The sequence below is a fragment of the Nonomuraea sp. NPDC054003 genome (genome assembly GCF_055585125.1).
Genome location: NZ_JBVJKR010000014.1, coordinates 1 through 111,028, shown reverse-complemented (window position 1 = coordinate 111,028; position 111,028 = coordinate 1). Strand labels below are relative to the sequence as shown.

Here is a 111,028-nt window from a genome sequence, read left to right as displayed (position 1 = left end):
CCGCACCCGGGCCGGCATCTTCCGTGCCCTGCTCGACGAGGAGGAGCGCCGCTTCCAGGAGCGGGTGCTGTCGGGCCCACCCCCGCTGGGCCCGGGCGCCGACCCCGCGCAGCGCCTGATCGCCTACGGCCGCGCCCGCATCGCCTTCCTCCTGGAACACCATGCCATCGCCCGGGCCGCCCTGGACCGCGCCCAGCCGATCCCCGTGGGCGAGGTCGCCATGACCCGGCCCCACATCCGCATGCTCCTCGGTCTGTCAGGCTCGCGCCTGCCCCACCCGGACACCCTCGCCGTCCAGCTCACCGCCGCACTGGAAGGCCCGCTGCTGCTCTATCTGTCCATGGACGAGGACGCCGCGCCACCGGCCATGGAAGCGGCCCACCCCCTGGCCGAAAGCTGGCAGACCCTCATCGAACGCGTCCTCCAGGCCGACCTTCCCCCGGAGGACGCGTGAGACGACCGCCCGTCCCCAGCGCCTCCAGCGCCTTGGCGAGCCTGGCCTGCCGGATCTCCGGGGTGGAAGCCTGGAGCAGCGGCAGGATCACGAGGTAGCGGCCCGTCTTGTCGAGCGCCTCGAACGCCTGCCGGGCAGCCGGGTCGGCGTCCAGCAGGGCGGCGAGGTCGGGCGGCACCGTCGCGTTCTTCTGCGACTCGTACGCGCGATCCCACCGCCCGTCCTCCTGGGCGCGACGCACCTCGGCCAGCCCCGGCTCGCGCATCCGCCCCGCGGCCGTCAGCTCGGCGACCTTGTCGACGTTGACCCGCGACCACAGGCTCCTGGGGCGGCGCGGGACGTACTTCTGCAGGTAGTGGAGGTCGTCCAGGCCGCGTCGCTGCCCCGAGATCCAGCCCCAGCAGAGCCCGACGTCGACCAGTTCGTCCTCGGTGACGGACGGGATGCCGGACTTCTTCTTGGCCACCTTGACCCAGACGCCTTCCGCCCGCGTGTGGTGCTCGGCCAGCCAGTTCTCGAAGGCCTCCGCGTCGGGGAAGGCGATGATCTCCACACCGTCGTCCATACGGATCAGGCTAACGGGACGATCCCGCGGCGCCTACTCAGGCCGCGGCGTGACGGATTCGCGGCTGCGGACGTGCATCGGAACCCGGTGCACGTCGCCCACCCGGCCGGTGTCCGAGCGGTCGCGGTCGATCTCGGTGAACAGCACGTCGACGGCCTTGCGGCCCAGTTCGTAGTGGGGCAGCGCCACGGTGGTCAGCTTGGGCCGCATCCACGAGGCGATGGGGTGGTCGTCGAAGGAGACGACGGAGACGTCCGCGGGGACCTTGAGCCCGAAGTCGTCGAGTGCCTGGTAGGCCCCCATGGCGATCCGGTCGTTGAAGCAGATCAGCGCACGCGGCCGTACGGTACCCAGAAGGTCGCGCGTGGCGGCGAGGCCGTATTCCGGCTGCCAGTCGGGGCACCTGCGAGCGCCCGCCACCTCGACTCCCGCCTCGCTGAGGGTCTCGCGGATGCCGATGAGCCGTTCCACCGCCGCGACGCTGTCCGAGGGCACGTCGCGCAGGCCCGGCCCGGCACCGATCAGGTGGATCCCGTCGCGGTGGCCGGCGTCGAGCAGGACGCGGGCGGCCAGGCGGCCGGCCTCGACCTCGTCGGGAAGGACGGCGGGCAAGGGCGTGGGCTCCTGGGGAAGCGCGTTGAGCAGCACGGCGGGTGAGGCCGTCATGCTCTTGGGGACCTTGATGGTCCTGGTGAACATCGAGGCCAGGATGAGCCCCTCGACCTGGCGGTCCTGCATGGTCTGCAGCAGGAGGCGTTCGAGTTCGGGGTCGCCTTCCGTCTCACCGATGAACAGCATGAAGCCCCGGTCCCGGGCGGCCTCCAGCGCTCCCTTGATCATGTCGCCGGCCAGGCGCGAGGTGGCGACGGTGTCGGAGATGAAGCCGATCGTCTGGGAGGTGCCCTTGCGCAGGCCCACGGAGACGATGTTGGGCCGATACTGCAACTCGTCGGCCGCTCTGAGCACTCGCTCCTCGACGTCCTGGGAGATGCGCAGTTCGCGGCCGCGGCCGGACAGCACCAGCGAAGCGGTCGGGCGGGAGACACCTGCGGCCTTGGCCACATCGGCCAGCGTGACCCGTCGTGGACTCACCCAGAACCTCCGGTCGTCAAGAGTGTGTTACAGGGGGTTGACATCCTGCGACGCGCAGGATGCGACTATCGGCGCTAACCCGATTTAGCAACGGAGGCGGACGCCGCCCGGCGCCGATCGTCCCAAGCAGCAGAGGAGACGCACATGGCTCGTCGAGGTCGCCGCGGCAGGTCCGGGGCCGCGCTGGTGATCGCCATGGGGACGCTGGCCGCCGCCTGCGCGGCGCCCGGCAGCGACAACCCGCAGCCTCAGGCCACCGCCTCGTCGCCGGTGTCCTCCGCACCCACGTGCGGCACGGAGCCGATCACCATGAGCGGCTACTTCGAGACCGGCTTCCCGCTGCCCAAGGCGCTGACCACCGAGTTCACCAAGCAGCACCCGAACGTCACGTGGAACCTCCGCGAGGACCAGTTCGCGGTGATCACCCAGAACGCGCCGCGCGTGCTGGCGGACAACCCGCCCGACCTGATGCGCCTGCCCCAGGTCTCCGAGCTGGTCAAGGACAACCTGCTGAAGAACCTGGACGGCTACGCGACGGCGTTCGGCTGGGACGAGTGGCCGGCCTCCCAGCTTGAGCAGCTGCGCCTGGGCCAGGGCGGGCGGCCGCGCGGCGAGGGCTCGCTGTACGCCCTGGGGCTCAACTCCAGCATGACCGGCGTCTTCTACAACAAGGAGCTCGCCACCAAGATCGGGATGTCCGCCCCGCCCACCACGCTGGCGGAGTTCGACGAGGTGCTGGAGAAGGCCAAGAAGGCGGATATCACGCCCATCGTCCAGTTCAACGGCGGCGCCACCGGCGGCCTGGCGTTCCCGCTGCAAAACCTCATGGCCTCCTACGGCCCGGCCGGGCCCATCAACGACTGGATCTTCCAGAAGCCCGGCGCCAGCATCGACACCCCGTCGAACCTCCAGGCCGTCCAGCACCTGGAGCGATGGATCAAGGCAGGATACTTCCAGAAGGACGTCAACGCGGTCGACTACGCGACCATGATGAGCCGCTTCATCGACGGTCAGGGCCTGTTCATGTTCAACGGCGACTGGGAGTCGGGCAACCTCGACAAGCAGATGCCGGGCAACGTCGGCTTCTCCCTGATGCCGCCGGCCCAGCAGGGCGGCAAACTGGCCGCGATGTCGGCCCCCCTCACCTTCGGCATCGCCGCGAACGCCAAGAACGCCGACTGCGCCGCCTTCTTCCTCGACTGGGTGGCCACCGACAAGCAGGCACGCACGATCGGCGTCGAGGTCGGCGGATCGCGTCCGATGGGACCGGCCGACGCTTACATGCCGGACGTCGCCTCGGACCAGGTCACCGCGAGCACTCTGGCGGCCGGGGCGGACATCGCCGAGGACAACGGCGCGATGGACTTCATCGCCAACGCCACAGGCGCCATCTACGCCAAGAGCTGGACGCCGCAACTGCAGAAGCTGGTGGGCGGAGAGCAGACGCCGCAGGAACTGCTGAAGACGGTCCAGGCGGACTACGCCGCCCAGGTCGAAGGGAACTGAGACCGGTGATGAGCAGCCGTGCCGGCGCCCGAGCCGCGCGCCGGCGGCCGGTCGTGACCATGCTGGGCGGCACGCGCGGCCTGGTCGGCTGGCTGTTCGTCGCCCCGGCGCTCGCCTTCTACGCGGTGTTCGTGCTGCGCCCGATCACCCTGACGTTCCAGTACTCGCTGTACGACTGGAACGGCATCGGCGCCTCCACCTGGGTGGGGCTGGCCAACTACGGCAAGGTCTTCACCGATCCCGACCTGTTCGACTCGCTCGTCAACGCCTTTCAGCTGATCGTGTTCTTCAGCGCGATCCCCGTCGTGCTGGGCCTGGCGATCGCCGCGACGATCAGGCGCATCGCCCAGAGCAGGCTTGCCGTCGTGGCCCGGACCGTGCTCTTCCTGCCGCAGGTCATCCCGCTGGTGGCCGCCGGCATCGCGTGGAGCTGGCTGCTGGCCTCCACCGGAGTGATCAACCAGTTGCTCTCGCTCATCGGCCTCGGCGGGGTGACGCGGGCCTGGCTGGGTGACTTCGCCACCGCCCTGCCCGCGGTCGGCATGATCGGCGCGTGGGTCCTGCTGGGCCTGTGCACGCTGCTGCTCCTGGCCGGCATGAGCAAGATCGATCCCGCGTTGTACGAGGCGGCCCGGCTCGACGGCGCCGGGCCGTGGCGGGAGTTCGTCTCCATCACGGTCCCGAGCCTGCGCCAGGAGATCGCGGTCTGCGTCACCGTGACCGTGATCGCGGCGCTGGCCAGCTTCGACATCATCTACATCTCCACCCAGGGCGGGCCCGGCAACACGACCATGGTGCCCGGCCTGCAGATCTTCTACCTCGCCTTCTCCGAACGCGAGGTTGGCATGGCCTCGGCCCTGGCCGTGGTGCTCATGGTCCTCGTGATCGCCTGCGCCCTTCCGATCCAGTGGTTCGCGAAGGACGGCGACCGATGAGCATCGCGTGGCGGGAGGCGTGGACCGGCAGGTTCCTGCTCATCCTCATGATGGCGGTCACGCTTCTGCCGTTCCTCAGCCTGTTCGTCACCGCCCTGCACCCCTCGCGCACCTACCCGGCCGGACTGGCCTGGCCGGACGACCCGCAGTGGGGCAACTTCGTGCGGGCCTTCGAGGCGGCCAACATGGGCGAACTGCTGAAGTCGAGCGGGCTCATCGTGCTGGGTGTGGTCCCGATCTCGATCCTGCTGGGCACGATGGCCGGCTTCGCCATCGGCCACCTGCGCGTGATCGGCGGACGAGTGATCTTCCTGCTGTTCGTGCTCGGTCTGACCCTCCCGTTCGAGGGCATCATCACGCCGTTGTACTACCAGATCCGCGACATGGGACTCCTCAACACGCGGTGGGCCATCATCCTGCCGCTCATCGGCCTGTTCATGCCGTTCAGCGTCTTCTGGATGCGCGCCCACTTCGTCAACATGCCCGGGGAGCTGTCCGAGAGCGCCCGGATGGACGGCGCCACTACCTGGCAGCTGTTCCGCCGCATTCACGTCCCCCTGGCCATGCCGGCGATCTCGTCCCTGGGCATCCTGCTGTTCCTGTGGACCTGGAACCAGTTCCTGCTGGCCATCGTCCTGGTCGACGACCCTGCCAAACGGACGATGTCCGGCGCGCTGGGCGCTTTCCAGGGCCAGTGGGGCACCGACATCCCGCTGCTCTGCGCCGGATCACTGCTGATCCTGACCCCCACGCTGGTGATCTTCCTCATCTTCCAGCGTCACTTCGTCAAGGCCCTGCTGCAGGGCTCACTGAAAGGATGACGGCGATGAGCGCGCCGCCGCTCTACGGCGGGATCGAGGCGGGCGGGACGAAGTGGGTGTGCGCGATCGCCGACGCCGACGGGAAGGTGCTCGCGACCCGCGTGATACCGACGACCACACCGGAGACGACCATCACCGCGGCCGTGCGGTTCTTCCGGGACCACCGGACGCTCGCCGCGGTCGGCGTGGGCAGCTTCGGCCCTGTCGATCTGCGGACGGGCTCACCGACGTACGGCCACATCACCGCCACGCCCAAGCCCGGGTGGTCCGGCACCGACGTCGTCTCCCCGCTGCGCGCCGCGCTGCGCGTTCCCGTCGGCCTCGACACCGACGTGAACGCCGCCGCGCTGGGCGAGTGGCGGCGCGGAGCGGGACGAGGGCTGGGCACGGTCGCCTACATGACCGTGGGCACCGGCATCGGCGTGGGAGCGGTGGTGAACGGCCGGCCGCTGCACGGTCTGCTGCATCCGGAGTTCGGCCACGTCCGCATCCCGCACGATCGGACCAGGGACCCGTTCGCGGGCAGTTGCCCCTTTCACGGGGACTGCCTGGAAGGCCTCGCCTCCGGCGAGGCGATGCGCCGGCGGTGGGGACAGCGCGCCGAGGACCTGGACGACCCGGCGGCGTGGGAGCTCGAGGCCGAATACGTGGCCCACGCCGTCATGAACCTGACCTACGCGCTGTCACCCGAGCGGATCATCGTCGGGGGTGGCGTCACCAGGCGCGCCGGGCTGATGGGACGAACGAGGGCACGCGCGTTCGACCTCGCCGCCGGCTACCCCGCGATCTCGGCGCTGACCGATCGGGCCGCCATGGACGAGTACGTGGTCAGCCCTTCGCTCGGCGACCACGCGGGAATCACGGGCGCCGTCGAACTCGCCATGCGCTGCTTCGCGTGACCGGCAGAGCACATCCGACCAGTGAAAGAAGAGATCATCCATGCACTCCCGAGGACGGTCAGGCGCCCCATGGACCCGCCGGCACCTCGATCAGCTCACCGAGACCGGCACGGCCACGGCTCCCGTCATCGATCCCCCGGCCCTGCCGAGGATCCTGCCGGACCTCGATCTGTGGGACCTGTGGCCGATTCAGGAGGAGGACGGCTCACCGAGCGTGATCGGCGGCCGGGAACTGTGGATGGCCCTGTCGGCTCCCGCCCTCGGTCATCCCGAAGAGCGCCATGACCAGGCCCGGATCCGCCTGCTCGGCAAGAGCGGCGACGCGTGGGAGGACCTGGGGAACGCCTTCGCTGACGGCGCCTCGCCCGGCAGCCGTGAATGGTCGGGGTCAGCGGTCCGCCGGCCCGACGGCACCGTGTCCGTGTTCTACACGGCCGCCGGACGGCGGGGCGAAGCACGCCCGACCTACCGGCAGAGCGTCATCGAGACCCGCCCCGCCCTGGTCGCGGACCGCGGCGGGGTCCTGCTGGGACGAGACGCCGAGCACCGCGAGGTCCTGCGCTCCGACGGCCTGACGTATCTGCCGGCCGACGAGTCCGACGGGGCGCCGGGCCGCATCAGAGCCTTCCGCGATCCCGGCTGGTTCCGCGACCCGGCCGACGGGCGCGACTACCTGCTCGTCGCCGCGTCCACCGCCTGGGAGGACGGCTTCACCGGTGCGATCGCCCTGGCCGAGTCACGGGACGGCGCCTGGTCCCTGCTTCCGCCCCTGCTCGTCGCCGAAGGCGTCAACCACGAGCTGGAGCGACCGCACGTCATCGTGCACGACTCCTGGTACTACCTCTTCTTCTCCACCCACCGCCATTCGTTCCACCCGGCCGACTGTGCGCCCACGGGGCTGTACGGCTTCGCCGCGCCCAGCCTGACCGGCCCGTACGAACCGCTGAACGGCTCCGGACTCGTGATCCAGAACCCCTCCGTCGCACCCGACCAGGCCTACGCCTGGCTGGTGCTGCCGGATCTCCGCGTGGTCAGCTTCGCCAACTACCGCTCCCACCAGGGCATGGACCCCCGATCCGCGGGAGCGGCGCAGGCGCGGGCCGGTTTCGGCGGCACCGTCGCCCCCATGCTCAGGCTCGTACTCAACGGCATGACCACCTCTGTCAGCCCGGTCACATGGTCACCGTCCTGAAGGAGGTCGGTGTTCCGACGGACCGGCGCCGGGGCCGCGAGAACCCCGGCGTCCGCCCGTTCACTCCGGCCGCTTCGCCCTGGAACCCGCCAGCCAGAGGCCGACGCCCACCAGCGCGAGCGCCGCGGCGGCCACCCAGATCCAGCCGGGGATCCCGTCGCCCGCCTCGGCCGCGGCGACGGCGGAACTCTCCGGCGCCGCGGGCGCGGTGGTCTCGGCGGGGACGCTCGGCGGCGTGCTCCGCTCGGCGGCCGGGGTCGGCGTGGACGGCTCCGGTGAGGGCTCGCCCTCGGCCGTGAAGGGGATCTCGCCCTCGATCGGGTGGCCGTCGGACGACACCACCCGCCAGGCGATGACGTACTTCCCGGCCGGCAGCGGCTCGGGCACCCCGGTCCGGACGAACTTCCCCTCGACCTGCGGCTCGCCGAGGTCCACCTGCCGGTCCCCGGCGTCGCGCAGGGCCACGAAGGGCATGCGGACGCGGGAGGTGAACTCCAGCTCGATCTCGTCGAGCGAGGTGACGGTGGCGTCCTTGGCCGGTGAGCTCGCCTTCAACGAGTCGTGAGCCAGTGCGGCGGGAGAACAGAACACCACAAGCAGGCCGCATATCAGCGCGGCCAGGATGGAACGCGGCGCGATCGCCATCGTGCAACTCCGTAGGTACAGGCCCGGCCCTCAGCCGGGTATGCCGAGCGGGCGCGCGGCTGTGACGACGCGCGCACCTGATGACCACGGGGCGCCGGGGGACGCGTACGTCAGCCGGCGCGGGCGAGCGCGGGCGGGCCGCGCCGGTGCACCGCCGCCGTGAACTCCAGGGAGCGCCGGGGACCGCTCCGGCCGGCGGACCGAACCGGCCGCACGCACCGGGGAGCCCGTACGGGCGAGGCGAGCACCAGGAGCAGCAGCCGCAGCGGCGCGACCCCCCACAGCCGCAGCATCGTCCACACGACGCTCTCGCCCTGGTGCAGCCACCAGCCGCTGAGCAGCGCGAGGGTCAGGTGGACCAGCGCCATGCCGGCGTTCGTGTGGCCGTGGTCCGTGGAGGTGACGCCGCCGGGCGCGACCTGCGCGAACGTCTGGTGCAGGACGAGCTGGGCGAGCACGGTCGCGGTGAGCACGGCTTCCCGCGTACGCTCGCGCCTGTTGCAGGCGAGGGCGAGGGCGAAGGACGCGATCAGGCTGATCACCAGCGCGGACCCCGATATCGCGCCGCCGCCGGCGAACAGGTGGCCGCAGGCCGAGACCACGACGCAGACCGCCGCGAAGGCGGCCGCGCGGATCAGACGGAGGACCGGGGCCATGTGCCCATCCTCTCAGCCGGGTGTCGCGGTCCTGGTCAGTGGTGCTGCGTCGACTCGATGGCGCCGCCGAGCTTCGCGCGCAGGCCTTCCAGCACCGCCGGGTCGGAGACGACCACCCAGCGCTCGCCCACCAGGTAGGTGCCGCCGTACGGCTGGGCGGCGTCCAGCCAGTCGCGCTGGCCCTTGCCCGTGGTGAAGGTGACCAGGACGGAGTGGGCCGCGGACGTCCGGCAGACGGCCTGCCGTAGCTCGTCGGCGTCGATCTGCACGTCGGGGCTGGGGCAGCCGAGCGCGGCGCCGATCTGGTCGATGCTCGCCGCGGTCGCCGGCTTGGCGGCGGCGGCCGGTGGAGCCGCGTGGGCGTGATGCGCCGCCGCGGGTTCCCCCGCGGCCGGCGCCGAGCACGCGGTGAGGAGCGTGCCGAGAACCACGGCGCACGCGGCGCCGAGCGGCTTGCCGACGAAAGTCTTCATGGTGCGGTCCCCGGGGGTGTAGGCAGAGCTCTTCCATACCGAGATACGCACCCCGGGCGAAGAAGTTCGATCGGCGCCGCGTCCGCCCCCGGGCTCGGGTCACCAGCCGAGTTCGTCGCAGCCGCTGTGGTCGGCGGGCTCGACCTGCAAGGTGGCGTGCGCCACGCCGTGCCGCTGGAGCAGCAGGTCGCGCGCCTGGTCCAGCACCGCGTGGTTGTCGCTCTGGTCGGCGGTGACCAGGTGGGCGGTGGCGACGTTCATGCCGGACGTCAGCGTCCACAGGTGCAGGTCGTGCACGTCGCGGACGCCGTCGATGGCGGACAGGTCCTGGGCCACGGCGCCGGCGTCGATGCCTTCGGGGACGTGCTGGCCCAGCACGGCGAAGACCTGGCGGCCGAGCGAGATCGCCCGGGCGGCGACGAAGACGCCGATGGCCAGGGCGATGACGGTGTCCCAGATGGGCCGGCCGGTGGTCGCGACCAGCCAGCCGGCGACGATGACGCCGACGGAGCCGGCGGTGTCGGCCACGACCTCCAGGTAGGCGCCCTTGACGTTCAGGCTCTCGGCGGCGCCGGAACGCAGCAGCATCAGGGCGACCAGGTTGACGGCCAGGCCGAGCGCGCCGACGACCAGCATCGGGCCGGAGGAGACCGCCACGTGGTGGCCGATGCGGCCGATCGCCTCGGCCACCACGTAGACCGAGACGACGATCATCAGCACCACGGCCAGCAGCGAGGCGAACACCTCGGCGCGGTAGGAGCCGTAGCTGCGCCGGCCGGTGGTGTCGGGCCGGGTGGCGATCCGCGTGGCGATCAGCGCCGCGCCGAGGGTGACCACGTCGGCGGCCATGTGGCCGGCGTCCGACAGCAGCGCCAGCGAGCCGGAGAGGAGACCGTAGACGAGCTCCACCACGAAGAACGCGCCGATCAGGGCGAAGGAGACCGCCAGCCGCCAGCGGTGCCGGCCGGCCGCGTGGCCGTGCCCGTGCCCGGTGCCCATCAGTGGTCCCCGCCGCGCTCTGGGTGGATCGCCTCGGTGTGTCCGGTGTGCTCCAGCGCCAGGTCCAGCAGCATCCGCACGTGCGGGTCCTCAAGCCGGTAGTACGCCATCCGGCCGGACCGCCGGGCGGCCACGATGCGGTGCGCGCGCAGCAGTCGCAGGGCGTGGGAGACGGCCGACTCGCTCTGCCCGGTCACCGCCGCGAGGTCGCACACGCACAGCTCTCCGTCCAGCAACGCGACCAGCAGCCGCAGCCGGTTGGGGTCCGACAGCAGGCCGAAGACGTCGGCGGTGTCGACCACGTCCTCGGGGGCGGGCATCCGCTCGCGCACGGCGGCCACCCGGTCACCGTCGACCACCTTGACGCTGCACCCGTCGATGGTCAACACACTGTCACTTGAAGAGCTGTTCATATATGAGAGAGTAGCCGGTGCTCTGGATCAGCTGTCAAGCCGTCAGAGGAGGGCTACTCGGCGTCCGCGGTGTCCGCCTCGCGCGGCGCAAGCGCGTACGCGAGGGCGACCCCCAAGCAGAGGGACAGCGAGATCCCCAGAAGGAGGTCGTGCAGGGTGACGCCGAGGCCCATGCCGATGGCCAGCCCGCAGGCCATGCCGAGCGTCCAGTCGGGGGAGGTCTTCTTGTCGTTCGTCATGGTCAGATCTTCGCCGGACGGGGCGGTGGCGAGGTAGAGACCGCGGTCATCGAAGGGCCGTGACAGGTGTCATCCCGGACGCGGGACCGCGGTCACTTGAGGGGGTCGTGGCCCCAGTTCATCAGCGAGTAACGCCATCTGGTCTCCCGGACGTCGCCGGACGGCCGCTGCGCCAGGTGGCGGTGCACGTAGCCGATCACCTTGCGCATGTGCGCGTAGTCCTGCTCGGTGAGAGCCGACTCCTTCTTGTGGAGCAGTTCGACGATCCTGCGGCCGGACTCGTGGCCGGTGGACTCGCCGCCGCCGTCCTTCTGCCCGACCGCCTTGGACTCGTCCGTGTCGAGCCAGCGCTTCAACTCTCCGGCGGTCATGTTCACCGCCTTGCCGAACTCGGCCGCGATCGCCCGCTCCTCCTCCCCGGTCATCAGGAGCCCTTGTCCTTGCGCAGGGCCGACGGCTTGTGCACGGCCTTCTTGCCGCTCTTCTCGCTGCGCACCACGTACTGGGGCTCGTCGGGCGAGGCGGCCACGGTACGGCCGGCCTCCTTCTCCCGTTTGGTGATCTTCTTCTCGACCTTGCCGTGGGCGGTGGAACCGTGGCTGCGCCAGGTGACCTCGTCGCCCACCGACGGGTCCTTCTTCCGTTTATCGGCCATGACCTGCGCATACCCGGGCCCGCGCACGTCACACGACATGGTTGCGCAGGCCCAGCTCGTCCGGATACGGGAGGAAGTATGTCTGGTTCTGGACGTAGGTGGCGGCTTCGCCGCGGGCGTGGTGGCGCAGCAGGGCGAGCGGCACGCTGAGCGCCACCCGGCGCTCCTGGTAGGAGGCGATGACCTCGGCCAGGTCGGCCCGGCGGACCGGGTCGAGCTCGTCACCGAGCATGCCGAGGCAGTGCTGCAGGACGTTGACGTTGCGCCCGACCGACGCCTTGACCGCCATCGCGGTGCGGAACGCGGTGCCGTACGTGCCGGCGAGCTCCTCGCGCGGGCGCGTGCCCGCCTCCGCGACCAGGCGGCCGGTCTCGCGGTAGCCCTCGGTGGAGTGCGCGAGCAGCTGCATCTTGTGCCGGGACTGGAAGGCCACCAGGTCGCGCGGCCGCCAGTCGCTCCGCAGCAGCTCGCGCAGGCGCGCGTGGGCGAAGATCCGCTCGGTGAACGCCTCCCGCAGGACGGCGTCGCGGAGCCGGCCCTCGTCCTCCACGGGCAGCAGGGGATGGCTCTCGATCACCGCGTCGGCGAACAGGCCCCGGTTCTGCCGGGTCACCATCGTCTCCCCGTCGTAGAGCGGGATGCCGTGGATGCCGCAGCTCGGGCTCTTCGCCTTGAACACGTACCCGTCGACGTCCAGCCCGGCGGACCGCTCGGCGGCCAGCCCGGTCATGGCGGGCGTGAGGTCACAGCCGGTGTTCCTGGTCATGAGCCGGGGGCCGCTGGGGGAGCGTTCGAGCCGCAGCGACTCGCGGGGGGTGCCGAGGCCGATCTCCATCTCCGGGCAGATCGGCACCCAGTCCACGAACGGCGCCAGCTCGTCGGTGAGGTAGCGGGCACGGCTGTGGTTGCCGTTGTGCCGTACGCGCGCGCCGAGCAGGCAGCTCGACACCGCCACCCGCGGCCTGCCCAGGCACTGGTCCTCAACCATGCCCCACAGCTGCCCACAACGGGTCGCCGCACGCCACCCGCAGGCCGGCGTCGGACCTGGTCACAGCGGCGCGGGGAAATCTTGTCCCGATGCTCGGACCGCCATGGCGCTCGTTTGGGACGCCATCGGGCACGTGCATCCGTGATCGCGACGGCTTCGAAAGACAGTGTGTGGAACAGACGAGAAGCGAACAGGCGGGGCGCGTGGCCCTCGGGCCGGCCCGCGCCCTGGGAGTCCTGTCCCTGCTGGCCATGGTCGGCCTCCAGGTGGCGTCCGGGCTGGCCGCGCGGCCGGAACGGTTCACCGGGCTGATCGTGGCGCTGCTCGCCGCGTCCGCCGTCGCCTTCGCCGCCGGCGCGTGGGGGACGCGCCGGGCGCTGGCCGCGTTCGGGGCGGCCGTGCTGACCGGGTACGCGGCCGAGGTGGTCGGGGTGCTGACCGGGTTCCCGTTCGGCGAGTACGCCTACAGCGACGTGCTGTGGCCCCAGGTGGGCGGCGTGCCCGTCGTGGTGGCGGTGGCGTGGGGCGGCATGGGGCTCGCCGCGTACGCGGTCGCCGCCACCCTCTTCGGCGGCTGGGCGCGCGTCTGCGCGGGCGCGGCCGCGCTGACGGCGTGGGACCTGTTCCTCGACCCGCAGATGGTCCGACTCGGCCTGTGGACGTGGGCGGCGGACGACGGCTTCTACCGGGGCATCCCGTTGAGCAACTTCGCCGGCTGGCTGCTGGTGTCGGCCCTGGTCATGCTGGTCGTCGGGCGCGTCGCCGGCGACGCCGCGCCGGGGCGGGGGCTGCTCGCGGTCTACACGGTCATGGCGGTCATGGAGACGATCGCCTTCGCCGCGGTGTTCGACCCGACCGACCCGCTGGTGGCGGCGGCCGGCGGGATCACGATGGGCGCGTTCGCCGCGCCGGCCTGGAGGCGGTCATGGCAGAGGTGACGGTGGTCGGCGGCGGCGTGGGCGGCATGGCGTGCGCGCTGCTGCTGGCCCGGCGGGGGCACGAGGTCCGGCTGTACGAGCAGCTGCCCCGGCTGGGCGGCAAGCTGGCCGAGTATCGCCGTGACGGGTTCGCCTTCTCCCTGGGGCCGTCGCTGCTGACCATGCCCGGCCTCTTCCGCGAGCTGGGCCTGGACCGCGAGCTGATCGAACCTGACCCGCTGTGCCGGTACCGGTTCGCCGACGGCACGGTGCTGGACGCCCGGCGCGACCCCGAACGCATGGCCGCGGAGGTGGAGCGGCTGGCCCCCGGCGAAGGGCGGGCCTGGCGGGCCTTCCACGGCTGGGCCAGGGGTGCCCTGGAGGCGGCGGACCGGACCGTGTTCGCCGGGCCGCTGATCCGGCGCCCCGGTGAGGCCCGGCTGTCCGACCTGCTGGCCGTGGCGCCCGCGCGCACCCTCGACGGGCTGGCCCGCCGCTACTTCCGTGACGCCAGGCTGCGGCAGTACGTCGGCCGCTACGCCACCTACGCCGGGTCCAGCCCGTACCGCGCGCCCGCCGCGCTGGGGTGCGTCCCCGCGCTGGAGCACGGGCAGGGCGTCTGGTACGCGCCGGGCGGCCTGGCCCGGCTGGCCGACGACCTGGGTCTGCTGCTGAAGGCGGCGGGGGTGCAGGTGTTCCTGTCCGAGCCGGTCGCGGCGGTCGAGGCCGGTGGCTCCGCCGTCACGGGGGTCCGGCTGGCGAGCGGGGAGAGGGTCCGGTCGGACGTCGTGGTGGCCAACACCGACGCCGCCGCGCTGTACGGCCGCCTGCTGCCCGACCGTGGGCGGCTGCGCAGGATCGCCCGGCTGGGGCGCTCGTCGTCGGCGCTGCTGGTGCTGGCCGGCGTGGAGGGGCGCACGCCCGGCCTGCCGCACCATGCGGTGCTGTTCTCGGCCGACTACGAACGGGAGTTCGCCGACGTCTTCGACCGGGGGAGCCCGCCGCTCGACCCGACGATCTACGTCGGCTGCTCGGCCGTGGACGACCCCTCGCAGGCCCCGGCGGACGCGGAGAACTGGACGATGCTGGTCAACGTGCCCGCCCGCGATCCCGGCCGGTGGCCGATCAGCGTGGCGGCGTACCGGGATCTGGTGCTGGAGCGGCTGGCCGAGCGCGGCCACGACCTGGCGGGCCGGTTGCGCTTCGCCGACGTCTTCACCCCGGCGGACCTGCGCGACCGCTACGGGGCTTGGGGCGGCGCCATCTACGGCAGCGCCTACCGGGGCAGGCTGTCGGCCTTCCTGCGCCCCGGCAACCGCGGCCCCCGGCGCGGCCTGTACCTGGTCGGCGGCTCCGCGCACCCGGGCGGCGGGCTGCCCATGGTGACACTGGGCGCCCGCATCGTGGCCGACCTGGTGGCCCAGGACTTCCGGGACGCGCCGCCCACGACCGCAGGCGGTCCCCGATGAGGCCGCTCACCGTCGTGCAGGCGGTCGCCGCCGGGGTGGCGCTCGCCAGGCTCGCGCGGGGGCGGCGGCGGCTTCCGCCGCTCCGGCCGCGCCGGGACGCGGGCGTGACGATCTCCGTGGTGATCCCGGCGCGCGACGAGGAAGCCAGGATCGGGCCGTGCCTGCGGGCCGCGCTCTCCGACCCCGCCGTCACCGAGGTGATCGTGGTCGACGACGGCTCCCGCGACGGTACGGCCGAGGTGGCGGCAGCGGCCGGGGCCAAGGTCGTCACCGGCGAGCCGCTGCCCGGCGGGTGGGTGGGCAAGCAGTGGGCGCTGCGCCAGGGGGTGGCGGCGGCCGGCGGCGAGGTCGTGGTCACCCTGGACGCCGACGCCCGGCCGGGGCCCGGCCTGTTCGGCGCGCTGGCGGCCACGCTGGAGCGGTACGACCTGGTGAGCGCCGGCCCCCGGTTCGTCTGCGACGGCGTGCTCGAACAGGCCCTGCACGCCTCCATGCTGGCGACGCTGGTCTACCGGTTCGGGCCCGTCGGCCCGGCGAGCCCGCCGCCGCCGCACCGCGCCGTCGCCAACGGCCAGTGCATGGCCTTCCGGCGCGCCCGGATGGCAGAAGCGGACGGGTTCGCGCTGGTACGCGACCGGATGACCGACGACGTGGCGCTGGCCAGGCGCCTGGCGGGGCAGGGCTGGACGGTCGGCTTCCTGGACGCGGGCGGCCTGCTGGAGGTCGACATGCACGACTCGGTGGGTGAGCTGTGGCGGGAGTGGGGCCGCTCGCTCCCGCTGCGCGACGTCACGGGCCCCGGCTGGCAGGCGGCGGATCTGGCCGTCATCTGGCTGACCGGGGCGCTGCCGGTGCTCCGACTGGCGGCCGGCCGCCCCACCCGTCTGGACACGGCGCTGCTGGCGGCGCGGCTGCTGCTCACAGGCGCGCTGCGCGGCAGCTACCGCGCCCCCGGCCTGGGCCTGCTGCTGTCGCCGCTGCTCGACCCCGCCGCCGCGTTCCGGCTCACCCAGGCGACGCTGCGTCCCGTACGGACCTGGCGCGGTCGTACGTACCCGGAGGTCAGCGGCGGCGCTCGGCGAGCGCGGCCTGGCCGAAGCGCAGCCCGATGAGGCACATCAGCCCCCCGGTGGCCGCCACCAGCTCCACGGGCGCGAACAGCAGTTGCAGCACCGGCACGCCGAACACCGCCAGGCGCGCCCCCACCGCGAACGAGCGCAGCGCCACGGCGGTGACCACCAGCGCCGTCACCGCCAGCACGAACGCCGGAGGACAGATGACCGCGACGCCCCCCGCGAAGGTCAGGATCGAACGGCCGCCGCGGAAGCCGGCGAAGATCGGCCAAGCGTGCCCCGCCATGGCCGCCGCCACCGCCAGGTACACCGGCAGCGCGCTCGCCCCGGTGACGACGCCGAGCGCGGTGGTGTGGACGCCGCTGACCAGGAGCGCCACGAGGGCGGCCAGCGCGCCCTTGAGCGTGTCACCGGCGAACACCGGCACGGCGGCCCGCAGGCCGAGCTGCTCCTTGACGTTCCAGTACCCGGGGTTGCGGTCGCCGACGTCGCGCGGGTCCACGCCGTGCGCCCGCGCCACCAGGACCGCCACCGGCACCGAGCCGAGCAGGTAGCCGGCCATGACCGACACCACCACCTCAACCATCGCGTCGTTCCACCTCATCCGGTACGACAGCGCCCGCGCGATGCGGCACATGGCCTTCGACCGGCCGTTGTTGCGGCGCACCGGCGGGCTGCTGTTCTGGCGGCTGCTCGGCACCGGCCGCGGCCGGGCCATGTCCCTCGGCGCCGACCTGCGCCGGTGGGCGCTGTTCGCGGTCTGGCGCGGCGAGGACGATCTGGACGAGTTCCTGCGCGCCTCGCCGATCGCGGCCCGCTGGCGGGCTGAGGCGTCCGAATACTGGCAGGCGCGGCTGTCCCCGATGGCCTCGCGCGGCGCCTGGTCGGGCCGCGACCCCTTCGCCTCCAAGACCAGCCGAACCTCCAGGGGCGAACGGGTCTCGGGTGCGGGCGGGGCTTCCGGGGTATCTGGCGAGCTTTCCCACAACCCGGGGGCCGAGAGGTCTTCCGAGTCTTCGGAGGGCTTCGGGGCGGGCGCGGCGTGCCGGGGTGGCGGGCCGGTGGCGGTGCTCACGAGGGCGTCGATCCGGTCTCGCCGCCTGGTCGCGTTCTACCGGTCGGTGCCGCCGGTCGACGAGTTGCTGCGGCGGCAGGACGGCTGCCTGGCCTCGATCGGCATCGGCGAGTGGCCGCTGGCCCGGCAGGCGACCTTCTCGCTCTGGCGCGACCGCGAGGCGGTGCGCGCCTTCGCCTACCGGGGCGAGGCGCACCGGCGGGTCATCGAGCGCGTGCGGGCCGACGACTGGTACGCGGAGGAGCTGTTCGCCCGTTTCACCCCGTACGCCAGTGAGGGCACCTGGGACGGAGCCGATCCGCTGCGCTGAGGACGTCATGACGATGTCTCCACCGTTACGGCTTGGACGCCGACGGTGGTCATGGCGCCGTCTCCACCGCCACGGCATCGATGCCGGCCGCCGGGTTCTGCGATGACAGCGCGTGCGCCACCACGCAGGCGCGGGCGATCGTGGCCGCCGGAGAGGAGCCGTGGGCGACGACGACCGTGCCGCGCAGACCCAGGAGGGCGGCGCCGCCGTGGGTCTCCGGGTCGTAGCGGCGGGCTACCTCGGCGAGCCGTTCCGGGGAGGCGATGCCGGCCTGGGCGACCATGGCCAGCGCCGTGCGGACGCACCCCTCGACGTTCTTCAGCACGATGTTGCCGGTGAAGCCGTCGGTGACGATCACGTCGACGGTGCCCGCCAGCACGTCGTGGCCCTCCACGTTGCCGTGGAAACGCAGCGGCAGGGCGGCGAGCAGGTCCCCGGCCCGGCGCGTCAGCCGGTTGCCCTTGCCCGGCTCGGACCCGATCGACAGCAGCCCCACCACCGGGTCGGCACGGCCCAGCACGGCCCGCGCGTAGGCCGCCCCCAGCTGGGCGAACTGGGCGATCATGGCCGGGCTGGGGTCGGCGGTCGCACCCGCGTCCACCAGCACGCTGGCTCCACCCGTCAGCGAGGGCAGGGCCACGGCCAGGGCCGGCCGCAGCACCCCGCCGGCCCGGCCGATGCCGCGCACCGCGCACGAGACCACCGCGCCGGTCGACCCGGCGGACACGAACGCACCGCCCTCGCCCCGGCTGATCAGCTCGCAGCCCACGGCCAGGCTCGACGTCGTCAGCGTCGCCGCGGCGGCGCCGCGCTCGGCCATCGGCACGGTGTCCTCGGCGTGCACCACCGCGATCTCCCCGGCGGCGCCGTGCCCGCGCAGCTCACGCTCCACCCGGTCCCGCGCGCCGACCAGGACGACGGGCACCCCGTGCCGCCGCCACGCTGCCACGGCCCCGGCGACCGTCGCCACCGGCCCGTGGTCCCCACCCATCGCGTCCAGGACAACAGGCGGAGCCATGGAAAGGCCGGCGGTCATGGGAGTTCCACGCTGACGCGGCGCTCGGCCCTGCTCGCCTCGGCGGAGGCCAGCAGGTGGCGGGCGAACACGGCCGCCTTGCGCCGGCGCGGCACCCGTACCCGGCCCGCCAGGACCTCGAAGCCCCGGCGCTCGATCTCGTCGAGGATGCCGCCGTACAGGGCGTAGGCGGCGCGGACGCACGGCCGGGAGGAGGCGGCGAGCAGGCCGATCCCCCCGGCGGCGGCGCGGTAGTGGTCGCGGGCGCGCCCCGCCTCGAAGGCGAGCAGGTCCCGCAGGGCGGGCCCCGTACGGCGGGCGCCCAGCTCGTCCGGGTCCACCCCGAACTTGTCCAGATCCTCCATCGGCAGGTAGACGCGGCCCCTGGCGTAGTCCTCGCGCACGTCGCGCAGGAAGTTGGTGAGCTGGAACGCCAGGCCGAGCTGGCGGGCGGGCTCGCGGGCCGCCTCCTCGCGGCCGGGCGTCGCCTCCAGCACCGGCAGCATCATGGTGCCGATGGCGGCGGCCGATCCGGCCATGTAGCCGAGCAGGTCGTCGTAGGTCGCGTACCGGGTCACCGACAGGTCCGCGCGCATGGACGCGAGGAAGACCGCGATGTCGTCGTGGCCGATGCCGAAGGAGTGGACGGTGTGCAGGAACGCGGGCAGCACCGGATCGTCCTGCTTCGCCCCGGCGAGCCCGGCCTCGACCTTGACGGTCAGGGCGTCCAGCGCGCGGGCCCGGTCGGCGGTCATCGTGAACGAGTCGACGATCTCGTCGGCGTACCGGGCGAAGCCGTACAGCGCGTGCACGTGCCTCCGCTTCCATCGCGGCAGCAGCCGGGTGGCCAGGTAGTAGGAGCGGCCGTAGCGGGCGTGGAGCCGCCGGCAGCGTTCGTAGCTGGCGGTGAGCGTCAACGGGTCTCCTTGAGGATGCGTTCGGCGGCGAGCCGGCCGGAGATCAGCACGGGCGGCACCCCGACTCCGGGCGCGGTGTACATGCCGGCGAAGTGCAGCCCCGGCACCCGCCGGGCCACGGCGGAGGGGCGCAGCCACGCCGTCTGGGTGAAGCGGTGGTCCAGCGCGAACGGGGTGCCCGCGGTGTGGCCGCGCGCCGCCCAGGCGGGCGGGTCCAGCACCAGCCGGGGCACGCCCGACAGGTCGCCGTAGCCGAGTCGCGCCATGCGGTCGAGCAGCCGGGACTCCAGCCGGGGGCGCAGCCGGTCCCAGTCGGTGTGCCGCAGGTTGGGCGCGGGTTCCAGGACGCTGAGGGTGGCGTGCCCGTCCGGCGCGGCCTCGCCGTCCGGCGCCGGGCAGGTGACCAGCAGGCTCGGGTCGGGCTGCGGCCGGCCCGCCTCCAGAGCGGTGAACGTCTCGTTCCAGTCCCGGCCGAAGTGCAGCGTGTGGTGCGCCTGGCCGGTCGGCGGGCGGTCCAGGCCGACGTGCATCACCAGGCACGACGGGGAGTGGCGCGGACGGCGCAGCCGCCAGTCGCCCGCGCGGGAGGGCAGCAGCCGCCGGGCCGCCAGCCGGTCGCAGGCGACGACCACGTGCCGGGCCGCCAGCCGCTCGCCGTCCCGCAGCAGCACGCCGGTGACACCGTCGCCGTCCGTCTCGACCCGGTCGGCGGGCGCGCCGTAGCGGAGGTCCGCGCCCAGCTTCTCCAGCAACGCCGCCATGGCCGCCGGGATGGCGTGCATGCCGCCGTGCCGAGGGAAGTACACGCCGCCGACCGTGTCCATGTGCGCGATGACGGCGTAGATGCCCAGCGCGCGCTGCGGCGACAGCCCCACGTACAGGGACTGGAACGTGTGCGCCTTGATCAGCCGAGGGTCCGTCAGGTGGCGGGCCGCCAGGCGGTCCAGCCGGCGGAACCCGCCCAGCCGGGCCAGCCGCAGCAGCGCGGCCGGCCGGGCCAGGGCGCGCAGCCGGGTCATGTCCGCGTCGATGAACGCGGGCCACTCGACGCGGAACAACTCGTCGAGCAGGCTCCGGTAGCGCTCGTAGCGGGCCGCCTCCGCCGGCCCGCACACCGCGCGGACCTGCTCCGCCATCGCCTCCCGCTCCGCCCGCACGTCCAGCCGCGACCCGTCGTCGAAGACCATCCGGTACGAGGGATCCAGCCGGCGCAGCGGCAGCCAGTGCCGCAGCTCCTGCCCGGCCGCCCCGAAGACCTCCGCGAGCACGCCCGGCATGGTGAGCACGGACGGACCGGTGTCGAAGCGGTACGCCCCGAGGCGGGCCGTTCCGCAGCAGCCGCCGGGCTCGCCGAGGGCCTCGACCACGGTGACCTCGCGACCGGCCGCGGCCAGGTGGATGGCGGCCGACAGCCCGCCCAGGCCCGCGCCGACGACGACCACGGGGCTCATCAGAAGGTCCTTTCCGTGCACTGGGCGGCCAGGTCCACCAGCGCCCTCCTGGCTTCGTGCGGGATGCCGGGCGGCCGGTCCAGCGCCGTGACCGCCTCGTCGACCAGCGCGGCGATGCGCCGCTCCGCCGCGTCCAGCGCCCCGCACTCCACGATCAGCTCGCGCGCCGCCGCCACCCCCCGCTGGTCAGTGATGTCGTCCAGGAGCGCGCTGCCCGTCTCGCGCCGGGCGTAGGCGAGCAGGTAGGTCGCCTTGCCCTGGAGCAGGTCCGCTCCCGAGGGCTTGCCGGTGCGCGCCGGGTCGGCGAACACGCCGTTGACGTCGTCCCTGAGCTGGAACGCCTCGCCCAGGGGGAGGGCGTACGCGCTCAGCGTGCGGCGCGTCTCGGGACAGCCGTCCGCGACGGCGTGACCGAGGTGCAGGGGCCGCTCGACGGTGTACTTGCCCGACTTGTAGAGCGAGATCACCCGCGACGGCTCGTCACCCGTCCGGGCCCCGGCCGTACAGGCCAGGTCGAGATACTGGCCGCCGATCGCCTCCACCCGCAGCCGGGTGAGGACGTCGAGCGAGGGCCCCAGGTGCGGCTCCGTATCCAGCAGCGCGGCGTCGGCCCAGCTCAGCGCGAGCAGCGCGAGCAGGGTCGCCGCCGACTCGCCGAACCGGTCGGCGTCGCCCCGCCAGCCGGACCGCCGGTGCAGCTCGGCCAGCGCGACGTGCGCCGCCGGCCGGCCACGCCGCGAGCCGGCCTCGTCCATCACGTCGTCCAGCAGCAGCGCCGCCGCGTGCACCAGCTCCACGGCGCAGGCCGCGGGCAGCACCGACTCCAGCCGCTCGCCGCCGGCCGCCCGGTAGCCCCAGTAGACGAACGCGGGCCGCAGCCTCTTCCCGCCGCCGAGGACGAACGCCGTCAGGTACTCGCGCACCAGACCGACCTCCGCCGGGGCGAGGAAGCCGAGCCGGCGGACCTGGTGGTCCAGCAGCCGCGCCAGCCGCCGGTCGACCTGCTCGCGCACGTGGGTGGTTCGCGCGATCACCGTGTCCATGTACGCAGCCCCTTCTGTCGCTATGGGAAGTCTTCGCAGGAGGGGCCGACCCGGTTGCACGCGCGCTCGAATCGCACTATCACGGTAACCAGCGCGTACCGGGTTTCCGCGGGGGACACGCCTGGTCATGCGTCCGAGCGGCTCCGGAACCGCGAAAAGATGGTCGGACACGTCGAACGTCAGCGGGAAGACCATGGTCGAGGAGACACCGGACAACGTGGAGGACGCGGGCTACGGCATCGGAGCCGCCTCCCGGCGGCTGGGCGTGCCCGCCCCCACACTGCGCACCTGGAACCTCCGCTACGGCCTGGGGCCCAGCCGCCGCACCCCCGGCGGCCACCGCCGGTACGACGCCGCCGACCTGCGGCGGCTGACCGAGATGAAGCGTTTGATCGCCACCGGCCTGGCGCCGGCGGAGGCCGCGAGGCTCGCCCTGGCGCTGCCGCCCCCGCCTCCCGCCGCGACGCCGGAGCCCACGGAGGAGACCCCCGCCGACGCCCCGGAAACCGGCGCACCCCCGACCGGCACCCCCCCGACCGGCACCCCCGCGACCGGCACCCCCGCGACCGGCACCCCCGCGACCGGCACCCCCCCGACCGGCGTTTCTGAGGCCGGTCCGCGGCGGCCGCCCACGGCCGCGCTGGCCCGGGCCGCGCTCGTGCTCGACAGCCACCAGGTCTCCGGCCTGGTCGAGGAGACGCTGGCCCGGCACGGCGTGGTGTGGACGTGGGAGCGGCTCCTGCTCCCCGTCTTCGACGCCATCTGCCGCCGCCAGGACGACACCGGCGCCGGCATCGACGTCGAGCACCTGCTGTCCGACCGGGTCCAGGCGGCGCTGCAGCGCCGTGCCCGCGACGTCCCGCCGCACGAGGGCCGTCCGGTGCTGCTGGCCTGCGCCGAGGACGAGCAGCACAGCCTGCCGGTGCACGCTCTGGCCGCCGCGCTCGGCGAGGTGGGCGTGCAGACCCGCGTCCTCGGCGCGCGCACCCCCTACGCGGCGCTGGCCCACGCGATGCGGAGGCTCGGCCCGGTGGTCGTGTTCGTCTGGTCGCAGCAGGCGATCACCGGTGACACCGCCCCGCTCGCGGCCCTGCCGAGGCTCCGTCCGGCGTGCCGGATCGTCATCGGCGGGCTCGGCTGGCAGGGCGAGCCGCCCCCGGGCGTCGTCCGGGTGTCGACGCTGCCCGAGGCCGTCGCGCGCATCACGGCCACGCTCGCCTGAGCAGCCCTTTCACCGGAGGACCTTGTGGCATCCCCCTATGCCCAGCTATGAATAAGTTTTGAATAGATTTTTGGGGTGAGGGGCAGGGACATGCGGATCAGTGACGAGGAATCGCTCAGCGGGTGTTACCGCGCGCACGGCCCCGCCGTGCGCTCCTACCTGCGCCGGTACGTGCCCGCCCAGGACGTGGAGGACCTGGTGCAGGTCGTCTTCGCCGACGTCTGGCGCTCGCGCGAGCGGTACGACCCGTCCAGGAGCCTGGCGGCCTGGATCTTCGCCATCGCCCACCGCCGCGCCGTCGACCACCTGCGCGGCCGCGGGCCCGTCACGGTGCCGCTGGAGGAGGCCGGCGACCCGCCAGGACGAGGACGCTCCGAGGTCGACGACCTCGCGGACCGCGACCGGCTCAGCAGGGCGCTGGCCGAGCTGTCGCACGCCCAGCGGCAGGCGATCGAGCTGGCCTACTTCGGCGACCTGAGCCAGCGCGAGATCGCCGAACGGCTGCGGGTGCCGCTCGGCACCGTGAAGGCCCGCACCTCCCGCGGCCTGCGCAGACTGTCGGCCCTGCTGGTCGCCCCGTGAACCCCGGGCCCCGGGTCAGACAGCCGGCACCGGAGCGAGCGTGGTGATGGTCGACCGGACGTGATGGTCCTCGTCGTCCGGCCGGCGGGGGACGGTGTGGCCGGGCTCGCGGAAGAGCATCGGCCTGGACGTCGGAAGTCTTCGCAGGGGAGCTGACCCGGTCGCACGCGTGATCTCGAAACGCACCATTACGGTAACCACCGGTCACCGGTTTCCGAACGGGACACGCCTAGCGGCCACCGATGGGTGAGCCGCCGGCTGGATCAGGGCCGGTTGTCCTTTCCGTCCAGCCACAGGGTGTCGGACTCGTCCCGGTGAGTTCCGGTGCTGCCGACATGCTTGGCGTCGATCGCCGGGCCCTTCTTGATCACGTGTACCAGCGCCATCGCGTGCCCGCGGCCCAGCCCGTGGTCCTGCTTGAGCCACTCGACGATCGTGCCCGCCTTCACGGACGGGTCGTCGAACCCGCGCTCCTTCGCGAGCTCGATGAACTCGCGGGGCGTCAGCCCGGTCTTGGTCTCGATGTTGTCCAGATAAGCCTGGAAAGACATATGACTCTCCCTCTCGTATGACGACTTGTCAGGCCCGTACGGCCTTCTCCAGTGTGGACATGGTCACCGCGATCCAGGACCACGCGGCGACGACGCCGGCGAACATGGCGAGCGGCCCGCCCGGCGCGCCGCTCATCCCCCAGCACAGGCCGACCGCGAGCAGCACGCCGCCGGCGCGGCCCGCCACGGCCCAGGACGTGCCGCCGAACCGCCGGCTCAGCACGAAACAGCACGTGATCATCGCGAGGAACGAGACGCAGGCCCCCGCCAGATGCACGGCTCCGACCGAGCTCATCGTCCCCGGCACGTCGGGCGTACCAGGAGGAAACGCGAAGCCCGGATCGGCCGGGAAGACGCCCGCCACGATCAGGCCGAGCCCTTGCAGGCCGAGCAGGCGAGGCCCCCACACGCCGTCCAGGCCGGCGCGGCGCATCCCCGCCGCACCGCACAGGGTCAACACACCGGTCACCAGGAAGCTGGAGACCTGGATCCAGCCGAGGTCGCCCAGCGAGAGCATGCTGATCGGGTGCCGGGTCAGGTCGAAGCCCGTTCGGGTGGCCGCCTGGGCCGCGGCGAGCAGGATCCAGATCGGCGCCGCGAGCATCCCGGCGGTGAGCAGCGGCGGGCGTCTCCGCGTCATTGCCTCAATGATTGTCATGTCGACCATGTTGATCAGGGGGTCGCCGAGGCACCAGGGCAAACTGAGTTCCCGGGACGCCGTTACCGGCGATACCGTTACCGGCAACGCCATTTCCTGCTTGACGCGGCAAGGGGGGAGCGCTTGCACGAGAGCCGCGAGCTCCTCGGCCAGTTCCTGCGCGAGCGCCGCGCCAGGATCACCCTGAGCCAGGTGGGCCTTCCTCCGCGACGTTCCCGCCGCCGTGACTCCCTCACCCAGGAGGACCTGGCCTACCTCACGGGATACTCCATCCGCACCATCAGCGCGCTGGAGCAGGGCGCCGAACACCGCCCCACCTCCGAGCTGCTCGAAGCCATCGCGTCGGCGCTCCAGCTCGGTCAGGACGAGCGCAGCATCCTGTGGTACCTCGCGGACGGCACCCCTCCTCCCGAGCCTGACGGCGCCGTCGAGCCCGACCCGGCCCTGCACCGCCTGGTGAGCGCTCTCGAACCGCACCCCGCGTACGTGACCGACGGGTTGTGGAACGTCCAGAGCCAGAACTCCGCGTTCGCCCGGTGGATCTGCGACTTCACCGCCATGCCCGAAGGCGAGCGGACGATCCTCCACTGGTTCTTCCTGCACGAGCACTCCAAGCACGTCATGGTCGAGTGGGAGCGCGAGGCGACGGCGCTGATGTCGCTGGTCCGCGGCCGGGCGATGCGGTCACGGCGCGGCCACGAGCTCATGGCCGTGGTGGACGACCTCCGCGAGCGGAGCCCCGACGCCGAACGCCTCTGGGCCGGGGGCACCGAGCTGCTCGTGCAGGGCCCGTCCAGGCCGATGCTCTTCCGCGAGCCGGGTCACACGGGCGCCGACGACCGTCACGTCCAGCTGACCATCACCACGCTCGCTCCGGTACGCGCCGGGGAAGGCCATCGCATCCTGGCCTTCCTCCTGCCCGAGGGTTACTCCGCGCCGCCCGCGAGCGGAGGTTGCCCCGCCTGCCGGGCTGATGCTGACGCGGGGCCGGTTCTGTCGTAGGGCCGGGGCATGATGCCGGCATGCTGCTCCGTATCGAGGCGTCCGATCTGCCAGGGCTCGAATGCGGGCTTCCCGGGGTGCGCGACATCCACGTCGGCGTGCAACGGCGGGCGCGTCCCGGCGAGCTGACGGGCACGTTCCCCGCGGACGCCCCTTCAGCCGTCTGGGAGCTGGAAGTGACCGCGACCCGCGGGGAGTCCGGCTGGGATCTCCGGGGCCCGTTCGTCCAGGGCGGGCCGGGCGGCCGGTTCGTCTACCTGTCCTGGATGTCGGCCGACGACGCCGGGGGGTTCTCGATGTTCCGGCGGGCGAAGCTGCTGTTCGACGGCGTCCCCCCTGACGTGCTGGACGCCGCGGCGGGTCACGGGCTGCTGGTGGCGCGGCTGGGGCTGACCGATGCCCGGGGTCACCCGTTGTGCGCCGCGGTCCGCCCGCCGCTGGTCGAGTGGTCCGCCCCGGCTCCCCGGTAACCGGTGCCGCCGTCCACGGCCTGACGTCTCCGGCCCGGGTGACAAGAGCGGGAGAGGGGGTAAGTCGCAGGTCGGGCCGCATGGCGCTGATCGGGGGGATCATGCTGGGGATGCCTGACGGGGTGCGCGGGTGCCTGTTCGACATGGACGGCGTGCTCACCCGCACCGCCACCGTGCACGCCGCCGCGTGGAAGTCGATGTTCGACGACTTCCTGCGTGACCGGGCAGAGCGCACCGGCACCCCTTTCGTGCCGTTCGACGCGGTGGCCGACTATGACCGCTACGTCGACGGCAAGAAACGGCTCGACGGGACCCGGAGCTTCCTGGAGGCGCGCGGGATCAGCCTCCCGGAGGGGAAGCCCGACGACCCACAGGACGCGCAGACCCTGTACGGGTTGAGCAACCGGAAGAACGCCCTGGTGCAGGCCATACTCGACAGGGACGGCGTGCAGGTGTTCCCCGGCTCCGTCCGATACGTGCGGGCCGCCGAGGAGGCAGGGCTGCGCAGGGCGGTGGTGTCGTCGAGCGCCAACGCCGCCCACATCCTGGCCGCCGCCGGGATCGCCGGCCACTTCGAGGCGCGGATCGACGGGGTGGTCGCCCGCGAGCGGCACCTGGCGGGCAAGCCCGCCCCGGACATGTACGTGGCGGGCGCCGAGGCGCTGGGGCTGAAGCCGTCGCAGGCGGCGGTGTTCGAGGACGCGCTGGCCGGAGTGGCGGCCGGCCGGGCCGGAGGTTTCGGCTTCGTCGTCGGCGTCGACCGGAAGGGGCAGGCGGACGCGCTGCGCGAGCACGGCGCCGACGTCGTCGTCGGCGACCTGGCCGACCTGCTGAAGTCGGAGGGCCGGCGATGATCCGGCATCCCGCGTTCGCCATCGAGCCGTGGTCGGTGCGGGAGCGCCGGCTGGACCTGGACGTGCTGGCGCAGAGCGAGTCGGTGTTCGCGCTGTCGAACGGGCACATCGGCCTGCGCGGCAACCTGGACGAGGGCGAGCCGCACGGGGAGCCAGGCACCTACCTCAACGGGCTGTACGAGCTGAGGCCGCTGCCGTACGCGGAGGCGGGCTACGGCTACCCCGAGTCCGGGCAGACGGTGGTGAACGTGACCAACGGCAAGGTGATCCGGCTGCTGGTCAACGACGAGCCCTTCGACGTGCGCTACGGGACGGTGCACGAGCACGAACGGGTCCTCGACCTGCGCGCCGGCACCCTGACGCGGACCGTCCTGTGGAGCTCGCCGACCGGCACGCGGGTGCGGGTCGCCTCCACCCGGCTGGTGTCCTTCACCCACCGCGCCGTCGCCGCGATCCGGTACGAGGTCGAGGCGGTCGACGAGCCGTTGCGCGTCGTCGTGCAGTCGGAGCTGGTGGCCAACGAGACCCAGGAGACCACGGACGACGACCCGCGGGCGGCCGCGCCGCTGCGGTCGCCGCTGGTGCTGGAGGAGAACGTCCCGAACAAGAACGGCCCGGCGATCATGGTGCACCGCACCCGGGGCAGCGGGATACGGGTGGCCGCCGGCATGAGCCACGAGATCGACGGGCCGGACGGCACCCTGGTCGACGCCGACGGCAGCGGCGATGTCAGCCGGCTCACCGTCGCCACGAACCTCGCCCCCGGACGGCCGCTGAGACTGGTCAAGTACTTCTCCTACGGGTGGTCGGTGCGGCGTTCGCGGGCCGCCACGCACGATCAGGTCGTCGCGGCGCTCGCCGCCGCCCGGCTGGCCGGGTGGGACGGTCTGTGCGCCGACCAGCGGCGCTTCCTCGACGACTTCTGGAACGGCGCGGACGTCGAGGTGGAGGGCGACCCCGAGGTGCAGCAGGCCGTCCGTTTCGGGCTGTTCCACCTGCTGCAGTCGGCCGCGCGCCTGGAGGAGCGCCCCATACCCGCCAAGGGGCTGACCGGCTCGGGCTACGACGGGCACGCGTTCTGGGACACCGAGATCTTCGTCCTGCCGGTGCTCACCTACACCTATCCGCGAGCCGTCGCCGACGCGCTGTCGTGGCGCCGGTCCATCGTCCCGCTGGCGCGGGCCCGCGCCACCCAGCTGGGGCTGCACGGCACCGCCTTCCCGTGGCGGACCATCCACGGGGAGGAGTGTTCGGGCTACTGGCCGGCCGGCACCGCGGCCTTCCACGTCAACGCCGACATCGCGCACGCGGTCACCCAGTACGTCGACGCCACCGATGACACGTCGTTCGAGCGGGAGACCGGCCTGCCGCTGCTGGTCGGCACGGCCCGGCTGTGGTGCGCCCTCGGCCATCACGACCCGGCCGGACGGTATCGGATCGACGGGGTCACCGGGCCCGACGAATACAGCGCCGTCGTCGACAACAACGTCTACACCAACCTGATGGCCCAGCAGAACCTGCGCGTGGCGGCCGAGACCGCGGCCCGCCATCCCGACGAGGCCGAGCGGCTCGGCGTCACCGCCGAGGAGACCACCGCCTGGCGCGACGCCGCCGCCGCGATGTCCGTCCCCTACGACGAGGATCTGGGCGTGCATCCGCAGCACGAGGCGTTCACCCAGCACGCGCCCTGGGACTTCGCCGCCACCAAGCCCGACCAGTATCCGCTGCTCCTGCACTTCCCCTACTTCGACCTCTACCGCAAGCAGGTGGTCAAACAGGCCGACCTGGTCCTCGCCATGCACCTGCGCGGCGACGCCTTCACCGCCGACCACAAGGCGCGGAACTTCGCCTACTACGAGGCCCTGACGGTCCGCGACTCGTCCCTGTCCGCCTGTACCCAGGCGGTGATCGCCGCCGAGGTGGGGCACCTCGACCTGGCCTACCGCTATCTGGGCGAGGCGGCCCTGATGGATTTGGAGGACCTGGAGAAGAACACCGTCGACGGTGTCCACATGGCTTCGCTGGCCGGGGCGTGGATCGTCCTCGTGACGGGGTTCGGCGGGATGCGCGCCGGCCAGGGGCGGCTGGGGTTCGCCCCGAAGCTGCCGCCGGAGATCACCCGGCTCGCCTTCCGCCTGCGCTACCGCGGCAGCCTGGTGAGCGTCGCCGCCACGGAAGAGACGACCACCTACGAGCTCCTGGAGGGCCCGCCGATCACCCTGACCCACCACGGCGACCAGATCCGCCTCGACCGGGAATCGGTCGCCCGCCCCAACCCACCGCACCCGCCGTCGAACGGACAGCCCCGCCAGCCCCCCGGCCGCGAGCCCGCCGCCCGACACACCAAATCCAAGGGGCACAGACGCCGGTAAGAGACGGTCCCCCGCCGGGCGACCACGACGCGACTCGCCGCGTACGGCTCACCGCCGGGCGTACAGGTGACTTCGCGTACGGCTCACCGCCGGATGTACACGGTGACTCGCCGTGTACAGCTCACTTACGGGCGAGTGCGGTCCGGTAGACCGCGATCGTCTCCTCCGCGGCCCCGGCCCAGCTCAGCCGGTCCCTGACGAACCGTTCCCCGCTGTCCGCGAGAGCGCGGCGGGCCACCGGATCCGCCATGAGGTCGATCACGGCGTCGGCGATGGAGCCGGGGTCGGCGCTTCGCGCGTACCGCACGGCGGGATCGGCGGGGTCGCCGAGGAAGATCCGGGAGAACCCGTCGCCGAGGATCGTCGGCCTGGCCAGAGCCATGGCCTCGGTCGCCACCAGGCCGAACGGCTCGAAGAGCGAGGGGAAGACGCAGAGGTCGGCCAGCTCGTAGTACTCCAGCAGCGCCGCGACGTCGACGAACCCGCCCGAGGTGAGGACGCGCCCCTCCAGCCCGGCGTCCGCGACGATCCGCGCGACCCCGGCCTCGTCCCCCTCCCCGACGATCACCAGCCGGAGCCGGGGGAGCGCGACAGCGATCTTCTCCATCGCCTCCAGCAGCTGGTAGATCCCCTTCTGCCGTTCGATGCGGCCGACGAAGAGCAGGACAGGGTCGCCGTCCGCGATGCCGAGACGGGCGCGCAGCGCGGCGGCGCCGGAGCGGAGCGCGGCCCTGTCGACACCGGCGAGCCGCCGTTCGAACGTGCCGCCCAGACAGACCACGTCGATCGTGTCCCGGTTCCACCCGGCGGCGGCGAGCTGCTCGCGCACCTCCGGGGTGGCGACCACGACCCGGCGGGCGATCCGTCCCAGCCACCGCTCCAGGGCGGCGAACACGCCGACCGGGTCGGTGATGCTGCGCTGCGGCGCGACGCCGTACTCGGTGGTGTGCACGTGGAAGACGACCGGCAGCCGCAGCACGTAGTGGCACAGCAGGGCGGCCAGGAAGTTCGTCGAGTCGTGCACGGCGACCAGGTCGGGCCGCTCACCAGGTGCCAGCCGGCGCAGCCGCAGGAAGTACCGCCAGTTGCTCACCACGACGTTCACCGCGAGCAGCACGAACTCGGTCCGGCGCGTCCGGTTGAGCCTGCGGCGGCGGCTGATCGCGCCGAGCAGGCGGCCGAGCGGCCGGTAGACGGTGACGCCGTCGCGCCGCTCGTGCACCGGCAGGCGCCCGTCGTTCAGCGTGAACACGGCCATCTCCAGATCGCGCGCCAGGTGCGGCGTGATCTCCTCGACGTAGCGGCCGAGCCCCGCGGTGATGTTGGGCGGGAACTGGTTGATGACGTGGACGACCCTCATCGTTCGACCTCCGGAGGACGGGCCCGGTACACCCGGGCCGCGGCGACGGCCACGACGGTTACCAGGACGAGATTGGTCAGTGCGAACCCCACCAGGCCCCCGGTCAGGCCCTGCCAGGAGATGAACACCGCCTGGCAGGCGAGCGCGAGGGGCGACCCGACGGCGAGGCAGGCGATGAGCACCTTGGCGCCCCGCACCCCGTCCATCGACAGGGCGAAGAGGTAGAGGTTGAACACCGTGTGGACGCCGATCCCCACCGCGGACAACGCCATCAGTCCGGGCGAGTACGGATACTCCGCCCGCAGCACCAGGAAGAACAGCGCGCTCGCGGCGAAGGAGAAGACGGCGGTGGCCACCGCGATCGCCGGCGCGAGGCGGCCGATCCGCCGCAGCGCCGCGACCTTGTCGGCCGTCGCCAGCACCGGCAGCAGCACGAGCCCGATCCCCTCGGTGAACACCACGCCGAGCAGCCTCTTCGGGAAGCCGTTGTAGATCGAGTAGACGCCGACGTCGCTCCCGGAGGCCCAGTGGTTGAGGAAGATCACGTCCACCCCGAACAGCACGGCGGTGAAGGCGGCGATGACGCTCATGTAGGCGCCGTGCCGGAGCAGCGAGCGCGCCAGGGACGCGGACCAGGAGCGCGGGACGATATCGAAGCCGATCACGGCCACGAGGGCGAAGACGACGTTCGTGACGATCAGCGCGACCAGGTAGACCTCGGCGTCCCTGATGCCCGCGACCAGCAGGCAGTAGGCGGCCATGGCCAGGTAGACGGCGGCGACGGCGAGCTTGAGCCCCGCCACGAACGCGAACTTCTTCAGCCCGCGCAGGAAGCTCTCGGTCAGCTGGTTCACCGTCATCGACAGGGCCAGCGCCAGCGCGAAGCAGAGCGTACGGACGTCGACGCCGAGCAGGTGGGTCAGCGCCGGGGCGGCCAGCAGCCCGGCGGCGACCAGTCCGCCGCCCAGCGCCAGCGTGGTGAACAGCGCCGTCGTCACCAGGGCCGGCCGGTCCTGCGGCTCGGCTCTCGGCAGCTCCTGGAACATGACGTAGTTCAGGTTGAGCAGCATGCCGACGGTGACGATCAACGCGATCGTCAGCACCAGGGTGAACCGGCCGAACGCCGCCGCGCCGATCCCCCAGGCGATGACGAGCGTCGTCGCCGCCGCCGTCCCGCTGGCGGCGATCCCCACCAGCGTCGGCCACACGGCCCACCCCCGCCCCCCGACCAACCTGGCCACGTGCTCGTGGACGGCCCAGCCCCGTCCACCGGCGAGCCTGGTCGCGTGGTCGCGTCCGGCTCTGTTCCGGCCGCCGAGCAGGCGTGCCATCCGGTCGCGGACCGGGCCGGACGTCACGGGGTCACCTCCGCGTACGCCGCCAGCGTGGTTTCGGCGGTGCGCGTCCAGGAGTATCGCGCGCGGACGTGCTCGGCGCCGCGCCGGGCGAGCCCGGCAGCGTGCTCCGGGTCGTCCAGGCAGCGCGACAGGGCCGCGGCCAGCTCTTCCGGCTCTCCGGTACGGCAGCGGACCGCCCCGTCGCCGACCACCTCCGGCGAGTAGCCCGGCCCGACCACGACCGGCCGTCCCAGCGCCATCGCCTCCACGGCGACCAGCCCGAACGGCTCGTACGACGAGGGGAAGGCGCACACGTCGGCGGCCAGGAAGTGCGCGAACACCTCGGGCGGGTCCAGGAACCGGTAGCCGGCGACCACGCGCCCGCCGACGCCCTCCCGCTCGATCAGCCGGGCCACCTCCGCGTCGTCGCCGCTGCCGATGAGCACCACCCGCAGGTCGCCGCGATCGCGGAGCAAGGGCACCGCTTCGATCAGCGTGCGCACGCCCTTGTGCGGCGACAGGCGACCGGCGAAGACGACCAGCCTTCCGGCGCCGCCGGGCAGGTAGCGGGCCCTGACCTCCGCGCGGAGCCGGTCGCGCTCGGCGGGGGAGAGCCCGGCCAGCCGCACCAGCTCGGGATCCTCGAACCCGTGCGGCACGACCCGCAGCCGCCCCGGCGGCCAGCCGCGCGCCACCAGTTCGTCCCGCATGCCCGCGCTCGGCACCACGATCAGGTTCGCCAGCCGGGCCTGCGCGTTCTCCAGCGCGGTGATGCCGGTGACCACGGCGGTGCGGCGCGCCCCCGGTGCGGTGTTGTGCTCACAGGTGTGCACGTGGAACACCACCGGCATCCGCCCGACCACCCGGCACAGGATCCCGGCGATGCACCCCATCCAGTCGTGCACCGCCACCACCGCCCCGGACCGCCGCCCACCACCCCGCAGGATCCGCGCCGCGACCCGCACGTTGAAAACGACCAACCCGGCAACCCTGACCAGCGACCGGACACCCCCACGCGAACGGGCGTCCGCACGCGGCTGGGCGTACTCGGGCGGGCGGGCGTTCTTGCGCGGTTCGGCACCCCCACGCGGTTCGGCACCCCCACGCGGTTCGGCACCCCCACGCGGTTCGGCACCCCCACGCGGTTCGGCACCCCCACGGGGGCCGGCACCCCCACGGGGGCCGGCACCCCCACGCGGGCCGGCACCCCCACGGGGGCCAGCGTTCTCGCGCACTTGGGCGTCCCCAGGCAGGCGGGCGTCCGCACGCGGCTGGGCGTCCCCCGACGGGCGGGCGTTCTCGTGCGGGTCGGTGGGTTTGGGTGGGTGTGGGTGGGCGGGCTGGCCGGCGGTGGGCAGGCGGTGCAGGGTGACGTCGCCGGTCTGTTCGGTCCCAGCCCGCACGTGGCGGCCTACCGCGCCGTACACCTCGATGGGGACGCCGGCGGCGCGCAGGGCGGGGAGCATCCGCTCGGCGTACCGTCCCAGACCGCCGACGACGTTCGGCGGGACCTCGGTGCAGACGACGTGGCAGCGGCGCGGCCGGGTCAGTCCGGGCACCGCTGGAACGCCTGGCGGGCGAAGTCGAGGTCGTCCGGGGTGTTGACGCCGCGGGCCTCGGAGGGGTCGGTGACCGGCACCACCGTCACCGGCCTGCCGCGGACCTGCGACAGGTACGGCAGGAACGGCAGGAAGTTGACCTCACCGGTGGCCGCACCGGGGGCCGCGTCGAGCAGGTAACCCGCCCACGCCTCCGCCAGCCCGTCCGTGCCGAGGCAGAAGACGCCGACGTCGCTGAGCCCGCTGGGCCGGCAGTCGTCCCCCTCGCGGGACATCCGCACCCTGACCAGGGCCGGCCCGTCCAGCTCGTACTCGACGTACGGCGCGGGCATCGGCACCAGCGGGAGGGTGAGGCCGTCATGGCAAGCCCGCACCACCTGCCGCACGGTCGCCGGGGACAGGTTCACCTGGTCACCCCAGACCACCAGGATCCGGTCGTACCCCTCCCAGTGCGCGACGGCTCCGAAGATCGCGTCACCCATGCCCGTCGGCCGCGCCTGGACGCTCACCGAGACGGCGCCGCGCTCGATCTCCTCAGCGGCCAGGCGGCGGAACGGGATCTCGCCGGCCGGGGAGACCACCACGTGGACGTGCTCCGCCCAGGGGCTCAGCCGCCGGTGCAGCAGGTGCCACACGGTGACGCCGTCCGCGATCTCCAGCATGATCTTCGGGATGCCGAGGCCGAGCCTGGTCCCGCTCCCGGCCGCCGGGATCACCGCGCAGACGCGCTGGTCACTCACTGCCATTCACTCCCCTGCCGAGGAAGTCCACGATCTCGTCCAGATCCCGCACCTGGGTCGCCCCCGCTGCCGGTTCCGCCGCGTTGACCTGCAACGTCACCAGTCCGGCGCCGACGGCGGAGGCGACGCCGTGCTCGGAGTCCTCCAGGGCCACGGCGTCGTCCGGGTCGACGGACCAGCGCTCGCAGGCGTGCCGGTAGAACGCCGGGTCCGGCTTGCCTGACGGGGCGTCGTCGCCGGTGAGCACGCCGCTGAAGTAGCCGCCCAGCGAGCAGGCCGCCAGGACCCGTTCGACCGAGCCCCTGCTGCCGCTGGTGACCAGGTAGGCGGTGCGGCCGCCGCTGGTCAGGCGGTCGAGCAGCCGCCCGGCGCCGGGGAACGACGCCACCCTGCCCGCCTCCACGTACTCCCGGTAGAGCCGCTGCTTGCGCCGGACCAGCCGTTCGGCCACGTCACCGCCGACGCCCAGCCCGGCCACCACCTCGCGCGTGGTCGCCCCCGCGTGCGCGTCGTACCGGAAGGAACCGAGCGCGGACGGCGCGAGCTCCCCGATCGCGGCGCGGAACGCCGCCGCGTGCACGGGCGCGGAGTCGACGAGCGTGCCATCCAGATCACAGAGCCAGACCCGCCGCCCGGCGACCATCGCCGCCAGACCCTCGTGGCCCAGCCGGCCGTCTGCCGCCGGGTTCATGGGGTCCTCGTCAGGGCGGCCTCGTCGGCGATCTCCATGAGGGCGCGTACGGTGCGGGGGCCGCAGTGGACGCCGGGGCGGTCGGCGTCGGCCAGGTCGGCGGTGACCCATCGGGCGCCCGCCCAGACGCCGTCGGCGACGACGTCGGACGGGACGCCCGGCGCGTCCGGGGCGCGGTGGCTGAGGACGTGCGTGACGGTGCCGCGCTCGTTGCCCGGGTCGCCGAGGTAGGACAGGGTACGGCCGACCAGCTCGGGTGCGCTCAGCCCTTGGACGTCGTGGTCGTCGCGGGTGTTGACGACGAACACCTTGGCCGCGGCCCGGCTCTCCGCGATCGCGTCCGCGACCCCCGGCGTCAGGTAGCTGGGCAGCAGGGACGAGTGCGGGGTGCCGGGTCCGTACAGGAGAAGGTCGGCGTTCCTGATCGCGTCCCCGGCCTCCGGGTTGAGCGAGACCGTGGCGCGCAGGTCCGCCAGGATCCGCCGCACCTCCTGGACGGGTCTGGCCGCCAGTTCGGCCCGGCGCTCGAAGGTCAGCGGCTCGCGGAGCAGGAACAGGTCGGTGATCGCGGCGGCGTCCTGCGGCGCGACGATGTCCGCCTCGTCGGCCAGGAGCCGGCCGTCCTGCTTGAGCGCGACCAGGAAAGCGTTCTCGCCGCCGGTCACGTTCACCAGGCCGAGCGGTGACTCGAACGTCCGGGCGCACGCGCGTACTGCGGCGTTGAAGTCCTCGCCCAGCCGCAGGTACGCACCGGCGAACATGAGGTTGCCGAGCGCGCACTCGGTCAGATCGAGCCCGTCTGGATGGCTGTCGACCCAGCGCAGAAACGCGGCCAGGTCCCGCCCGATCGCGGCACGCGCCTGCGGCGAGAGAGCCGCTGGGTCCAGCGCGCTCGCGGTACGCGCCGACGGCGGCAAGGCGGCTGGGTCCGGCGCGTTCGTGGTACGCGTCGAGGGCGAGGCCGGACCGCCTATCGCGTCGGCGAGCTCCTCCTTGCCGGCGGTGAGCCGGTGCTCCAGCACCGAGCGGAGGGCGACTGGGTCGGGCGCGTCCGCGGTGCGTGCAGGGGATGACGGGCTGCTTATCGCGTGGGCCAGGGCGGTGAGTTCCTCCGCGCCGGCGGTGAGCCGGTGTTCCAGGACTGAGCGGAGGGCGGCCTGACGGGGGTCGCGGTCGTCGAGGTGGACCAGGAGGTTCTTGCGGAAGTCGGAGGGGCCGAGCATGCCGGGGAGGTAGCGCCGGAGGGCGCCGGTGGACCGCCCGTTGTCGTAGCCGTTGATCACCAGTGTGAGGTCCACCCCGGGCGTGCGTAAGAGGCCGCGCGCGATGCCGGCCCCGCCGCGCCCGCCGCTGAAGAGGGTGACGGCGGTGCGGCCGCTCATCGGGCCCGCTCCGTCATCCCGCGCGCCGGTTCCGACGCCTCCGGGAGGCGGAGCACGCCCCGGCGTAACAGCCACCGGCGATAGCCGAGATAGCCCACGAACAATGCACGGTCCCGCGCGCCGCGCCAGAACCGCCACCCCCGGGCGCCGCCGCCGCGCTCCCGGTGCTCGATCGGGATCTCCACCCAGGTGTGGCCGAGCTCCGCGACCCTGGCGGTGATCTCGGTCGAGCAGTTCATCCCGCTCGACTCCAGGTGCAGGGCGCGCAGCAGCGGGCCGCGTACCACCTTGAAGATCGAGTTGTAGTCGCGGTACCGGGTGCCGTGCGTGAGGTTGCTGACCGCGCCGCTGGCCGCCGAGCCCCACCGGTACGCGACACCGTCGGCCTTCCTGATCCGGGCGCCGGAGAAGGCGTCCGCCTCGCCCGCCCGTACCCGGTCCAGGAAGGCGTCCAGGGCGGAGATCGGGAACTGCCCGTCCGAGTCGAGCAGCACCACCCAGTCCATCCGGGTGTGCGCGATGGCGGCGGCGATGGCCGCGCCGGCGCCCCGGTTCCGGGCGAAGGTGATGACGACCAGCTCGGGGCAGTGCTCCCGCAGGTCCGCGAGGATCTCACCGGTGGCGTCGGTGCTGCCGTCGTCGCAGACGACGATCTCCCAGGCGCCGATCGCCGGGTGCCCGGCCAGGTAGTCGCGCCATTCGGTCACCGCCGCCGCGATGTTCGCCGCCTCGTTGTAGGCGGGCGCCGCCACCGAGATGCCGACGGTCGGTGGTACGTCGTGGGTGTCCAGCTTCGCCTCCTCAGTGACGGCCTGGCGTGCTTCCCAGCAGGCGGGAGATCCAGCGGTCCAGCGGGAGCAGGTTGATCCCGACGACGATCGGCACGTGCGCCAGCGTGAACAGCACCGCCCCGGCGAAGGAGATCGGCCCGCCGGTGATCACGTTGATGTGCGGCGCGTCGATGACCTCGGGGATGTCGACCGGGTTCACGACCTGCCACATGACGTCGAGGAGCCCGGAGAACACGATGACGATGCCGCTGATCGCGATCTTCAGGCAGCGCCCGGGGCTGCCGCCGCCGATGCGGTAGGCGGCGGCGACGGTGAGCACGAGCCCGGGATAGAGCAGCAGGTAAAGATGGGTGTAGAAGCTGTCGCCCTCGACGCGCCCGACGTCCCCGTAATAGAAGTAACTGACGCGCGGGATCACGTACGCGGTGAAGAACACGAACGGGACGCACAGCAGCCAGTGCAGGCGTTCCGACACCCACGGGAAGAACGCGATCGCGCAGCACAGAAAGGCGAAGGCGAGCAGTTTGACGCCGAGCTCCCAGGCGGCGCCGATCTCCCGGCCGTGCGGGGTGGCCAGCCAGGCGAACGCGAAGCCGAGCGTCCCCGCGAGGAGGGCCATCCACCACAGGTGCGGGGCCCATCGGGAGGGGGCGGGGTGCTCCGCGTCCGCGAGGGGTAACGGAGACTGCGGTGTGTCGCCACGGGCCGTCATGAAGCTCCGCATCTCCCATCCCACGTCGCCACGCGAAAAGCTGGTGACCTGGAGAAACGCGCCGGACCCTGATTTACGCCGAAATAACCGACGTTACGGCGTCCGTAATTCCACACATTCCCCCGTCGCCATCCCGAAAAGGGACCCTATACGTTCCTCTGCATAGATGGGGAGATTTTTCGTGGATCCGGCGGGATGGGCTCAGAGGAGCGCCCCCGCGCGCCGCAGCCGTCGTTCACGGAGCGCGAGCAGCGGGGGCAGACCGAGCCGCAGCCCCACGTACGCGGTCACGACGAGGGCCTCCCAGAAGCCGGCCGAGCCGACCTGTCCCTCGGCGAACTGAGCCACGCCCCACTGGGCCAGCGAGACCATCAGCGGCAGCATGACGGTGAGGAACACCCAGGCCATGACGGCGATGCCCGCGACGTAGAGGAGCGCGAACCAGCGGGCCATCGCGCGGTCCCGCGCGCCCGCCCCGGCCAGTTCGGCCGTCTCCGGCCCGGTGAGTCGGAAGATCCGGTTCTTCACCGTCAGCCAGGTGACCCGGTAGAGGTTGTGGCAGCGCAGGGCGTTGGCGAGCAGGGCGTACGAGTCGCTGCGCAGCGGCAGGGCGGCCCACTGCCACACGATGGCGACGATCCTGAACAGGACCACGGCGGCGAGCAGGTCGTCCAGGGCGCCGGGCGGGACGAGCATCCGCAGGCCCAGCGCGGCCGCCACGACCACGGTCTCGACGGCCATCCCGGCCAGGTACACCCCGTGACGCCGGTCGCGCGGCACCGCGACGATCTGGGTCAGGTCGGTCTCGTAGACGATGTACATGCCCCGGTAGCTCACCCGGAAGGTCGCGGGGACGCCGATCGCCCGTCCGGCGAGCCAGTGCCAGGCCTCGTGCAGCGCGCCGAACGCGATGCCCAGCACCAGCCATCCGAACACGGACAGCCCGGGACTGGGCAGGAACCACGCGTCCTGCCAGGAAGGGCGCAGATCGGGCCGCGTCACGAGGACGGCGAGCGCGAACAGGAGCGCCACTGTGTAGAACGACCAGCCGCTACGCCCGAACAGGCGGGCCGCCGCCCGGGGGCTGATCCCCTCGATCCACTTGACCCGCCGGCCGGCGGGCGCGACGGTGTCGTCCGGCGCCGCGGCCGGGTCGAGCAGGCCCGCGGCCGTGAGGCCGTCGATGAAGTCGCCTCCGTCGACCGGTTCGCCGGCCGCCTCGCTCGCCCGGGCCGTCGCCTCGTCCGCCGAGCCCGTCTCCTGCAAGGTGGTGACGAACACCGCGCCCGGCTCCGGCACCGCGACGAAGACGCCCAGGTCCGGCCGACCCAGGACCCAGGCCGAGCCGTCGAAGGCGACCGTCAGCCGTGCGGCCCGTTCGCGCAGGTCAGCGTCCAAGGACGCGGTCATTCTTCTCCGCCTTCACATCTGAGGGGGGCCGCGCTCCCCGGAGTGGAGCGCGGCCCCGGATCATCAGGAGTCCGACCCCGGGTCCGCGTCCACGGTCAGGCGGGTGTTCTCGATCCGCACGATCTCGATCTTCATCAGGTCACCTCCCTCCGCACACGTCACAGTCGGGATTGCGGGGCCACTCGGTACGACTCGTGGCGCAACCGCCCGCGAAGTCGACGATGAGCGGCCGACCGGCGTACGCCGGTGGCTCGAATCCGGTCAGGTAGCGCAGGACCTCGAACGCGCCGTACGCGCCCAGGAGGCCGGCGACCGGGCCGATGCCGCGGTTCGGCCGGGCCCCGTCGCGGTAGAGGCGGATCGCGGCCAGGTCCGGCGCGTCGGGATCGGCGGTCGGCGGCACGCAGGCGCGGCAGGCGCTGACCCCCGGCGCGACCGACCAGACCGTGCCCGAGGTGACCCACATGCCGCCCCTGACGAACGGCACCCCGTGCCGCACGCAGGCCGCGTTGACCCAGAGGTCGATCTCGTTCGGCCGGTCGATGCCGGAGGCCACGACGTCGGGCCGGGTACGCCCGACGAGCTCGTCCAGCTGCTCCGGGCTCTCGACGCCCAGGTCGATCGCCTCGACCTCGATGGACGGGTCGAAGGCGCGGACCCAGTCCGCGGCGCGCGCCACCTTGCGGGAGCCGACGTCGTCCCAGCGGTAGAGGTACTGCCGCGCGAAGTTGCGCGGGTCCACGGTGTCCCGGTCGAGGAGCGTCATCCTGCCGACGCCCAGCCCGGCGAGGTGGGGGATCGTGTTGGAGTTCAGCCCGCCGGTGCCGAGCACCAGCACGTGCGACTCGCGGAGCCGCCCCAGCAGGTCCTCGCGGCTGCTGCCGAGGGTGCCGAACGACTCGAGGAAGGCCAGGTTGCTGAAGTGGCGTTCGGCGTCGCCCGGTCCGATCCGGCCCAGGCGGTCGCCGTCCTCCAGCAGCCGCTCGGCGTCCAGCGCGGCCACGGCGGCCGAGACGTCGGCGACCGGCAGCGACAGCTCGCCGGCGAGCTCCGCGACGGTCCGGCCGCCCTCCCGCAGCAGGTGGAGGAGCTTCTCCACCGTGCCGTCGGGGTCGGGGAGCACCAGCCGGTCGCGGGGGTCGTACACGAGCCGCAGCTCGTCTCCGGCCCGCTCCCACGCCAGGGTCTTCAGTCGCGGCCTCATCCGTTCGTCAGCGCCAATCTTCGCGGGGAACTCTGGACAGACGATGACACCCGCCCGCATGGCCGGCGCATGGATCCCGCACGGATCGGCCACAGGCGAGATTGCTCTCGCGTGGGCGCTGCACTAGCGTCTGCCGGTGTGCGTCGGAAGGGTGCCCGCGTCCTCCTCCTCGGTCCCCTGGAGGTCGTCGTGGACGGCCGGGCGGTGCGCCTGACCGGCAGACAGCGCGCGCTGCTGGCGGGCCTCCTGCTCGACGCCGGTCGCGTGGTGTCGGTGGAGCGGCTGGCCGGACGCCTCTGGGGCGAGGATCTGCCGCCGTCGGCGGCGGCCCGGGTACGCGCCCTGATCGCGGAGCTGCGCCGGGCGCTCGGGGCGGCCGAGGTCATCGTGACCAGGAGCCCCGGCTATCTGGTCCCCGCCGGGGCCGTCGACGTGGACGCCGACGAGTTCGCCGCCCTGGTCGCGACGGCGCGCCGGGAGGCGGGCGACGGCCTGCACGCCGAGGCGATCACCACGTACGACCGGGCCCTCGAACTGTGGCGCGGCGACCCGTACCCCGATCTGGGCGGACCCGTCGCCGAGGCGGAGCGGCACCGGCTCGACGAGCTGAGGACCGAGGCGATCGAGGGCCGGGCGGACGCCCAGCTGGCGGTGGGGCGGCATCAGGCGGTCATCGCCGGGCTGACGAGGGTCGTGGCCGAGCAGCCGCTGCGGGAGCGCCCGCACGGCCTGCTCATGCTGGCGCTGCACCGGGGCGGACGCCTTCCCGAGGCGCTGCGGGTCTACCGGGAGTTCCGGGACCGGCTCGTACGCGAACTCGGCGTCGAACCGGGCCGCGACCTGCAGTCGCTGCACCAGAGCATCCTCGAAGAGGACCCCGCCGCGCGGCCGGCGCCGGTTCCCCGGCAGCTGCCTCCCGACACCGGCCGTTTCGTCGGCCGCGAGGCGGAGCTGCCGCGGATGGACGCGGGCCGGGTGACGCTCCTGGTCGGCCCCGCCGGCGTCGGGAAGACCGCGCTGGCGCTCCACTGGGCGCACCGGCGGGCCGGGCTCTTCCCGGACGGGCAGCTCTTCCTCGACCTGCGGGGCTTCGACCGGCGCGCGCCGATGCCGCCGTCGGAGGCGCTGCCGCTGCTGCTGCAGGGGCTCGGCCAGGCGGCGAAGGACATCCCGGTCGAACTGGACGCGCAGATCGCGCTGTACCGCTCGCTGCTCGCGGGCCGGCGCGTGCTGCTGGTCCTGGACGACGTCGCCGAGCCGGACCAGATCCGCCCGCTGCTGCCGGGCGACCCCGGATGCCGGGTCGTCATCACCAGCCGCCACCGCCTGGGCGGCCTGGTGGCCCTGGACGGCGTCGAACGGCTCACGCTCGGCGTGCTGGAGCCCGGAGAGGCGCTGCGGCTGATCTCCGCGGGCGTCGGCGAGGAGCGGCTGCGCCGGGAGCCGGAGGCCGCGCGGGAGCTCGTGGCGCTCTGCGACCACTCCCCGCTGGCGCTCTCCATCGCCGTGTCCTGGATCGGCGACCACGAACACCGGAGGATCGCCGACTACGTGCGCGAGCTCGCGGAGCGCGGGCGGCTGGTGCGCCTGCGGGTGGACGGCGACGAGAGCGTGGCCGTGCGCGCCGCGCTCGACCTGTCGTACAGGGCGCTGCCCGCGCCGGCGCAGCGCGTGTTCCGCCTGCTCGGCCTGGCGCGCGGCGCCGGCATCTCGGCCGCGGCCGTCGCCGCCCTGGCGGGCACGGACCGCGAGCGGGCGGAGGTCCTGCTCGGCACGGCGGCGCGGATCCACCTGATCGAGGAGATCGGCCCGCGCCGCTTCGCCGCGCACGATCTGGTGGGGGAGTACGCGGCCCAGCGCGCTCTCGCGGAGGACTCCGAGGCCGAACGGGAGGCCGCCGTCCGGCGGCTGTTCGACCACTACCTGTCCACCACCGTCGACGCTCTGGCGGTGGCCGGCTTCGAGGTCCCGGAGACGCCCGGCCAGGACGCGACGGCCTTCGCCACCGCCGCGCAGGCGCTCGGCTGGCTGGACACCGAGTGGGACAACCTCACGGGGGTGATCGCGTCCGGGGCGCGGCCGTACGCCTGGCTGCTGGCCGAGGCCATGACCGACGTCCTGCAGCACCGCCGGACCCGGGCGGAGTGGCTGCGCCTGGCGGAGACCGCGCTGGCCGCCGCCGAGCGCGACGGCGACCCCAGAGGGCAGGCCGCGATGTGCTACTCCATCGGCCGGGCCCGCCTGCTCACCGCCGACCTCAAGGGCGCGATGGGCTTCCTCGAACGGGCACAGGAGCTGTGCCGGCTGGCCGGCTGGTCCCAGGGCGAGGCCTCGGTGCTGCAGAGCCGCGGCGTGGTGCTCAAACAGCTCGGGGAGCCGCGCCGGGCCATCCCTCTCTACCAGCGGGCCGTGGAGATCCATCGCGAGCTCGGGTCCGTCCGCGGCGAGGCGCGCGGGCTCAACAACCTGGCCTCGGCCAACCTCATGCTGGCCCGGCTGGACCGCGCCGAGGAGTGCCTGCTCGCCTGCCTCGCCCTGACCGAGCGGTCCGGCGACACGCATCTGCGGACGCTGACACTGGTCAACCTCGCCCTGGTCCGCCAGAAGCAGGCCCGGCTCGCCGACGCGCTCGCGTACCTCGAAGAGGCGCTGGCCCTGGCCCAGGCCGCGGGCCTGCGGTACGCCGAGGCGGTGACGTACGAGACCTTCGGCTGGGTCCACCGCGACGCCGGCCGCCACGAGCGGGCGATCGACGCCTTCACCCGGGCGCTGGGCATCGCCGAGGAGGTCGAGAACAGGCGGTGCCAGATCGCCTCGCTCACCGGCACGGCCGCCGTGGAGACGGAGCTGGGCCGGACGGACGACGCGCTCGCGCACCTCGACGCCGCCGCGCGGCTCGCCGAGCGCACCGGCACCGACCTGGACGAGGTGCTGCTGGAGCGCGCCGGCGCCCACTTCCGTCAGGGCCGGTACGAGGACGCGCGGAAGGAGGCCGGCCAGGCGCTCGAACGCGCGCTCACCGCCAACCCGCTCAACCTGCCCCGCGCGCACGTCCTGCTCGCCGCCGTCCACCTGGCGGCGGGCGACGGCGAGGAGTGTGTACGGGCGTGCGAGCGGGCCATCGGCCTGGCCCGGCGCTCGGGGCAACGCCTGCAGTACGCCCGCGCCCTGACGATCCTCGGCCACGCCCGCAGCCGGGAAGGCGACGAGGGGCAGGCCGCGCGTCTCTGGACCCGGGCGCACGCGCTGTTCACGGCCATCGGCGCGCCCGACCGGAGCGAGACGGCGGCCCTCCTGGGGTCGCGGGCGTAGCCCTTCGCGTCAGCGGCGGACGACGGCGCAGGCGTCCCTGTTGAGCGAGAACCGGGTCGGCAGGGACGCGTCGCCCGTGTGGCTCGCCAGGTAGCCCATGGTGACGCTCTGGCCGGGGGCGATGGAGCCGTTGTGCCCGGCGTTGACCGCGGTCACGAAGTCGCCGCCCTGCGTGAGGTCGGTGTTCCAGTCGGAGATGACGGACTGGCCCCGGGCCATGGAGAACCGCAGCGTCCAGCCGTTGATCGGGGTGCTGCCGGTGTTGGTGATCGTGAGGTCGACCGTCATGCCGCCGCCCCAGACCTGGGTGGTGTACCCGATCCGGCAGGTCGGCTCAGCGCGCTCGAACGAGACGCGGTGCAGGCCGCCGGGCAGGTCGTTGACGACGTACAGCTCGCCCTCCGTGGTGGCCCCGAACGCCGTGACCTGCGTGGGCATCTGGCCGATCTCCGCCACGGAGTAGCCGCCCGCGCCGTCCTCGCGCACCGCCCACACGATGGAGGAGCAGTAGTCGGTGGCGATGTAGGTGCCGCCGACCAGATCGGCGAACTCCTCGCCGTGGTACACCTGCCCGCCGATGACCGCGCAACTGCCGGTGTACGGGGAGTAGGTGAAGACCGGCTTGGTGTAGGCGGCGCCGGAGCGGCACTGGTCCGCGTCGAACACCTCCAGTCCTTCGTAGCAGGACCAGCCGAGGTTCGCGCCGGCCTGCCGTCCGGGCTTGACGTGGTTGATCTCCTCCCACCTGCCCTGGCCGACGTCGGCGATCCACATCGAGCCGTCCGCGGGGTCGACGGAGAAGCGCCAGGGGTTGCGCCCGCCGTACATCCAGATCTCCTCGCGGGCGCCCGCCACGCCGGCGAACGGGTTGTCCTCGGGGACGCAGTACGCCAGGTCGCCGCAGCTCCGGCTGACGTCGACGCGGAGGATCTTGCCCAGCAGGGTGTCGACGCGCTGCCCGGAGTCGAACGGGTCGCCGGAACCGCCGCCGTCGCCGATGCTCATGTACAGGTTGCCGTCGGTGCCGAAGGTGATCTGGCCGCCGTTGTGGTTGCTGTGCTCGGCGTGCTCCTGGGACAGCAGCGGTTCGAGTTCCGCCTCGTCCAGGTTGTATCGGCCCAGGGTCACGGCGCCGTCGGGCAGCGCGGTGTAGGCCAGGTAGAGGTCCTGGCTCTCGGCGAAGTCGGGCGGCAGGGCGATGCCGAGCAGCCCCCGCTCGTTGCCGGACTCGTCCACGGACGCCGTGATGTCGATGATCGGGGTCTGCTCAAGACCGGTGTCCGGGTGGTAGACGCGTACGGTGCCGCGCTTCTCGGTGATGAGCAGCCGGTCCGTCCCGTCGTCGGGCGTGGCGATGGCGGTGGGGCGCCGCAGTCCGAAGGCGACCTGGGTCGTGGTCGTGTTGATCGATTCGAGCGGCACGCCGCCGTCCGTGACGGACGACGGCGTCGCGGCCGTGGCCGGTGGGGCGATCGCGGTCAGGGGGGCGAGGAGTAGCAGGGACAAGGCGAGCGACGCGGGGGCTGCCCGGCGCTTTGCTGGCATGTCGGCTCCAGTGACGGGGCTTCGTCGGAGCGCGTCCGGGATCGCGACACCCGCGTCCCGCGGTGCCGTGCCTGGACGCGCCCGACCGGACGGTATCCGCCCGCCGCCGTCGCGGCCAGGTCTCTGCCTTCCCGCAGGCGTCGTCAGATCCCTCGCGCCCCCCTTGCTCGCCGCTGATCAGGGACGACGCGAGAGCACTCCGGTGAGGACCGGTGAAACGTACATCGGGTCAGCGATAGTCGTTCTCCTTCAGTTCGATGACCCAGGCCCGACGCTCGGCGATCTTGCCGTCGCGCAAGACGAACACCTCCGCCATGGACATGCGCAGCTCACCGCCCTCGGCCCGCTGGACCGTCCCCGTGAGCTCCGCCATCACGACGTCGCCCTGCTCGACCATGCGCACCACCTCCAGGTGGGGAGGGTCGATGAGCCCGGGCGGGCCGTCGATGGCCTGGTCGTAGGCGTCCTTGCCGGTCAGGTGGAAGGCGCCGAAGACGGTCCACTCGATGTCGTCGGTCAGGCAGGACAGGATCTGTTCGTGATCGTTCTTACGGAAACCGTCCAGATAGGTGGTGACGGTCTCGATGTTCCGTGACATGTCCGCTCCTTGGAACCATTGATCTGTTCGCGGGTAGGTCGGAGCGGCCGGAGCGTCCTCGACATCGACTACGTCCGAGGGCCGTAGGTCAGGCGGCGCAGGACGAACTCGGCGGGGCCCGGCCGTCCGCGCTCGTCGAGAAGGCGGGCGAGCAGCACGGTCGCGAGCCAGACGGCCACCGCGATGACCAGACCGGTCACCGTGGGACTGCCGAGACGGTCGCCGAGGTCGAGCGTGAAGGGCGCCAGGAGGACGAGCCAGGCCACCGACTGGAGCAGGTATCCCGACAGGGAGCGCCGGCCCAGGGCCGAGAGGGCGCCGACGACGGGGCCTGGCCGGGTGACCCGCATGGCGATCAGGCCGAAGACCGCCACGTAACCGGGACCGGCGAACATGCCACTGGCGCCGTGGAGCGTCAGTGCCAGAGCGGCGGCCGGCTCGTCGACGTGCAGCCATCCGGCGCTGACCAGGGCGGCCGGGAGACCTCCGGCGACGGCGAGGCCGAGCCCGAGGACGGCGGTCCACGTGAGCAGGGTCCGGTGGCGGGCCGGCTCTTCGAGGACGCGGCGGCGGGCGGCCCACATGCCCAGCCAGGCGATGAGGATGAAGGGCAGGACGGTCAGCGTGTGCGACGGCCATTCGCCGAGGCGAGCCGACATGGACTCCAGATAGCCAGGAGCGGTGAGGGAGCCGATCGGGATCGCCGGCAGCGGGGCCGCCCCGCCCGGACCCCCGACGATGCCGCTCACCACGGTGGCGCCCATGACCAGGACCTGGACCGCCGCGACCGCCCAGATCACCAGCACGATCCGGTGGAACCCGTCGCCCCGGCGCAGCAGCACCAGGGTCATCACGATCCCGACGACCCCGTACGCGCCGAGGAAGTCGCCGTAGTAGAGCAGCGCGGCGTGCGCGAACCCGAAGACGACGAGCCAGAGGTTGCGGCGCACCAGCACGGATCGGACCCGCCGCGGGGTGGCGCCGGAGGCGTCCTGGCGGCGGGCGAGCTGGACGACTCCGTAGCCGAACATCACCGCGAAGACCGGATACCCACGGGCGTGGACGAGCTCGAAGAGCAGGAAGGTGAGCCCGGCCTCGGCGCCTTCCGGGTCGAGGTCGAGGCCGGGCTGCCGGGCGAAGACGACTCCGGCGACGTTGGCCAGCGCGATGATCAGCAGCATCGCGCCCCTGGCCAGGTCCGGTGCGAGGGCGCGTTCGGCGCGCCGGACCGGCCCTCTCGATGTCCGCGACGCGGCGTCGACGCTCATGTACGTCCCTCTCCCCGAGATTTAGTTTCAGCGAGAAAGTATCACAGATATACTAAAGAAGGTTCTGGCATGATGGGGCCTGACTCTCCGGGGGTGAACAAGGGAGCCATGACCAGCGAGGACTACATACCGGCGGCGCTGCGCAGGCTGTGGCGGATGCCGGAGTCCTCGCGTCTCGGGCGGCCCGCGGCCCTCGACGTCGACCTGATCGTCGCCGCGGCCGTGGAGATCGCCGACCGTGACGGGCTCGGCGGCGTGACGATTCCCAAGGTCGCCAAGAGCCTCGGCTTCACGGGGATGTCGCTCTACCGCCACGTCGGGTCCAAGGACGAGCTGCTCACGCTCATGGCCGACGCCGCCTCGGGCACGCCTCCGGACCTCGACACCGACGACTGGCGCGGAGGGCTGCGCGACTGGGCCTTCGCGCTGCGCGCGGTGTCCTGGCGGCGGCCGTGGCTGACGCGCGTGCCCGCCTCCGGGCCGCCCTCCGGCCCCAACCAGATCGCCTGGATGGAGGCCGGGCTCGCCATCCTGTCGCGCACCCGCCTCGACTGGGCGCACAAGGTCGGCATCCTGACGCTGATCAACGGCTACGTGGTCCAGTGGGTGCGGCAATACAGCGAGCTCGCCGAGGGCAGGGCCGCCGAGGGCCGGGGGCAGGCCGACGCCGAGCGCGACTACGGCCGCGCGCTGGTCCGGCTCGTCGACCCCGGACGCTTCCCCGAGACGGCCCGGCTGTTCGCCTCGGCGCTGTTCGAGACGCTGCCGTCCGACACCCCCGACGCGACCATCGCCGACGCGGACTTCTCGCTCGGGCTGGAGCTGATCCTCGACGGAGTCGCCGTCCGCGTCGAGCGCTCCTGACGTCAGCGCCGGTGCGTCGTGAGGGCGGCCATGGCCTTGGCGTGCCAGGCGGGGGCGTTGGCCGCGGCGAAGATTTCGGCCGCCGTCTCCAGATGCTCTATGTGCCGGCCGTCGACGATGTGGCCGAGGGCCAGGTGCACCCGCCCCTCGAAGTTCTTCCCGTTGAGCTGGCGGCCCTGCTCCAGAGCCAGGGTGAGGGTGGCCCTGCCCTGGGCGGGACGACCGGCCGCCACCTCGGTCTCGCCCAGGACGAGCAGCGCTTCGGCTTCCTGGAAGAGGTCGCGCCGCGCGCGGGCGCTCGCCAGGACGTCGGTCAGGATGTCATGGGCCTCCTCGACCCGGCCCCGGCGCAGGTAGGAATCACCGAGCGTGCGGCGCAGGTGGAGTTCGAGCTCGGGAATCCCCGGGGGCAACAGGGCGAGCCCGCGTTCGGCCGCGGCCTGCGCCTCGCCGAAGTGATCGCGTCGTAGGTGCAGGGCCCCCAGATGGAACAGCACGTACGCGGCTGACGCCAGGTCTCCGAGGTCCTCGAAGATCTCGAAGGCCCGCTCGAACGCCGCCAGAGCCGGTTCCCAGTCGGCGAGCACGCGGTGGGCGACGCCGGAGTCGGCCAGGGCCAGCGCGTGCCCGCGCTTGTCGCCGAGGCGCTCGTACAGGTCGACGGCCTCGCTCGCGCACGCGGCCGCGAGCGACAGGTTGCCCATCTGGTGGTGGAGGCCGCCGTGGCTCAGGAGGAGGGCGGCCGTGCCGCGGAGATTCCCCTCCCGGCGGCACAGTTCCAGGGCCAGCTCGTAGTCGGCGAGCTGGTCGTCCTGGTAGCCGCGCCGTTGCCGCAGCATCGAGCCGGTGGCGGTCAGCTCCCAGCACGGCTCGGACCAGCCCGCGCGGGCGGCCTGCCGGACCATGGCGGACAGGTTGAGGCGTTCGGCGTCGAGCCAGAGCATCGGCTCGGGGACGAGCGACGCGTGGTCGTCGGGCAACCAGCGTGCGCAGGTGCCCTGGACCTCGTCGATGTCCTCGCCGCGGAAGGCTCTGTCGGCGTGGGCGGTGAGCGCCAGCATGGCTCCGAAGGCGCGGAGGGTGGCCGCGTGCCGCTCCTCTTCCGGCTCGTCCGCCTCGGCGCGCTCGGCGGCGTAGAGCCGTACGAGATCGTGGAAGCGGAAGCGCCGCTGCCCCACGCAGTCCACGCCCAGGGGCTGCAGCAGTTGCGCGTCGACCAGCTCGTCCAGCAGGGCGTCCGCTTCGGACAGGTCCGGCTGGTCCAGCAGCGCCGCGAGATGCCAGGCCGCCAGCCCGCCGGGTGCGTCGAGCAGGCTCAGCAGCCGGAAGGCCCGCGTCACCGGTGCGGGAAGGTCGCGGCAGGACAGCTCGAAGCCGCTGCGGACCTGCAGCTCCTCCCCGCTCAGGAGGTCGAGCCGGCGTTGCCGGTCAGCCAGCTGCGCGACCAGCTCCGCGAGCGTGCCGGTCCTGCTGCTGGTCAGCCGGGCGGCCGTCAGCCGCAGAGCCAGGGGGAGGCCGTCGCACAGCCGGGCGAGCCGCTCGGCGTCCTTACGTTCCCGTTCGACCCATGGGGTGCCGAGCACGCCGGCGAGCAGGTCCACGGCTTCCCGGTCGTCCAGGGGCGAGAGGGGGACGGCCGCCGCGCCGTACTCGATGAGGAGGTCTTCCAACCGAGGCCTGGCCGTGACCACCACGCGGCAACCGCGCGCGCCCGGCAACAGCGGCCGGACCTGGGCCGCCGAAGCCGCGTTGTCCAGCAGGATCAGCACCCGCAGCGGGTGCAGGACGCTGCGGTAGAGCGCCGCGCGCTCGTCGGGGTCGGCGGGGATCTGCTCGCTGTTGACGCCCAGCGCGCGCAGGAACCGCCCCAGCAGGTCGTGCGGGGCGACCGGTCCGGCCAGGCGGTCGTAGCCGCGCAGGTCGGCGAAGAGCTGGCCGTCGGGGAAACGTGACACGTTCCGGTGGGCCCAGTCGAGGGCCAGCGCGGTCTTGCCGACTCCGGCGATGCCGCTGACGATCGCCACCGGCGCCGGGCTCCCGGGAGCGACCAGTCCGTCCAGCGCGCGGGCCGCCTGCGCGCGTCCGGTGAAGGCGGAGTTCGGCGGGGCCAGCTGCGCCGGTATCACGGCCGGGGCCGATCCGCGGGGCCGCGCCGGGTACGTCTCCTGACGGAGGATCCGCTGCTGGAGGTCGCGGAGCTCGGGTCCTGGATCGAGGCCGAGCTCACGTGCCAGGAACTCGGCGGCGTCGCGGTAGGCGGCCAGCGCCTCGGCCTGCCGGCCGTCACCCCACAGGGCGGTCATCAGCTGGGCGCGCAGCTTCTCGCGCAGCGGGTGGGCGAGCGCCACCGGCTTCAGCTCGGCGACGATCTCGCCGTGGCGGCCCAGGGTGAGTTCGGCGTCGAAGCGCTCCTCGGTCACGGTGAGCCGCAGCTCGTCCAGGCGGGTCGCCTCCTCCCGCACCACGGCCAGCGTCTGCAGCTCGGCGAAGGCCGGGCCACGCCACATCCGCAGGCCGCGGCCGAGCGTGGCCGCCCCGGTGGTCAGGTCGCCGCGGTCGATCAGCTCCCTGCCGTGCCGTACGGTCCGCTCGAACTCCAGGGAGTCCAGCTCGTCGTCGCCGACGGTGAGCAGGTAGCCGGAGGCCGCGGTGGTCACCCGTGAGGCGCCGAGCGCCTGGTTGAGCCGGTGGACGTAGATGCGCAGGCTCTCGCGGGCGGAGGCCGGCGGAGCCGACTCCCACACGGCCTCGATCAGGTCCGTCGCCCCGACCACGGTGTTCGGCCGCGACAGCACCGCGGCCAGAAGACGCCGCACCTTCGGTGGCATCGGCACGACGTCTTCCCGGCATCGCGCCTCCACCGCCCCCAGCACTCTGAACCTCAGCACCGCCACCGCCTTCCCGGCCCGACTCACGGATCTCTCACGGCATCCTCACGACTACGCGGTCACGATGGGGCCGGTTCGCAGAGATCGGTTTCGAACCTCCACATCTCCGGACGGATCGAGCGTCGCCCAGGCCAGGGCGCGCGCCGGCCGCCCTCACCTTCAGCGAACGGAGCCCGATGGACCCGACTCGTGTCCGCCTCCAGACGTACGCCCGGTGGTAGCGGTGCGTACTCCGCTCTTGCTCACCGCGCTCGCGGGCGCCGTGCTGGCCTCGGTGCTGACCGTGCCGGCCGCACCCCTCACGGCGCCGGCCTCGGCCGCCGTCGGGAAGCCGCTCGGGTCCGTCCCCCCTGACCGGCGGGACGAGCTGCTCGGCTCGGGCTGGTCCGGCTCCGACGACCTGGCCTGGACCGCCACGGGCGACTCCACCGGCTTCCACCTCCTGGTCGCCAGAGCCTCCGAGGGCTACCGGTGGCGGACCGCGGCGACGCTGTCCGAGGGCGGCTTCGACACGGACAGGTGGATCGGCAACGTCTGCCTCACCGGCTCGGCCAAGCGGGCGGTGGTGGCCTACGGGCCACGTCAGTTCACCAACTCCGAGGCGCTCTTCCAGCGTGGCGCGTTCACCGCGCTGGTGGACCTGGAGTCCGGACGGATCACCAAACTGGGACTGCACGCGAGCCTCGCGTACCACAGCCCGGGATGCGGCGCCGGCGAGAGCGCCGTGTTCGCCCAGGCAGGCGGGAAGGAGAGCACCGCCACCCGGCTGCACCTGGTGGACGCGGCGACCGGCAAGACCGCCGCCCCGGTCGAGGTGCCCGGCCAGGCCACCTCGGCGGTCCCGATGGGGGACGCGATCGTGGCGGTGGCGGGCGACGGCCTGGTCGAGGTCTCCGGTTCGGGGAAGGTACGCCCGTACGCCCGTCTGGAGGGCACGCCGAGCCACCTGCGTCCGCACCGTGACGGCAGCCTGACCTTCCTCGCCGCCCACGGCGACGACCTGGCGACCGTCGAGCACCTGCCCGCGGGCGGGGAGCGGCCGAAGCAACTGGCCAAGGGCCCGCTCACCCGGCTGGGCCTGGCAGCAGGGGCCGACGGCAGGGCCTACCTGACCGGCCGTCCCACCGAGGTCGGCGAGTTGCCCGGCCAGGTCGTGCAGGTCGCGGCGGGCGCGCACGACGAGGTCTCAACCGGCGGCGCGCTGTTCCTCTCCCAGACCGGCACCCGCCTGGGAACGCCGGGTTCCCCCTCACGGGTGACGCTCAAGGCGCGCGTGGCCCGGACCGGAGCCGGCCTCGACTTCGCGCTCGTCCCCGGGGGCCCGCGGACCGGGACCGGCGCGCGAGCGGCAGAGGGGCCCGCTCTCCAGACCGACGACCCCGTCGAGCCCTGTGCGATCCCGCGCAACGACGCCCGCCGGCAAGCGCTGCAACCGCACTGGAAGCAGGTCGAATGGGCGGTCAACCTCGCCGTGCAGGGCGCGCTCACGACGCCGCGGCCCTCCAACTGGAACCAGTCGGGGCTGCCGTCCTGGTCACCACAGGGCCTGCTCCCGCCCCTTCAGCTCAAGGGCGGCGGCCGGGTGCCCGCGCAGATCATGCTCGGCATCCTGGCCCAGGAGTCCAACCTGTGGCAGGCGTCCTGGCACGCTCTGGAAGGAGTCACCGGCAACCCGCTGATCGGCGACTACTACGGCAGGCGCGCCTCCGACGACGGCTGGAGCATCCGCTGGCGGGAGGCCGACTGCGGGTACGGCGTCGCGCAGGTCACCACCGGCATGCGCAAGGGCGACCAGGCCGAGACCACCCAGCGGGCCATCGCCCTCGACTACGCCACGAACATCGCCGCGGGGCTGCGCATCCTCCAGGACAAGTGGAACCAGGTCTACGACCACATCAAGATCAACAATGCTGACCCGGCGAAGCTGGAGAACTGGTTCGCCGCCGTGTGGGTCTACAACAGCGGCTTCCAGCCCGACGCGCGCTTCGGCAACGAGACCGGCTGCCGGCCCAGCCCGACCTGCACCGACCAGTACGGGAACTGGGGCCTCGGCTGGTCCAACAACCCGATGAACGCCGACTACCCGCCCAACCGCGAGCCGTTCCTGGAGAAGAGTCAGTCCGACGCCGCCAACCCGCAGCGATGGCCGTACCCGGAGAAGGTCATGGGCTGGGCCGCCCACCCCATCGTCAAGTACGACTTCCGCGATGACTCGACGCACTCGGGATACAACCAGGCGTGGTGGGTCACCCAGCCCGTGCGCGAGCGCGTGAAACCGCCTCGGACCCTGTTCTGCGACAGCAGCAACTCCTGCGCCCCCGCCGCCCAGCCCTGCCTGAGGACGGACTTCCGCTGCTGGTGGCACAAGCCGGCCACCTGGAAGGAGCACTGCGACGTCGAGTGCGGCAACGAGAACATGCGCTTCCCGACCGACTATCCCGAACCGGTGTTCGCCCTCCATCCAGGCGAGGTCGAGCAGAAGAAGATGCCGGTGGAGCACTTCCGGCCCAACTGCGACCCCTTCACCACCGGCTTCAACGGGAGCAACGCCGTCCCGGCCAATTCGCTGATCATCGACGACGTGCCCGACACGGTCGCCTCGGTGCGGCCCGGCTGCGGCCGCCGCTTCACCAACGCGGGCTCGTTCGCGCTGAACTTCGCCGAGGACGGCGAAGGGCAGGAGCGCTCGAAGATCGACTTCCATCAGGCCGGAGGCGGGCTCGGCGGCCACTTCTGGTTCGCCAACACCCGCCCGCCCGCCGAAGGCTCCTACCGCGTCACCGGCACCTGGACCCTCGGCCGCACACTCCGCCAGTGGGCGCGGGTGATGGTGCACATCCCCGACCACAACGCCGCCACCCAGCAGGCCGTCTACACGGTCGACACCGGGGACGGCCGGCGGGAACGCGCGGTCCTGCAACGCGTCCGGCAGCACCGCTGGGTCTCCCTCGGCGTCTTCGACTTCGGCGGCGTGCCCTCCGTCTCCCTGTCCAACCTCACCGATGACGGCGACGGCGAACAGCGGATCGCCTGGGACGCCATCGCCTTCCAGCCCCTGAGCTCCAAGCCCAGGCACCAGATCGTCTCGCTGGGCGACTCCTACGCCTCCGGCGAAGGAGCCTCGACGGCGGCGCAGCACGACTACTACACCGAGACCGACAGCGACGGCGGCGGCGTCGAGGGCGTCTACAAGGACCCCGACTACCTCTGGAAGTACGGCAACGCCTGCCACCGCTCCAAGTACGCCTGGTCGCGAGCGGGCAGTCTCACCGACCGTCCGGCCCTGAGCATCGGCGAGCGGCACGACACCTGGGACCCGAGCCTGGAGCACCAGTTCCACGCCTGCTCAGGCGCGGTCACCGGTAACCTGACCGACGAGGGGCAGTTCCGCGAGCCGGCCCAGCTCGACAAGGGCTATCTGGACGAGAACACCACGCTCGTCACCCTGTCCGTCGGCGGCAACGACGCCCGCTTCAGCGCGATCCTCACCCACTGCATCTCCCGGCTCAGTCTGGATCCCTGTAAGGAGACCGCCCTGGAGGAGGACGGCGGCGTCCCGCTCGGCGAATCCGTTCCCCGGCAGATCAACGACGTCGTCGGCCCCGCCGTCCGCGACACCCTGCTGGCGATCCACCGTAAGGCCCCGAACGCGGCCATCGTCCTGATGGGCTACCCGCGGCTCTTCGACGGCGACTGCTTCCCCCGCATCGGCCTGCCCACCGCCCTCTGGTTCGGCGAGATGGCCGGCGTCCTGAACGACACCCTGCGCGGGGCCGCGGCCGCCGCCTCCGCCAGTACCGGCGCGGTCGTGTCCTTCGCCGACCCCCGTGAGGAGTTCGCGGGCCGCGGGGTGTGCGGGGAGCCGGAGGCCATCCACCGCGTGATCGCGGACCGTACGCAGGGCGAGAGCCCGGACGAGTTCGTGATCTCCCAGCAGTCCTTCCACCCCACGAAGGAAGGCAGTTCGGTCCTGTACCGCAACGTGTTCGACCAGGCCCTGCGCGACATCAACCGCTGACAATAAGGAGACACCATGCCCACCGGCACCACGATCGCACGCACGCTCGCCGCGATGGCGTTGGCGTGCGCGACCCTCGCCGTCACCGGCGGACCATCGGGCGCCACCACGGCGCTGTCCTGCAAGGGAGCCACCTGCGTCGGCAAGAACCCGGCCACCTACGGCTGCGACGACGACGCCGAGCGCATGGCCATCGCCTCGACCGGCGACTGGAGCAAGAGCGTCCGCCTGATGAGGTCCGCCAAGTGCTCCGCCTACTGGGCCGTCGGGGTCGACGAGAGCTCGTGCTGCGGCTCCTCGGTGGTGAAGGCCGTCCGGCAGATCAAGACCACGTACGGGTGGTACAACCAGCGGGTCCAGACCGTCAGCCACAGCAACGGCGCCGGCACGAAGTGGACCCCGATGAACCAGAACACCAGTGGCGACCGCCACCAGGCCTGCTACTACGTCTGCACCTCTTGGAAGTCATGATGAAGCTGCTCACACTCGGCCGCGCCGCACTCGCGACGGCCCTCGCCGTCACCGCGCTCGGCGGCGTCGCCGCCACCTCCGCCCAGGCCGCCGCAGGCTGTTCCGGGGCGTCCTGCGTGGGCAAGAACCCCTCCACGATGGGCTGCACCGCGGACCAGACCATCCTGGAACGCGTACGGATCGACTCCTATCTGGAGTTCCAGCTCGTCCACTCGGCGGCGTGCGCGGCCCGATGGGGAGCCTTCAAGGTCAGCACCACCGGCTCCGCGGGCAAGGTGACGTTGACCGAGACGAGGCAGGTGAAGACGCCGTACGGCTGGTACAAGAACGGCGAGGAATGGGTCGTGGCGGACCTGTCCAAGAAGGGCACCACCCGCACCGAGATGAACCGCAACACCGGCGACGACCGGCACCGAGTCTGCGCGAGCGGGTTCGGCTGCACCAGTTGGAGATCGTGAAGCCGGCCATGAGTAACTGATCGGAAGCGGGCCGCCCCCGGGCCGGGGGCGGCCCGCCGCCGGTCCCGTGGCCAGGATCGGCCGAGGGCGTCGCCGAGCCGGATTCGGGGGAAGGCGAGCGGACATGACCGGATCGTGGGGCTGGGACCTGCTGATCGGGATCGTGGCCGCGCTCCTGGTCGCCTGGCTGGCGCTGATCGCCACACTGGCGATCGTCGTCGTCACCATGGTGCTGCGCTCGGTGGTCCGCCGCGCCGGCCTGGAGGCGGTCCGCCGGCACTGGCCGGGCACCGACGACGGCCTCGCGACCCTGACCCGCTTGACCGGCCTGGACAAGCCACGCGCCTAGCGCGCCACGCGGGGTCGCTCATCGCGGGATCGGTTCGGAGGGGGTGCCGAGGCCGCGGGTGATGAAGGCGTACATCTCCGCGAAGACGTCCTCCGGGACCCGCTTGGGCTCCGGGCCGTCCCACAGGATCCAGCGCATGCCGATCAGCTCGCCCACGCCCATCAGCGCCCAGGCCAGGACCTCGGGATCGGCGCGGACGACCTCGCCGGTGTCCATCGCGTGACGGAGCCCCTCCATGTAGCCTTCGGCGATCTTCGCGTAGTGCTGGTGCATCGCGTCGGGGGAGACGAACTCGGCCTGCCGGATGATCCGGTAGAGGGCGGGGTGCTCGGCGGTGAACCGGAAGTATCCGCCGAAGCCCAGCCGCTCACGCTCGGCACGGCTGTGGCCCTGCGCGGCCGCTTCGGACATCGCGTGCCTGACCCGGCGGTTGAGATCGGCGACCAGCTCGTCGAAGATCTGCTGCTTGCCCTCGAAGTAGATGTAGAAGGTGCCCTGTGACACCCCGGCCGCCTCGGTGATCTTCACGATGGAGGCGTCGTAGTAGCCGAGCGCGGCGAAGACCTGCTCCGCCGCGTCGAGCAGCTTTCTGCGTGTGCGCTCCCCGCGCTTGGACAGTGGCGTGCCACGCGCGCTCGTGAGGATCTCGGGGGAAGCGGTCACGTCGGTCTCGGTGTCCGTCATGGTCTCAACATATTAGCTGAATCATCTCTCATGTAGCTATTGACCCGTACGGGGGACAACCCTAGCTTGTACGTGAATCACGTCTCATGTTGAGAGGGCCGGAGGTTCTCTCCGCGAGCTGAGCGATGCGATTCACGAGGGAGCGGATGTGAAAGTGCCCGATGTGCTCGGCGCCCGCGCCGAGCTGAGCCCCGGCGCGACCGCGCTGGTCGACACGCTCAGCGGGCGTGAGTTCGGCTACGCCACGGCCTCCGACCGCGCCGGCCGCGCGGCTCGGCACCTGCGTGACGGGCTCGGCGTGCGGCCCGGCGACCGGGTGGCCGTGCTGAGCGGCAACCGGGTCGAGGTGATCGAGCTGCTGATCGCCTGCGGGCGGATCGGCGCGCTGCTGGTCCCGCTGAACTGGCGGCTGTCGGTGCCCGAGCTGGCCGGCATCCTGGACGACTGCGGTGCCGCCGTGGTGCTCTGCGACGACGCCCGTGCGGAGGCAGCCGAGCGGCTCGACGCCAAGGCCGTACGGCTCGGCGCCTCGTACGAGCGGGCCCTCGCCGACGTGGAGCCGCTGTCCGGGCGGTCCTGGAACGACGAGCACGATCCGTGGTACCTGCTCTACACCTCCGGCACCACCGGCCGTCCCAAGGGCGTCATCCAGACCTTCGGCATGGCCGTGGCCAACCATCTCAACATCGGCACCGCCATCGGCCTGACCTCGGCCGACACCACGCTGAACGTGCTGCCGACCTTCCACACCGGCGGCATCAACCTCTACACGCTGCCCACGCTGCTGGCCGGCGGCGCCGCGATCGTGCAGCACGAGTTCGACCCGGCGCTCGCGCTGCGGCTGCTGGCCGAGCGCGGCACCGCCTTCTTCGGCGTGCCCACCATGTACCAGCTCCTGCGCGACCACCCGGACTTCTCCGCCACCGACCTGTCCGGCGTGCGGTCCTGGGCCTGCGGGGGCGCGGCCCTGCCGGTGCCGCTGCTGCGCGAGCTCGCCGGCCTGGGCATCGTGGTACGGCAGGGCATGGGCATGACCGAGACCGGCCCCACCCTGTTCCTCATCGACGAGGCCCACGCCTTGTCAAAGGCGGGCTCGGTGGGCAAACCGCAGCTGTTCGCCGAGGTGAAGCTGATCGACCAGGACGGCCACGCCGCGGACGAGGGCGAGCTGCTGATCCGCGGCCCGGGCATCACCCCCGGCTACTGGAACCAGCCCGAGGTCACCGCCGCCGCCTTCACCGAGGACGGCTGGCTGCGCTCGGGCGATGTCGCCCGGCGGGACGCGGACGGTTATTACACGATCGTCGACCGGGTCAAGGACATGTACATCTCGGGCGGCGAGAACGTCTACCCGGCCGAGGTCGAGCGCGTCCTGTTCGACCATCCCGCGGTGGCGGAGGCCGCCGTGGTGGGCGTGCCGGACGCGCGCTGGGGCGAGACCGGCAAGGCCCACCTCGTCCTCAGGCAGGGAGCGGAGATCGAGCCCGACGAGGTGCGCGCGTTCTGCCGCGAACGGCTGGCCGGCTACAAGGTGCCCGCGTACGTCGAGGTGGTCGAGGCCCTGCCGCGCAACGCCGCCGGCAAGATACTCAAGGACCGGCTGCGGGTCGTCACCTGGAGCGAGACGTTCACCGTCGGCCAGCGGGACTTCGACCGGTTCGCCGCGCTGACCGGGGACGACAACCCCCTCCACGTGGACCCCGGCTACGCCGCGACGACCCGGTTCGGCGGCACCGTCGCCCACGGCATGCTCCTGTTCGCCCTGATCCGCACCGCCGTGCGCCGCCACCATCCCGGGGCCGAACTGCTCACGCAGCGCCTGACGTTCCCCGCGCCGACGCGGGCCGGGGAACGGGTCACGGTCACCGCGCGCGCGTCGGCCGACGAGCTGGACCTCACCGTGACCCGGGCCGACGGCACGACCGTGTGCGAGGCCGTCACGACCATCGGGAAGCGGTCTTCCGCGCCGGAGGTCCCGCCCTCGCCGGCGGGAACGGTCCGGAACTCGGGCAGCTGGTGGGACCAGGCGGTCGGGCGCCGCGCCCACCTGGAGCGGACCTTCACCGAGGAGGATCTCGCCGGATACCGGAGTCTGACCGGGGACACCACCGAGGACACCGTGCCCGAGCCGTTGGTCGCGGGGCTGTTCTCCGCGCTGCTCGGCACCGACCTGCCGGGCAACGGAACCATGTATCTCAAGCAGGAGCTGCGCTTCGACGGCCATGCCAGGCCGGGCGACGCCCTGCGAGCCGAAGTGACCATCAGCGCCGTCCGTCCGGAGAAGGCGCTGGTCGATCTGCGCACCGTCGCGACGATCGGAACGCGCGTGGTGTGCCAGGGCGAGGCGCTCGTCATGGCCCGCCAGTTCGCCCTCTAACCCCCCTTGAAGAGGAGATCTCCATGAAGCGATCCGGCATCGCGGTAGCCGCGTTACTCGTCCTCGGCCTCACGGCCTGCGGAGGCGCCACCTCGGGCGCCGGCCCGGCGGAAGGGGCGGTGAAGGTCGGGCTCGTGACCTCCACCAGCGGGCTGGTCGCCGGCTACGGCCAGCAGTTCACCGAGGGGTTCAAGGCCGGGTTGGACTATGCCACCAAGGGCACCGGCAAGGTCGGTGACACGGCCGTCGAGGTGACCTACCACGACGACGCCAGCGATCCGGCCAAGGCCACCGCCGTCGCCACCGACCTGATCGGCAAGGGCTACAAGATCCTCGCGGGTACGGTCTCCTCCGGCGTGGCCATGCAGCTCGCCCCGCTGGCCGCGCAGAACAAGGTCCTCTACATCAGCGGCGCGGCCGCCGCCGACACCGTCACCGGCATCAACGCCTACACCTTCCGCTCCGGCCGCCAGACCTGGCAGGACGTGCGGGTGGCCGAGGCGGTGGTGGACGGCGTGCAGGGCAAGAAGGTCGTCGTCTTCGCCCAGGACTACGCCTTCGGCCAGGCCAACGTGGCCGCCGTTCAGGCCGTGCTCGGCGAGGCGGGCGGCGCGACCGTCACCCCGGTGCTGGTGCCGCTGAAGACCGCCGACTTCACCCCGTTCGCCCGGCAGATCGTGGACGCCGAGCCCGACCTGCTCTTCGTCGCCTGGGCCGGTGACACCGCGGCGAACATGTGGCAGACCCTCGCCCAGCAGGACGTCTTCCAGCACACCAAGGTGGTGACGGGCCTGGCGGACCGTGCCACGTTCAGCTCCTTCGGCCCCGCCGGAGACAAGATCAATTTCTTGGCCCACTACTTCGCCGAGGCCACCGACAACGAGCCCGCCAAGGCCATGGCGACCACGCTCGGCAAGAAGCCGGACATCTTCCACACCGACGGGTTCACCGCCGCCCAGATGCTGGTACGCGCCATCGAGCAGGGTGACGACGTCGACAAGATGATCAGCGGTCTCGAAGGCTGGACGTTCCTCGGGCCCAAGGGTGAGATGACCGTCCGCGCCGAGGACCACGCGCTGCTCCAGCCGATGTTCCAGGCCACCCTGTCCGGAGACGTGCCGCAGCTCACCGGAACGCTCCAGCCGGACCAGGCGGCCCCGCCCACCACCCCGATCAAGCGCTAGCCCGGTGACCACAGATGAGGCGAGGGGAGCGCGGCCCGGGACCGCGCTCCCCGACGGGCAGCCCATTCTCGAGACCCGGGAGCTCGGCGTCGCGATCGGCGGGGTCCAGATCCTCAGCGACGTCTCCCTGTCGGTGCGGCGCGGCGAGATCATGGCCGTGCTGGGGCCGAACGGCGCCGGCAAGACGACCCTCTTCAACATGCTCACCGGCCTGCGCCGGCCGACCAGCGGGCGCATCCACCTGCAGGGCCGGGACATCACGGACGAACCCGTCTTCCGCCGGGCGCGGCTCGGCCTGGCCAGAAGCTTCCAGATCACCAGCCTGTTCCCGTCGCTGACCGTACTGGAGAACGTACGGCTGGCCGCGCAGGCACACCTCGGCGGGAGCCTCGCCCTGTGGCGGCGCGTCCGCCGGACCGACCCCGCCCTCGACCAGGCCCGCGCGGCTCTGCGGACGGTCGGCATCGCCGATCACGCCGACGACCCGGCCGCGGCCCTGTCCCACGGCGGCAAACGCAAGCTGGAGGTGGCCCTCGCCATCGTCGGCAATCCCGCCGTACTGATCCTCGACGAGCCCACGGCCGGCATGAGCGCCGAGGACGTGCCGGAACTGACCGAGGTGATCAGGCAGGTGCGTGACACCCACGGCACCACCATCGTGCTCGTCGAGCACCGGATGGACGTCGCGATCGCCCTGGCGGACCGGATGGCCGTGATGCACCACGGCACCCTGCTCGCCTGTGACACGCCCGGCAACGTGATGGCCGACCAGGTCGTGCAGTCGGCCTATCTCGGGGAGGCGCTTTGAGCACGCCGGACACGATCCTCTCCGTCTCCGGCCTCGACGTCCATCTCGGCGAGTCGCACGTGCTCCAGGGCGTGTCGTTCGAGGTCCGCTCGGGTGGCGTCACGGCGTTGCTCGGCCGCAACGGCGTCGGCAAGCCTGCTAACGGTCTAGGGCGCTTACGGTTCAATAACGATGCGTGGGGGCCATACCGTGCTGTGATCTGGGATTTTAGCGGGCTGGCGGATGGGCGTAAGGGGGTGGACGAATCGTTGCGGTGGTGCTGGCTTCATGGGGCAAGATCTCAAAAGGGGGCATTACACTGGCTCGCTAATCCGGGGAGGGGCAGCGCCCCTGCCCCCATACTTCCCTCCCCGCCCCCTTTTGCGATCTTGGAGGGGTCCCCATGAAGTTGGCTCCGAAACGATTCGGTAGCCCCCGCCGTAGCGAGCGGTGATCGGCCCGACGACCATCTACGGCGAGTGCAGCAGGCCGAAGGCTTGCTAACGGTGGCCAACCCGAGGGGGTTCCCAAAAGATTGTTAGTCCTGGCAGTTGTCCATCAAACGCGGACGGCTCGGAGGGCTCTAGAGGCTGACACCAACACGGCGAGCAAGGGGCCGCAAACCGGAAAGCTTGCTATGGCGGTCACGGTGTAGCAATTCCGCGATGACTCGTCGCGTACCGGTGCGGTGTACCTCTGAAGGCGCAATCTTCTCCGCGAGTAAGAGTGCTCGCACTGCACGATCCGTTTTGCCCCAGAGCGTGTATGCCTCTGCGATGCCCGTGTAGTAACTGGCGCGACGTTCGAGCGTGGGGATCTGGTTTGGCAAGACCCCTTTGGCGTGCTCAATGGCTGTCCCTGCATCGCCAAGGATGATCGATACGCCCATTTTGTAGATCGGTACGTGGCCATATCCAAGAGATATGTTAGGAGCATATCCGACCGCCCGATCCGCCTCGCTAAGCATCTCAAGCGCTGAGTGTCTGTCGTCCATGCGTGCAGCGGCGATAGCTCCCGTGGACATCAGGGAACCGTACGCACTCCAGGCGCGAGGGGCAGCGCTGGTGAGATGCGGGCGGATAGATTCAGCGGCGGCAGTGGCTACGTCGCGGGCTTTGCGGTACTCCATCGCTCGGTGAAAGAGACTCACCAGATCACGACGAGACTCGCCGATAGCTTGTGGATCGGAACTGGCCTGTGCAATATCAACGCCCCTGTTAGCGGAGACCCAAGCGTAGGAAGATGCACCGAGCTTGATCAACGTGCGGGTCGCCAAGTGGTACACGTGCGCGGCGGTAACCATGGCGGCTGGGTCGGATGCTGCGGAGGCAACGGGGATGAGAGTCGATAGCTGCTCCGTCAAGGAGAGATAACGGGCCGCTGCGAAGTCGCGCTGTGCGCGAGTGAGAGCGCGCCCCATGGAAGCCGGGGGCGGCTCAACCTGCGGCAACAGGTTCGTGGGGATGAGGGTATCCCTCAGTCGCGCGACAGCAGCCGTCGTAGGATCGGGTTCCCCAACAAGGTCATCGAACCCGATCCCAGCAGCAAGCGCTGTACTGGTGATGAACGTGCGACGTTTCGTTGCCTCACCTCCTGAGGAAGCCAGGATAGGCCGCCCAGTGGCGTACTCGCTATCCCACGCTTGGGTGAGGCGTCCATTGGCTCCCAGCGCCTCGTCAGCAAGCTCTGCGAGAACTCGCTCAGGATTACGTTCCCCGCGCTCAACACGGCTCAGGTAGCCCTTGGAAAAGAACGTGGCGTCGTGGAGAGCGCTAAGTGAAAGCCCCTGGCGTAGGCGGTACTGGCGAAGTCGTTCTCCGAATCGCACGGTTGCCTCTCTGCGTTGCCTGGTTGCCTGGCGCGGGCAACCCCTCGGTGTTGAGACATGTATCTCACATCCTTGACCGCAACGGGCAACCGGAGAGCAGAAAGGTCCATGTAACTAGCGGGAGCCGCAGGCGGTTACGCGCCGTACGGCTCCCTTGATCAGGAATAGAGGTCCTGACCTATGGCACAGGATAGAGCCAACCCCGCACCGGCGACACAGCCTGAGGTGGACGCGGATCTTCTGGGGAATCGTCGGCCGGTGGGCGCGAGGGGTTATGAGTCGGGGCCGATGCCGCTCGCGCCGACGGACTGGGTGCGGCCGAATGTGGCGCGGATGTACGACTTCTTCCTCGGCGGTAAGGACTACGGCGAGGCGGATCGGGTGGCGGCGGCCAAGGCGCTGGAGCTGAACCCGGACGTGCGGCTGATCGCGCGGGCGAACCGTGCGTTCCTCGGGCGGGCGGTGCGGTATCTGGCTGAGCGGGGGGTGCGGCAGTTCCTCGACATCGGCACGGGGCTGCCGTCGATGGGCAACGTTCATGAGGTGGCGCAGTCGGTGCATGCGGATGCGCGGACGGTGTATGTGGACAACGATCGGGTGGTCTTGTCGCATGGGCGGGCTTTGCTGGCCACCGATGATCAGACGGTGATGCTGGATGCGGATCTGCGTGACCCGGGCTGGATCTTGGGCAGGGCGTCTGACCTGCTGGATTTCGATCGGCCGGTGGCGGTGCTGCTGGTGGCGATCCTGCATTTCGTGCCGGATGAGGACGGGCCGGGTGAGATCGTCGGGGACCTGATGCGGTTCCTGGTGCCGGGCAGTCATCTGGTGATCTCGCATGTGCTGGAGACAGAGCGGACTGTCGCGGCGACTGCGGCCTATCAGCGGGCGTCTGCCCGGGTGGTGTTGCGCGGTGAGGAGCGGATCGGGGCGTGGTTCACCGATGCGGGTACCGAACTGGTCGCGCCGGGCCTGGTGCGGGTGCCGTTGTGGCGTCCGGAGATGGATGACGGCCTGGCGCGCGATGACGCCTCCCGGGTCGATGTGGCAGGCGGGGTCGGAAGGAAGGAGCGGTGAACGCGGCGGGGGCGAGTCCGGCGGGGCGGCTGGCGCGGGAGCTGGCTGATCATCTGGCCCGGCGTGGGCTGGAGTCGCGGGTGTCGGAATGCGACGGGATCGCGCTGGTCGGCCTCGCGCTGGTGGGCCTGAACGTGTGGTGTGAGTGGAGCGGGCAGGAGTGGCGGTTCCGGTGGTCGCTGGACGCTCCCACGGAGCCGGGGAAGTGGCGCTACACGTGCTGCCCTGCCTCGTGTATGGAGACGGCGGCGCGGCGGATCGCGGGGCTGTTCCAGGAGCGGCGCGAAGCGATGTCCGGGCCGGTCACCGCGCGGGCTGGGAGGGCTGGGCGGTGAGGGACGCCGGAGGCGACAGGAGGAACGACGCGGGGAACACGGCGGCGTCGGGGGCCGGTGTCAGCTCGGAGGAGCAGCGGCAGACGCAGGAGCTTGAGACACAGTTCGGCGGGCGATGGCGAGTGTTCCGGGGCGTGTGCGAGTGGTATGTGGTTCGCCGGTGCAATCCGTGCCTGCGGCCTGAGGTGCACGGCTCGCGGCATATCGGGCGGGCGGCGACGTTGGAGAAGCTCGCGGTGTTGCTCGCGGAGCTGGACAGGGTAGATCAGGCGCAGGGGTCCGGCCAGGTGCGCTGAAGCAAAAGCTCGGTACGGCGGTGATGGTCATCTGAGCCGGGGTCTGGAGCACGCTCCGGTGAGGGTGTCGGAAGGGTTGCCGCCGTGCCGTTATGCGGGTCGCGTGGGTGACCCGTGTCCCGTTCCCCGGTGGTCGCCGAGCGGCCCGTGGGCGGTAGTCGGGAGCGGCCGGGTCTGGTCCTGGGTCGCTCTGGGCTGTCATGGCTGACCCCCTTTGCTCGTGGGCCGGTGGTTGCCTGCTGGAGGTTGGCCGCCGGGGAACGGGAGTCCCCGCCTGGGAAGGGCGGGGCAGGTCTGTAGGCCGTGGGGATGGGGAAGGAGGTGCCGGGCTTGAGCGGCGGTGAGGACAAGAGCAGGCGCGAGGAGATCTTGGAGTGTCTGACGGAGTTCCCGGACGGGGCGACGGTGGATGAGGTGAGCACGTTCTTCGATCACGCTCGTACGCTGGATTACTTTCGGTACCGGTTGAACAGGCTGGCCAAAGAGGGCGTCGTGGTGAAGATCGCGCCGACGCAGCGCAAGGCGTTCCAAGGTGACTATGAGCGTGGGCTGGTACGGCGGGTCAAATATAGGCTGGCCGCTGCGGCGTCCGGCGCGCCAGACGGAGCCTGCGACGTTGCGCGCTGATCGGTAGCGTTGAAGAGACTTTGCGGCTGGCCGCTGTTGCCCCTGGGCGGCTGGTCCTTCCCCCCTCTGGCGTGGCTCGTTGCGGGAAACGGGCGGTTCGGTACGCCGGAGAAGGTGGCCCCTCGCGAGACCGCGCATCCGGGCAGACGGTCTTGCGGGGGGCCACGTCGCGTTGAGACGGGAGCATGCGGCGCAATCGGTAGGGCGGTCGGGGCGTCGGCGGGTTCCGGGCTGGTTCGGCGGTTCCGGCTAGGGGCGGGCCTGCCGGGCGGCGAGGGCGAGCACGGCGCCCTTGGGCGCCGCGCGCAGTCCCGATGACGATCCGGCCGGCGCGTCCCGTTGCCGGGGCCGCCTGGGACCGGTACCGGCTGCGGGGTGTCCGTGTCGTACACACCGCAATCAAGATCGTGTCCGCGGGGGGTTCCCGTCCGGCTTGCCGGGCGGGCTTGATCTATGTAGGGAAACTCATCACACAGCGCGTCCATGCTGCCGGGTCAAGCTGTCGCGGGGGATCAAGGGCGGAGGGGGCGCGGGCTGTGTGGGCGGTGGCGGGTGGCGAGCTGTAACGGGTGGGCGCGTAGCGTGGGAGGCAAGAGCATGGACCGTCTATCCGTCTGGTGATGATCATGTCTCTCTCCGTCAAGGTTACTCGGGATCGGCAACGCGTCGTCGTGGCTCTGAGGGGTGAGCTGGACGTGGCCACGGCACCTGAGCTGCTCCGGGTCGTTGATGCCGCGCTCACGGAGAAGTCGCTTCACGTGCTCCTGGACGTGGCCGGGCTGAGGTTCTGTGACTCGCATGGGCTAGAGGCGCTGCTGACGTTGCAGGGCAAGGTCACCAGGGCGGGCGGCGGCATGGAGCTGGCTCATGCGAATGCCAGGGTCCGTCATGTGCTGGTCATCACGGGGCTGGACCGCGCCTTCGTTCTCACGTAGCCGCACCTGCGCTGGCTCGCGTGCCTGCTGTGCGCTGTCTGGCCCCTGCGGGCGGAGCCAGACAGCGCGTGCGGGGTAGGCCCCCTCCGGTCCTGTCCCACCCTCTCGTCATATCAGTGACAGAGTGAACACACAACGTGAACGGCCGATGTGGTCGGGATTGACAGGCCCATGGGTGCTGCCTGACCCCGTGAGCGAAGCGCGGGCCAGACAGCACCGGCGCGGGAATAGCGTTCCCCTGGCCGCTCCCGCCTCTCCGTCCTATCAGTGACGGCTCGGCTACGTAGATGATCAGCGGGCTTGGGCGATTCCGGGCATACGGGCGGGTCCGCCGTTTGGGAGGTGCTGCCCGGCTCGCCGCACCGGGGATAGAGCCGGACAACACCGGCACGGGAAGGGCACCACAGCCTCCACCGCCCGAACATCACACTACATGACCGTCATGCTGCCGAATGCAACCGGGTGGCCAATAGCGGACACAGCGATGCCGCTCCCGCATGCGCGACCATGCGACGTGACCGGACTCGGCCCGCGAACAAGCCCCTAACACGCGAGGCGCGAAAGCGCACGCCTGCATGCCGGACGGGCATCACGTTGAACGATTCGAACATATGTTCGAGTACTGCTTGCCAGTGTGGGTGTGTCAGCGGGACACACCCCTGAAGGGAGGCAGACGGATGCGCTTTCCGATCGACACAGGGCGGTTGGCCTTCACGGTAACCGCGCCACCGAATGCGGCCAAGGACTTCACGACCAAGAAAGCGAAGGTCACCGACGACGGTCAGCCGATCATGGTCGTGACGCTGCTGGCCATGGACGGGGCCGACTCGGCAAAGATCAAGTTTAATCTGCCGGGCGAGCAGAGTCACCTGGTGCCGGGCCTGCCGGTGCGGGTGGAGGGGCTGTGCTTCAACACGGCCAAAGAGGGCGAGGTCCGATGGTGGAGCGCTGCCGCCGTGACCGGCGTGCACGCCTCGGCCGCCGCGAACGCGGCTCACTCGGTGCCGCCCTCGGTGCCCGCGTCGATGCCGGGTGAGGGTGCGGCCGGTGTCACGCGGGGACGGAGCCCGCACGCCTCGGCCTCGTCCGCTTCGGCACGGCACGGCGGTAGCCCGATGGCCACCGGTGGCGAGAGCACGTCATGAGCGGGATCGGGGGTCCGCAGGTTCCGGGTCGGCCGTCCGGGCTGCCGCCGATGGTGGAGATGCCCGCCGCGCCAATCCGGGCGCAAAGCACTGCGGCGTCGCGGCTGACCATGTACGTGCTGCGGCCGATGTGGCTCCTCCGGCGGGAGCTGGGCCTGATCACGGCCACGGGGCTACTGCTGGGCGGCGGCTGGTCGCTGGGCGGCTGGCCGGTGCTGGCGGGCCTGGCGGTCTGGCTGGTCGCGATGTTCGGCGGGGTCCCGGCGGTGCGCGGCTGGCTGCTGCACATGCTGTGGCACTCGCGGGTGATCCGCCGCTGGGACCGGGCGGCCCGCTTCGCCGGGCTGGCCACCTACAACGACCGCATCCCCCGCGTGATGCGGGCAGAGCGGACGGCGGCCGGGGAACGGCTGCGGGTACGCCTGCCCAAGGGCAGCGCGGCGTGTGAGGTGGACGATCGCGCGCCGTGGCTGGCCTCGTCGCTGGCCGCCTCCGGCGTGGTGGTGACGGCCGATGAGGTCAACGCCCGGTACGCGCTGGTGGAGGTGATCCGGCGTGACCCGTTCGCCGCACTGGGGGCGCTGGCCTGGCCCTGGGCCGGTGCGCCGGACGCGGGCTGGATGTCCTGCGCCTGGGAGCCCATCCCGGTCGGCGTGGCCGAGAACGGGGAACTGGTCACGGTCGCTCTGCTGAGCGGCTCGGGTGACGGGCCGCCCGAACTGGACAAGCCGGACGGGCTGGAGGAGCTGGACGGGGGGCGGCGGCGATGAGCGTGCATCTGCTGATCGGCGGCGCTCCGGAAGCGGGCAAGTCGGTGGCGCTGCACAGCGTCCTGGCCGGGCTGCTGCTCGACCCGGGCACGGACGCGGTGATGATCGACGGCAAGGCGGGCGTGGAACTGGCCGTCTGGGAGAAGGTCGCGCACGGCGGCATCCGGTGCGAGATCGACAGCGCCACGGCGGGCCTGGAATGGGCGTGCAAGCGGATGGATGAGCGGTACGCGCTGCTGTCGGCGTCCGGGCTGCGGAAGATCACGCCGGGTATGAGGCATGGTCCGCTGCTGGTCGTGGTCGATGAGCTGGCCGCGTTCACGCTGCACCCGGACAAGAAGAAGCGGGCCGCGTTCCTGGAAGGGCTGCACGATCTCGGCGCGCGGGGGCGCGCGGCGGCGGTGCGGCTGATCGCCGCCACGCAGAAGCCGGGCAGTGACGTCATCCCGACCTACATCCGGGATCTGTTCGATACCCGGTGGGCGCTGCGCTGCTCGACGCGGGACGCCTCGGACACGGTGCTGGGCGCGGGCTGGGCGGCGCGGGGCGTGGACGCCTCCACGATCGGCCTGGGCGCGGCGGGGGTCGGCTACCTGCTGGCCGGGCCTGCCGGCCCGACCAAGATCAAGGGGTTTTACCTGAGTGACGCGGACCTGGCGCGGCTGGCGGCGTATGCGGCTGAGCTGCGGCGTCCGGGCTACTAGGGGGAACGCGGCAGGTCCGGGGATCGCATGCGATCACGCGCGACCTGTGCACGACAGCGGGCATCCGGCCCGCTGATCGGCGGGGGCCGACCGGCACCCCGTCACCACCTACTCCACAGGGAGAAGATCATGTCGAAGTTCAAGCCGTCCACCCTGTTCGCCTCCGCGATCATCGCCGCTGGGCTGGCTGTCAGCGCGGTCGCGCTGCCCGCCACCGCGCACACCGGTACGCAGACCAGCGCGGCCAGCGCGGCGAGCACGGCCAGCACGGCCAGCACGGCGCGGAAGGCGGCTTGCCGGAAGATCGTCATCACCGGGGTTCGCGTCGGCGTGCGGGAGTTCGCTTTCACGAACGCGGATGTGCTGCGGGTGAGGGACACCGGTAGGACCCTGACGTCGTGCGGGGTGCTGCGGGGCAACGGCTCGAACGGCTACGCCGACAAGTGCGGTCGCAGCGGCCGTAACTGGTACCTGGTCAAGATCCCCGCGACGCGTAATTGGCTCGGGCAGAGCCTCACGCAGGGGTACGTACCCGCCACATGCGCGCGGGTCGCGGGCTGATCGTCCGGTCGCGGTGACAGGCGGCTGATCGGGGGCTGGGAGCCGTCGCGGGGGTCCGAGAGCCGTCCGGGATCGTCACATCCGTCCCGGGCGGCTTTCCGGAAAGCGAGATTATCGCCTACGGATTGTCACCTAAGCCTTGAACCAAGCGATTGCTTGGTTGATAAAGGTGGGTATCTGACAGTCTCAACCGGCACAACACGCACAACGGGGGTGCCGCCTCACCCTTGGGAACGTCGCGGGCGCATCGGGCGCTGTGCGGCACACGCGAACAACGAGAAGGAGGACGAGCGCGTGAAGATGTGGGTGGCAGACGAAGAGTTCCAGCCGAGAGAGATCGGGGACGAGCACGCGGCGGAACGGTTCATCCGGTGGCTGAGCAAGTGCGGCCAGCAACGACTGGAAGAGGATCTTCGGGCGTTCGTGCACGCACCGTGGCAGTGCGGCGGGCTCGGGGCGGCGCTGCTGGACGCGCCGGAGGACCTGGAGGCGCTGCGGCGCGCGGTCCTGGAGCACTGGGAGCCGGTGAGGGCGGGCCGCTGATCGCCCGCGCCTAGAACCGCTCGGGAAGTCTGCGCACCGGGGGCGCGTCGCGGGGAACCGCTCCCGGCTGTGGACGGGTCCGGCAAGAGTCCGGAAGGGGATGTCAGATGATGAGAAGCACGTCCGTGTTGGGACAGATGATCGCCCGGGTGGCCGATGATGACGACTACCGGCGCTGGGCGGGGCAAGTGGAGCGCGCGGGGTTCTGCGTGCGGCCGGTCCGGCTGTCCGGCTCGGCGACGATGGTCGATCAGGGGACCGGTGAGATCGGAGCGCGTTATGACAGCTCCGGTGAGCCGGGCGGGGTGCTGCTGGTGGCGTGCAAGGACCGCCGCGAAAGCGTGTGCCCCCCGTGCGCGGCCCGCTACCGCGCCGATGCCTGGCACGTGTTCGCCGCTGGGGTGACGGCTGGCCGGGGCGGGACTGCTGACGAGAGCGCTGACGGGCTGGATGACGGGGATGAGCCGGGGGGCACCCCGATCGTGCTGGCCACCTTCACCGCGCCCAGCTTCGGCAAGGTGCACGCGGCACGTGACGGCGGGATCTGCCGTGCCGTGCGGGGCGGACAGAGCGGCAAGCGCGGTAAGGGCATGTGCGAGCATGGCAGGCCGTTAGGGTGCCCTGCGCGCCACGATTTCGCTGACGCTGTGGTGGGGGCTCCGCTGTGCGTGGACTGTGCGGACCTGGCCGGGCAAGTGCTGTGGAACGCGCACGTGGGTGAGCTGTGGCGGCGCACGGTGATCTATGTGTATCGGGCGCTGGCCGCGCTGGCTCCAGCCCTGGGCGGGCGGCCGGTCGGGGTGCGCCAGATCCGGGAGCTGCTGCGGGTGTCGTATGTGAAGGTCGCCGAGTTCCAGCGTCGGGGCGTGGTGCACCTGCACGTGCTGGCGCGGCTGGACGGGGTGGACCCGGCTGATCCGGATGCGGTGCTGCCCGCTCCGGCGTGGGCGGGAGTGGAGTTGCTGACGGCGGCGCTGCGGCAGGCTGCCGGACGGGTGAGCGTGGCCCTGCCGGTGGTGGACGCTCACACGGCGGCGGTGGCGTGCTGGGGCAGGCAACTGGATGTGCGGCCGGTGGCGGCCAGAGACGTGGACGCGGCTCGGGTGGCGGGCTATCTGGCCAAGTACGCGACCAAGACCTTGTCCGACAGTGTGAGCGGGCTGCCCGCCTCCCGGCCTGCTGCGGGTGAAGAGGATACGGGCGGCAGGCTGGCGGGGCATGTGGCGGCGCTGACGGCGACGGTGCGCAAGCTGGCACGCCTGGCCACCTGCCGGACGCTTCGGCTGGCGCGGCACGTGCACACGCTGGGGTTCCGGGGGCATGTCACGTCCAAGAGCCGCCGCTACTCCACCACCTTCACCGCGTTACGTGAGCGGCGGCGGGCCTGGCGGCGGGCACAGGCCGGTCGGGAGCACGACCCGTGGGCGCACGACAGCGGCGGGGCGGTGGTCGTGGTCGGTGAATGGCGGATCGCCGGTATCGGGTACCACACGTTCGGGGATCGGGTGCTGGCCGATGTGCTGGGGCGTGAGCATCGCCAAGCGCGTCAAGCGCGGCGTCTGGGCCTGACCGAATAGCCAGCGCATACGGCGTGCCGGCGACTGCGGCCAGGGTGCGCACCTGGGAAAACGTGCCGTAGGCACCACTTCGGAAGTTCTTCGCTGTTCGGGGTTGGCCCTTCTTCCCCGGCGTCTCACCTGCGCCTGATCGACGGCGCGTAACCACTCTGCTGTGGGTGGGTGGGTGGGCTGCCCGGCCGCTGTCCGACAGCGCTCATCAAACGATCATGGGGCGGCCTGCCCTGATTCCGGCCTGCGCTGATCATGGGCGCGGGGCCGGTGCGGGGCCTGGTCTGCCGGTCGAGACAGGCGGCAAGGGGATGGACGGGCGAGACAGGACGGAAGATCAGCGGTTACCCGGACAGGAGCACGCGGCGGACGTGCCGACGGGGCCGACAGACAGCGACGATGACAAGATCACGGCCATGGTGCGGGGCTGGCCTCCGCTGACGGAAGGCCAGCGTGAACGGCTCGCGCTGCTGCTGCGCTAGCTGCCCTGAGATCAGGGCATGCCCCCGCCGGGTGCGATCGTCGGCGGGGGCACCGGCGCGTTACGCGGCAAGCGGCATGCCGGGCTGGGGCGGGGTCGGCGTGTTCGGATCGATGATCACACAGTCCTCCACGGGGACGTTGCGGCGGCGGCCGATCGGCAGGACCTTGACCGTGACCAACAGTTTCAGGATCTCCCGCTTGCGGCCTAGTGACAGGCCGTCCCATGTGAGCTGCGCGTCGTCGGATGCGGCGAACTCGGCCAACGGGCTGTCCGATGTCGCCTGCTTCAAGATCCCCCGGATCTCCTCGATCCGGGCCATCGCGGTAGCGATCGCCTCGTCGGCGGTCTCCTCGTCCCACTTGCCCAGCGTGACCTTACGGGCGGCGTTCTTCTTGGCCTGGTTCAACGTCACGATCTCCTCGCGCAACGCGGCGGCGTCCACGTCCACATGCGCCGGGAGGAGATCGTGAACATCCTCGCGCGACAGGCGCTTGATCAGTACCCGCTCCAGGTAGGCGTCCAGCGCTTCGGCCCTGGGCAGGCAATGCCCCTTGCTGCGGCACCGGTAGACGGGCTCGCCCCGGCTGTTCCTGCGGACGGTCGCGGTCGTGCCGTCGTCGCACCGGCCACACAGCACGATCAGCGAACCCAGCCACTTCGGCGTGTTGCCGGGGCTCATCTGGCGGGACGGGTCGGCGAACATCGTGATCAACGCCTGGCGCGTGTCCTCCGGAATGATCGGCTCGTACACGTCCCGGCGGATGATCTTCCCGTCATAGACGGAGTGGCCAGAGGTACGCGGGTGCGTCAAGATCTGCTTGACCGTGCGGGCGGTCCACCGCTGCGTCTGCATGACCTTGCCCTTGCGCTTGATGGTCCGGCCGTCGGCCTGGCTGGCGGTCTTGACGCCCCGCTTGGCCATGTCGCGGATGACCTGTTCCATCGGCACGCCTGCAAGGAGCTCTTTGGCCCATCGCCGGATCTCTGCGGCTTCCGCCTCGTTGTGCCGCGTCTTGTCCATGACGGGCCGGTCCTCATAGACGCGTTCCATCGTCGGGGCCGTGGGGTTCACGCACACCGACCGAACCCGGCCGGTGTCCACCCCCCAACCGTAAGGACGGACGCCACCGCCATAGTCACCGTTGCGGGCCTGACGCTTGCGGGCCAGCGCGACCCGTTCGCCCCGCTCGCCGGACTCGTACTCGCCTTCATTGGTGTCGTTGATGAGATCCCTGCGCCCCTGGGGCTTGTTCAGGTTGTACTCGCCCCCGCGCGCCACGCTGAACAACCGGACCTTGTGCGCGCGGGCAATCTTGATGAACTGGGTCACCTCCTCGACCTTGCGGTGCAGCCGCTTGGCGTGCCAGATGATGATGATGGCGATCTTGCCCGCCAGCATGTCCGCCAGCATGCGCAGATACTCCGGACGCTCGATGTCCTGATAGGCCGAGACGTCGTTGTCGCTGTAGGTGAACCGGATCTCGCCCAACTCGAACTCGTCGGCAAGATCCTGATTCTCTTCGTGCTGGCTGCTGACTCCGGCACCGGTCTTGGCCTTGTCCAAGCTCTTGCGTGTGTAGTCCACGACCCAACGGGGCTGCTCGGGGCCGTGCTGCCCACTGGTGGTTCGCTCGGCTGCGGTCTGGAGCTTGCCCATGGTTCCCGTCCCTTCGCTGTGCCCGTTTCCGGTGGTTCTACCTCGATTATGTGCCTCAAATCCGTAGTCGGGAAGACGACCACCCTGCGCGGTCTGCTCGGGCTGGTCCAGCGCCGGGGCGAGATCCTGCTGGAAGGCAGGGACATCTCCCGCCTGCACACCCACGAGGTGGTCCGGCTGGGAGTCGGCTACGTGCCGGAGAACCGGGACGTCTTCGCCGGCCTCACCGTGCAGGAGAACCTGCGCCTGGCCGAGCGTCCCGGCGGCCCGCACCACTACGACCTGGTCTACGAGCTCTTCCCGCGGCTGCGTGAACGGCTGCGCCAGCGGGCCGGGACGATGTCCGGCGGCGAGCAGCAGATGCTGGCCCTGGCCCGCGCCCTGCTCAACGACAACCGCCTCCTGCTGATCGACGAACCCAGCCAGGGCCTGGCCCCGCACCTGGTGACCCACCTGGCCGACGCCCTCACGCGCGTCGCCACCCTGGTCACCGTCGTGCTGGTCGAGCAGAACCTGAACCTGGTCCGCCGCCTGGCCAGGGACGCGGTGATCCTCGACCAGGGTCGCGTCGTCTGGACCGGCGACGTGGGCCGGCTGCTCAACGACGACGAACGAACACGCGACTACCTCGGAGTGGGGGTGGCACGATGACCGGCCGCCGGGCCGCCTGCCGTACCGGAGCGCGGGCATGAGCACCTTCATCCTCTTGACGATCACCGGGCTCGGCCTGGCGGCGCTCTACTTCCTCGTCGCGTCCGGGCTGTCGCTGATCTACGGGCTCATGGACGTGCTGAACTTCGCGCACGGCGCGTTCCTCACCATGGGCGGCTACGCCGCGTGGCTCGTCGTGGACGCCACCGGAAGCTTCACCCTCGGCGTGCTGGCCGCGATCGTGGTCTGCACCGCGCTGGCGGCGCTGATGGAGACGACGCTGCTGCGCCGGCTGTACGGATCGCACGTGCCGCAGGTGCTGCTGACCGTCGGACTGCTGCTGGCGATCACCGCGCTGATCCGGTCGGTCTTCGGATCCGACGCCCACCCGATCGCGACCCCGGCCTGGATGAACGAGGTGACCGAGGTCTTCGGCGCCCCGATCCCCAACAACCGGTTCCTGCTGATCCTCGTGGCCGTGGCCGTGTACCTGGCGATGTCGGCCTTCCTGGCCAGGACCCGGTACGGGCTGATCATCCGGGCCGGGGTGGAGAACCGGGCCATGGTGACCGCGCTCGGCATCGACGTACGCCGGGCGTTCACCCTGGTCTTCGCCATCGGCGGAGCGCTCGCCGCCCTGGCCGGCGCGCTCACCGGGGCCATCAACAACGCGGTCTCGCCGGAGCAGGGCATCAGCCTGCTGATCTACGCGTTCATCGTGGTGATCATCGGGGGTCTGGGCTCGTTCCGCGGCTCCGCCCTGGCCGCCGTCCTGGTCGGCCTGCTCCAGCAGTACGCCAACTTCTACGGCCTGGTCGGCGCCGGTGACCTGATCGTCGTCCTCATGCTCGCCGCCATCCTCCTCATCCGCCCCCAGGGCCTGCTCGGAAGGGTCGCCACATGACCGACCAGATGACCCGCCCCGGGGCGGTGGCCACGGCGCGCATCCTGGGTGGCCCGCGCCCGTGGGTCAGACCGGTCTCGCTGGCACTGCTCCTGCTGATGGCCGCGCTGCCCGCCCTCGACGTCCAGATCCCCCTGCTCTTCGACGGGACGCTCGCCAGCCCCGGCGTGCTGCACCTGCTGTCCCTGATGTGCGTGATGGCCGCCATCGCGATCACCTACGACCTGCTGTTCGGCTTCACCGGCCTGCTCTCCTTCGGCCACGGGCTGTACGTCGCGATCGGCATGTACACCACCGCGGTGGTGCTGACCAACACCGGCCTCGGCCTCGGCGGCGCCCTCGGCTACGTGGTGGTGCTCGGCGTGGCCGTGCCGCTGGTGCTCGGCGCCGTCGTCCTGCGGGTCGGCGGCATCGCCTTCACCATGGCGACCCTGGCCTTCGCCCAGGCCGGAGCCATCTTCGTGGTGCGGGACCCGTTCCGGGTGACGGGCGGCGAACTCGGCCTCGCGCTCCCGTACGAGCAACTGCCCGACGTGCTGGTCGGCGTGGTCAACGCCAAGTACCGCTACTGGCTGGCGCTGGCGCTGCTGGTGCTGACCGTCGTGGTGGTGCGCTGGGCGCTGGCCTCGCGGCCGGGCCGGGTGTGGCGGGCGATCCGCGACAACGAGACCCGCGTCACCGTGCTGGGCCTGCGCTCCTACGCGTTCAAGCTGATGGCCTTCACCCTGTCGTCGTTCCTGGCGACCCTGGGCGGCATGGTCTACGCGCTGATCGTCGGCGGCGCCCACGCGGAGGTGACCGACTCCACCTTCACGCTCGGGTTGCTGGTCATGGTCGTGCTCGGCGGATCCGGCCGGCTGTCCGGCGCGCTCATCGGCGGCCTCGTCTACACCTACCTGAGCCACCGGCTGGGAGATCTGTCGACCACGGTCAGCGGGCCGCTCAGCGAGCCGATGTTCGTCCTCGGCGTGCTCTTCGTCGCTCTGATCATGTTCCTGCCCGGAGGCATCGTCTCCCTGGTCCGCCGTACCGAGTCCCGAGGAGAAGCGTGAGCGTGCGCATCGCCGGAACCGCGAGTTACCTGCCACGCCACCGGATGACCGCGACCGAGATCTCGGCCCTGAGCGGGATCCCGGAAGATGTGATCGTCGAGCGGTTCGGGCTGAGCGGCAAGCACATCGCGCCACCCGGCGAACACGTCACCGACATGGCGGCGAAGGCGGGCGCCCAGGTGCTGGCCGAGACCGGGACCGACCCCGCCGACGTGGACGCGGTCGTCTACTTCGGCTCGACCTGGAAGGACCACGCCGTCTGGCAGGCCGCGCCGCGGATCGCCCACCTGCTCGGCACGCACCGCGCCTTCGCCCTCGAGCTCGACTACGTCTCCTGCGGCACCCCGGTGGCCTTCCGGGTCTGCCGGGACCTGATGGTCGCCGAGCCGCACCTCAGGCGGGTGCTCGCGGTCGCGGCCAGCCGGGAGTCGTACCTGCTCGACTACACCAACAACCGCTCCCGCTTCGCCTTCAACTTCGGGGACGGCGCCGCCGCGGCGCTGCTCACCCGTGACGGCGGTGTCGCCGAACTGCTCGAAAGCGAGATGATCACCGACGGTTCCTTCTCCCACCAGGTACGGGTCCCCGCCGGGGGCAGCGTCGAGCCCGCCAGCGAGCACACGGTCAGGAACGGCCGGCACCTGATCGACGTGTCCGACCCGGCCTCGATGAAGGAGGGCCTGGACCGGGTCTCGCTGCCCAACTTCGTGCGGGTGGCCGAAGGGGCGCTCAAACGATCCGGCCTCGGGCTGCACGACGTCGCCCAGCTGTGCGTCCTGCACATGAAACGCTCGATGCACGACGGCCTGCTCGCCGCCCTGGGACTGCCCGCCGACCGCGCCCTCTATCTGGACGACACCGGACACATGAGCGGCGTGGACCCGCTCCTCGCCCTGGACCGCGCGGCACGCACGGGCAGGCTCAACCCGGACGACATCGTGCTGCTGCTGGCCGCCGGCACCGGCTACACCTGGGCCGCCACCGCGCTGCGCTGGAACCGTCGGGGGCCCGTCGGCGTCAACCGGTGAAGCGGATCGTCGCCCCTCGGTCGGTGACCGACAGCACGCGGAACGAAAGGCCGCCGACGGATCCCCGGCCGCCTTCCCCGAGGTTGACGCCGCCGCCGGTCGTCAACACCCGGCCGTTGACCCGGCGTACGGAGGTCGTCCGCACGGCCACCGTTTCGGCGTCCACCTTGGAGACGCGGATCTTGCGGGAGCCGTACGTGGCGGAGACCCGGAAGCTCACCGGCTTGGTGAAGGTGAACTTACACTTCCCGTCGTAGCAGCTCCGCAGGTCCGGCTTGGCCGCGGCGTCGGCCGGCTGCGCGGCGAGGGCCGGCGCCACGGCGAGTGCGCACGCGAGGGCGATGGCGGTGATGGAGAACCGTTTCATGGTCTGTTCCTACAGGCCGCCGTCCGGGAGGGGTCCCGGGCTTCACGGGATGGGATCGACCGTGCCGGGAGGCGGGCCGGCCGGTTCGTCGAGGAGCCGGAGGTCGGAGGGGCCGATCGTGGCGGAGACCAGCAGCGCCATGATCAGGTTGTGGTTGAGCGTGTTGCCCAGCGGCGGCGGGATCTCCTCCTCCAGCAGCCCGGGCACCTTGGCGCTGAGCCGCTTACGCGTCTGGGTGACGATGTGGGCGGCCCGCTTCGCGGTCCACTTGTCCGCGGGGCGGAGGCGGCCGAGCTCGTCGGCGACCTGGGCCCAGGTCAACGGCTGGGGCCAGGGCTCGGGCCGGAGATATCGCTGGCCCAGGCAGACCAGGACCAGGCGCTCGACGGTGCTGAGTGGCCATCCGTTCGGGTCGCGGGTGTCGGCCTCCTGGGGGACCCGCGTCGCCGGGTGCGATGTCATGACGATCCGTGTTTCGAACAGGTGCTCCTGCCGGGGGGCGACGATGAACAGCGGTGTGTGGGCCACCGGCAGCGGCGCGCGGTGTCCGGTGAGCACCAGCCGCCCGCCCGGAAGGCGGATGGGCAGGTTGCCGAGGTTGCACAGGACCCATCGCGCGTTCTCGTAGGTGATGAATCCGTGCTGTCGGCTGACGTACGGGTCGTCCAGGCCGACACAGACGTGGACATCCGGCTCGCAGCGCCCGAACACCACGTCGAACCCGGCGTCCGGCGCGACGCGGATCCCGCCGTTGGTCCCCCGGACGTACAGGCTGCCCGGCACGTCCGCCGGAAGTCCGCCGGAGACGGACTCCTTCGGCAAGAGGTCCACCTTGCTGCGGGGGCCGTGTTTCGCCGATGCCATGCCGCTAACCTTTCACGAGCCCGGCAGGCCTGACAGAGGGAAGTTCGGGTACGTTCGCCGCTCGGTAAGGCTATGGTAGATCCACTCCGAAGGATCACAATTACCACATGGTTGATTACATGCCGCTGACTTCCGGCGACCCCGAGGAGTTAGGCGGTCTCAGACTCCTCGGCAGGCTGGGCCAAGGCGGGCAGGGTGTCGTCTACCTCGCCATGACTCCGATGAACGCGCGCGTGGCCGTCAAATGGCTGCACCCGTCCGACGAGGAGAGCATGGCGCGCTTCATGCAGGAGGCGACGCTCTCCCGGCGGGTGGCGACGTTCTGCACCGCGGCTGTGCTCAGCACGGGTGTCGAGCAGGGCCGGCCGTACATCGTCAGCGAGTACGTCGAGGGCCGCTCGCTGGAGCGGATCGTCAGGGAGGACGGCCCGCTCTCCGGCGGTGACCTGGAGCGGCTGGCCATCGGCACCGCCACCGCGCTCGCCGCGATCCACGATGCCGGCGTGGTGCACCGGGATTTCAAACCCGGCAACGTCATCATGGGCGCCGACGGCCCGCGCGTGATCGACTTCGGCATCGCGCGCACGCTCGGCCCGGCCACCATGACGAGCAGCACGCAGATCGGGACCCCCGCGTACATGGCTCCCGAGCAGATCAGAGGGCTCGGGCTCGGATCGGCGGCCGACCTGTTCTCCTGGGCCGGCACGATCGTCTTCGCGTCCTGCGGGCGGGCGCCGTTCGGCAACGACGGGACGCACGCCGTGATGAACCGCGTGCTCACGGGGGAGCCCGATCTGGGCGCGCTCGACGAACGGCTGGGCGAGCTGGTGCGGCAGTGCCTGGCCAAGGAGCCGGAGCGCCGCCCGACGGCCATGGACGTGATCACGCGCCTGCTGCGCAATCCGGAGCTCGGCGCCGACCCGCTCGTGGAGGGAACCAGGCAGGCCGCTCCGGACGGCGCTCCGCCCACTGACGGTGGCAGGACGTCGCGCAGGCCGTTCGTCGTCGCCGCCGCGGCCCTGGTCGTCGCGGCCGCCGTGGTGGCCGCGACAGTGCTGGTCGGCTCGCTGCGGACGGGCACGCCCACACCCCCACCGACCGCGAGGGAGTCCACGGCTGCGCCGTCGCCGACCACGCTGCCGGGCGGGCCGATCACGCTCAACGAGAGCCCGTCCGACCCGATCACGCTGACGTCGTACGAGGCCTACGACAAGAAACTCGACGACGACGTCAACTATGCCAGGCAGTCGCTGCGAGGGAAGTTCGACAAGTATCCGGGCAACCTGGAGTCGCGAGTGTCCCCCGACGGCCGCTATCTCGTGGGAAGGCCGGACGACTACACCTCGGACGGGTACGACTCGATCCTCATCACCGATCGGCAGGCGGGCTCCAGTTTCCGGGTCAAAACCGTACGGAAACCATTGGACACCAGCATCCGAGCCTGGTCGAAGGACAGTTCCAAGGTCCTCCTGAACCTCAACAGAAAGCTGGAGAACAAGCAGGGCAAGGACGTCTGGACCACCCTGGGCTTCGCCATCGTCGACGTGGCCGGCAACGACGTGGCCCAGAGCAAGGTCCGGGTGGTCGACGTGGCCGACGACTCGATCCGTGACAGCGACTTCGGCTGGGACGGCGCCGATCAGGGCGTCGTCATCGTCTACGGCGAGGACGAGGGGTTGCGCTTCTTCGACGCCGCCGGCAGACGCACGCGCGACCTGCCGGGCGTGGGGCCGCTGGCCTCCGGCACCGTCGACCTCTTCTCGCCCTCGGGCAGGGTGTTCGTGACCGACTGCCCGGGTGACGACGAAAGCGACCACTGCCTCTGGGACGCCGCCACCGGCAAGCAGGTGCACAGGTTCTCCTCTGACTGCGACAAGGTGCTCGGCTGGTACGACGAGTCGCATCTCTACTGCTGGGAGAACGACAACGGCGCCCATGACGAGGTGCGCGTGGTGGCTTTCGACGGCAAACTGCTGCGAAGGCTGCTGGAGTCCCCGGACGAGGCCGAACTCGCCCCGTTCTTCACGATCAACCCCACCGGCTCGTGAAACACACGCCGGGACCCCTCCCGAAGGAGGCGCCGTTCTCGACATGTCCACGAGCGAACAGGCCCTCATGATGCTGGAACAAGTCCGGGCCCGGCGGTAATCGAGCGGCGGCCGGCGGGACTACTGGGTGTGGACGATCCCGAAGAACGATTCACCCTGCTGTACGACCGGTACTACCGGAACGTGCTGGGCTATGTGCTGCTCCGCGTCGAACAGGGCGTGGCCGAGGACGTGTGCAGCGAGACGTTCCTCGTGGCCTGGCGGCGGCTCGACGAGTTGCCCGAGCAGGTGCTGCCGTGGCTGCTCGGCGTCGCCCGCAACAAGCTCGCCAAGCAGCGTGACGTGCGGTACCGGCGCGAGGACCTGGTCGAGCGGATCGCCAAGCTGACCAGTGAGCAGGAGCACGTCGCCTGGGACGTCGCCGAGCACGTGGTGGACCGGGAGCAGGCCATCTCCGCCTTGCGCGCCCTTCCCGAGAAGGACGTGGAGGCGATGATCCTGGCCACCTGGTACGGCCTGACGCCCGACCAGGCCGCGACGGTCATGGGCTGCTCGGCGCGAGCGTTCAACGTCCGGCTGCACCGGGCGCGCAAGCGGCTCGACAGCAGGCTGCGCCAGGAAATGGGAGCCGCGCGACGGCCGATGCGACAGACGCGCGGCCACTTCGCCGAGGAGAGCTGACACCCGTGGGGGAAGACATGACCGACCGTATGTTCGCCCGGCTCAGGCCCGATGAGCTGGACGAACTCGCCGAGGCGAGTTACCGGCGGCGCCGCCGCGAGGACCTCGCCCGAACGTTCAGCAGCACCCGGAACCCGGCACCCGCGCCGAGACGTCCTCTGTTTCTCCTGGCCACCGGCGCGGTCGCCGCGGTCGCCGCCGGAGCGGTCGTCGTCTCCACCGGCGTGCTGTCCGGCACGCCCGCCGGCGACACCCCGCCGGTCGCGGCTTCGAGCACCCCCGGGAGCACGACCGGCGGCACGGGGGCGTCGCCGGCCACCCGGATCGACGCCCGATCCTTCCTGCTCGCCGCCGCGGCCACCGCACTGCGCGAGCCCGCCGCGACCGGCGACTACTGGTACGTGCGACAGCGTACGACCCATCCCACCGCCCACCTGCCGGAGGAGTTCTGGACCGAGGCGCGGAAGCTCCAGCTCCAGGAACAGGCGGAGGTCGACAGGACCGGCGCCGAGGACGACGAGCTGGTGGCGATCAACGAGAAGTACAACAAGAAGCTGGAGAACCTGCGCAAGAGCATCCAGCCCGACGGGCCCCCGTACCGGGCGTACATCGTCGAGTCCGAGGAACGGTGGCGGCCGAAGCGGCTCGGCGGCACCCACCGCGTGAAGAGCAGCGATCGCGAGGTCGTCTTCCCCTCACCGCAGGACGAGGCCAAGTGGAAGGAGGAGGGCTCGCCGAAACTGGCGGAGGACAAGCCCAAGAGCGTCGACGACAACCTTCCGCGGCCCCTGTCGATCCCCAACATGGACATCACCATGCAGAACGTCGGCGACCTGCCCACGTCGAAGAAGGTGCTGGCCGGCCGCCTGCGCGCCCAGTTCGCGAAACTGCCGGACCCCCACAAGGAGTTCGACCTCTACCTGTGGCAGACCACCGTCGACCTGATGACCGCCCCGACCACTCCCGGCACCCGGGCGGCCATCTTCCGTATCCTCGCCGACCAGCCCGGCATCACCTCCCACGGCGAGGTCGAGGACGCCACCGGGCGCGCGGGGGTCGGCCTGGCGGTCGAGAGCGACGACGGGTACGAGTTCCAGCTCGTCGTCGACGAGGACACGGCGGAACTGCTGGAGTACTCGGTGGCCGAGAAGGACGAGGACACGGTCCGTGTCACCTTCGAGGAGTTCGGCTGGACCGACAAGCCGGGCCGGCGCCCGCAACGCTAGCCGGCCATGTGGCGCTGCCCGACTGCGGCAACAGGGGGCAGCGCGCCCGGCACCGGTATTGGCACACTCGTCCCATGCACAACGGACGGCTCTTCACCCTCGTCGGCGGAATCTTCGGCCTGGTCGGTCTGGTCCTGCTCTGCGTCACCATCGCGCTGGCCGCCTCCACGGCGAGTTTCCTTGCCTCGGCCCAGCGGACAGACGGGACCGTGGTGGAGCTGACCGCACGGACCAGCACGACCCGGAATTCCGACGGCTACATCCGCCGCAGCACCACGTGGTTTCCGACCGTGGAGTTCACGGTCGACGGCAGGCAGTACTCGTTCCAGAGCTCCACGGGCAGCAACCCACCGGCCTACGCGGAGGGCGAGAGCGTGCCCGTCGCCTACGACCCGGACGACCCGTCCGACGCGCGGATCTCCTCGTTCTGGTCGGCGTTCCTGGCCCCGCTGATCACCGGCGCACTGGGCCTGGTGTTCACCCCGGTCGGCACGCTCTTGTTCCTCAAGGGCCGCCGTCTCACCCGGCGACGCCCCTGACCGTGGAACCAGGCCTGGCGATCAAGGGCCGAGACCGCGGCTGGCTCAGATGGGAAGATCCCAGTTCTTGATGAGCCCGGCCAGGTCTGCTCCGTGACGTTCGTGAGTGCCTCGGCCTTGGTCAACACCAGAGTGGAGTCGAACCGCGAACGACCGACAGGGCCGACGTCCCTGGCCTTCACATGTGCAGAACGTTTGCATCCGAAGGGCGAGCGCCACCGGCCGTACATGGCCCACCGATGTCCCCGGCTCCGTACGACGCATTCGCGTGTTCCTGGCGTTTCGACCTTTGTGTCCACGTTGAGTGAACGACCGGACGTTCACATATTCTACGAATCGTAGTGGAGCCGTGTGCTGTCTGGGGCTGCAGAGCGTCACCGTTTCCGGGCCGCCCACTAGAGATGGAGCACAGGTTTATCGCGATTACCGGCTTTCCGTGACGTGTGAGGGTCGTACCCTGTCAGGAGATTCTGTGTTCTGGGGAGTGTTGGTATCCCCGCTGAGCCGAGGCTGATAGCGGAACATAGAGAGGTGTGCCATATGTCCTTCGCCGAGCACATTATGCCGATCTTCCGCGCTACTCTGGAGGTGCTACGTGGGGCCGAGGGCCCAATGTCACCCGACGCTGTACGCGAGGAGGTTTCCAGGCGCATTGACATACCTCGTGACCTGCGGGGTTCTGATGCACACGGCGAGATTCGCTGGTGGACCCAGGTGAGTTTCCGCACAGGTGAGGCGGCGTCCCTGGGATGGATGACCAAGAGGAACGGCTGGTCGATCACCAGCGTTGGAGCCGAGGCACTGGATTACTTCCCGGGAGTTGCCATCTATCGGGAGTTGCAACGCCAGTACCGTGACCGTCGGCTCTTCAGAGCGGGCGATTTCCCAGGTGCGTTCGAGCAGTATCAACGCAACCTCGGTTATGCCCGGCAACTCGTGCACGGCGGTCGCAATCTGGAAAGATTGGGCGTCGGAGCCTTCGACGTCACGGACCTCTACCGGGCGGCATGGACTCAGGCGGTCGCGGCCCTCGACCATTGGGTTACTCAAGAGATCATCGATCGGGCAGTGGCTCTGGCGCAGCGGCCGGGAGCCCCGCGTCCGAACAATTTCAGCAAGCTGTCCATGCCGGTCGAGTTGGTGGAGAAAGTACATCGCAACGCCGAACCGTTGGAAGACGCGTTCCGTGCCGCGCTGGAACAGTTCTTCGAGTTCAAGACTTTCCAGCATCCGGACAAGATCGCAGAAGGGTTCTCCCATGTCAGCAAGGTCAAGCTGTGGAAGACCGTCGCCAGCAAGCTGACTGATCAAGACCCGAGCAAGCCAATCGAAGCCGATGAGATACGCAGGCAGCTCACCGAGATCGCCAGGCGCCGGAACAACATCGCGCACACCGCCGACCACGATCCGGACAGCTTCCGCCGTAAGAAGCGGATCACTGTGCGGGAGGCCGAGCAGACCATCGATGTACTCGAGTCAGTTGTGATCGCGATACTCCAGGCACTCGGCGACCCGCCGCCGACTACGGACTACAGCGTTCCCCCAGTTGAGGCCGGCTCCCTCGGGGCCGCACCAGCGCAGGCTGACGCGAAGCGTAAAGGTGTGATTCGAGCAACGCCCAAGTGGACCGAGGAGAGCCTTCTCCACGCCCTCGACGAGTACTGTCCTCCTGACGTGGCCGACACACTCCTCGCCGTCTACCGGCATGCGGAGAGCCATCCGGCCTTCCGCAGCTATTACTTCGGGGAAGGTGCCCATCCCTCTGTCACTGCCTGGTTCAGCATCGGCCAAGACGAAGCGGCGGTGTGGAGCATCTATACCGGCGTGAGCAGGTCGGTGCTGTCGATCAACTTCGAGTGGATGCGCAACAGGGGGGCATCGGTGGATGCCCTGGAGCGACTCGCCCGTGCCGTCTCCGTACTCGCTGGTTGGGAGAACATGCCGGCGCAGCTTTCCGCCGACAACTACGCGAGAAGGCCGTCCCTCTCTCCGGTCGCCCTGGCAAGACCGGATGCCTCTGCGGTCATCATCGGAGCGCTGGACGACCTGCTGACCGCAGATTCTTCGCCTCGAGCCTGGATGGTGCGCGGTGGTCATGAGGGGGAACGGGAGGCGCGAGCGTTGGAGGAGGGAATGATCGTCATCGGCTGGCATGAGGTGGGGAACCTCGCCCGCTATACAAGCCGAAATGACTTGGCCCAGGCCCTACGCGACGCCTTCCCGACGGCCGGCCCTCATGTTATCGCCAACTGGATGGGACAAGTCTGGAGATTTGCCACCGAGATCCGATCCGGAGACCTGGTAGCCATGCCGCTCAGATCAAATCCCGGCCACGTCGCCATCGGAGAAGTCATCGGGGCCTACGAACATCGTCCGCACGAGCCTGTCGACTTCCAGCAGGTGCGAAAGGTCAAATGGCTCCGCAAGGATGCGCCTCTCGGAACGGTCAAGGACGACCTGCGCGCCAGCCTGAACTCCATGCTTACGATATGCAGACTAGCTCATGACAATGCTGCCGTCCGGATCGCCCGGATGGCGGTGACCGGAACCGACCCCGGCGCAGCGGGGGAGGATGTCGTCGGCGCCGATAAGTTGACGGAAGAGGCGGCTCTGGAGTCTGACGGCGATCCGCAGCTATCCGGCGGCAGATGACCCGGAGGTTATCACTTCGGTAGTCTCTGATTTGAGCAAAAAGAGGGCGCTTATCGGGTACGTCGGTGGAAGCGGCCGGCTTCGAATGGTGTACCGCCGAGCGCTTTAGTTGGCGCAGCATCTCCGGAAAAATGCCTTCATTAGCACCTATGTCCAGACATTGCAGACAAACCATCGCATGTCGAGAAACTCATCGTTTGGCAGTCTTGTCGCTTTTATCGGATCATTCTTTGCCTTTCTCATGATGCTGCCCGGGATTCCGATTCCGACAATGGCGGGAATGTAGAAGCCGATCACTATATGCGGACAGCCGAAGACCGCCGTAGCAGTCAGCCAAACAGAAATGAGCTGTGCCGCGCCGCGATCCGGTGCGTCGTCGATTCGCTGGTGATCAGTTCTCATTCGTTCGCCATCCAGGATCGACGGGAAAGTCATGCGGTACAACCGACGGGGCGCCATGCTGGCCGCCGCGATATGCACGATGTTGGGCGCCATGGGCGGCATGGGCGGCGTGGCCGCGCACGCCGAGAGCGCCGTCCAGTCCGAGACCCGGCTCGTCCGCCCGTCGCCGCCCCCGGGCAAGGACGATTCCCGTCCCCCGGCCGGCCATCGGGTCTGCGGACCTCCTTACATCACCGGCGACCCCGACCTCGGGCCGACCGTCCTGCCGAGGACCGGTCATCTGGGCGCGATCCTGCGCGGCTACGTGCCGCTGGGCGAGCTTTCCCCGCAGCATTTCCTCTCGCGCTACTGGGACTACACCACGAACAACTACCGCTTCCCGCCTGACGCCGGCTTCGGCCGTTCCGGCGATTTCCCGAACGGCCGGCTGCTGCGTAAGACGACCTTCCTGCAGGCCGGCATGAAACTCGACCGGTTCGGCGGCTATTCGGGGTCGTTCCTGGCGCCGATGGGCGACCTGTACATCAGGCGGGGGCTGCCGCCGCGTAACCTGAACACCAACCCCGATGACCCCCAGCACCTGTGCAACTATCACGTGTTCCGAGTTCTCAAGTCGTTCCGCGTCGAGGTGGGCCCGGCCGCGCCCGCGTTCCAGATGCCGGGCGGCGGCACGCAATACCACGTGATCAGCAGATACTTCCCCGAACTCCCGCAGACGGACGACGAGGTCCCGGTGAGCTGGCTGCTGGCGAACAAATACCTGAAGGAGATCACACCGGTCACGTCCGCCCAGCTTTTGATCGACGGCAAGTGAACCGTCCAGGGCCCCGCCGCCCTGGCCGAGACGCGCCTCAGCTCGTCCAGTGACGGAGTTTCTGGGGGTTGCGTACGGCCCAGATGCGCTTGATCCGGTCACCCGCGACCTCGAACGCGAACACCGTCACGGTGACGCCGTTTTGCTGAGCCACCAGACCGGGCTGACCGTTGACCGTACGCTCCAGGATCGTCACGTCGCCGGGCTTCTGATCGGCGATCTCGACCAAGGCACGCGCGACCTGCCCGCCGCCTTCGATGGGATGCAGGAAGGTGGTGGCGAGGCCGCCGCCGTCGGCGATCGCCGTGGCGTCAGGGTCGAGCAGGCGGACCAGGGCGTCGATGTCCTTGGCCTCCCACGCCTGCTTGAAGTCCTTGACGATGCCGGCCTGCTGGGCTGTCGGACTCGCGGGACTCCGCGACTCGCGAATGCGGCGGCGGGCCGAGGAGGCCAGCTGGCGGCATGCCGCCGGAGTCCGGCCGACGATCTCGGCCACTTCGGCGAAGGAGTGGCAGAAGACATCGTGCAGGATGAACGAGACGCGTTCGGCCGGGGTCATCGATTCGAGCACGACCAGGAAGGCCATGTTGACCGACTCGTCCAGGGTGACCCGGTCGGCCGGGTCGACGGTCGCACCGCCCGGCCGCCCGCTGATCCACTCCGTACGCTCGGGCAGCGGCTCGGGGATCCACTCGCCCACATACCGCTCCCGCCTCGCGCGCGCCGAGCCGAGCACGTCCAGGCAGATGCGGCCGGCGACCCTCGTCAGCCAGGCGCCGGGGGACTCGATGGCGTCCTGCTGCTCCCGGGACATGGCGTACCAGCGGGCGTAGGTCTCCTGTACGACATCCTCCGCCTCGGCGAGGGAGCCCAGGAGCCGGTAGGCGAGGTTGATCAACTGACGCCGCTCGCTCATGAGCGCACTCAGGCCGTGCCCTGGCTCGGATCGGGTGGTCATGGTGTCGACGGCTCCCTCGGTCGCAACTGCCCTCATTGTTCGACGAGACAGCGCGCCGAACTGTGAGGTCGGCACGTCACCTCACATTCGGGAGGACTGCGTCGTCGTACTGCCGAGACGAACACGTCATCCAGCGAACAGGAAGCTTCATGACCACCTCAACGCCGGCAGCACCGTTCACCCACCCGGCATCCGCGCAGCGCCTGGAGAGGGCGGCCGCCGCGCTGACGGAACACGGCTTCACCGTGGAAATCCTCGACGACGGCGCCGCCGCGCGTACCCGCGTCAAAGAGCTGATACCCGAGGGCGCCAGCGTGTTCACCGGGGCCAGTGAGACGCTCCGCCTGTCCGGCATCGAGGAGGACATCAACACCAGCGGGCGCTACGACGCCATCAAGCCACGCGGCCTGGCCATGGACCGCGCCACCCAGATGCGCGAGATCTGGCGGCTGATGTCCACCCCCGACGTCATCGTGGGCAGTGTCGCCGCGGTCACCGAAACCGGCTCCCTCGTGGTCGCCTCGGCCACCGGAAGTCAGCTGCCCGGCTACGCCGGCGCCGCCGCCCACGCGATCTGGATCGTCGGGGCGCAGAAGGTGGTGTCCGACCTGCCCACGGCGCTGCGCCGCGTCGAAGACCACTGCCTCCCGCTGGAGAACGACCGCGCCATGAAGGCCTACGGCGCGCCCAGCGCCCCCAACCGCCTGCTCATCCTCAACGCGGAACCCCAGCCCGGGCGCGGCACCGTCCTGCTGCTCCGCGAGACCATTGGATTCTGAGCCACAGAAGCCGTCACCGCAGAGTGCCCGGCGCCACACCGGCGCCGGGCACTCTGGTCCCGCGGCCAGGTCTCATCGTGCCGCCACGAACCCTTCACCATCCGGCCGGGCGCGTCCGCCTGCACGGACAGGTGCGCTTCGGCGACTCGTCAGGGCTCAAGGTCGGCCGCGGCTCTGCCGCTGGCGACGTCGAACGGCACAGAGACCTGGTCGTGCGCGACGACCCAATGGTCGTCGGTCTTCCGGAAGCAGAACGTGGCCCGGACCCACATGCCCTTCGTCGCCGTCCCGTTCTCCAGCGTGCCGCTGAGCCGACCGAAAGCGTGGCCGAACGCCACGTCATCGCCAACGGTGAGCGTCAGGTCGCGAAGCTCGTAATCCACATCCCGGAAGAACGTGAACGCCTTCCTCCAGTTCGCCATCTTCGCCTCGATCCCGACGTGTTGCAGCGGCGGCTCGACGTCGAAGGAGACGACGTCCGTCGCGTAAAGCCGCCTCAGGGTCTCGAGATCCTTGGCCCGGATTCCTTCGACGATCGTCTCGACCAGCCGCTTGATCTCGGCTTCGTCTACCTCACGGTGCGCGGCCATCGTCACTCATCACTTCCCATCGGTGGGATCTGGGCTTGTCACCAGTCCGACGACACAGCACCCCGGGATGTCAGGCCCGCCCCAGTCATCGACCGCGTTCGGCGGTCTGGTCCCGCAGAGTGAGGCGCGCCCGAGGAACACGACGGCGGCGATCCAGCCCCACGAGGTGCACCGCGTGAGTGAAGGCTCATGGTGCGGTCGCCGCTCCGTAGAGATCACGCAGCCAGACGGTCCACGCGTGGGACGAGTCTCGCTCGGAGCGGGTCTGGACGCCGTATTCGTACACGCCGACGGCCACCGGGGAGCCGAAGCCGTTGCGGCCGAAGGCGCGGTAGAGGGCGTCCTCGGTGCGCACGCCGATGAAGGCGTCGTCGTGGAAGTCGAGCACCCCGGCCTTGGCGGCGGCGCCGGGCACGGGCAGGGTGAGCTCGGAGCCGGTGGGCGTGTCCGCCGCGATACCCCAGGCGGAGCGGATCCTGTCGAGCGCGTCGGCGGTGATCGACGACTTCGGCGCGAGCGCCTCGAAACGTCGGAAGCTCCGGCCACGGAAGTACCTGAGGTACTGGCTGAGGGTGTGCATGTACAGCTCGGTGTGGCGGCGCGCCCCTTCGTACTCGTTCTCCCAGTCGTCGACGAAGATGCCGCTGTGCACGTACCGGAGGTACGAGCCGCCCGGGGACGGGGTGATGTCGAACGAGATCTGGTTGAACCAGTCGCCGATCTCCGTCCGCAGCACCCCCCGGCTGGGCGGTTCCCACACCACGACCGTGCTCCGGGCCAGGTCCAGCGGGATCGACCAGGCGGCGGAGTCGCGCGTCACCGCGTGCCAGACGTCCTCTGGCTCAGCGGGCAGTTCGCTCTCCCGCTCGATCCGAAAGTCCCTACTCATGGGCGAGCTCCGATCTCATGGCGGACAGTCTGCAGCGACATGAAGTTTTTGTCTAGACAACAATCATCTTATGGACAAAAATAAATGTCGGTGATCGCGCAGGACCTTCACCATCCACCCCGAAGGGATCGACCCATGACCAGCGCCCGCTTCCCCCTCGCCCTCGGACCGTTCGCGGCCGCCCTGTTCATGGCCGTCGCGACAGTCGAAGCGATCTCCCGGCCGGCCTTCGATCTGACCAGACACGCGATCAGCATGCTCAGCCTCGGCGACCGCGGCTGGCTGATGGCGAGCACCTTCGTCATCAGCGGGATCGCGGTCATCGCGCTGGCGATCGGGCTGCGCGAGGCGCGGGCCGGCCGGCCGCGCACGGTCGCCGGTCCCGTCCTCACCGCGATCTTCGGCGCCGGCCTGATCTTGGCCGGGATCTTCCCCGCACCCGCGGGCCTCGGCTTCCCCGAGGGCACTCCTCAGGATCTGCAGCCGGTGATGACCACCACCGCGATCATGCACTCCGTCGCCTTCAACCTCGCGTTCGGCTCGCTGATCGCCGCGACGTTCGTGTTCGGGCGGGCGTACGGCCGCGAGCGCGCCCGCCTCTGGCAGGTCGTCTCCATCGCGACCGGCGTGGCCCTGCCCGTGCTCATCGTCTCGGGCATGGCGGTGCTGATCCCGACGGGGGTCGCCTTCTACATGGCGGCGGTCCTCGCCTGGCTGTGGCTCGCGGCGATCGCCCTGGAGCACGCGAAGCGGGTCCGCGTGTAGGTGGTTCTGCTGTGCTCGATGGCTCAGCGTGGCGGTGGGCCTTGGCGAATCGCCTTCTCGGAGGCTACGACGAAGACGGCCGAGCCCAGCTTCGCCGCCGACGTCAAGGCGTTGCTCGGGCCGGAGGCGATCGCGCTGTGAAACGAGCCCGATGTGACGGGCTACGCGTCCCAGCCTCGGTCGCCGGCTTGGACCAGGCCTGATTCGTACGCGAGGACTGCGAGTTGCACACGGTCGCGGAGGTTCAGCTTGGTCAGCAGACGGGAGACATAGGTCTTGACCGTGGCCTCGGTGAGGAACAGTGCGCCGGCGATCTCGGCGTTCGATCGACCTCGTGCGACCTGCCGCAGCACGGCCGCTTCTCGTTCGGTCACGTTGGGCAGCGGAGCTGGGCTGGTGGAAGGCGCTGTGGCGAACCGGTCGAGTAGCCGGCGGGTGAGCTTGGGAGCGAGCATCGCCTCGCCCCGGGCCACGACGCGCACCGCGTGCACCAGGTCATCGGGAGGGACGTCTTTGAGGAGGAACCCGCTGGCGCCCGCCCGCAGGGCGCCGTACACATATTCATCGAGATCGAAGGTGGTCAGCGCCATCACGCGGACGCCGGGCTGCCGCGCAACGATCCGCCGGGTGGCTTCGATGCCGTCCAGCCGGGGCATCCGTACGTCCATGAGGACGACGTCGGGGCGGTGTTCGGCACAGGCGGTGACGGCTTCGACTCCGTCTCTGGCCTCGGCGACGACCTCCAGGCCGCCTCTTTCGAGGATGAGTCGGAAGCCTTCCCGTAGAAGCGCCTGGTCGTCGACGATCAACACGCGGGTCATGCCGGTTCCAGGGGAAGGACGGCGGCGACGGCGAACCCGCGGTCGGGCAGTGGGGCGGCTTGCAGCGTTCCACCGTACAGCGCCGCCCGTTCCCGCATTCCGATCAGGCCGTGTCCGGTTCCGGCGGTGCCCGGGCGTCCGCAGCCGTCGTCACGTACGTCGATGCGCAGTTCGTCGGCGCTGAATGTCACTCCCACGCTGACCTCGGTGGCGGCGTTGGCGTGGCGGCGCGCGTTGGTCAGCGCCTCCTGCACGATCCGGAATGCTGCGAGGTCGAGGCCGGCGGGCAGCGCCCGCGGCGCCCCGGCCACGGTGAACTCCACGGGAAGCCCGGATTTCCGAGCGTCGTCGACCAGTGTCTGCAGGCCCGACAGTCCGGGCTGGGGTGAGAGCAGGCCGACCTCGTCGGTGTCGCGAAGCATGGTGACTACCCGTCGCATTTCAGCGAGGGCGCCGTTGCCGGTGCGTCGGATAGTGACGAGAGTACGGCGCACCCGGTCGGGGTCGTCGGCGACCATCTGTTCGGCCGCGCCCGCCTGTACCACCATCACGCTCATCGCGTGTGCGACGATGTCATGCAGTTCGCGGGCGATGCGGGTGCGCTCCTCGATGACGGCCTGTGCCGCCTGTTCGGCTGCGGCGACCTCGGCCGCCACCGCCCGCCGCTGAGAGGACCGGGCGTGACTGGCCATGATCGACTGCCAGCGGCCGAAGGCGAAGCAGACGCCCACGACACCCCAGTGGTACAGCATTTCGCCGAACCCGCCGAGCAGATCGATGAGCAGGTCGGCGTAGATGAGGGCAGCGCCGGCCATAGCCGCACCGATCCACGGCTCGCGTCCCTTGCCATGGCGCGCCACCGAGAACACGGCGATCAGGAACGGCACGAACTGCCCGAAGAACAGCAGGAACCCAAGCTGGGCCGAGGCGCACAGCCCGACAATCGTCACGGCGGTCGTCGGGATCGGGTGGGTGCGCCGCCACCACAGCGAAGCCGCGACGACCAGCACCTGCACGCTCGTCGCGAGCGGATCCCCGTCGCCCTGCCGCGATCCGAGCGGAAGCCATATCTCGGTGAGGCCCGTGACGAGTACGGCCAGACACAGGCCGACATCGGCGGTCCGGCGCCACCACACGTCCATGGGGGTCAACTGTAGGGGACGAGCAGGTCGAAGACATCAGCCCGAAGTCGACACCGCTGACCACTTTCGGCCGACTACAGCGACGAGCCGCTCAGACTTGACTGTCGCACGTGACACGACACCTTCGCATTCTCATAGCGGTCTGCCTCCTCGCGTTCGCCCTGCTCAGCGTCGGCTTCATGGCCCTACAGCCCGAGCTGCCCGATGACCGGGCGCAGTGGCTCGCCACGATCGCCGACGCGCGTGCGGGCGCGTCGGCCGCCGCCCAGATGTTCCTCTGGTCCCAACTGCCGTTCGCGGTCGCGGTCGTGGGGCTGGTCGCCTGGCTGCGGCCGAGGTTCCCGCGGCTCACGATCATCGGCGGCGTGTTCGGGGTGCTCGGCGCGTTCGGCCACACCGTAGCCGGCGGTTGGACGCTCACCCAGGTCGTGATGGCCGATGAGCCCGCCCACCGTGACGCCTACTCCCAGCTGATCGCCGCGCAGGAGCAGTCGGCCCTGATCGTCCCGTTCCTCCTGATCGGTGTGGTCGGCACCGTGGTGGGCATGCTGCTGCTGTCGATCGCCCACTTCCGTTCGCACGTGCATCCGCGATGGGTCGGCCCGGTGCTGTGGGTGTGGCTCGCGGTGGAGTTCGTCGGCAGCGGCATCAGCCCGTGGGCGATGTACCTGTCCGGGCTGCTGCTTCTTGCCGGTTGCAGTGGGCTCGCGGCCGGCCTGCTCGCCGCACGCCAGGACGAGTGCAGGTCTTCTGCCGTGACTGACTGAGCTGAGGGTTCCGCTCCTGAAAAACGGTGTGGCCTAGCGGAACCGAAGCGAAGGAAGACCGCAAATGATTCGAGTTCTCCAACTCCGCAGACTCGCTCACGCGAATGGTACGCTTTCGCGATCAGTGGCCGTTCTCTGGCCTGTAGCAGAAGGCATACGTCGATGCACCGTTCACCAGTGCTCTTGTCCGCCGTACTCATCGGCCCCGCGGCGATGCTCGCAACGCCGGTTCCGGCCGAGGCCGCCATTCCTGATGTGGTGCGAGCCGTGCAGCAGAAGCTTGTCAAGGGCGCGAGTATGAAGTTCACCCAGTACGGCACCGTCACGTTCAACGGCAGAAACAGATCCGCCGACAACATGGCCCGCGTGTTCCGCTTCAACCCGATCCAGGACGGAAGGCTGCAACTGGGCAGGAACGGAGTCGCCGCGGTAGGGCTCACCCGCCGGGTGAACTTCGACAGGGAGAACCTCCCGCTCGCCAAGGAACACGCCGCCGAAGGCGATCTGGTCGCGAAAAGCCTGCTCACTCAGACTCGGCCGCACCGCTGGGTCAACACGAACGGCTGGTTCTACGACACGGGGCGGTTGTGGACCGCCGGCCTGCCTGAGGGAAAGACCTGGGCGCGGCGCGGAAAGGGCACCCCCGCGGCCACGGCTTTCCGTGACCAGGTCATCAACATCTTCGAGATCCGAACGCTCAAGACGCTGATTGCCGACGCCGACGAGCGGAAGTTCGGCCTGCCGAATCCGGCCGGCAAAACTCCGGCCATGAGGAAGACCGGATGGTATTCGGGCTCCATCACGTTCGGCGAGCTCTACAAATTGTCGCCCACATTTCGTGAGGTGGCCAGGAAGCGGCCTGACGCGAGTATTGCAAACAGGGCCGTCGGCTGGCGCATCATTTTCGATGCGAATGGCCTGCCCTTCCAGTTCGGGTCGGGCTGGAGTGTCGAGGACAAGCGGAAAGGCGCCGACGGCGGCGCTGTGATCAAGGTCGTGTCCTGGGGTCCCGCCACGACCATCGCACGGCCGAAGCCGGCTCAGGTCGGCGTCGTCCGCGCTCCCGCTGGAGGCCTGCCGGCGTTCGACACCATGGTCGACATGAACAAAGCCGCCCTGTAGCGCGGAATCGGATGCGGACGGAAGGCGTGCCGCTGCGCTCACGTCTGAACGCAAGGGATCGCGCGTCGGCGCGGCAACTTGCCGGCGTTCACCGCTTGGACGTGGTGCGGCGTCTGTCGGTCGTGCTTCAGCGCGGTCTGTTGGAGCGGGACGATCCACGGATAGTGGAGCAGTTCCGGCAGCGTATGCGCCTGCTGCGTGGGATGCCCGGCGCGGGCCACCAGCAGGGTGGGCTCGTTGTAGAGGGGGATCTGGTGGAGGCCCGGGCCAGTCCTCGATGGGGTTGAGCGCTGTAGAGGCGGGTCGCGGTCTGTTCGTCGGAGGCGGCGCTGCGGATGACCTGCGGGAGTCGGAGATCTTGGATGAGGTCGATGGCCGGCTGGGGACCGAGTTCGGGCCGAAGTCGCTGGAACGCGCGATCGCGGCCGCGGCCGAGCAGGTGATCGACCCCAACGAGGCGGCCCTGGTCGACTTGCGGAAACGCCTGTCGAAGTGTGATCGCAAGCTGGGTCAGTACCGCTCTGCCCTCGATGCCGGAGGGGACCCTATCGAGATCGCCGGATGGATCAACGAGACGAAGATTGAACGCGCCCGCCTGGTGGGTGAGCTGAAGGCCGCCCCGGCCGCGCAGCGCATCAGCGTCGCGGAGATCAGGTCGATGATCGAGAAGGTCGGAGACTTGGTGCGGTTGGTCGGCGAAGCGGACCCGGACGACAAGGCCGTGCTCTACACCCAGCTCGGCCTAAAGCTTACGTTCTACCTGGAAAAGCAGTATGTGGAGGCCCGGATTGCTCCGGAGCCCCCACATGTGCGAGCGGTGTGTGTCCGAGGGGGGACTTGAACCCCCATGCCCCGCAAAGGGCACTAGCACCTCAAGCTAGCGCGTCTGCCTATTCCGCCACCCGGACGTGGTGCCTGCACGCGAGACCGTCATCCCGCGTCGGCTCCGTAAGGTTAGCAAACCTTTCGGGGTGCGTCATACCAGCTATGGGGAGAGACGCCATGCGTGACGCACAGGTCGCCGGGAGCAGGCCGTGTCATGGGGCGCGAGGGTGGTTCGAGGGGGTTTGGGCGGGCGGGCTTGACCAGTTGCTGGATCTCCGGTGAAAAGCGCTTGCGACAACCTTGAGTACTGCTACGGTTACGGACCGTTGAGGGGTTGTCGTGCGACCGGCCCTTGCGCCGGTCGTCCTTTCGGGAGGTCACGTGGCACGCATGACCGCACAGCGGCAGAGGGAGCGGTCCCTCGCTGTGCGGAGCGTGCCCACCGGCGCCCGCCGGGTTGACCGGATGGCGCGGTTCGCGGCCGTCGCTCGTCGGGTCCTGGTGCGTGCGGTTGCAGTCGGCGGTCTTGTGGCCGCCGGCTGGCTGCTCGCCGTGGTCTTCCAGATGCTCACCGCCGCTCCCGCGGCCGCGGATTCCATCGCGGCGACAGGGACGGCGATAGGAGCGGCGTCAGGAAACGGCTCATCCCTCGCGGTCGTGGCGTCCGACGACGCCGAGGCCATGGCGGGGCTGACGGTCGACGGGCTCACCAGCCAGTCGGACCACGGTCTGCCGTCGCCCGGCCCCACTGGCCAGATTCTCGACACCGACGGTCTGGTGCCCACCGGCGGTGGCAACGGCCCGTTCGGGCCGAGCATGGGGGATGTCACACGGTACGGGTTCGACCCGCGGCTCGATGTGAGGCGCGTCGTTCCCGCTTACGTGCGACCCCCTGTCGTCCGCGCAGCGGCGGACGACCCTTCTTTCTCACCTGACTAATCCCCGCCACAAGGTTCCGGCCCTTTTCCGGCCGGCGGCGGAGCGTGGGCGAGTTCCCCTCCGTCAGCGGGTGACATGTCGATCACTTCAGCAGGTTCGCGCTCCCCGGGGTTTCCGCTGTGCTCTCGCATGGCTCCGGGCCGGCCGCGGGCTGTCAGGTAATTCCCCCCAAACATCAGTAGGAGCATTCTCATGCGTACATGGGCGAAGGCTTCCACCCCCGCGGCTCTGCTCGCCGTGGCGGTCCTGTCGTTCGGCGGCGGCACGGCTTCGGCCGACACCGACGGCGACCACTCCATCGGCGGCGGCAACCAGGTCAACCTGCCGGTCTCGCTGCCGATCGACATCAGCGGCAACGCCGTCGGCGTGGCCGGCGACTCCACCGCCACCTCGGCGGGCGGCGCGTCGGTCGTCGACCAGGGCAGGGGCGGCATCTCCGACCGGACCTCCGGCGAGTCGAGCGTGCTCGGCGGCAACCAGATCAACGCGCCGATCAGCGCGCCGGTCAACGCCTGCGGCAACGCGGTCTCGCTGTTCGGCAACTCCGACGCCGGGTGCAAGGGCGGCGCGACCGTGCGCAAGTCCGGCAAGGGCGGCGCGGGCGGCAACCGCACCTCCGGTGACCGCAGCATCATCGGCGGCAACCAGATCAACGCGCCGATCTCGGCCCCGATCAACGCCTGCGGCAACGCCGTGGCGATCTTCGGGGACGCGGCCGCGGGCTGCCAGGGCGGGGCCTCGGTGCGCAACACCGGTACGGGAGCGGGCGGCAACACCACGTCGGGCCGCGGCTCGGTGCTCGGCGGCAACCAGGTGATCGCGCCGATCAGCGCGCCGGTCAACATCTGCGGCAACTCGGTGGCCGCGTTCGGCGACGCGTTCGCCGGGTGCCGGGGCGGCGCGTCCGTCACCAACGACGGCGGCCGCCGCCACCAGAGCCACGGCTATCAGCGCGGCTCCACCGGCAACGACACCGACGGCCGGTTCGGCGCGGGCAGCGGCAACCAGGTCGTGGCCCCGATCAACCTGCCGATCACCGCCTGCGGCACCTCGGTCGGCAACGCGACCTCCGGGTGCAAGGGCGGGGCGAGCGTGCACAACAAGGGAGGCAGCTCCGGCGCCGGCGGCAACAGGACGTCCGGCCGGTCGGGCGTGCTCTCCGGCAACCAGATCGTGGCCCCGATCACCGCCCCGGTCAACGTGTGCGGCAACGCGGTCGCCGTGGCGGGTGACGCGTTCGCCGGGTGCGTCGGCGGCGTCTCGGTGAAGAACGGCGGCAAGGGCGCGGGCGGCAACAGGACGTCCGGCCGGTCCGGCGTGCTCTCCGGCAACCAGATCGTGGCCCCGATCACCGCCCCCATCAACGCCTGCGGCAACGCCGTGGCGGCGCTCGGCAAGTCCGAGGCTCACTGCAAGGGCGGGGCGAGCGTGCACAAGAGCGGCGGCTCCGGCGCGGGCGGTAACAGGACGTCCGGCCGCTCGGGCGTGCTCGCTGGCAACCAACTGGTCGCGCCGATCACCGCTCCGGTCAACGTCTGCGGCAACGCCGTGGCCGTCCTGGGCGACGCCGCCGCCGGGTGCCTCGGCGGCGCCCACGTGGGCCGCCCCGGCCCCGGCAAGGGCTACGGCCGCAACATCCCGCTGGCCGGCAAGGCACACCAGAGCGGCGGCGGCATGGTTCCCGCCCTGCCCGTGCTGCCCGCGCTGAGCGGCGCGCAGGGTCTCGGCAACGCCTCCCAGCAGATGAGCGGCGGCGGCCTGCCGGTCGTCGGCGACGTCGTCGGCCAGCTCGGCCTGCCGCAGGTGCCCGGCATGCCCGGCCTGCCGTCGACCCCGGCCACGCCCGCCAAGTCGGCCAAGCCTGCCAAGCCGTCCAAGAAGCACACCGCGGGCTCCGCGAACCCGGCCACCGAGCTGGTCGCCGCCACCCCGGTCGGCGGCACGGTCAAGTCGCTCACCCGCGGCCTGCCCGCCGGCGACCTGGGGCTGATGAGCGCCGCCCAGCCCGCGGGCGTCACCGGGATGTCCGCCGCCTCGCTGCTGGCCCTGGCGCTGGGCGGGCTGTTCGCGGTGACGGCGACCCTGTTCGCGGCCACCCGCCGGTTCCGTCCCACCAGCAAGTGACACCCGCTGAGCGACCCGCGCCTCGGATAGCTCATAGGTAGGTGTCCGCATACGGCCGCTGCCCCTGGAAGCCGTCCAGGGGCAGCGCGCGCTGAACGCTTTGCCCGTTCCGGGGGCGCGGCCCGGGACGGGCAAAGCCATGCCCGGGTGTTCAGCCTGGGCGTGCGAGGGTGCTGCGCACCCGTACGATCTTGCGTCGGAGGCGTACGTGCCTGCTGCCGTCCGCGTGCTTGCGCACTCGGGCGAGTTCCCACTTGCCGTACTCTGCGTGCTCGGTCAGCAGCTGACGTGCGGCTTCTCGGGAGAGGTCGCGCGGGATGAAGAGATCCATGTAGGAGTAGTCGAGCACAACGATTAGTCTCCAGGGTGAGTCAGGGCGCCATGCCGCTCGATGGGCCCTATTCTGCGTGCTCGTGGATGGACCCGGAAGCCAGTGGGTAGCCCGGGGGAAGGAAATTTCCGAGCGAGGGGTTACCTTTCAGATCTATGCCGGACGTCCGGCAGGGGGACTGCAAGCGAACAGCGAGGTAGGAAGCAGCGTGCCAGCCAACAACGGCAGTGCCGGCGGAAGACGTCTGGTGATCGTCGAGTCGCCCGCCAAGGCGAAGACCATCGGCGATTACCTCGGCGCCGGCTACATCGTCGAGTCGAGCATCGGCCACATCCGCGATCTGCCGGAGAAGGCCGACGACATCCCCGAGAAGTTCAAAGGGGAGTCGTGGGCACGCCTCGGCGTGAACGTCGAGCACGACTTCGAGCCGTTGTACGTGGTCAACCCTGACAAGAAGTCTCAGGTCAGCAAGCTGAAGCAGCTGCTGAAGGACGCCGACGAACTCTACCTGGCGACTGACGAGGACCGCGAGGGCGAGGCGATCGCCTGGCACCTGCGCGAGGTGCTCAAGCCGAAGGTGCCGGTGCACCGGATGGTGTTCCACGAGATCACCCCGCAGGCCATCCGCGACGCCGTCGCCAACCCCCGTTCGCTCAACCTGCGCCTGGTCGACGCCCAGGAGACCCGCCGCATCCTCGACCGCCTCTACGGCTACGAGGTCAGCCCGGTCCTGTGGAAGAAGGTCAAGCCGAGGCTGTCCGCCGGCCGCGTCCAGTCGGTGGCGACCAGGCTGGTGGTGGAGCGCGAGCGCGACCGCCTGGCGTTCACCGCAGCCCACTACTGGGACCTGCAGGCGCTGTTCGACAGCGGCAAGCCGGAGGAGCGGCCGCGCGACTTCAGCGCGACGCTGACCGGCGTCGACGGCAAGCGCGTGGCCCAGGGCCGCGACTTCGCCAGCACCGGGCAGCTGAAGAACGCCGACGTGCTCCACCTGTCGGAGCAGGCCGCCGGCGAGCTGGCCGCCAGGCTCGGCGACTCGTCGTTCGCCGTCAAGTCCGTCGAGCGCAAGCCGTACACCCGCAAGCCGTACGCGCCGTTCCGGACGACCACGCTGCAGCAGGAGGCCAGCCGCAAGCTGGGCTTCTCCGCCAAGTACACGATGCAGGTGGCGCAGCGCCTCTATGAAGAGGGCTACATCACCTATATGCGGACCGACAGCATCACGCTGTCGGAGACCGCCGTGCAGGCCGCGCGCTCGCAGGCGATCAAGCTGTACGGCGCCGCGTACGTCCCCGACAAGCCGCGCCTCTACAGCAGCAAGGTCAAGAGCGCGCAGGAGGCGCACGAGGCGATCAGGCCGTCCGGTGAGGAGTTCCGCACGCCGGGCGAGACCGGGCTGAGCGGCGACAGGTTCCGGCTCTACGAGCTGATCTGGCAGCGGACCGTGTCGTCCCAGATGAAGGACGCGGTCGGCGAGTCGATCCAGGTCAAGGTCGGCGGCCGGTCGTCGGCGGGCGAGGACGTCGAGTTCGCCGCCTCCGGCCGGACGATCACGTTCTACGGGTTCCTCAAGGCTTACGTTGAGGGTCACGACGACCCGGCGACCGACCGCGACGACTCGGAGAAGCGGCTGCCCAACCTGGCGGAGGGCGACGCGCTCACCGTCTCGCGGCTGGACGTCGCCGCCCACTCGACCAAGCCGCCGGCCCGCTACACCGAGGCGTCGCTGGTCAAGGAGCTGGAGGATCGGGAGATCGGCCGTCCGTCGACGTACGCGTCGATCATCGGCACGATCCTCGACCGGGGCTACGTGTTCAAGAAGGGCACGGCGCTGGTGCCGTCGTTCCTCGCCTTCGCCGTGGTCAACCTGCTGGAGCAGCATTTCGGCAACCTGGTCGACTACGACTTCACGGCCGACATGGAGAAGGTGCTCGACGACATCGCCAACGACCGGGCGGAGCGGGTGCCGGAGCTGCAGCGCTTCTACTACGGCGGCGACGGCGACGAGGGCCTCAAGGAGATGGTCACCGACCTGGGCGACATCGACGCCAAGGAGATCAGCTCCTTCCCGATCAGGGGCACCGACATCGTCATCCGGGTCGGCCGTTACGGCCCGTACCTCGACCGTGAGGGCACGCGCGTCAACGTCCCGGAGGACATGACCCCCGACGAGCTGACCGCGGAGAAGGCCGAGGAGCTGATCTCGCGCCCGACCGGCGACCGCGAGCTCGGGCCCGATCCGGTGACCGGTCACATGATCGTGGCCAAGGACGGGCGGTTCGGGCCGTACGTGACCGAGGTGCTGCCCGAGGAGGCGCCGCCCGCCGAGGGCGAGAAGAAGCGGCGCACGAAGAAGGCCGACGCGCCCAAGCCGCGCACGAGCTCCCTGTTCAAGACGATGTCGCTCGACACGATCACGCTGGAGGACGCGCTCAGGCTGCTGTCGATCCCGCGCGTGGTGGGCGAACTCGACGGTGAGCAGGTGGTGGCCCACAACGGCAAGTTCGGACCCTACCTGAAGAAGGGCTCCGACTCGCGGTCGCTCGGGTCCGAGGAGGACCTGCTCACGGTCACGATCGACCAGGCCAAGGAGCTGTTCGCGCAGCCGAAGCAGCGGGGCAGGGGGCGGGCCGCGGCCGCGCCGCCGCTGCGCGAGCTGGGCGATGACCCCCACTCCAAGAAGCCGGTGGTGGTCAAGGAGGGCCGGTTCGGTCCGTACGTCACCGACGGCGAGACCAACGCCTCGCTCCGCAAGGGCGACACGGTGGAGGAGATCACCATCGAGCGGGCGGCGGAGCTGCTGGCCGAGCGGCGCGACCGCGCGCCCGCCCCGAAGAAGACGTCCACCAGGAAGGCTCCGGCGAAGAAGCCGGCCGCGAAGAAGAAGCCCGCCACCAAGTCCTGAGAGGGCTCTCAGGGGGCGGACCGCGCCGGTTCGGGGCCGCTCATAGCATGACGGCGTGGCGTTCCTGTTCGTGGTCCTGGGCGTGTTAGCCGGGGTCCACTTCTACCTGTGGCATCGGCTGGTCCGGGCGACGACGCGGCCGGGGGCGGCGCGCGGGCGGCTGACCTTCGCGGTGGCCGGGCTGTTCGTGCTCGTGGTGGTCACGTTCGTGGCGCAGCGGGCGCCGTGGCTGTCGTGGCTGGCCTGGCCGGGCTTCATGTGGGTCGCGGTCATGTTCTACCTGTTCTGGATCCTGCTGGCGCTGGAGGTGCCGCGGGCGGTGCTGACGGCGGTGCTGCGCGCGAGGGAGCCCGTGCCCGCGGGCGGAGCCGTCCTGGTCGCCGACGCGCCCGCCGACCCCGGCAGGCGGCTGTTCATCGGGCGGGCGACCGCGCTGGCCGCCGGGGTGGGCGCGCTGGGCACGGTCGGGTACGGGGTGACGCGGGCGCTCGGCGACCCCGTGATCGAACGCGCCTCGGTCACTCTGCCGGGGCTCGACTCCCGGCTGAGCGGCCTGCGGTTCGCCGTGGTGAGCGACATCCACCTGGGCCCGCTCACGGGAAAGGCGCACACCGAACGCATCGTCCGCATGATCAACGGGCTCGAGGCCGACGTGGTGGCGATCGTCGGCGACATGGTCGACGGCACGGTCGAGGCACTCGGGCCGCTGGCCAGGCCGCTGCGCGACCTGGAGTCCCGGTACGGGTCCTACTTCGTGACGGGCAACCACGAGTACTACACGGCCAACGGGCCGGGCGAGTGGGTCGAGGAGCTGAGCGACCTGGGGGTGCGCTCGCTGCGCAACGAGCGGGTGGAGATCCGCCACCAGGGCGCCGTGCTGGACCTGGCCGGGGTGAACGACGTCACCGGCACGGCCGGGGGCGACGGCCCCGACTACGCCGCGGCGCTCGGCGGCCGTGACGAGAGCCGGCCGGTCGTGCTGCTCGCGCACCAGCCCGTGCAGGTGGCCGAGGCCGCCCGTCACGGCGTCGACCTGCAGCTGTCTGGTCATACGCACGGCGGGCAGATGGTGCCGTTCAACCTGATCGTGCCGCTGCAGCAGCCCGTGGTGTCAGGGCTCGCCGCGGTGGACGGGGTCCAGGTGTACGTGACGCGCGGCGCCGGGTTCTGGGGCCCGCCGGTGCGGGTGGGGGCGCCGCCCGAGATCACGCTGCTGGAGATTCGCTAACCGACTGCGTTCGGTCGGCTACATGCTGTAGTATCCCGGCGGATACTTCGGAGGTGGTCACTCATGTCTTCCCCCGGTGGAGGGCTGCCCGACGTCACTTTCTGGGCCGCTCGCGGCGCCCTGCTGCTGAAGCAGGCGCGCCACGAGGCCAGCATGCGCCAGCAGCAGCTGGCGGGGGTGTGCGGCACGTCACGCACCACGCTGTCGGCCTACGAGCACGCCCGCAAGTCGCCCACGCTGGAGACCGCGGGCCGCATCCTCGACGCGGCGGGGTTCCGGCTGGCGCTGGAGCCGAAGGTGGAGTTCACCGGCGGCGTCCCCAACAGGCTGCCGCGGCTGCCGGTGGGCCAGGCGCTCGGCCGGGTGCGGGTGCGCGAGCGGGCCTACGACCTGTCCGTGCGCGAGCAGCGCCGCCAGGCATACTCGGCGCTGCTGCGCGACGGCGACTCCGAGCAGCTGCTCACGTACGTCGACGAGCTGCTGCTGGTCGACCTGTGGGACGAGCTCGACCTGCCGGCGGGCGTGCGGTCGCGCTGGGCGCCGGTCATCGAGCGGGCCAGGGCGCGGATGTGAAACGACGGCGTGCCCCCGGCGATGTTGTTGGTGGGGCCCATTCGCCCGGTGTGCCATGCGCACCAGGCCATGGACGTACTACCCTCAGCGACGACCAGTCCGTTATTTCCGGACTCGTCGCTGTCATCCCACTCCCAGAACACCTGGATACGCTGACATCATGACCGCCATCGGCCGAAGCCGTCAGGCTCACGTGCTGGCCAACGCCCCCTTCCGCAGGTTGTGGGCGGCCATGTCGGTGTGCAGCCTGGGCGACTGGCTCAACCTCCTCGCGCTCACCGCGCTGGCGGGAAACCTCACCCAGGGCGACTTCCGCACGCAATCGCTCGCCATCGGCGGCGTGTTCGTCGCCAAGATGCTGCCCGCCGTGCTGCTCGGGCCGCTGGCGGGGGCCTTCGCCGACCGGTTCGACCGGCGGCTGACCATGGTGTTCTCCGACGTGGCCCGGTTCGCCGTGGTGCTGTCGATCCCGGTGGTCAACAGCTACCAGTGGGTGATCATCGCCACCGTCCTGGTGGAGTGCGTCAACCTCTTCTGGGTGCCGGCCAAGGACGCCACCGTTCCCAACCTGGTGCCCAAGCAGCAGCTCGAGTCGGCCAACCAGCTCAACCTGCTGGTCACGTACGGGAGCGCGCCGGTCGCGGCGGCCGTGTTCGCGATGCTGTCGGTGGTGGCCGACGTCGGCCGCAGCGTGGTGCCGCTCCTGGCCGGGCTGGACCCAACCGCCCTGCCGCTGATCGTGAACGCGGGCGCCTACCTCGTGTCGGCCGCCCTGATCTTCACGCTGCGCGACATCCCCAAGCGCGACGGGGCGATCTCCACGCCGTCGGTGCTCAGGCAGATCGTCGACGGGTGGCGGTTCGTCGGCGGCAACCGCCTGGTCCGCGGGCTGATCATCGGCATGCTCGGCGCGTTCGCGGCGGGCGGCGCGGTCATCGGCGTCGCCAAGCTCTACGTCGAGGACCTCGGCGGCGGCGACGCGGCCTACGGCGTGGTGTTCGGCGCGGTCTTCGTCGGCATGGCGCTGGGCATGTTCTTCGGGCTGCGGCTGCTCAGCGGCCTGTCTCGGCGGCGGCTGTTCGGGCTGTCGCTGGTCGTGGCCGGGTTCGTGCTGGCCGCCATCGCGCTGGTCCACAACCTGGTGATCGTGGTCATCCTGACCGTGATGCTCGGGGCCTGCGCCGGCATCGCCTGGATCATCGGCTACACGCTCATCGGCCTGGAGGTCGAAGACGGCCTGCGCGGGCGCACGTTCTCGTTCCTGCAGTCCACGGCACGGGTGACGCTGCTGCTGGTGGTCTCCGTGGCCGGTCCGCTCGCGGCGCTGTTCGGCCGGCGCGGCGTGGACGTGGGCGCGCTGAGCTACGAGTTCAACGGCACCAACCTGGTGCTCCTGCTCGGCGGCGTGCTGGCGGTGGTCGTCGGCGTGCTCAGCCTGCGCCACATGGACGACAGGAAGGGCGTGCCGATCCTGACCGATCTGATCACGGCCGTGCGGGGGAAGAGCTTCCGCGGCGAGCCGGCCGAGCGGATGCCGGGGCTGTTCGTGGCCTTCGAGGGCGGCGAGGGGTCGGGCAAGACCACCCAGGCCAGGATGATCGCCATCTGGCTGCGCGACCAGGGCTACGACGTGGTGCAGACCCGCGAGCCCGGCGCCACCAAGGTCGGCATGCGGCTGCGCGCCATCCTGCTCGACGCCGCCGAGCGCGGCCTGTCGGGGCGGGCCGAGGCGCTGCTCTACGCGGCCGACCGGGCCGAGCACGTCGAGAAGGTCATCCGGCCGGCGCTCTACCGGGGCGCGATCGTGGTGTGCGACCGCTACGTCGACTCCTCGCTCGCCTACCAGGGCGCGGGCCGCTCCCTCGACCCCGACGACGTCTCCAAGGTCAACGCCTGGGCGACCGGCGGGCTCGTCCCGCACCTGACCGTGCTCATCGACACCCCGCCCCAGGTCGGGCTGACCAGGCTCGGCGGGGCGGCCGACCGGATCGAGTCGGAGCCGCTGGAGTTCCACGAGCGGGTGCGCAAGGAGTTCCGCGCGCTGGCCGCCGCCGCCCCCGACCGCTACCTGGTCGTCGACGGCACACTGCCGCCGGAGCAGATCACCGCGGTCGTCCAGGACCGGGTACGCGAGATCCTGCCCGACCCGGTGCCGCGCGAGGCCGAAGACGTCACGGGCACGATGCCCGCCATCCGCGACTAGCCTTGTCGCGTGGGCGTCTTCGATGACCTGGTGGGGCAGGACCGGTCCGTCTCCGTGCTGTCGCGTGCCGCCGCGGCGGCGGCCGAGGTCGTGGCGGGCGGGCGCGGCGCGGGCATGACCCACGCCTGGCTGTTCACCGGCCCGCCGGGCGCGGGCCGTGAGGACGCGGCGCGGGCGTTCGCGGCGGCGCTGCTCTGTCCCGACGGCGGCTGCGGCCACTGCGACCAGTGCCACCAGGTGCTGATCGGCTCCCATCCCGACCTGGAGCAGGTCCGTCCCGCCGGGCTCTCCTACGGTGTCAAGCAGACCCGCGAGCTGATCCTGCGGGCGGCGGGCGCGCCGACGCAGGGCCGCTGGCGGGTGATCCTGTTCGAGGGCGCCGACCGGGCCACGGAGTCGGCGGCCAACGCCCTGCTCAAGGCCATCGAGGAGCCGCCGCCGCGCACGGTGTGGCTGCTCTGCTCGCCGGCCCCCGACGACCTGATGATCACCATCCGGTCCCGCTGCCGGCTCGTCACCCTGACCACGCCGACCACCGAGGCGGTGGCGCACGTCCTGGCCACCCGCGACTCCGTGCCCCCCGACATCGCCCGCTTCGCCGCCCGCGCCGCCCAGGGGCACCTCCCGCGCGCCCGCGCGCTGGCGCTGGACGAGGGAGCCAGGGCCAGGCGCGAGGCCGTCCTGGCCATCCCGCGGTCGCTGACCGGCGTCGGCGAGTGCGTGACGGCCGCCGAACGCCTGGTCAAGACCGCCGAGGAGGAGGCCGCCGCGGCCACCGCCACGCTCAACGAGTCCGAGACGAGCGAGCTGCGCAAGGTCTACGGCGAGGGCTCCACGGGCAAGGGCCTCAACCGCGGCCTCGTACGCGGGGGAGCGGGCGCCCTGAAGGAGCTGGAGGACCGGCAGAAGTCCCGCGCCACCCGCATCAAACGCGACTCGCTCGACGCGGCGCTGCTGGAGCTGGTGTGGTTCTACCGCGACGTGCTGGCCATGCAGCTCGGCGCCACGGTCGAGCTGGCCAACGACGACCTCCGCTTCGACCTCGACCAGCTCGCCCGCACGACCACGCCGGAGGAGACGCTGCGCCGCGTCGACGCGGTCATGCGCTGCCGCGAGCGCCTCGACCTCAACGTCAACCCGCAGATCGCCGTCGAGTCGATGATGCTGGCACTTCGCGTGTGAAGGCGTGTCGATTCCCCGTTCTCTCGTTCGACGCGTCGGTGAGTCGAATGAGAGGACGAGATCATGCGTAAGATCATCGAGCAGGGCGTCGTGACGCTGGACGGGGTCATCAGCACCCCGCAGGAGTGGGTCGTGCCCAACTGGTCCGGCGAGTATGAGGCCATCTCACGGGACCTGCTGTTCTCCGTGGACGCCCTGCTGTACGGGCGCGTCTCGTACGAGGCGCACGCGCAGGTGTGGCCGGGCATGGAGGAGGGGTACGGCGAGTACGCGGTCAGGATGAACAGCCTGCCCAAGCACGTCGCCTCACGGACGCTCCGCGAGACCACCTGGAACGCCACGCTGATCGACGGTGACGTGGCCGAGGGGGTCGCCAAGCTCAAGGAGCAGCCCGGCGGGACCATCCTGAAGGTCGGCACGGGCGGCGAGCTGAGCCGCACCCTGCTGGAGCACCGGCTGGTCGACGAGTACCTGTTCTGGCTGTTCCCGACGATCGCCGGCGGCGGCGAGCGGCTCTACGACGGCATCCCCGCGACCCACCTGAAGCTGGTGGACGTCAAGCGGATCGACTCCGGCATCCTGGGGCTCACGTACGTCCCCAAGTGAGGCAGCGCCCGCTTGGGCATCCTCGCAGACGAGATCAAAGTCTGATGGCCCCGGCCCTCTCACGCTCACGCGACCGCACACGTAATGTGTCAACGAAGGCCGTAAGAACCCCCGAGGCCGTCAGGAGGCGAGCACGAGCCCATGGGAATGATCATGGCCGTGAGCTTCACCCGCTACGGACGGCTCTACTACCTGGATCCCGGCGGGCACAGCCCGAAAGTGGGCGACAAGGTCCTGGTCCCGACCGACGCCGGGCCCGAGGTGGCGGAGTGCGTGTGGGCGCCGCAGTACACGAGCGAGGAGATCACCGGGCTGCCGGTGTGTGAGGGCATAGCGGGCGAGGAACACCTGACCCGCGACGAGGCGAACAAGCGCCGCCGGGCCGAGGCCCGCAGCGTCTCCAAACGACTGATCAAACGCCACAGCCTGCCGATGAAGGTGGTGGGCGTCGACTTCCTGGACAAGGAGAACGTCTACACGGTCTATTTCTCCGCCCCGCACCGGGTCGACTTCCGCGCTCTCGTACGGGATCTGGCCCGCAACCTGCGGGCCAGGGTGGAGCTCCGCCAGATCGGCCCCCGCGACGAGGCCCGGCTCCAGGGCGGGATCGGGCCGTGCGGGCGGGACCTGTGCTGTGCGACCTTCTTGAAGGACTTCGAGCCGGTGTCGGTCCGCATGGCCAAGGACCAGGACCTTCCGGTCAATCCGCTGCGGATCGCCGGGGCCTGCGGGCGGCTGATGTGCTGCCTGAAGTACGAGCATCCGCTGTACGTCGAGACCCGGTACAGGATGCCTCGCTCCGGCAGCCGCGTGACCACGCCGCAGGGCGACGGAACCGTGATCGGGCACAACGTTCCGGCCGACACGGTCACGGTCCGTCTGGACGACGGGGGGCGGCGCTGCGCGTGCCCGTCGGCGTCCGTCTGCTCGCCGCGGCAGCAGCACGACAAGATGTACGGCGCAGGGGAGGATCTTACGGAGTAAGCGGCGTCACCGCTTGATTACTGATTGTCACTCTCGGGTAGGCATGGCCTGTCGGGGGGTGAACCGTGAATTTCACGATGAGCGTGATCTTCCGCGCCATACCACTGGTCATGGGCGTCATCTGCGCCGCGTACGGCCTGTACATCTACGCGGGAGGCCCGGACTCCAACCATTTCGTGGCCGGTCACGTGGTCGTGGCCCTGGCCGCCATCTGCTACGCGCTCTTCACCACCGCGGCCACGATCATCCGCCAACTGATCGACCGCTACAACAAGATCTGGCGCGTCGTCCTGCCCGTCAGCGGGTACGCGGTCGCCCTGTTCACGATCATCTACGGGATCGTCCTCATCACCCGAGGCGGGAAACCCCAGAACCTGGTGGCCGGTCACGTGGTCGCCGGCGTCGGCCTGATCAGCGTCTGCGTCAGCACCGTGGCCACCGCCTCGACCAGTTTCTCCCTCATCTCGGTCAACGACGCCCGGAAGCGGGAGGACGAGGCGCCCATGGAAGCCTATTCGGCGACCACGGGGAAGATCCTCATCGCGTTCCCTCTCGTCTGCGCCCTCATCGGGTTCGTCTGGGCCTTCATCCTCATGGCCCAGCCCGACGCCGCCCACTACACGGCAGGCCACGTCGTCTTCGGCCTCGCCGCCATCTGCGCCAGCCTGATCGCCCTGGTCGCCAGCATCGTCCGCCAGGTGCGCAACGCCTTCGACGAGCCCGAACGCTTCCGCTGGAGCTGGCTGGTCATCGCCATGGGCACCATCAACATCCTCTTCGGCATCTACGTCCTCGCCGCCTCCGACGAGCCCTACCGCATCGCGCCCGGCTGCGTCCTCATCGGGCTGGGCCTGATCTGCTACAGCATCCTGTCCAAGGCCCTGCTCCTGGCCCTGGTCTGGCGCCGGTCCTTCCCGCTCGCCAACCGCATCCCCATGATCCCGGTGGCCACGGCACTGGCCTGCCTCTTCTTCGCGGCCTTCCTCTTCGAGGCGGAGGTCTCGGACGCTTCCTTCTTCGTGCCGGCCCGGGTGCTGGTGGGGCTGGGGGCCGTGTGCTTCATGCTCTTCTCCATCGTCTCGATCCTGGAGGCTGGTACGTCGGGGTAGGGGTGGATTGTCGGGAGCGAAGTACCCCGTGGCTCCTGTAGACTCTTGGCAGCCGTTCGCGGCATGCCGCCTTAGCTCAGTCGGCCAGAGCACTTCACTCGTAATGAAGGGGTCTCGGGTTCGAATCCCGAAGGCGGCTCCGAGTAAAAGGCCCCCTGTGGATGATCACAGGGGGCCTTTGCCAACACCCTTGCTAACAGCGCTCTGCATCCGCGTCGGCAGTATGAGGCTATGGATGTCTTCCTCTGCAACTCTCGGCGCTGCTGGGGTAGTCGTCGGCGTACTTGGCTCATACATGGCGACCCAGTTGAGGACATTCACTGTGGTGTCGTCGATGGTCACCATGCGCGTTCTGCCGCTCTTCGCGGTGCCTTCGACGTCCCCTGGCCTTCCACGACACCCACGGAGCCCTTGATGGTAATGCGCTTGCCGTCGAGGTCGATGTCCCGCAAGCGGAGGTTGAGCAGTTCACCGCGTCGGGCCCTGCCACCGGGTGACCATGGCCGAGGTGACAGCAGCGCTGACAGCAACGTCCGCACACCCGGACACGCCCACGCCACCCCTTCCCACGCGCCTGATCACGGCCGCGATCAGGCGAGCGGGTTGATTGCTCCGCCTGATCGCAGACGTTCGATTGCCCTACGGGTTAGCTACGCCGTACAGCAAACTGATTGTCCTGCAAGTGTTGTAGAACGAGCGCTGGCGGGTTTCTTTTCGGCCACGGAGCCAGGCCTTGCTTGATGAGCCAGTGGCCAATCTCTCGGCTTCTGAGTTCGGTGCAGCGTCGCCAGAAAGATGGTGTGATGGGGACAGCGACGAGTTGATCCTTTTCTAGCCTCGATCTTTCTCGACCTTGAGTTGGTCGGCTGAAGTCTTCGGCTGGAGGTCGATTTCCTCGCTGTGGTCAGCGTGGGTGCCCGGCTGTC

105 protein-coding genes, 2 tRNA genes and 1 pseudogene (1 of these 108 cut by a window edge) are annotated in these 111,028 nt (G+C 70.9%); 62 read left to right on the top strand and 46 right to left on the bottom strand.

All coding sequences use genetic code 11. The features are described from left to right. Nucleotides 1-454: the 3' portion of a TetR/AcrR family transcriptional regulator gene (locus ACZ6YG_RS32720; RefSeq protein WP_466020132.1), read on the top strand. It extends 182 nt beyond the left edge of the window; only the last 454 of its 636 coding nucleotides appear in the window; the start codon falls outside the window, past its left edge; the stop codon is at nucleotides 452-454. On the opposite strand, the gene ACZ6YG_RS32715 is transcribed toward ACZ6YG_RS32720, so the two are convergent. Both ACZ6YG_RS32715 and ACZ6YG_RS32710 read right to left on the bottom strand, forming a co-directional pair. Beyond that, nucleotides 408-1,019: a YdeI/OmpD-associated family protein gene (locus ACZ6YG_RS32715; protein WP_466020131.1), complete on the bottom strand. Its 612-nt coding sequence runs from the start codon at nucleotides 1,017-1,019 to the stop codon at nucleotides 408-410. The two genes, ACZ6YG_RS32720 and ACZ6YG_RS32715, sit on opposite strands and share 47 nt — an antisense overlap. A gap of 33 nt (nucleotides 1,020-1,052) precedes the next feature. Beyond that, nucleotides 1,053-2,111, bottom strand: a complete 1,059-nt coding sequence (locus ACZ6YG_RS32710; RefSeq protein WP_271275544.1) for a LacI family DNA-binding transcriptional regulator — start codon at nucleotides 2,109-2,111, stop codon at nucleotides 1,053-1,055. A 144-nt stretch (nucleotides 2,112-2,255) separates the two neighbouring features. Between ACZ6YG_RS32710 and ACZ6YG_RS32705 the strand changes: the two genes are divergently transcribed. From ACZ6YG_RS32705 to ACZ6YG_RS32685, 5 genes are read left to right on the top strand one after another with little or no spacing between them, the layout of a single operon-like run. Continuing rightward, the gene (locus ACZ6YG_RS32705; RefSeq protein ID WP_148035758.1) at nucleotides 2,256-3,617 is read left to right on the top strand and encodes an ABC transporter substrate-binding protein; all 1,362 of its coding nucleotides are present in this window, start codon (nucleotides 2,256-2,258) and stop codon (nucleotides 3,615-3,617) included. Nucleotides 3,618-3,625: 8 nt separating this feature from the next. Further along, entirely contained in the window at nucleotides 3,626-4,552 is a 927-nt protein-coding gene (locus tag ACZ6YG_RS32700) for a carbohydrate ABC transporter permease (protein ID WP_148035757.1), read from the top strand. Continuing rightward, nucleotides 4,549-5,373, top strand: coding sequence for a carbohydrate ABC transporter permease (locus ACZ6YG_RS32695; protein ID WP_148035756.1), 825 nt, complete (start codon nucleotides 4,549-4,551; stop codon nucleotides 5,371-5,373). Before ACZ6YG_RS32700 ends, ACZ6YG_RS32695 begins: the two co-directional genes overlap by 4 nt. Nucleotides 5,374-5,378: 5 nt before the next feature. Beyond that, entirely contained in the window at nucleotides 5,379-6,272 is an 894-nt protein-coding gene (locus tag ACZ6YG_RS32690; protein ID WP_466020130.1) for an ROK family protein, read from the top strand. Between the two features lie 40 nt (nucleotides 6,273-6,312). Beyond that, a complete protein-coding gene (locus ACZ6YG_RS32685; protein ID WP_466020129.1) occupies nucleotides 6,313-7,464 on the top strand; it encodes a glycoside hydrolase family 68 protein in 1,152 nt (383 codons plus the stop codon). 60 nt (nucleotides 7,465-7,524) lie between these two features. Here ACZ6YG_RS32685 and ACZ6YG_RS32680 read toward each other — a convergent pair whose 3' ends face one another. From ACZ6YG_RS32680 to ACZ6YG_RS32640, 9 genes are all read right to left on the bottom strand, one after another. Next, nucleotides 7,525-8,109, bottom strand: coding sequence for a copper resistance protein CopC (locus tag ACZ6YG_RS32680; protein ID WP_397196374.1), 585 nt, complete (start codon nucleotides 8,107-8,109; stop codon nucleotides 7,525-7,527). A gap of 110 nt (nucleotides 8,110-8,219) precedes the next feature. Next, the gene (locus ACZ6YG_RS32675) at nucleotides 8,220-8,765 is read right to left on the bottom strand and encodes an MFS transporter (RefSeq protein WP_466020128.1); all 546 of its coding nucleotides are present in this window, start codon (nucleotides 8,763-8,765) and stop codon (nucleotides 8,220-8,222) included. Nucleotides 8,766-8,800: 35 nt separating this feature from the next. After that, a complete protein-coding gene (locus tag ACZ6YG_RS32670) occupies nucleotides 8,801-9,238 on the bottom strand; it encodes a hypothetical protein (protein ID WP_397196372.1) in 438 nt (145 codons plus the stop codon). A 99-nt stretch (nucleotides 9,239-9,337) separates the two neighbouring features. Further along, nucleotides 9,338-10,237, bottom strand: a complete 900-nt coding sequence (locus ACZ6YG_RS32665; protein ID WP_466020127.1) for a cation diffusion facilitator family transporter — start codon at nucleotides 10,235-10,237, stop codon at nucleotides 9,338-9,340. Further along, entirely contained in the window at nucleotides 10,237-10,626 is a 390-nt protein-coding gene (locus ACZ6YG_RS32660; protein WP_271275534.1) for an ArsR/SmtB family transcription factor, read from the bottom strand. Before ACZ6YG_RS32660 ends, ACZ6YG_RS32665 begins: the two co-directional genes overlap by 1 nt. 77 nt (nucleotides 10,627-10,703) lie before the next feature. After that, on the bottom strand, nucleotides 10,704-10,889 hold the full coding sequence (locus tag ACZ6YG_RS32655; RefSeq protein WP_148035748.1) for a hypothetical protein: 186 nt from the start codon (nucleotides 10,887-10,889) through the stop codon (nucleotides 10,704-10,706). A 92-nt stretch (nucleotides 10,890-10,981) separates the two neighbouring features. After that, entirely contained in the window at nucleotides 10,982-11,314 is a 333-nt protein-coding gene (locus tag ACZ6YG_RS32650) for a DUF3140 domain-containing protein (protein WP_148035747.1), read from the bottom strand. Then, nucleotides 11,314-11,544 (bottom strand): hypervirulence associated TUDOR domain-containing protein, encoded by a 231-nt coding sequence (locus tag ACZ6YG_RS32645; RefSeq protein ID WP_148035746.1) that lies wholly within the window; start codon nucleotides 11,542-11,544, stop codon nucleotides 11,314-11,316. Before ACZ6YG_RS32645 ends, ACZ6YG_RS32650 begins: the two co-directional genes overlap by 1 nt. A gap of 28 nt (nucleotides 11,545-11,572) precedes the next feature. After that, nucleotides 11,573-12,532, bottom strand: a complete 960-nt coding sequence (locus ACZ6YG_RS32640; protein WP_466020126.1) for a YbgA family protein — start codon at nucleotides 12,530-12,532, stop codon at nucleotides 11,573-11,575. Between the two features lie 170 nt (nucleotides 12,533-12,702). On the opposite strand from ACZ6YG_RS32640, the gene ACZ6YG_RS32635 reads away from it, so the two are divergent. Genes ACZ6YG_RS32635 through ACZ6YG_RS32625 form a run of 3 tightly spaced genes read left to right on the top strand, consistent with a single transcriptional unit; the run spans nucleotide 12,703 to nucleotide 16,030 of the window. Beyond that, entirely contained in the window at nucleotides 12,703-13,470 is a 768-nt protein-coding gene (locus ACZ6YG_RS32635; protein ID WP_261808971.1) for a carotenoid biosynthesis protein, read from the top strand. Continuing rightward, on the top strand, nucleotides 13,458-14,918 hold the full coding sequence (locus ACZ6YG_RS32630; protein WP_466020125.1) for a phytoene desaturase family protein: 1,461 nt from the start codon (nucleotides 13,458-13,460) through the stop codon (nucleotides 14,916-14,918). The genes ACZ6YG_RS32635 and ACZ6YG_RS32630 overlap by 13 nt, the downstream gene beginning before the upstream one ends. Beyond that, nucleotides 14,915-16,030, top strand: coding sequence for a glycosyltransferase family 2 protein (locus ACZ6YG_RS32625; protein WP_466020124.1), 1,116 nt, complete (start codon nucleotides 14,915-14,917; stop codon nucleotides 16,028-16,030). Before ACZ6YG_RS32630 ends, ACZ6YG_RS32625 begins: the two co-directional genes overlap by 4 nt. On the opposite strand, the gene ACZ6YG_RS32620 is transcribed toward ACZ6YG_RS32625, so the two are convergent. After that, the gene (locus ACZ6YG_RS32620) at nucleotides 15,981-16,577 is read right to left on the bottom strand and encodes a glycerol-3-phosphate acyltransferase (protein ID WP_364228907.1); all 597 of its coding nucleotides are present in this window, start codon (nucleotides 16,575-16,577) and stop codon (nucleotides 15,981-15,983) included. The genes ACZ6YG_RS32625 and ACZ6YG_RS32620 overlap by 50 nt on opposite strands. On the opposite strand from ACZ6YG_RS32620, the gene ACZ6YG_RS32615 reads away from it, so the two are divergent. Continuing rightward, nucleotides 16,552-17,376, top strand: a complete 825-nt coding sequence (locus ACZ6YG_RS32615) for a spheroidene monooxygenase (protein ID WP_466020123.1) — start codon at nucleotides 16,552-16,554, stop codon at nucleotides 17,374-17,376. The genes ACZ6YG_RS32620 and ACZ6YG_RS32615 overlap by 26 nt on opposite strands. Nucleotides 17,377-17,425: 49 nt before the next feature. Here ACZ6YG_RS32615 and ACZ6YG_RS32610 read toward each other — a convergent pair whose 3' ends face one another. From ACZ6YG_RS32610 to ACZ6YG_RS32595, 4 genes are read right to left on the bottom strand one after another with little or no spacing between them, the layout of a single operon-like run. After that, the gene (locus ACZ6YG_RS32610) at nucleotides 17,426-18,394 is read right to left on the bottom strand and encodes a phosphate acyltransferase (RefSeq protein WP_466020212.1); all 969 of its coding nucleotides are present in this window, start codon (nucleotides 18,392-18,394) and stop codon (nucleotides 17,426-17,428) included. A gap of 14 nt (nucleotides 18,395-18,408) precedes the next feature. Further along, complete coding sequence (locus ACZ6YG_RS32605) at nucleotides 18,409-19,308, bottom strand: phytoene/squalene synthase family protein (RefSeq protein WP_148035741.1); 900 nt, start codon at nucleotides 19,306-19,308, stop codon at nucleotides 18,409-18,411. Beyond that, nucleotides 19,305-20,759, bottom strand: coding sequence for a phytoene desaturase family protein (locus tag ACZ6YG_RS32600; protein ID WP_466020122.1), 1,455 nt, complete (start codon nucleotides 20,757-20,759; stop codon nucleotides 19,305-19,307). The genes ACZ6YG_RS32605 and ACZ6YG_RS32600 overlap by 4 nt, the downstream gene beginning before the upstream one ends. After that, nucleotides 20,759-21,802 (bottom strand): polyprenyl synthetase family protein, encoded by a 1,044-nt coding sequence (locus ACZ6YG_RS32595; RefSeq protein ID WP_466020121.1) that lies wholly within the window; start codon nucleotides 21,800-21,802, stop codon nucleotides 20,759-20,761. The genes ACZ6YG_RS32600 and ACZ6YG_RS32595 overlap by 1 nt, the downstream gene beginning before the upstream one ends. A gap of 193 nt (nucleotides 21,803-21,995) precedes the next feature. Between ACZ6YG_RS32595 and ACZ6YG_RS32590 the strand changes: the two genes are divergently transcribed. Next, complete coding sequence (locus tag ACZ6YG_RS32590; protein ID WP_466020120.1) at nucleotides 21,996-23,024, top strand: MerR family transcriptional regulator; 1,029 nt, start codon at nucleotides 21,996-21,998, stop codon at nucleotides 23,022-23,024. Nucleotides 23,025-23,114: 90 nt separating this feature from the next. Beyond that, nucleotides 23,115-23,606, top strand: coding sequence for an RNA polymerase sigma factor (locus ACZ6YG_RS32585; protein ID WP_364228921.1), 492 nt, complete (start codon nucleotides 23,115-23,117; stop codon nucleotides 23,604-23,606). A gap of 263 nt (nucleotides 23,607-23,869) precedes the next feature. Here ACZ6YG_RS32585 and ACZ6YG_RS32580 read toward each other — a convergent pair whose 3' ends face one another. Then, nucleotides 23,870-24,157, bottom strand: a complete 288-nt coding sequence (locus tag ACZ6YG_RS32580) for a DUF4287 domain-containing protein (protein WP_148035736.1) — start codon at nucleotides 24,155-24,157, stop codon at nucleotides 23,870-23,872. Nucleotides 24,158-24,185: 28 nt separating this feature from the next. Next, nucleotides 24,186-24,797: a DUF998 domain-containing protein gene (locus ACZ6YG_RS32575; protein ID WP_466020119.1), complete on the bottom strand. Its 612-nt coding sequence runs from the start codon at nucleotides 24,795-24,797 to the stop codon at nucleotides 24,186-24,188. 141 nt (nucleotides 24,798-24,938) lie between these two features. Here ACZ6YG_RS32575 and ACZ6YG_RS32570 point away from each other — a divergent pair, with 141 nt between their 5' ends. The 4 genes from ACZ6YG_RS32570 (at nucleotide 24,939) to ACZ6YG_RS32555 (ending at nucleotide 29,513) form a co-directional block, all read left to right on the top strand. Then, nucleotides 24,939-25,817 (top strand): helix-turn-helix domain-containing protein, encoded by an 879-nt coding sequence (locus tag ACZ6YG_RS32570; RefSeq protein WP_466020118.1) that lies wholly within the window; start codon nucleotides 24,939-24,941, stop codon nucleotides 25,815-25,817. A 20-nt stretch (nucleotides 25,818-25,837) separates the two neighbouring features. Continuing rightward, the gene (locus ACZ6YG_RS32565; RefSeq protein WP_364228928.1) at nucleotides 25,838-26,287 is read left to right on the top strand and encodes a DUF5990 family protein; all 450 of its coding nucleotides are present in this window, start codon (nucleotides 25,838-25,840) and stop codon (nucleotides 26,285-26,287) included. Between the two features lie 80 nt (nucleotides 26,288-26,367). After that, nucleotides 26,368-27,141, top strand: a complete 774-nt coding sequence (locus ACZ6YG_RS32560) for a beta-phosphoglucomutase family hydrolase (RefSeq protein WP_466020117.1) — start codon at nucleotides 26,368-26,370, stop codon at nucleotides 27,139-27,141. Beyond that, on the top strand, nucleotides 27,138-29,513 hold the full coding sequence (locus ACZ6YG_RS32555) for a glycoside hydrolase family 65 protein (protein WP_466020116.1): 2,376 nt from the start codon (nucleotides 27,138-27,140) through the stop codon (nucleotides 29,511-29,513). Before ACZ6YG_RS32560 ends, ACZ6YG_RS32555 begins: the two co-directional genes overlap by 4 nt. A 121-nt stretch (nucleotides 29,514-29,634) precedes the next feature. On the opposite strand, the gene ACZ6YG_RS32550 is transcribed toward ACZ6YG_RS32555, so the two are convergent. From ACZ6YG_RS32550 to ACZ6YG_RS32505, 10 genes are all read right to left on the bottom strand, one after another. Next, nucleotides 29,635-30,873, bottom strand: coding sequence for a glycosyltransferase family 4 protein (locus ACZ6YG_RS32550; protein WP_466020115.1), 1,239 nt, complete (start codon nucleotides 30,871-30,873; stop codon nucleotides 29,635-29,637). Then, the gene (locus ACZ6YG_RS32545; RefSeq protein ID WP_466020114.1) at nucleotides 30,870-32,231 is read right to left on the bottom strand and encodes a lipopolysaccharide biosynthesis protein; all 1,362 of its coding nucleotides are present in this window, start codon (nucleotides 32,229-32,231) and stop codon (nucleotides 30,870-30,872) included. The genes ACZ6YG_RS32550 and ACZ6YG_RS32545 overlap by 4 nt, the downstream gene beginning before the upstream one ends. After that, complete coding sequence (locus tag ACZ6YG_RS32540; RefSeq protein ID WP_466020211.1) at nucleotides 32,228-33,676, bottom strand: glycosyltransferase family 4 protein; 1,449 nt, start codon at nucleotides 33,674-33,676, stop codon at nucleotides 32,228-32,230. Before ACZ6YG_RS32540 ends, ACZ6YG_RS32545 begins: the two co-directional genes overlap by 4 nt. Nucleotides 33,677-33,756: 80 nt before the next feature. Continuing rightward, on the bottom strand, nucleotides 33,757-34,509 hold the full coding sequence (locus ACZ6YG_RS32535) for an NTP transferase domain-containing protein (protein ID WP_466020113.1): 753 nt from the start codon (nucleotides 34,507-34,509) through the stop codon (nucleotides 33,757-33,759). After that, complete coding sequence (locus tag ACZ6YG_RS32530) at nucleotides 34,502-35,200, bottom strand: HAD family hydrolase (protein WP_466020112.1); 699 nt, start codon at nucleotides 35,198-35,200, stop codon at nucleotides 34,502-34,504. The genes ACZ6YG_RS32535 and ACZ6YG_RS32530 overlap by 8 nt, the downstream gene beginning before the upstream one ends. Continuing rightward, nucleotides 35,197-36,582 carry a 2-phospho-L-lactate transferase CofD family protein gene (locus ACZ6YG_RS32525; RefSeq protein WP_466020111.1) on the bottom strand — a complete coding sequence of 462 codons (1,386 nt, stop codon included), beginning with the start codon at nucleotides 36,580-36,582 and terminating at the stop codon, nucleotides 35,197-35,199. Before ACZ6YG_RS32525 ends, ACZ6YG_RS32530 begins: the two co-directional genes overlap by 4 nt. After that, nucleotides 36,579-37,334, bottom strand: a complete 756-nt coding sequence (locus ACZ6YG_RS32520) for a glycosyltransferase family 2 protein (RefSeq protein ID WP_466020110.1) — start codon at nucleotides 37,332-37,334, stop codon at nucleotides 36,579-36,581. Before ACZ6YG_RS32520 ends, ACZ6YG_RS32525 begins: the two co-directional genes overlap by 4 nt. A 49-nt stretch (nucleotides 37,335-37,383) precedes the next feature. Beyond that, the gene (locus ACZ6YG_RS32515; RefSeq protein ID WP_466020109.1) at nucleotides 37,384-37,992 is read right to left on the bottom strand and encodes a hypothetical protein; all 609 of its coding nucleotides are present in this window, start codon (nucleotides 37,990-37,992) and stop codon (nucleotides 37,384-37,386) included. A gap of 294 nt (nucleotides 37,993-38,286) precedes the next feature. Continuing rightward, on the bottom strand, nucleotides 38,287-39,495 hold the full coding sequence (locus ACZ6YG_RS32510; protein ID WP_466020108.1) for a hypothetical protein: 1,209 nt from the start codon (nucleotides 39,493-39,495) through the stop codon (nucleotides 38,287-38,289). Between the two features lie 139 nt (nucleotides 39,496-39,634). Then, nucleotides 39,635-40,699, bottom strand: coding sequence for a HesA/MoeB/ThiF family protein (locus tag ACZ6YG_RS32505; RefSeq protein ID WP_466020107.1), 1,065 nt, complete (start codon nucleotides 40,697-40,699; stop codon nucleotides 39,635-39,637). A gap of 138 nt (nucleotides 40,700-40,837) precedes the next feature. Between ACZ6YG_RS32505 and ACZ6YG_RS32500 the strand changes: the two genes are divergently transcribed. Further along, nucleotides 40,838-44,011 (top strand): AfsR/SARP family transcriptional regulator, encoded by a 3,174-nt coding sequence (locus ACZ6YG_RS32500; protein WP_466020106.1) that lies wholly within the window; start codon nucleotides 40,838-40,840, stop codon nucleotides 44,009-44,011. Between the two features lie 9 nt (nucleotides 44,012-44,020). Here the strand turns inward: ACZ6YG_RS32500 and ACZ6YG_RS32495 are convergent, their stop codons facing one another. The 3 genes from ACZ6YG_RS32495 to ACZ6YG_RS32485 form a co-directional block, all read right to left on the bottom strand. Beyond that, nucleotides 44,021-45,556 carry a PQQ-dependent sugar dehydrogenase gene (locus ACZ6YG_RS32495; protein WP_466020105.1) on the bottom strand — a complete coding sequence of 512 codons (1,536 nt, stop codon included), beginning with the start codon at nucleotides 45,554-45,556 and terminating at the stop codon, nucleotides 44,021-44,023. A gap of 229 nt (nucleotides 45,557-45,785) precedes the next feature. Then, on the bottom strand, nucleotides 45,786-46,154 hold the full coding sequence (locus ACZ6YG_RS32490) for a nuclear transport factor 2 family protein (RefSeq protein ID WP_466020104.1): 369 nt from the start codon (nucleotides 46,152-46,154) through the stop codon (nucleotides 45,786-45,788). A gap of 68 nt (nucleotides 46,155-46,222) precedes the next feature. After that, nucleotides 46,223-47,422, bottom strand: a complete 1,200-nt coding sequence (locus ACZ6YG_RS32485; RefSeq protein ID WP_466020103.1) for a DUF418 domain-containing protein — start codon at nucleotides 47,420-47,422, stop codon at nucleotides 46,223-46,225. Between the two features lie 108 nt (nucleotides 47,423-47,530). On the opposite strand from ACZ6YG_RS32485, the gene ACZ6YG_RS32480 reads away from it, so the two are divergent. Beyond that, nucleotides 47,531-48,286: a TetR/AcrR family transcriptional regulator gene (locus ACZ6YG_RS32480; protein ID WP_466020102.1), complete on the top strand. Its 756-nt coding sequence runs from the start codon at nucleotides 47,531-47,533 to the stop codon at nucleotides 48,284-48,286. Between the two features lie 2 nt (nucleotides 48,287-48,288). On the opposite strand, the gene ACZ6YG_RS32475 is transcribed toward ACZ6YG_RS32480, so the two are convergent. Then, the gene (locus ACZ6YG_RS32475) at nucleotides 48,289-51,174 is read right to left on the bottom strand and encodes an AfsR/SARP family transcriptional regulator (protein ID WP_466020101.1); all 2,886 of its coding nucleotides are present in this window, start codon (nucleotides 51,172-51,174) and stop codon (nucleotides 48,289-48,291) included. Nucleotides 51,175-51,397: 223 nt separating this feature from the next. Between ACZ6YG_RS32475 and ACZ6YG_RS32470 the strand changes: the two genes are divergently transcribed. The 4 genes from ACZ6YG_RS32470 to ACZ6YG_RS32455 all read left to right on the top strand — a co-directional run bounded on the left by ACZ6YG_RS32470 (nucleotide 51,398) and on the right by ACZ6YG_RS32455 (nucleotide 56,470). Continuing rightward, nucleotides 51,398-55,192: a golvesin C-terminal-like domain-containing protein gene (locus ACZ6YG_RS32470; RefSeq protein WP_466020100.1), complete on the top strand. Its 3,795-nt coding sequence runs from the start codon at nucleotides 51,398-51,400 to the stop codon at nucleotides 55,190-55,192. Nucleotides 55,193-55,207: 15 nt separating this feature from the next. Next, nucleotides 55,208-55,663 (top strand): hypothetical protein, encoded by a 456-nt coding sequence (locus ACZ6YG_RS32465; RefSeq protein WP_466020099.1) that lies wholly within the window; start codon nucleotides 55,208-55,210, stop codon nucleotides 55,661-55,663. Further along, a complete protein-coding gene (locus ACZ6YG_RS32460; protein WP_148035715.1) occupies nucleotides 55,660-56,121 on the top strand; it encodes a DUF2690 domain-containing protein in 462 nt (153 codons plus the stop codon). The genes ACZ6YG_RS32465 and ACZ6YG_RS32460 overlap by 4 nt, the downstream gene beginning before the upstream one ends. 124 nt (nucleotides 56,122-56,245) lie before the next feature. After that, nucleotides 56,246-56,470 carry a hypothetical protein gene (locus tag ACZ6YG_RS32455; RefSeq protein ID WP_466020098.1) on the top strand — a complete coding sequence of 75 codons (225 nt, stop codon included), beginning with the start codon at nucleotides 56,246-56,248 and terminating at the stop codon, nucleotides 56,468-56,470. 18 nt (nucleotides 56,471-56,488) lie between these two features. Here the strand turns inward: ACZ6YG_RS32455 and ACZ6YG_RS32450 are convergent, their stop codons facing one another. Next, complete coding sequence (locus ACZ6YG_RS32450) at nucleotides 56,489-57,154, bottom strand: TetR/AcrR family transcriptional regulator (protein ID WP_364228968.1); 666 nt, start codon at nucleotides 57,152-57,154, stop codon at nucleotides 56,489-56,491. Nucleotides 57,155-57,302: 148 nt separating this feature from the next. Here ACZ6YG_RS32450 and ACZ6YG_RS32445 point away from each other — a divergent pair, with 148 nt between their 5' ends. Genes ACZ6YG_RS32445 through ACZ6YG_RS32435 form a run of 3 tightly spaced genes read left to right on the top strand, consistent with a single transcriptional unit; the run spans nucleotide 57,303 to nucleotide 61,523 of the window. Further along, nucleotides 57,303-59,531 carry an AMP-binding protein gene (locus tag ACZ6YG_RS32445; protein ID WP_466020097.1) on the top strand — a complete coding sequence of 743 codons (2,229 nt, stop codon included), beginning with the start codon at nucleotides 57,303-57,305 and terminating at the stop codon, nucleotides 59,529-59,531. 23 nt (nucleotides 59,532-59,554) lie between these two features. Beyond that, entirely contained in the window at nucleotides 59,555-60,715 is a 1,161-nt protein-coding gene (locus tag ACZ6YG_RS32440; protein ID WP_271279291.1) for a substrate-binding domain-containing protein, read from the top strand. A 4-nt stretch (nucleotides 60,716-60,719) separates the two neighbouring features. After that, the gene (locus ACZ6YG_RS32435; RefSeq protein ID WP_466020096.1) at nucleotides 60,720-61,523 is read left to right on the top strand and encodes an ABC transporter ATP-binding protein; all 804 of its coding nucleotides are present in this window, start codon (nucleotides 60,720-60,722) and stop codon (nucleotides 61,521-61,523) included. A gap of 562 nt (nucleotides 61,524-62,085) precedes the next feature. Here the strand turns inward: ACZ6YG_RS32435 and ACZ6YG_RS32430 are convergent. Together ACZ6YG_RS32430 and ACZ6YG_RS32425 are read right to left on the bottom strand one after the other, a co-directional pair. Continuing rightward, the gene (locus ACZ6YG_RS32430) at nucleotides 62,086-62,805 is read right to left on the bottom strand and encodes a hypothetical protein (protein WP_466020213.1); all 720 of its coding nucleotides are present in this window, start codon (nucleotides 62,803-62,805) and stop codon (nucleotides 62,086-62,088) included. A gap of 348 nt (nucleotides 62,806-63,153) precedes the next feature. Continuing rightward, a pseudogene (locus ACZ6YG_RS32425) lies at nucleotides 63,154-63,330 on the bottom strand (helix-turn-helix domain-containing protein); the annotation flags it as partial. A gap of 288 nt (nucleotides 63,331-63,618) precedes the next feature. Between ACZ6YG_RS32425 and ACZ6YG_RS32420 the strand changes: the two are divergent. From ACZ6YG_RS32420 to ACZ6YG_RS32370, 11 genes are all read left to right on the top strand, one after another. After that, the gene (locus tag ACZ6YG_RS32420; RefSeq protein WP_466020095.1) at nucleotides 63,619-64,407 is read left to right on the top strand and encodes an SAM-dependent methyltransferase; all 789 of its coding nucleotides are present in this window, start codon (nucleotides 63,619-63,621) and stop codon (nucleotides 64,405-64,407) included. Further along, complete coding sequence (locus ACZ6YG_RS32415) at nucleotides 64,404-64,742, top strand: hypothetical protein (protein ID WP_466020094.1); 339 nt, start codon at nucleotides 64,404-64,406, stop codon at nucleotides 64,740-64,742. The genes ACZ6YG_RS32420 and ACZ6YG_RS32415 overlap by 4 nt, the downstream gene beginning before the upstream one ends. Nucleotides 64,743-65,368: 626 nt before the next feature. After that, nucleotides 65,369-65,665, top strand: coding sequence for a hypothetical protein (locus ACZ6YG_RS32410; RefSeq protein ID WP_466020093.1), 297 nt, complete (start codon nucleotides 65,369-65,371; stop codon nucleotides 65,663-65,665). A gap of 626 nt (nucleotides 65,666-66,291) precedes the next feature. Then, nucleotides 66,292-66,600 carry an STAS domain-containing protein gene (locus ACZ6YG_RS32405; protein WP_466020092.1) on the top strand — a complete coding sequence of 103 codons (309 nt, stop codon included), beginning with the start codon at nucleotides 66,292-66,294 and terminating at the stop codon, nucleotides 66,598-66,600. 677 nt (nucleotides 66,601-67,277) lie between these two features. After that, on the top strand, nucleotides 67,278-67,745 hold the full coding sequence (locus ACZ6YG_RS32400; RefSeq protein ID WP_466020091.1) for a hypothetical protein: 468 nt from the start codon (nucleotides 67,278-67,280) through the stop codon (nucleotides 67,743-67,745). Further along, nucleotides 67,742-68,515 (top strand): hypothetical protein, encoded by a 774-nt coding sequence (locus ACZ6YG_RS32395; RefSeq protein WP_466020090.1) that lies wholly within the window; start codon nucleotides 67,742-67,744, stop codon nucleotides 68,513-68,515. The genes ACZ6YG_RS32400 and ACZ6YG_RS32395 overlap by 4 nt, the downstream gene beginning before the upstream one ends. Continuing rightward, nucleotides 68,512-69,219 (top strand): FtsK/SpoIIIE domain-containing protein, encoded by a 708-nt coding sequence (locus tag ACZ6YG_RS32390; protein WP_466020089.1) that lies wholly within the window; start codon nucleotides 68,512-68,514, stop codon nucleotides 69,217-69,219. The genes ACZ6YG_RS32395 and ACZ6YG_RS32390 overlap by 4 nt, the downstream gene beginning before the upstream one ends. Nucleotides 69,220-69,348: 129 nt before the next feature. Then, nucleotides 69,349-69,780, top strand: coding sequence for a hypothetical protein (locus tag ACZ6YG_RS32385; RefSeq protein ID WP_466020088.1), 432 nt, complete (start codon nucleotides 69,349-69,351; stop codon nucleotides 69,778-69,780). Nucleotides 69,781-70,086: 306 nt separating this feature from the next. Beyond that, on the top strand, nucleotides 70,087-70,323 hold the full coding sequence (locus tag ACZ6YG_RS32380) for a hypothetical protein (protein WP_466020087.1): 237 nt from the start codon (nucleotides 70,087-70,089) through the stop codon (nucleotides 70,321-70,323). A 125-nt stretch (nucleotides 70,324-70,448) separates the two neighbouring features. Next, nucleotides 70,449-71,900, top strand: coding sequence for a replication initiator (locus tag ACZ6YG_RS32375; protein ID WP_466020086.1), 1,452 nt, complete (start codon nucleotides 70,449-70,451; stop codon nucleotides 71,898-71,900). Nucleotides 71,901-72,202: 302 nt separating this feature from the next. Then, complete coding sequence (locus ACZ6YG_RS32370) at nucleotides 72,203-72,373, top strand: hypothetical protein (RefSeq protein ID WP_466020085.1); 171 nt, start codon at nucleotides 72,203-72,205, stop codon at nucleotides 72,371-72,373. Nucleotides 72,374-72,433: 60 nt separating this feature from the next. Here ACZ6YG_RS32370 and ACZ6YG_RS32365 read toward each other — a convergent pair whose 3' ends face one another. Then, nucleotides 72,434-74,032 carry a recombinase family protein gene (locus ACZ6YG_RS32365; RefSeq protein WP_466020084.1) on the bottom strand — a complete coding sequence of 533 codons (1,599 nt, stop codon included), beginning with the start codon at nucleotides 74,030-74,032 and terminating at the stop codon, nucleotides 72,434-72,436. A 48-nt stretch (nucleotides 74,033-74,080) separates the two neighbouring features. Between ACZ6YG_RS32365 and ACZ6YG_RS32360 the strand changes: the two genes are divergently transcribed. The 4 genes from ACZ6YG_RS32360 to ACZ6YG_RS32345 are packed head-to-tail and all read left to right on the top strand — an operon-like array spanning nucleotide 74,081 to nucleotide 77,667. Continuing rightward, a complete protein-coding gene (locus ACZ6YG_RS32360) occupies nucleotides 74,081-74,683 on the top strand; it encodes an ABC transporter ATP-binding protein (protein WP_466020083.1) in 603 nt (200 codons plus the stop codon). 37 nt (nucleotides 74,684-74,720) lie between these two features. After that, nucleotides 74,721-75,587, top strand: coding sequence for a branched-chain amino acid ABC transporter permease (locus ACZ6YG_RS32355; RefSeq protein WP_466020082.1), 867 nt, complete (start codon nucleotides 74,721-74,723; stop codon nucleotides 75,585-75,587). Beyond that, entirely contained in the window at nucleotides 75,584-76,639 is a 1,056-nt protein-coding gene (locus ACZ6YG_RS32350; protein WP_148035710.1) for a branched-chain amino acid ABC transporter permease, read from the top strand. The genes ACZ6YG_RS32355 and ACZ6YG_RS32350 overlap by 4 nt, the downstream gene beginning before the upstream one ends. Further along, nucleotides 76,636-77,667 carry a 3-oxoacyl-ACP synthase gene (locus ACZ6YG_RS32345; RefSeq protein WP_271279287.1) on the top strand — a complete coding sequence of 344 codons (1,032 nt, stop codon included), beginning with the start codon at nucleotides 76,636-76,638 and terminating at the stop codon, nucleotides 77,665-77,667. The genes ACZ6YG_RS32350 and ACZ6YG_RS32345 overlap by 4 nt, the downstream gene beginning before the upstream one ends. Here ACZ6YG_RS32345 and ACZ6YG_RS32340 read toward each other — a convergent pair. Both ACZ6YG_RS32340 and ACZ6YG_RS32335 read right to left on the bottom strand, forming a co-directional pair. After that, on the bottom strand, nucleotides 77,657-78,034 hold the full coding sequence (locus ACZ6YG_RS32340; RefSeq protein ID WP_466020081.1) for a hypothetical protein: 378 nt from the start codon (nucleotides 78,032-78,034) through the stop codon (nucleotides 77,657-77,659). The genes ACZ6YG_RS32345 and ACZ6YG_RS32340 overlap by 11 nt on opposite strands. Before the next feature lie 42 nt (nucleotides 78,035-78,076). Then, the gene (locus ACZ6YG_RS32335; protein WP_364228976.1) at nucleotides 78,077-78,856 is read right to left on the bottom strand and encodes an FHA domain-containing protein; all 780 of its coding nucleotides are present in this window, start codon (nucleotides 78,854-78,856) and stop codon (nucleotides 78,077-78,079) included. A gap of 149 nt (nucleotides 78,857-79,005) precedes the next feature. On the opposite strand from ACZ6YG_RS32335, the gene ACZ6YG_RS32330 reads away from it, so the two are divergent. The 5 genes from ACZ6YG_RS32330 (at nucleotide 79,006) to ACZ6YG_RS32310 (ending at nucleotide 86,044) form a co-directional block, all read left to right on the top strand. Then, nucleotides 79,006-80,946 (top strand): serine/threonine protein kinase, encoded by a 1,941-nt coding sequence (locus ACZ6YG_RS32330; RefSeq protein ID WP_466020080.1) that lies wholly within the window; start codon nucleotides 79,006-79,008, stop codon nucleotides 80,944-80,946. A 129-nt stretch (nucleotides 80,947-81,075) separates the two neighbouring features. Next, nucleotides 81,076-81,627: an RNA polymerase sigma factor gene (locus tag ACZ6YG_RS32325; RefSeq protein WP_187281533.1), complete on the top strand. Its 552-nt coding sequence runs from the start codon at nucleotides 81,076-81,078 to the stop codon at nucleotides 81,625-81,627. 17 nt (nucleotides 81,628-81,644) lie between these two features. Further along, on the top strand, nucleotides 81,645-82,853 hold the full coding sequence (locus ACZ6YG_RS32320) for a CU044_5270 family protein (protein WP_466020079.1): 1,209 nt from the start codon (nucleotides 81,645-81,647) through the stop codon (nucleotides 82,851-82,853). A 74-nt stretch (nucleotides 82,854-82,927) separates the two neighbouring features. Beyond that, complete coding sequence (locus ACZ6YG_RS32315) at nucleotides 82,928-83,392, top strand: DUF3592 domain-containing protein (RefSeq protein WP_466020078.1); 465 nt, start codon at nucleotides 82,928-82,930, stop codon at nucleotides 83,390-83,392. A gap of 540 nt (nucleotides 83,393-83,932) precedes the next feature. Further along, entirely contained in the window at nucleotides 83,933-86,044 is a 2,112-nt protein-coding gene (locus tag ACZ6YG_RS32310; protein ID WP_466020077.1) for a hypothetical protein, read from the top strand. A 147-nt stretch (nucleotides 86,045-86,191) separates the two neighbouring features. Here ACZ6YG_RS32310 and ACZ6YG_RS32305 read toward each other — a convergent pair whose 3' ends face one another. Further along, nucleotides 86,192-86,539, bottom strand: a complete 348-nt coding sequence (locus tag ACZ6YG_RS32305; RefSeq protein ID WP_466020076.1) for a hypothetical protein — start codon at nucleotides 86,537-86,539, stop codon at nucleotides 86,192-86,194. Between ACZ6YG_RS32305 and ACZ6YG_RS32300 the strand changes: the two genes are divergently transcribed. Next, the gene (locus ACZ6YG_RS32300) at nucleotides 86,526-87,260 is read left to right on the top strand and encodes a TNT domain-containing protein (protein WP_187281530.1); all 735 of its coding nucleotides are present in this window, start codon (nucleotides 86,526-86,528) and stop codon (nucleotides 87,258-87,260) included. The genes ACZ6YG_RS32305 and ACZ6YG_RS32300 overlap by 14 nt on opposite strands. A gap of 37 nt (nucleotides 87,261-87,297) precedes the next feature. Here ACZ6YG_RS32300 and sigJ read toward each other — a convergent pair whose 3' ends face one another. After that, the gene (gene sigJ, locus ACZ6YG_RS32295) at nucleotides 87,298-88,176 is read right to left on the bottom strand and encodes an RNA polymerase sigma factor SigJ (protein WP_466020075.1); all 879 of its coding nucleotides are present in this window, start codon (nucleotides 88,174-88,176) and stop codon (nucleotides 87,298-87,300) included. Between the two features lie 191 nt (nucleotides 88,177-88,367). On the opposite strand from sigJ, the gene ACZ6YG_RS32290 reads away from it, so the two are divergent. Further along, nucleotides 88,368-88,997 carry an LUD domain-containing protein gene (locus ACZ6YG_RS32290; RefSeq protein WP_466020074.1) on the top strand — a complete coding sequence of 210 codons (630 nt, stop codon included), beginning with the start codon at nucleotides 88,368-88,370 and terminating at the stop codon, nucleotides 88,995-88,997. Nucleotides 88,998-89,146: 149 nt separating this feature from the next. Here ACZ6YG_RS32290 and ACZ6YG_RS32285 read toward each other — a convergent pair whose 3' ends face one another. Together ACZ6YG_RS32285 and ACZ6YG_RS32280 are read right to left on the bottom strand one after the other, a co-directional pair. Then, on the bottom strand, nucleotides 89,147-89,587 hold the full coding sequence (locus tag ACZ6YG_RS32285; protein WP_466020073.1) for a YybH family protein: 441 nt from the start codon (nucleotides 89,585-89,587) through the stop codon (nucleotides 89,147-89,149). Between the two features lie 187 nt (nucleotides 89,588-89,774). After that, entirely contained in the window at nucleotides 89,775-90,476 is a 702-nt protein-coding gene (locus ACZ6YG_RS32280; RefSeq protein WP_466020072.1) for an SRPBCC family protein, read from the bottom strand. A gap of 135 nt (nucleotides 90,477-90,611) precedes the next feature. Between ACZ6YG_RS32280 and ACZ6YG_RS32275 the strand changes: the two genes are divergently transcribed. After that, nucleotides 90,612-91,241: a DUF998 domain-containing protein gene (locus ACZ6YG_RS32275; RefSeq protein WP_187281529.1), complete on the top strand. Its 630-nt coding sequence runs from the start codon at nucleotides 90,612-90,614 to the stop codon at nucleotides 91,239-91,241. A gap of 161 nt (nucleotides 91,242-91,402) precedes the next feature. Here the strand turns inward: ACZ6YG_RS32275 and ACZ6YG_RS32270 are convergent, their stop codons facing one another. Continuing rightward, nucleotides 91,403-92,062, bottom strand: coding sequence for a response regulator transcription factor (locus ACZ6YG_RS32270; protein ID WP_148035694.1), 660 nt, complete (start codon nucleotides 92,060-92,062; stop codon nucleotides 91,403-91,405). Next, nucleotides 92,059-93,204 carry a sensor histidine kinase gene (locus ACZ6YG_RS32265; protein ID WP_148035693.1) on the bottom strand — a complete coding sequence of 382 codons (1,146 nt, stop codon included), beginning with the start codon at nucleotides 93,202-93,204 and terminating at the stop codon, nucleotides 92,059-92,061. The genes ACZ6YG_RS32270 and ACZ6YG_RS32265 overlap by 4 nt, the downstream gene beginning before the upstream one ends. A gap of 110 nt (nucleotides 93,205-93,314) precedes the next feature. On the opposite strand from ACZ6YG_RS32265, the gene ACZ6YG_RS32260 reads away from it, so the two are divergent. The 3 genes from ACZ6YG_RS32260 (at nucleotide 93,315) to ACZ6YG_RS32250 (ending at nucleotide 95,934) form a co-directional block, all read left to right on the top strand. Further along, nucleotides 93,315-93,971, top strand: coding sequence for a hypothetical protein (locus tag ACZ6YG_RS32260; RefSeq protein ID WP_466020071.1), 657 nt, complete (start codon nucleotides 93,315-93,317; stop codon nucleotides 93,969-93,971). 177 nt (nucleotides 93,972-94,148) lie between these two features. Next, nucleotides 94,149-95,093: a hypothetical protein gene (locus ACZ6YG_RS32255; protein ID WP_466020070.1), complete on the top strand. Its 945-nt coding sequence runs from the start codon at nucleotides 94,149-94,151 to the stop codon at nucleotides 95,091-95,093. Between the two features lie 358 nt (nucleotides 95,094-95,451). Continuing rightward, the gene (locus ACZ6YG_RS32250; protein WP_466020069.1) at nucleotides 95,452-95,934 is read left to right on the top strand and encodes a hypothetical protein; all 483 of its coding nucleotides are present in this window, start codon (nucleotides 95,452-95,454) and stop codon (nucleotides 95,932-95,934) included. Here ACZ6YG_RS32250 and ACZ6YG_RS32245 read toward each other — a convergent pair. Continuing rightward, nucleotides 95,916-96,001 (bottom strand) — tRNA-Leu (locus tag ACZ6YG_RS32245). The two genes, ACZ6YG_RS32250 and ACZ6YG_RS32245, sit on opposite strands and share 19 nt — an antisense overlap. 382 nt (nucleotides 96,002-96,383) lie before the next feature. Between ACZ6YG_RS32245 and ACZ6YG_RS32240 the strand changes: the two genes are divergently transcribed. After that, nucleotides 96,384-96,857, top strand: a complete 474-nt coding sequence (locus ACZ6YG_RS32240; RefSeq protein WP_148035688.1) for a hypothetical protein — start codon at nucleotides 96,384-96,386, stop codon at nucleotides 96,855-96,857. Between the two features lie 192 nt (nucleotides 96,858-97,049). Beyond that, entirely contained in the window at nucleotides 97,050-98,981 is a 1,932-nt protein-coding gene (locus ACZ6YG_RS32235; protein ID WP_466020068.1) for a chaplin family protein, read from the top strand. A gap of 151 nt (nucleotides 98,982-99,132) precedes the next feature. Here the strand turns inward: ACZ6YG_RS32235 and ACZ6YG_RS32230 are convergent, their stop codons facing one another. After that, nucleotides 99,133-99,330: a DUF5703 family protein gene (locus ACZ6YG_RS32230; RefSeq protein WP_148035686.1), complete on the bottom strand. Its 198-nt coding sequence runs from the start codon at nucleotides 99,328-99,330 to the stop codon at nucleotides 99,133-99,135. Nucleotides 99,331-99,520: 190 nt separating this feature from the next. Between ACZ6YG_RS32230 and topA the strand changes: the two genes are divergently transcribed. The 9 genes from topA (at nucleotide 99,521) to ACZ6YG_RS32185 (ending at nucleotide 110,241) form a co-directional block, all read left to right on the top strand. Further along, nucleotides 99,521-102,217, top strand: coding sequence for a type I DNA topoisomerase (topA, locus tag ACZ6YG_RS32225; RefSeq protein ID WP_271275247.1), 2,697 nt, complete (start codon nucleotides 99,521-99,523; stop codon nucleotides 102,215-102,217). Nucleotides 102,218-102,272: 55 nt separating this feature from the next. After that, a complete protein-coding gene (locus ACZ6YG_RS32220; RefSeq protein WP_466020067.1) occupies nucleotides 102,273-103,445 on the top strand; it encodes a metallophosphoesterase in 1,173 nt (390 codons plus the stop codon). 63 nt (nucleotides 103,446-103,508) lie between these two features. Next, a complete protein-coding gene (locus ACZ6YG_RS32215; protein WP_148035683.1) occupies nucleotides 103,509-104,018 on the top strand; it encodes a helix-turn-helix domain-containing protein in 510 nt (169 codons plus the stop codon). A gap of 160 nt (nucleotides 104,019-104,178) precedes the next feature. Beyond that, complete coding sequence (gene tmk, locus ACZ6YG_RS32210; RefSeq protein WP_148035682.1) at nucleotides 104,179-106,221, top strand: dTMP kinase; 2,043 nt, start codon at nucleotides 104,179-104,181, stop codon at nucleotides 106,219-106,221. Between the two features lie 9 nt (nucleotides 106,222-106,230). Continuing rightward, nucleotides 106,231-107,403: a DNA polymerase III subunit delta' gene (locus tag ACZ6YG_RS32205; RefSeq protein ID WP_466020066.1), complete on the top strand. Its 1,173-nt coding sequence runs from the start codon at nucleotides 106,231-106,233 to the stop codon at nucleotides 107,401-107,403. Between the two features lie 63 nt (nucleotides 107,404-107,466). Next, on the top strand, nucleotides 107,467-108,009 hold the full coding sequence (locus tag ACZ6YG_RS32200; protein ID WP_271275250.1) for a dihydrofolate reductase family protein: 543 nt from the start codon (nucleotides 107,467-107,469) through the stop codon (nucleotides 108,007-108,009). A gap of 141 nt (nucleotides 108,010-108,150) precedes the next feature. Next, nucleotides 108,151-108,993, top strand: coding sequence for a PSP1 domain-containing protein (locus tag ACZ6YG_RS32195; protein ID WP_466020065.1), 843 nt, complete (start codon nucleotides 108,151-108,153; stop codon nucleotides 108,991-108,993). 77 nt (nucleotides 108,994-109,070) lie between these two features. After that, nucleotides 109,071-110,102, top strand: coding sequence for a DUF2776 family protein (locus ACZ6YG_RS32190; RefSeq protein ID WP_466020064.1), 1,032 nt, complete (start codon nucleotides 109,071-109,073; stop codon nucleotides 110,100-110,102). A gap of 65 nt (nucleotides 110,103-110,167) precedes the next feature. Next, a tRNA-Thr gene (locus ACZ6YG_RS32185) sits at nucleotides 110,168-110,241 on the top strand. Nucleotides 110,242-111,028 lie beyond the last annotated feature (787 nt).

Bases quoted from the DNA above. Each gene is read 5' to 3' on its own strand.
- ACZ6YG_RS32715 (WP_466020131.1), bottom strand. From the start codon at position 1,019: ATGGACGACGGTGTGGAGATCATCGCCTTCCCCGACGCGGAGGCCTTC.
- ACZ6YG_RS32705 (WP_148035758.1), top strand. From the start codon at position 2,256: ATGGCTCGTCGAGGTCGCCGCGGCAGGTCCGGGGCCGCGCTGGTGATC.
- ACZ6YG_RS32700 (WP_148035757.1), top strand. From the start codon at position 3,626: ATGAGCAGCCGTGCCGGCGCCCGAGCCGCGCGCCGGCGGCCGGTCGTG.
- ACZ6YG_RS32695 (WP_148035756.1), top strand. From the start codon at position 4,549: ATGAGCATCGCGTGGCGGGAGGCGTGGACCGGCAGGTTCCTGCTCATC.
- ACZ6YG_RS32690 (WP_466020130.1), top strand. From the start codon at position 5,379: ATGAGCGCGCCGCCGCTCTACGGCGGGATCGAGGCGGGCGGGACGAAG.
- ACZ6YG_RS32685 (WP_466020129.1), top strand. From the start codon at position 6,313: ATGCACTCCCGAGGACGGTCAGGCGCCCCATGGACCCGCCGGCACCTC.
- ACZ6YG_RS32680 (WP_397196374.1), bottom strand. From the start codon at position 8,109: ATGGCGATCGCGCCGCGTTCCATCCTGGCCGCGCTGATATGCGGCCTG.
- ACZ6YG_RS32675 (WP_466020128.1), bottom strand. From the start codon at position 8,765: ATGGCCCCGGTCCTCCGTCTGATCCGCGCGGCCGCCTTCGCGGCGGTC.
- ACZ6YG_RS32670 (WP_397196372.1), bottom strand. From the start codon at position 9,238: ATGAAGACTTTCGTCGGCAAGCCGCTCGGCGCCGCGTGCGCCGTGGTT.
- ACZ6YG_RS32665 (WP_466020127.1), bottom strand. From the start codon at position 10,237: ATGGGCACCGGGCACGGGCACGGCCACGCGGCCGGCCGGCACCGCTGG.
- ACZ6YG_RS32655 (WP_148035748.1), bottom strand. From the start codon at position 10,889: ATGACGAACGACAAGAAGACCTCCCCCGACTGGACGCTCGGCATGGCC.
- ACZ6YG_RS32650 (WP_148035747.1), bottom strand. From the start codon at position 11,314: ATGACCGGGGAGGAGGAGCGGGCGATCGCGGCCGAGTTCGGCAAGGCG.
- ACZ6YG_RS32645 (WP_148035746.1), bottom strand. From the start codon at position 11,544: ATGGCCGATAAACGGAAGAAGGACCCGTCGGTGGGCGACGAGGTCACC.
- ACZ6YG_RS32640 (WP_466020126.1), bottom strand. From the start codon at position 12,532: ATGGTTGAGGACCAGTGCCTGGGCAGGCCGCGGGTGGCGGTGTCGAGC.
- ACZ6YG_RS32630 (WP_466020125.1), top strand. From the start codon at position 13,458: ATGGCAGAGGTGACGGTGGTCGGCGGCGGCGTGGGCGGCATGGCGTGC.
- ACZ6YG_RS32625 (WP_466020124.1), top strand. From the start codon at position 14,915: ATGAGGCCGCTCACCGTCGTGCAGGCGGTCGCCGCCGGGGTGGCGCTC.
- ACZ6YG_RS32615 (WP_466020123.1), top strand. From the start codon at position 16,552: ATGACCGACACCACCACCTCAACCATCGCGTCGTTCCACCTCATCCGG.
- ACZ6YG_RS32620 (WP_364228907.1), bottom strand. From the start codon at position 16,577: ATGGTTGAGGTGGTGGTGTCGGTCATGGCCGGCTACCTGCTCGGCTCG.
- ACZ6YG_RS32610 (WP_466020212.1), bottom strand. From the start codon at position 18,394: ATGGCTCCGCCTGTTGTCCTGGACGCGATGGGTGGGGACCACGGGCCG.
- ACZ6YG_RS32600 (WP_466020122.1), bottom strand. From the start codon at position 20,759: ATGAGCCCCGTGGTCGTCGTCGGCGCGGGCCTGGGCGGGCTGTCGGCC.
- ACZ6YG_RS32595 (WP_466020121.1), bottom strand. From the start codon at position 21,802: ATGGACACGGTGATCGCGCGAACCACCCACGTGCGCGAGCAGGTCGAC.
- ACZ6YG_RS32590 (WP_466020120.1), top strand. From the start codon at position 21,996: ATGGTCGAGGAGACACCGGACAACGTGGAGGACGCGGGCTACGGCATC.
- ACZ6YG_RS32585 (WP_364228921.1), top strand. From the start codon at position 23,115: ATGCGGATCAGTGACGAGGAATCGCTCAGCGGGTGTTACCGCGCGCAC.
- ACZ6YG_RS32580 (WP_148035736.1), bottom strand. From the start codon at position 24,157: ATGTCTTTCCAGGCTTATCTGGACAACATCGAGACCAAGACCGGGCTG.
- ACZ6YG_RS32575 (WP_466020119.1), bottom strand. From the start codon at position 24,797: ATGACGCGGAGACGCCCGCCGCTGCTCACCGCCGGGATGCTCGCGGCG.
- ACZ6YG_RS32565 (WP_364228928.1), top strand. From the start codon at position 25,838: ATGCTGCTCCGTATCGAGGCGTCCGATCTGCCAGGGCTCGAATGCGGG.
- ACZ6YG_RS32560 (WP_466020117.1), top strand. From the start codon at position 26,368: ATGGCGCTGATCGGGGGGATCATGCTGGGGATGCCTGACGGGGTGCGC.
- ACZ6YG_RS32555 (WP_466020116.1), top strand. From the start codon at position 27,138: ATGATCCGGCATCCCGCGTTCGCCATCGAGCCGTGGTCGGTGCGGGAG.
- ACZ6YG_RS32550 (WP_466020115.1), bottom strand. From the start codon at position 30,873: ATGAGGGTCGTCCACGTCATCAACCAGTTCCCGCCCAACATCACCGCG.
- ACZ6YG_RS32540 (WP_466020211.1), bottom strand. From the start codon at position 33,676: ATGCTCCCCGCCCTGCGCGCCGCCGGCGTCCCCATCGAGGTGTACGGC.
- ACZ6YG_RS32530 (WP_466020112.1), bottom strand. From the start codon at position 35,200: ATGAACCCGGCGGCAGACGGCCGGCTGGGCCACGAGGGTCTGGCGGCG.
- ACZ6YG_RS32525 (WP_466020111.1), bottom strand. From the start codon at position 36,582: ATGAGCGGCCGCACCGCCGTCACCCTCTTCAGCGGCGGGCGCGGCGGG.
- ACZ6YG_RS32515 (WP_466020109.1), bottom strand. From the start codon at position 37,992: ATGGCCCTCCTCGCGGGGACGCTCGGCTTCGCGTTCGCCTGGCTGGCC.
- ACZ6YG_RS32510 (WP_466020108.1), bottom strand. From the start codon at position 39,495: ATGACCGCGTCCTTGGACGCTGACCTGCGCGAACGGGCCGCACGGCTG.
- ACZ6YG_RS32505 (WP_466020107.1), bottom strand. From the start codon at position 40,699: ATGAGGCCGCGACTGAAGACCCTGGCGTGGGAGCGGGCCGGAGACGAG.
- ACZ6YG_RS32495 (WP_466020105.1), bottom strand. From the start codon at position 45,556: ATGCCAGCAAAGCGCCGGGCAGCCCCCGCGTCGCTCGCCTTGTCCCTG.
- ACZ6YG_RS32490 (WP_466020104.1), bottom strand. From the start codon at position 46,154: ATGTCACGGAACATCGAGACCGTCACCACCTATCTGGACGGTTTCCGT.
- ACZ6YG_RS32485 (WP_466020103.1), bottom strand. From the start codon at position 47,422: ATGAGCGTCGACGCCGCGTCGCGGACATCGAGAGGGCCGGTCCGGCGC.
- ACZ6YG_RS32480 (WP_466020102.1), top strand. From the start codon at position 47,531: ATGACCAGCGAGGACTACATACCGGCGGCGCTGCGCAGGCTGTGGCGG.
- ACZ6YG_RS32465 (WP_466020099.1), top strand. From the start codon at position 55,208: ATGCCCACCGGCACCACGATCGCACGCACGCTCGCCGCGATGGCGTTG.
- ACZ6YG_RS32460 (WP_148035715.1), top strand. From the start codon at position 55,660: ATGATGAAGCTGCTCACACTCGGCCGCGCCGCACTCGCGACGGCCCTC.
- ACZ6YG_RS32455 (WP_466020098.1), top strand. From the start codon at position 56,246: ATGACCGGATCGTGGGGCTGGGACCTGCTGATCGGGATCGTGGCCGCG.
- ACZ6YG_RS32450 (WP_364228968.1), bottom strand. From the start codon at position 57,154: ATGACGGACACCGAGACCGACGTGACCGCTTCCCCCGAGATCCTCACG.
- ACZ6YG_RS32440 (WP_271279291.1), top strand. From the start codon at position 59,555: ATGAAGCGATCCGGCATCGCGGTAGCCGCGTTACTCGTCCTCGGCCTC.
- ACZ6YG_RS32430 (WP_466020213.1), bottom strand. From the start codon at position 62,805: ATGGTTACCGCCGCGCACGTGTACCACTTGGCGACCCGCACGTTGATC.
- ACZ6YG_RS32420 (WP_466020095.1), top strand. From the start codon at position 63,619: ATGCCGCTCGCGCCGACGGACTGGGTGCGGCCGAATGTGGCGCGGATG.
- ACZ6YG_RS32405 (WP_466020092.1), top strand. From the start codon at position 66,292: ATGTCTCTCTCCGTCAAGGTTACTCGGGATCGGCAACGCGTCGTCGTG.
- ACZ6YG_RS32400 (WP_466020091.1), top strand. From the start codon at position 67,278: ATGCGCTTTCCGATCGACACAGGGCGGTTGGCCTTCACGGTAACCGCG.
- ACZ6YG_RS32395 (WP_466020090.1), top strand. From the start codon at position 67,742: ATGAGCGGGATCGGGGGTCCGCAGGTTCCGGGTCGGCCGTCCGGGCTG.
- ACZ6YG_RS32390 (WP_466020089.1), top strand. From the start codon at position 68,512: ATGAGCGTGCATCTGCTGATCGGCGGCGCTCCGGAAGCGGGCAAGTCG.
- ACZ6YG_RS32385 (WP_466020088.1), top strand. From the start codon at position 69,349: ATGTCGAAGTTCAAGCCGTCCACCCTGTTCGCCTCCGCGATCATCGCC.
- ACZ6YG_RS32370 (WP_466020085.1), top strand. From the start codon at position 72,203: ATGGACGGGCGAGACAGGACGGAAGATCAGCGGTTACCCGGACAGGAG.
- ACZ6YG_RS32365 (WP_466020084.1), bottom strand. From the start codon at position 74,032: ATGGGCAAGCTCCAGACCGCAGCCGAGCGAACCACCAGTGGGCAGCAC.
- ACZ6YG_RS32360 (WP_466020083.1), top strand. From the start codon at position 74,081: ATGTGCCTCAAATCCGTAGTCGGGAAGACGACCACCCTGCGCGGTCTG.
- ACZ6YG_RS32355 (WP_466020082.1), top strand. From the start codon at position 74,721: ATGAGCACCTTCATCCTCTTGACGATCACCGGGCTCGGCCTGGCGGCG.
- ACZ6YG_RS32350 (WP_148035710.1), top strand. From the start codon at position 75,584: ATGACCGACCAGATGACCCGCCCCGGGGCGGTGGCCACGGCGCGCATC.
- ACZ6YG_RS32340 (WP_466020081.1), bottom strand. From the start codon at position 78,034: ATGAAACGGTTCTCCATCACCGCCATCGCCCTCGCGTGCGCACTCGCC.
- ACZ6YG_RS32330 (WP_466020080.1), top strand. From the start codon at position 79,006: ATGGTTGATTACATGCCGCTGACTTCCGGCGACCCCGAGGAGTTAGGC.
- ACZ6YG_RS32320 (WP_466020079.1), top strand. From the start codon at position 81,645: ATGACCGACCGTATGTTCGCCCGGCTCAGGCCCGATGAGCTGGACGAA.
- ACZ6YG_RS32315 (WP_466020078.1), top strand. From the start codon at position 82,928: ATGCACAACGGACGGCTCTTCACCCTCGTCGGCGGAATCTTCGGCCTG.
- ACZ6YG_RS32310 (WP_466020077.1), top strand. From the start codon at position 83,933: ATGTCCTTCGCCGAGCACATTATGCCGATCTTCCGCGCTACTCTGGAG.
- ACZ6YG_RS32300 (WP_187281530.1), top strand. From the start codon at position 86,526: ATGTTGGGCGCCATGGGCGGCATGGGCGGCGTGGCCGCGCACGCCGAG.
- ACZ6YG_RS32305 (WP_466020076.1), bottom strand. From the start codon at position 86,539: ATGGCGCCCAACATCGTGCATATCGCGGCGGCCAGCATGGCGCCCCGT.
- sigJ (WP_466020075.1), bottom strand. From the start codon at position 88,176: ATGAGCGAGCGGCGTCAGTTGATCAACCTCGCCTACCGGCTCCTGGGC.
- ACZ6YG_RS32290 (WP_466020074.1), top strand. From the start codon at position 88,368: ATGACCACCTCAACGCCGGCAGCACCGTTCACCCACCCGGCATCCGCG.
- ACZ6YG_RS32285 (WP_466020073.1), bottom strand. From the start codon at position 89,587: ATGGCCGCGCACCGTGAGGTAGACGAAGCCGAGATCAAGCGGCTGGTC.
- ACZ6YG_RS32280 (WP_466020072.1), bottom strand. From the start codon at position 90,476: ATGAGTAGGGACTTTCGGATCGAGCGGGAGAGCGAACTGCCCGCTGAG.
- ACZ6YG_RS32275 (WP_187281529.1), top strand. From the start codon at position 90,612: ATGACCAGCGCCCGCTTCCCCCTCGCCCTCGGACCGTTCGCGGCCGCC.
- ACZ6YG_RS32270 (WP_148035694.1), bottom strand. From the start codon at position 92,062: ATGACCCGCGTGTTGATCGTCGACGACCAGGCGCTTCTACGGGAAGGC.
- ACZ6YG_RS32265 (WP_148035693.1), bottom strand. From the start codon at position 93,204: ATGGACGTGTGGTGGCGCCGGACCGCCGATGTCGGCCTGTGTCTGGCC.
- ACZ6YG_RS32240 (WP_148035688.1), top strand. From the start codon at position 96,384: ATGGCGCGGTTCGCGGCCGTCGCTCGTCGGGTCCTGGTGCGTGCGGTT.
- ACZ6YG_RS32235 (WP_466020068.1), top strand. From the start codon at position 97,050: ATGCGTACATGGGCGAAGGCTTCCACCCCCGCGGCTCTGCTCGCCGTG.
- ACZ6YG_RS32215 (WP_148035683.1), top strand. From the start codon at position 103,509: ATGTCTTCCCCCGGTGGAGGGCTGCCCGACGTCACTTTCTGGGCCGCT.
- tmk (WP_148035682.1), top strand. From the start codon at position 104,179: ATGACCGCCATCGGCCGAAGCCGTCAGGCTCACGTGCTGGCCAACGCC.
- ACZ6YG_RS32200 (WP_271275250.1), top strand. From the start codon at position 107,467: ATGCGTAAGATCATCGAGCAGGGCGTCGTGACGCTGGACGGGGTCATC.
- ACZ6YG_RS32195 (WP_466020065.1), top strand. From the start codon at position 108,151: ATGGGAATGATCATGGCCGTGAGCTTCACCCGCTACGGACGGCTCTAC.
- ACZ6YG_RS32190 (WP_466020064.1), top strand. From the start codon at position 109,071: ATGAGCGTGATCTTCCGCGCCATACCACTGGTCATGGGCGTCATCTGC.